This is a genomic window from Rhodanobacter lycopersici (assembly GCF_040812335.1).
Lineage (GTDB): Bacteria > Pseudomonadota > Gammaproteobacteria > Xanthomonadales > Rhodanobacteraceae > Rhodanobacter_A > Rhodanobacter_A lycopersici.
Genome location: NZ_JBFOHK010000003.1, coordinates 342,934 through 458,276 on the forward strand (window position 1 = coordinate 342,934; position 115,343 = coordinate 458,276).

86 protein-coding genes and 1 pseudogene (2 of these 87 only partly in view) are annotated in these 115,343 nt (G+C 65.4%); 53 read left to right on the forward strand and 34 right to left on the reverse strand.

What is annotated here, in order from left to right:
- The 4 genes from sdhA to ABQJ54_RS12935 all read right to left on the reverse strand — a co-directional run.
- Positions 1–1,521, reverse strand: partial view of a succinate dehydrogenase flavoprotein subunit gene (gene sdhA, locus ABQJ54_RS12920; RefSeq protein ID WP_367854721.1) — the 5' portion only. Its footprint begins 267 nt before the window's first position; the window shows 1,521 of its 1,788 coding nt (coding positions 1–1,521); the start codon lies at positions 1,519–1,521; its stop codon lies beyond the left edge, outside the window.
- Between the two features lie 4 nt (positions 1,522–1,525).
- Positions 1,526–1,921: a succinate dehydrogenase, hydrophobic membrane anchor protein gene (gene sdhD, locus ABQJ54_RS12925; protein ID WP_367854722.1), complete on the reverse strand. Its 396-nt coding sequence runs from the start codon at positions 1,919–1,921 to the stop codon at positions 1,526–1,528.
- Positions 1,918–2,313, reverse strand: coding sequence for a succinate dehydrogenase, cytochrome b556 subunit (gene sdhC, locus ABQJ54_RS12930; RefSeq protein WP_367854723.1), 396 nt, complete (start codon positions 2,311–2,313; stop codon positions 1,918–1,920). Before sdhC ends, sdhD begins: the two co-directional genes overlap by 4 nt.
- A gap of 85 nt (positions 2,314–2,398) precedes the next feature.
- Entirely contained in the window at positions 2,399–2,503 is a 105-nt protein-coding gene (locus ABQJ54_RS12935; protein ID WP_367854724.1) for a DUF1674 domain-containing protein, read from the reverse strand.
- 197 nt (positions 2,504–2,700) lie between these two features.
- Between ABQJ54_RS12935 and ygfZ the strand changes: the two genes are divergently transcribed.
- Positions 2,701–3,504, forward strand: coding sequence for a CAF17-like 4Fe-4S cluster assembly/insertion protein YgfZ (ygfZ, locus tag ABQJ54_RS12940; RefSeq protein ID WP_367854725.1), 804 nt, complete (start codon positions 2,701–2,703; stop codon positions 3,502–3,504).
- A gap of 465 nt (positions 3,505–3,969) precedes the next feature.
- Positions 3,970–4,404 (forward strand): cell wall hydrolase, encoded by a 435-nt coding sequence (locus tag ABQJ54_RS12945; RefSeq protein ID WP_367854726.1) that lies wholly within the window; start codon positions 3,970–3,972, stop codon positions 4,402–4,404.
- Between the two features lie 89 nt (positions 4,405–4,493).
- Here ABQJ54_RS12945 and ABQJ54_RS12950 read toward each other — a convergent pair whose 3' ends face one another.
- Together ABQJ54_RS12950 and ABQJ54_RS12955 are read right to left on the reverse strand one after the other, a co-directional pair.
- On the reverse strand, positions 4,494–4,958 hold the full coding sequence (locus ABQJ54_RS12950; RefSeq protein WP_367854727.1) for an outer membrane lipoprotein: 465 nt from the start codon (positions 4,956–4,958) through the stop codon (positions 4,494–4,496).
- Positions 4,959–4,993: 35 nt separating this feature from the next.
- Complete coding sequence (locus ABQJ54_RS12955; protein WP_367854728.1) at positions 4,994–5,605, reverse strand: glycine zipper 2TM domain-containing protein; 612 nt, start codon at positions 5,603–5,605, stop codon at positions 4,994–4,996.
- 190 nt (positions 5,606–5,795) lie between these two features.
- Here ABQJ54_RS12955 and ABQJ54_RS12960 point away from each other — a divergent pair, with 190 nt between their 5' ends.
- The 4 genes from ABQJ54_RS12960 (at position 5,796) to ABQJ54_RS12975 (ending at position 9,917) form a co-directional block, all read left to right on the forward strand.
- A complete protein-coding gene (locus tag ABQJ54_RS12960) occupies positions 5,796–6,575 on the forward strand; it encodes a TatD family hydrolase (RefSeq protein WP_367854729.1) in 780 nt (259 codons plus the stop codon).
- Between the two features lie 74 nt (positions 6,576–6,649).
- Positions 6,650–7,174, forward strand: coding sequence for a MarR family winged helix-turn-helix transcriptional regulator (locus ABQJ54_RS12965; RefSeq protein ID WP_367854730.1), 525 nt, complete (start codon positions 6,650–6,652; stop codon positions 7,172–7,174).
- A gap of 11 nt (positions 7,175–7,185) precedes the next feature.
- Positions 7,186–8,733, forward strand: a complete 1,548-nt coding sequence (locus ABQJ54_RS12970) for an efflux transporter outer membrane subunit (protein WP_367854731.1) — start codon at positions 7,186–7,188, stop codon at positions 8,731–8,733.
- On the forward strand, positions 8,730–9,917 hold the full coding sequence (locus ABQJ54_RS12975) for an HlyD family secretion protein (RefSeq protein ID WP_367854732.1): 1,188 nt from the start codon (positions 8,730–8,732) through the stop codon (positions 9,915–9,917). The genes ABQJ54_RS12970 and ABQJ54_RS12975 overlap by 4 nt, the downstream gene beginning before the upstream one ends.
- A 121-nt stretch (positions 9,918–10,038) precedes the next feature.
- Here ABQJ54_RS12975 and sucC read toward each other — a convergent pair whose 3' ends face one another.
- Positions 10,039–11,199 (reverse strand): ADP-forming succinate--CoA ligase subunit beta, encoded by a 1,161-nt coding sequence (gene sucC, locus ABQJ54_RS12980; RefSeq protein WP_367854733.1) that lies wholly within the window; start codon positions 11,197–11,199, stop codon positions 10,039–10,041.
- Between the two features lie 368 nt (positions 11,200–11,567).
- Here sucC and ABQJ54_RS12985 point away from each other — a divergent pair, with 368 nt between their 5' ends.
- Positions 11,568–13,211: a sensor histidine kinase gene (locus ABQJ54_RS12985; RefSeq protein WP_367854734.1), complete on the forward strand. Its 1,644-nt coding sequence runs from the start codon at positions 11,568–11,570 to the stop codon at positions 13,209–13,211.
- Positions 13,212–13,549: 338 nt separating this feature from the next.
- Here the strand turns inward: ABQJ54_RS12985 and ABQJ54_RS12990 are convergent, their stop codons facing one another.
- Positions 13,550–14,509: a LacI family DNA-binding transcriptional regulator gene (locus tag ABQJ54_RS12990; RefSeq protein WP_367854904.1), complete on the reverse strand. Its 960-nt coding sequence runs from the start codon at positions 14,507–14,509 to the stop codon at positions 13,550–13,552.
- A 294-nt stretch (positions 14,510–14,803) separates the two neighbouring features.
- Between ABQJ54_RS12990 and pgmB the strand changes: the two genes are divergently transcribed.
- From pgmB to ABQJ54_RS13125, 27 genes are all read left to right on the forward strand, one after another.
- Positions 14,804–17,893 (forward strand): beta-phosphoglucomutase, encoded by a 3,090-nt coding sequence (gene pgmB / locus ABQJ54_RS12995; RefSeq protein ID WP_367854735.1) that lies wholly within the window; start codon positions 14,804–14,806, stop codon positions 17,891–17,893.
- 14 nt (positions 17,894–17,907) lie between these two features.
- Positions 17,908–20,418 (forward strand): TonB-dependent receptor, encoded by a 2,511-nt coding sequence (locus tag ABQJ54_RS13000; RefSeq protein ID WP_367854736.1) that lies wholly within the window; start codon positions 17,908–17,910, stop codon positions 20,416–20,418.
- A gap of 150 nt (positions 20,419–20,568) precedes the next feature.
- The gene (locus tag ABQJ54_RS13005; protein WP_367854737.1) at positions 20,569–21,831 is read left to right on the forward strand and encodes an MFS transporter; all 1,263 of its coding nucleotides are present in this window, start codon (positions 20,569–20,571) and stop codon (positions 21,829–21,831) included.
- The gene (locus ABQJ54_RS13010) at positions 21,828–23,183 is read left to right on the forward strand and encodes a sulfatase family protein (protein ID WP_367854738.1); all 1,356 of its coding nucleotides are present in this window, start codon (positions 21,828–21,830) and stop codon (positions 23,181–23,183) included. Before ABQJ54_RS13005 ends, ABQJ54_RS13010 begins: the two co-directional genes overlap by 4 nt.
- Positions 23,184–23,221: 38 nt before the next feature.
- On the forward strand, positions 23,222–25,471 hold the full coding sequence (locus ABQJ54_RS13015) for a glycosyl hydrolase family 95 catalytic domain-containing protein (RefSeq protein WP_367854739.1): 2,250 nt from the start codon (positions 23,222–23,224) through the stop codon (positions 25,469–25,471).
- Between the two features lie 82 nt (positions 25,472–25,553).
- The gene (locus ABQJ54_RS13020; protein WP_367854740.1) at positions 25,554–27,371 is read left to right on the forward strand and encodes a putative 2OG-Fe(II) oxygenase; all 1,818 of its coding nucleotides are present in this window, start codon (positions 25,554–25,556) and stop codon (positions 27,369–27,371) included.
- Positions 27,368–29,635, forward strand: coding sequence for a glycoside hydrolase family 65 protein (locus ABQJ54_RS13025; protein ID WP_367854741.1), 2,268 nt, complete (start codon positions 27,368–27,370; stop codon positions 29,633–29,635). Before ABQJ54_RS13020 ends, ABQJ54_RS13025 begins: the two co-directional genes overlap by 4 nt.
- The gene (locus tag ABQJ54_RS13030; protein ID WP_367854742.1) at positions 29,632–31,284 is read left to right on the forward strand and encodes a trehalase family glycosidase; all 1,653 of its coding nucleotides are present in this window, start codon (positions 29,632–29,634) and stop codon (positions 31,282–31,284) included. Before ABQJ54_RS13025 ends, ABQJ54_RS13030 begins: the two co-directional genes overlap by 4 nt.
- Before the next feature lie 64 nt (positions 31,285–31,348).
- A complete protein-coding gene (locus tag ABQJ54_RS13035; protein ID WP_367854743.1) occupies positions 31,349–32,425 on the forward strand; it encodes an alpha/beta hydrolase in 1,077 nt (358 codons plus the stop codon).
- An 87-nt stretch (positions 32,426–32,512) separates the two neighbouring features.
- Entirely contained in the window at positions 32,513–33,910 is a 1,398-nt protein-coding gene (locus tag ABQJ54_RS13040; RefSeq protein ID WP_367854744.1) for a sigma-54-dependent transcriptional regulator, read from the forward strand.
- 579 nt (positions 33,911–34,489) lie between these two features.
- Positions 34,490–34,906, forward strand: coding sequence for a hypothetical protein (locus ABQJ54_RS13045; RefSeq protein WP_367854745.1), 417 nt, complete (start codon positions 34,490–34,492; stop codon positions 34,904–34,906).
- Positions 34,907–35,531: 625 nt separating this feature from the next.
- Entirely contained in the window at positions 35,532–35,879 is a 348-nt protein-coding gene (locus ABQJ54_RS13050) for a hypothetical protein (RefSeq protein WP_367854746.1), read from the forward strand.
- Positions 35,880–35,940: 61 nt separating this feature from the next.
- Positions 35,941–36,237, forward strand: coding sequence for a hypothetical protein (locus tag ABQJ54_RS13055; RefSeq protein WP_367854747.1), 297 nt, complete (start codon positions 35,941–35,943; stop codon positions 36,235–36,237).
- Positions 36,238–36,303: 66 nt separating this feature from the next.
- Positions 36,304–36,762, forward strand: a complete 459-nt coding sequence (locus ABQJ54_RS13060) for a hypothetical protein (protein ID WP_367854748.1) — start codon at positions 36,304–36,306, stop codon at positions 36,760–36,762.
- A gap of 73 nt (positions 36,763–36,835) precedes the next feature.
- A complete protein-coding gene (locus ABQJ54_RS13065) occupies positions 36,836–37,195 on the forward strand; it encodes a hypothetical protein (RefSeq protein ID WP_367854749.1) in 360 nt (119 codons plus the stop codon).
- Positions 37,196–37,278: 83 nt separating this feature from the next.
- On the forward strand, positions 37,279–37,650 hold the full coding sequence (locus ABQJ54_RS13070; RefSeq protein ID WP_367854750.1) for a VOC family protein: 372 nt from the start codon (positions 37,279–37,281) through the stop codon (positions 37,648–37,650).
- A gap of 87 nt (positions 37,651–37,737) precedes the next feature.
- The gene (locus ABQJ54_RS13075; protein ID WP_367854751.1) at positions 37,738–38,127 is read left to right on the forward strand and encodes a cupin domain-containing protein; all 390 of its coding nucleotides are present in this window, start codon (positions 37,738–37,740) and stop codon (positions 38,125–38,127) included.
- 830 nt (positions 38,128–38,957) lie between these two features.
- Positions 38,958–39,290 (forward strand): hypothetical protein, encoded by a 333-nt coding sequence (locus ABQJ54_RS13080; RefSeq protein ID WP_367854752.1) that lies wholly within the window; start codon positions 38,958–38,960, stop codon positions 39,288–39,290.
- A 54-nt stretch (positions 39,291–39,344) separates the two neighbouring features.
- Positions 39,345–39,764 (forward strand): hypothetical protein, encoded by a 420-nt coding sequence (locus ABQJ54_RS13085; protein WP_367854753.1) that lies wholly within the window; start codon positions 39,345–39,347, stop codon positions 39,762–39,764.
- A gap of 67 nt (positions 39,765–39,831) precedes the next feature.
- Positions 39,832–40,308 carry a hypothetical protein gene (locus tag ABQJ54_RS13090; RefSeq protein ID WP_367854754.1) on the forward strand — a complete coding sequence of 159 codons (477 nt, stop codon included), beginning with the start codon at positions 39,832–39,834 and terminating at the stop codon, positions 40,306–40,308.
- Between the two features lie 276 nt (positions 40,309–40,584).
- Entirely contained in the window at positions 40,585–41,181 is a 597-nt protein-coding gene (locus ABQJ54_RS13095) for a hypothetical protein (RefSeq protein WP_367854755.1), read from the forward strand.
- Positions 41,182–41,604: 423 nt separating this feature from the next.
- Positions 41,605–41,904, forward strand: a complete 300-nt coding sequence (locus tag ABQJ54_RS13100; RefSeq protein WP_367854756.1) for a hypothetical protein — start codon at positions 41,605–41,607, stop codon at positions 41,902–41,904.
- 53 nt (positions 41,905–41,957) lie between these two features.
- The gene (locus ABQJ54_RS13105) at positions 41,958–42,485 is read left to right on the forward strand and encodes a hypothetical protein (protein WP_367854757.1); all 528 of its coding nucleotides are present in this window, start codon (positions 41,958–41,960) and stop codon (positions 42,483–42,485) included.
- Between the two features lie 542 nt (positions 42,486–43,027).
- Positions 43,028–43,399, forward strand: a complete 372-nt coding sequence (locus ABQJ54_RS13110) for a hypothetical protein (RefSeq protein ID WP_367854758.1) — start codon at positions 43,028–43,030, stop codon at positions 43,397–43,399.
- A 54-nt stretch (positions 43,400–43,453) separates the two neighbouring features.
- Positions 43,454–43,738 (forward strand): hypothetical protein, encoded by a 285-nt coding sequence (locus ABQJ54_RS13115; protein ID WP_367854759.1) that lies wholly within the window; start codon positions 43,454–43,456, stop codon positions 43,736–43,738.
- A 74-nt stretch (positions 43,739–43,812) separates the two neighbouring features.
- Complete coding sequence (locus tag ABQJ54_RS13120; RefSeq protein WP_367854760.1) at positions 43,813–44,169, forward strand: transposase; 357 nt, start codon at positions 43,813–43,815, stop codon at positions 44,167–44,169.
- 14 nt (positions 44,170–44,183) lie between these two features.
- The gene (locus tag ABQJ54_RS13125; RefSeq protein ID WP_367854761.1) at positions 44,184–44,381 is read left to right on the forward strand and encodes an IS3 family transposase; all 198 of its coding nucleotides are present in this window, start codon (positions 44,184–44,186) and stop codon (positions 44,379–44,381) included.
- 60 nt (positions 44,382–44,441) lie between these two features.
- On the opposite strand, the gene ABQJ54_RS13130 is transcribed toward ABQJ54_RS13125, so the two are convergent.
- From ABQJ54_RS13130 to ABQJ54_RS13145, 4 genes are all read right to left on the reverse strand, one after another.
- Complete coding sequence (locus ABQJ54_RS13130; protein WP_367854762.1) at positions 44,442–46,004, reverse strand: response regulator; 1,563 nt, start codon at positions 46,002–46,004, stop codon at positions 44,442–44,444.
- A gap of 31 nt (positions 46,005–46,035) precedes the next feature.
- Entirely contained in the window at positions 46,036–46,482 is a 447-nt protein-coding gene (locus ABQJ54_RS13135; protein ID WP_367854763.1) for a response regulator, read from the reverse strand.
- Positions 46,479–48,275, reverse strand: coding sequence for a sensor histidine kinase (locus ABQJ54_RS13140; RefSeq protein WP_367854764.1), 1,797 nt, complete (start codon positions 48,273–48,275; stop codon positions 46,479–46,481). Before ABQJ54_RS13140 ends, ABQJ54_RS13135 begins: the two co-directional genes overlap by 4 nt.
- A 112-nt stretch (positions 48,276–48,387) precedes the next feature.
- Positions 48,388–50,697: a GH92 family glycosyl hydrolase gene (locus tag ABQJ54_RS13145; RefSeq protein WP_437343360.1), complete on the reverse strand. Its 2,310-nt coding sequence runs from the start codon at positions 50,695–50,697 to the stop codon at positions 48,388–48,390.
- A 184-nt stretch (positions 50,698–50,881) separates the two neighbouring features.
- Between ABQJ54_RS13145 and ABQJ54_RS13150 the strand changes: the two genes are divergently transcribed.
- The 5 genes from ABQJ54_RS13150 to ABQJ54_RS13170 all read left to right on the forward strand — a co-directional run bounded on the left by ABQJ54_RS13150 (position 50,882) and on the right by ABQJ54_RS13170 (position 56,943).
- On the forward strand, positions 50,882–51,940 hold the full coding sequence (locus tag ABQJ54_RS13150) for a LacI family DNA-binding transcriptional regulator (RefSeq protein WP_367854766.1): 1,059 nt from the start codon (positions 50,882–50,884) through the stop codon (positions 51,938–51,940).
- A 104-nt stretch (positions 51,941–52,044) separates the two neighbouring features.
- Positions 52,045–53,277, forward strand: a complete 1,233-nt coding sequence (fucP, locus tag ABQJ54_RS13155; protein ID WP_367854905.1) for an L-fucose:H+ symporter permease — start codon at positions 52,045–52,047, stop codon at positions 53,275–53,277.
- 9 nt (positions 53,278–53,286) lie between these two features.
- On the forward strand, positions 53,287–54,261 hold the full coding sequence (locus ABQJ54_RS13160; RefSeq protein ID WP_367854767.1) for a carbohydrate kinase family protein: 975 nt from the start codon (positions 53,287–53,289) through the stop codon (positions 54,259–54,261).
- An 11-nt stretch (positions 54,262–54,272) separates the two neighbouring features.
- A complete protein-coding gene (locus tag ABQJ54_RS13165) occupies positions 54,273–55,517 on the forward strand; it encodes an AGE family epimerase/isomerase (RefSeq protein ID WP_367854768.1) in 1,245 nt (414 codons plus the stop codon).
- 31 nt (positions 55,518–55,548) lie between these two features.
- Positions 55,549–56,943 (forward strand): glycoside hydrolase family 47 protein, encoded by a 1,395-nt coding sequence (locus ABQJ54_RS13170; protein WP_367854769.1) that lies wholly within the window; start codon positions 55,549–55,551, stop codon positions 56,941–56,943.
- Between the two features lie 91 nt (positions 56,944–57,034).
- On the opposite strand, the gene ABQJ54_RS13175 is transcribed toward ABQJ54_RS13170, so the two are convergent.
- From ABQJ54_RS13175 to ABQJ54_RS13190, 4 genes are all read right to left on the reverse strand, one after another.
- Positions 57,035–58,573, reverse strand: coding sequence for a sialate O-acetylesterase (locus ABQJ54_RS13175; protein WP_367854770.1), 1,539 nt, complete (start codon positions 58,571–58,573; stop codon positions 57,035–57,037).
- A 227-nt stretch (positions 58,574–58,800) separates the two neighbouring features.
- A complete protein-coding gene (locus ABQJ54_RS13180; protein ID WP_367854771.1) occupies positions 58,801–61,533 on the reverse strand; it encodes a beta-glucosidase in 2,733 nt (910 codons plus the stop codon).
- Between the two features lie 75 nt (positions 61,534–61,608).
- Positions 61,609–63,861 carry a beta-glucosidase family protein gene (locus ABQJ54_RS13185; RefSeq protein ID WP_367854772.1) on the reverse strand — a complete coding sequence of 751 codons (2,253 nt, stop codon included), beginning with the start codon at positions 63,859–63,861 and terminating at the stop codon, positions 61,609–61,611.
- A gap of 326 nt (positions 63,862–64,187) precedes the next feature.
- A complete protein-coding gene (locus ABQJ54_RS13190) occupies positions 64,188–67,403 on the reverse strand; it encodes a TonB-dependent receptor (RefSeq protein WP_367854773.1) in 3,216 nt (1,071 codons plus the stop codon).
- 881 nt (positions 67,404–68,284) lie between these two features.
- On the opposite strand from ABQJ54_RS13190, the gene ABQJ54_RS13195 reads away from it, so the two are divergent.
- Positions 68,285–69,361 (forward strand): LacI family DNA-binding transcriptional regulator, encoded by a 1,077-nt coding sequence (locus tag ABQJ54_RS13195; protein WP_437343353.1) that lies wholly within the window; start codon positions 68,285–68,287, stop codon positions 69,359–69,361.
- A gap of 54 nt (positions 69,362–69,415) precedes the next feature.
- Here the strand turns inward: ABQJ54_RS13195 and ABQJ54_RS13200 are convergent, their stop codons facing one another.
- On the reverse strand, positions 69,416–72,919 hold the full coding sequence (locus ABQJ54_RS13200) for a glycosyl hydrolase 2 galactose-binding domain-containing protein (RefSeq protein WP_437343354.1): 3,504 nt from the start codon (positions 72,917–72,919) through the stop codon (positions 69,416–69,418).
- 603 nt (positions 72,920–73,522) lie between these two features.
- On the opposite strand from ABQJ54_RS13200, the gene ABQJ54_RS13205 reads away from it, so the two are divergent.
- Positions 73,523–73,693, forward strand: coding sequence for a hypothetical protein (locus ABQJ54_RS13205; protein WP_367854775.1), 171 nt, complete (start codon positions 73,523–73,525; stop codon positions 73,691–73,693).
- Between the two features lie 6 nt (positions 73,694–73,699).
- Here ABQJ54_RS13205 and ABQJ54_RS13210 read toward each other — a convergent pair whose 3' ends face one another.
- The 8 genes from ABQJ54_RS13210 to ABQJ54_RS13245 all read right to left on the reverse strand — a co-directional run bounded on the left by ABQJ54_RS13210 (position 73,700) and on the right by ABQJ54_RS13245 (position 92,456).
- Positions 73,700–76,744, reverse strand: coding sequence for a TonB-dependent receptor plug domain-containing protein (locus ABQJ54_RS13210; protein ID WP_367854776.1), 3,045 nt, complete (start codon positions 76,742–76,744; stop codon positions 73,700–73,702).
- A gap of 338 nt (positions 76,745–77,082) precedes the next feature.
- Positions 77,083–78,438 (reverse strand): alpha-L-fucosidase, encoded by a 1,356-nt coding sequence (locus tag ABQJ54_RS13215; RefSeq protein ID WP_367854777.1) that lies wholly within the window; start codon positions 78,436–78,438, stop codon positions 77,083–77,085.
- A 259-nt stretch (positions 78,439–78,697) separates the two neighbouring features.
- Complete coding sequence (locus ABQJ54_RS13220; RefSeq protein WP_367854778.1) at positions 78,698–81,151, reverse strand: GH92 family glycosyl hydrolase; 2,454 nt, start codon at positions 81,149–81,151, stop codon at positions 78,698–78,700.
- Between the two features lie 37 nt (positions 81,152–81,188).
- On the reverse strand, positions 81,189–82,628 hold the full coding sequence (locus ABQJ54_RS13225; protein WP_437343355.1) for a glycoside hydrolase family 125 protein: 1,440 nt from the start codon (positions 82,626–82,628) through the stop codon (positions 81,189–81,191).
- A complete protein-coding gene (locus ABQJ54_RS13230; RefSeq protein WP_367854779.1) occupies positions 82,625–85,222 on the reverse strand; it encodes a glycoside hydrolase family 3 protein in 2,598 nt (865 codons plus the stop codon). Before ABQJ54_RS13230 ends, ABQJ54_RS13225 begins: the two co-directional genes overlap by 4 nt.
- Positions 85,219–87,882 carry a beta-mannosidase gene (locus ABQJ54_RS13235; RefSeq protein WP_437343361.1) on the reverse strand — a complete coding sequence of 888 codons (2,664 nt, stop codon included), beginning with the start codon at positions 87,880–87,882 and terminating at the stop codon, positions 85,219–85,221. The genes ABQJ54_RS13230 and ABQJ54_RS13235 overlap by 4 nt, the downstream gene beginning before the upstream one ends.
- A 388-nt stretch (positions 87,883–88,270) precedes the next feature.
- Positions 88,271–90,190 carry a S41 family peptidase gene (locus ABQJ54_RS13240; RefSeq protein WP_367854780.1) on the reverse strand — a complete coding sequence of 640 codons (1,920 nt, stop codon included), beginning with the start codon at positions 90,188–90,190 and terminating at the stop codon, positions 88,271–88,273.
- 304 nt (positions 90,191–90,494) lie between these two features.
- Positions 90,495–92,456 carry a serine hydrolase domain-containing protein gene (locus ABQJ54_RS13245; protein ID WP_367854781.1) on the reverse strand — a complete coding sequence of 654 codons (1,962 nt, stop codon included), beginning with the start codon at positions 92,454–92,456 and terminating at the stop codon, positions 90,495–90,497.
- A 317-nt stretch (positions 92,457–92,773) separates the two neighbouring features.
- On the opposite strand from ABQJ54_RS13245, the gene ABQJ54_RS13250 reads away from it, so the two are divergent.
- The 5 genes from ABQJ54_RS13250 (at position 92,774) to ABQJ54_RS13270 (ending at position 98,789) form a co-directional block, all read left to right on the forward strand.
- Positions 92,774–94,222, forward strand: a complete 1,449-nt coding sequence (locus tag ABQJ54_RS13250) for an MFS transporter (protein ID WP_367854909.1) — start codon at positions 92,774–92,776, stop codon at positions 94,220–94,222.
- A 211-nt stretch (positions 94,223–94,433) separates the two neighbouring features.
- Complete coding sequence (locus tag ABQJ54_RS13255; RefSeq protein WP_367854782.1) at positions 94,434–95,261, forward strand: phytanoyl-CoA dioxygenase family protein; 828 nt, start codon at positions 94,434–94,436, stop codon at positions 95,259–95,261.
- On the forward strand, positions 95,258–96,376 hold the full coding sequence (locus tag ABQJ54_RS13260; RefSeq protein WP_367854783.1) for a zinc-binding dehydrogenase: 1,119 nt from the start codon (positions 95,258–95,260) through the stop codon (positions 96,374–96,376). Before ABQJ54_RS13255 ends, ABQJ54_RS13260 begins: the two co-directional genes overlap by 4 nt.
- Positions 96,373–97,197, forward strand: a complete 825-nt coding sequence (locus ABQJ54_RS13265; protein WP_367854784.1) for an alpha/beta hydrolase — start codon at positions 96,373–96,375, stop codon at positions 97,195–97,197. Before ABQJ54_RS13260 ends, ABQJ54_RS13265 begins: the two co-directional genes overlap by 4 nt.
- A complete protein-coding gene (locus ABQJ54_RS13270; RefSeq protein WP_367854785.1) occupies positions 97,194–98,789 on the forward strand; it encodes an alpha-amylase family glycosyl hydrolase in 1,596 nt (531 codons plus the stop codon). The genes ABQJ54_RS13265 and ABQJ54_RS13270 overlap by 4 nt, the downstream gene beginning before the upstream one ends.
- A gap of 200 nt (positions 98,790–98,989) precedes the next feature.
- On the opposite strand, the gene arsH is transcribed toward ABQJ54_RS13270, so the two are convergent.
- Positions 98,990–99,778, reverse strand: coding sequence for an arsenical resistance protein ArsH (arsH, locus tag ABQJ54_RS13275; protein ID WP_437343356.1), 789 nt, complete (start codon positions 99,776–99,778; stop codon positions 98,990–98,992).
- A gap of 138 nt (positions 99,779–99,916) precedes the next feature.
- On the opposite strand from arsH, the gene ABQJ54_RS13280 reads away from it, so the two are divergent.
- From ABQJ54_RS13280 to ABQJ54_RS13310, 7 genes are all read left to right on the forward strand, one after another.
- Entirely contained in the window at positions 99,917–100,426 is a 510-nt protein-coding gene (locus tag ABQJ54_RS13280; RefSeq protein ID WP_367854786.1) for an arsenate reductase ArsC, read from the forward strand.
- The gene (gene arsB, locus ABQJ54_RS13285) at positions 100,423–101,514 is read left to right on the forward strand and encodes an ACR3 family arsenite efflux transporter (RefSeq protein ID WP_367854787.1); all 1,092 of its coding nucleotides are present in this window, start codon (positions 100,423–100,425) and stop codon (positions 101,512–101,514) included. Before ABQJ54_RS13280 ends, arsB begins: the two co-directional genes overlap by 4 nt.
- A gap of 12 nt (positions 101,515–101,526) precedes the next feature.
- Positions 101,527–102,030 (forward strand): arsenate reductase ArsC, encoded by a 504-nt coding sequence (locus ABQJ54_RS13290; protein WP_367854788.1) that lies wholly within the window; start codon positions 101,527–101,529, stop codon positions 102,028–102,030.
- Positions 102,031–102,089: 59 nt separating this feature from the next.
- Positions 102,090–102,449, forward strand: a complete 360-nt coding sequence (locus ABQJ54_RS13295; protein ID WP_367854911.1) for an ArsR/SmtB family transcription factor — start codon at positions 102,090–102,092, stop codon at positions 102,447–102,449.
- 244 nt (positions 102,450–102,693) lie between these two features.
- Positions 102,694–103,539 (forward strand): AraC family transcriptional regulator, encoded by an 846-nt coding sequence (locus ABQJ54_RS13300; RefSeq protein ID WP_367854789.1) that lies wholly within the window; start codon positions 102,694–102,696, stop codon positions 103,537–103,539.
- A gap of 99 nt (positions 103,540–103,638) precedes the next feature.
- The gene (locus ABQJ54_RS13305; protein WP_367854790.1) at positions 103,639–104,586 is read left to right on the forward strand and encodes a pilin; all 948 of its coding nucleotides are present in this window, start codon (positions 103,639–103,641) and stop codon (positions 104,584–104,586) included.
- A gap of 799 nt (positions 104,587–105,385) precedes the next feature.
- Positions 105,386–105,952 (forward strand): hypothetical protein, encoded by a 567-nt coding sequence (locus ABQJ54_RS13310; protein ID WP_367854791.1) that lies wholly within the window; start codon positions 105,386–105,388, stop codon positions 105,950–105,952.
- A gap of 281 nt (positions 105,953–106,233) precedes the next feature.
- On the opposite strand, the gene ABQJ54_RS13315 is transcribed toward ABQJ54_RS13310, so the two are convergent.
- The 8 genes and pseudogenes from ABQJ54_RS13315 to ABQJ54_RS13350 all read right to left on the reverse strand — a co-directional run.
- Positions 106,234–106,587, reverse strand: coding sequence for a hypothetical protein (locus ABQJ54_RS13315; RefSeq protein WP_367854792.1), 354 nt, complete (start codon positions 106,585–106,587; stop codon positions 106,234–106,236).
- A complete protein-coding gene (locus tag ABQJ54_RS13320) occupies positions 106,580–107,356 on the reverse strand; it encodes a toll/interleukin-1 receptor domain-containing protein (RefSeq protein WP_367854793.1) in 777 nt (258 codons plus the stop codon). The genes ABQJ54_RS13315 and ABQJ54_RS13320 overlap by 8 nt, the downstream gene beginning before the upstream one ends.
- A 1,070-nt stretch (positions 107,357–108,426) precedes the next feature.
- Positions 108,427–110,154: a reverse transcriptase family protein gene (locus ABQJ54_RS13325; RefSeq protein WP_367854794.1), complete on the reverse strand. Its 1,728-nt coding sequence runs from the start codon at positions 110,152–110,154 to the stop codon at positions 108,427–108,429.
- Positions 110,155–110,402: 248 nt separating this feature from the next.
- Positions 110,403–110,807: an H-NS histone family protein gene (locus ABQJ54_RS13330; protein WP_367854795.1), complete on the reverse strand. Its 405-nt coding sequence runs from the start codon at positions 110,805–110,807 to the stop codon at positions 110,403–110,405.
- A gap of 321 nt (positions 110,808–111,128) precedes the next feature.
- Entirely contained in the window at positions 111,129–112,823 is a 1,695-nt protein-coding gene (locus ABQJ54_RS13335) for a hypothetical protein (protein WP_367854914.1), read from the reverse strand.
- 141 nt (positions 112,824–112,964) lie between these two features.
- Positions 112,965–113,453 (reverse strand): annotated as a pseudogene (locus tag ABQJ54_RS13340) (TniQ family protein); the annotation flags it as partial.
- Positions 113,450–114,544, reverse strand: coding sequence for a TniB family NTP-binding protein (locus tag ABQJ54_RS13345; RefSeq protein WP_367854796.1), 1,095 nt, complete (start codon positions 114,542–114,544; stop codon positions 113,450–113,452). The pseudogene ABQJ54_RS13340 and the gene ABQJ54_RS13345, both read right to left, overlap by 4 nt.
- On the reverse strand, positions 114,541–115,343 hold the 3' end of the coding sequence (locus ABQJ54_RS13350; protein WP_367854797.1) for a TnsB C-terminal domain-containing protein. 1,225 nt of this gene lie beyond the right edge of the window; the window shows 803 of its 2,028 coding nt (coding positions 1,226–2,028); its start codon lies off the right edge, out of view; the stop codon is at positions 114,541–114,543. Before ABQJ54_RS13350 ends, ABQJ54_RS13345 begins: the two co-directional genes overlap by 4 nt.

A 115,343-nucleotide genomic window follows, 5' to 3' on the forward strand; every position in this document is an offset into this window, starting at 1 on the left:
CACCAACGAACGGTCGCTGGTGCGCACGTGCTTGAACGAGGCATGCACCGCGTCGATCTTGCTGCAGCCTTCCTTGAGGCTCTCGCCGGTGCGGAACACCGCGGCATCCGTCTGCATGGTGCGCTGCATGTCGAGGCGGATCTTCGCCGTGGGCAGCTCACCGTCGGCGTGGCGCAGGCCGTCGAAGCGGGCCAGCGCCTTGTCCAGCGCGCTGGCCGGCAGATCCTTGTGCGCCGCGCCCGGCTTGATGACCTCCGCGCAGCGGTGCGACACCGCGCGGCCGAACACCACCAGGTCGAGCAGCGAGTTGGAACCCAAGCGGTTGGCGCCGTGCACCGACACGCAGGCCGCCTCGCCGATGGCGAACAGGCCCGGCACCACGGCGTCGACGTCGTCGCCCTTCTTCTGCACCACTTCGCCGTGGTAGTTGGTCGGGATGCCGCCCATGTTGTAGTGCACGGTGGGCAGGATCGGGATCGGCTCCTTGGTCACGTCGACACCGGCGAAGATGCGCGCCGACTCGGCGATGCCCGGCAGGCGTTCGTGAATCACCTCGGGGCCGAGGTGCATCAGGTTGAGGAAGGCGTGGTCCTTGTGCTCGCCCACGCCGCGGCCTTCGCGCACTTCGATGGTGATGGCGCGGCTGACCACGTCGCGCGAGGCCAGGTCCTTCGCGCTCGGCGCGTAGCGCTCCATGAAGCGCTCGCCCTCGGAATTGGTGAGGTAACCGCCCTCGCCGCGCACGCCCTCGGTGATCAGGCAGCCCGCGCCATAGATGCCGGTGGGATGGAACTGCACGAATTCCAGGTCCTGCAGCGCCAAGCCTGCGCGCAGCACCATGCCGCCGCCGTCGCCGGTGCAGGTATGCGCCGAGGTGGCGCTGAAGTAGGCACGGCCGTAGCCGCCGGTGGCCAGCACCACGGCCTGGCCGCGGAACAGGTGCAGCGTGCCTTCGTTCATGTCGAGCGCGAGCACGCCGCGGCAGACGCCTTCGTCGTCGAAGATCAGGTCGATCGCGAAGTATTCGATGAAGAATGTGGCGTCATGCGCCAGCGCCTGCTGGTACAGCGTGTGCAGGATGGCGTGGCCGGTGCGGTCGGCCGCGGCGCAGGTGCGCTGCGCGGTGCCCTTACCGTAATGCGTGGTCATGCCGCCGAACGGGCGCTGGTAGATGCGGCCTTCGTCCGTGCGCGAGAACGGCACGCCGTAGTGTTCCAGTTCGTAGATCGAGGGGATGGCCTCGCGGCACATGTACTCGATCGCATCCTGGTCGCCGAGCCAGTCCGAACCCTTGATGGTGTCGTAGAAGTGGAAGCGCCAGTCGTCCTCGCCCATGTTGCCGAGCGCGGCGGCGATGCCGCCCTGCGCCGCCACGGTGTGCGAACGGGTCGGGAACACCTTGGTGATGCACGCGGTCTTGAGGCCCTTCTCGGCCAGGCCGAAGGTGGCGCGCAGGCCCGCGCCGCCGGCGCCAACCACGATCACGTCGAACTTGTGCTGCTGGATCTTGTAGCTTTCCACGGTCTCAAACTCCCAATGCGATGCGCAGCACGGCCAGCACGCCCGCGAGCGCGCCCAGCACCGCGAGGAACTTGATCGCCACCAGCAGGAGCACTTCCTTCCAGCGGGTATGCACGTAGTCTTCGATCACCACCTGCAGGCCAAGCACGGCGTGCCAGAACATGGTGATCACGAACAGGATCAGCAGCAGCGCATTCCACGGCTTCGCCACCGCGGCCTTCGCCGTGGCGTAGTCGGCGTGCAGCAGGCAGAGCACGGTGGCCACGAACCACAGGCCGAGCAGAACCAAGGCGGCAGCGGTGACACGCTGCGTCCACCAGTGGCCCACGCCCGACTGCGCCGAGCCGAGCCCGCGCGCGCGCTTCAGCGGGTTGCGCAGGTCCTTCGCGTTCGCGCTCATGCGGCACCTCCGGCGGACAGCACATAGGCCCAGACCAGGATCACCAGTACCAGGCTGACGATCACCGACAGCCAGCTCGAACGCACGAACTGCGGAATGGCATAGCCCGCGCCAGTGTCCTGCACCAGGTGACGGATGCCGTTGCACAGGTGATAGAACAGCGACCAGCTCCAGCCGACCAGCAGGATAATGCCCAGCGGGCTGCCCATGCAGGTCTTGAACTGGTCGAAGGCGGCCTCGCCCGCAGCCAGCGAGAGCAGGCCCCAGACCACGAGCAGCGTGCCCACGGCCAGCGCGATGCCGGTGGCGCGATGCAGGATGGAGGTCATCATCTGCACTTGCCACTTGTAGATCTGTAGATGCGGAGAGAGCGGTCGTCGCGTGTCTGCCATGGCGGCTATCCTGGGTGGAATCGCTGATCTGTCTGCCAAACCGAACCGCACGCGCACGTGACGACGAATGCCGCCACGCAACGCATCAGAAATCGATGCAGCGCCCGTTCTTCTCCCAGTCGCCGTAGCGGGTGGGATCGGGCGCCGGTCGCTCCGCCGCCGCCTTCTCCCCCGCCGGTTGCACGGGCACGGCCGCCGGTTCCGCCGGAGCGGGAGCGGGCCTGGATTCGGTTGGGCGGGAAGTGTCGGACATGGTCGTTAACAAGCGGCGGAAGGTTAATACTTGCCGCAATGCCGCACAACCTTGACGAACGTCGCGGACGTTGGCGGCGTCCCATGTCGCGACGACTTGCGTTGCACCATCATCACCCGCATCTTGGCTGACCTATGTCGACTCCCAGCCATGCCGAAACCCTGCTGATCGAAGGCCCCGACGCGCTCGCTTTCGCGCAGGCGCAATTCAGCAGCAACGTCCAGTCGCTCGCCGTCGGCGCGTGGCAATTCAGTGCGTGGCTGAACGCGCAGGGCCGCGTGCGTGCGCTGTTCCACCTGGCGCGACTGGATGAGCAACGCCTGCTGCTGCTGTTGCGCGGCGGCGAGGCAAAGGCACTGGGCGAGGCGCTGCGTCGCTACGTATTTCGCAACCGGCTCACGCTGCAGGCGTCACCATGGCAAGTGCCGGGCACCGCCGCTGCGCTGCCGCTGCACGCCTTGCACATCGAAACCGACGGCATCGTGCTCGGCTGCGGAACGCACAGCCTGCGCCTCGACACCAACGGCGAAGGCGACGAGGCGTGGCGACGACCGCAACTGCAACTGGGCTGGCCCTGGTTGCCCTCCTCCACGTTCGATCACTTGCTGCCACCGGCACTGTCACTGCACCGCCTGCAGGCAGTCGCAATCGACAAGGGTTGCTATCCCGGGCAGGAAATCGTCGCACGCCTGCACTGGCGCGGCGGCCACAAACGACATCTGTGCAATGTGCGCCTGACGCGCAGCGCAATATCAGGCGACATCCTGCATCACGAGAGCGACGAGATCGGCGTGCTGCTCGATGTCATCGATGACGGCAACGGTATCGATGCACTCGCCGTATTGAGTGACGAAGCCACATCAACGATGACGGAGAACACCATCTTGCATCTCGACGATGAGCTGGCGTTGTGCATGCAACATCGCTGGGAAAACTGAAGCGCTTGCATCGCCACACTTTCGTGAACAATCGTTCATCTTTGTCGACGTTTTGCATGGGTTCGCGTTGAAACCGGAGTACCCCGGCACTTGCCGCGAGGAAAATCCACCGTTAGGCTCCGCCCACCCTTTCATTGCGGCACCCGTCATCCACGGCTGCCGAAGCACGCGACGAACCGGAAGATTCCGTATCGGCGCGACCCGGCGAAGACCGCCGGATGGAGCACCCGCCTGAGTGCGGAATCCGTTGCAGGCTACACGACAACAGACGTCGCCAAGCGCCTCGGCAACACCTCTCGATCGGCACAGATGCCGCCGCTCGAACGCCACAATCCCGTGGCATTCGCCCAGCCACAAGTTTCGGCTGCGCGATCAATCCAGGTGGAACGGCCTGCCCGCCCGTCCACCGCAACGGCGCGTCAGACAGCTCATTCGTCTGCGCGTACAGCACGTTGGAGGCAGACAATGAAACTTTCCATGTTGTTGTGGCTGACCACCCTGATGCCACAACCCGTCGCAAACCAGGCCTGCCTGGCAACGACGGTGTACCTGGAGGCACGCAGCCAGCCCACCATCGGCCAGATGGCCGTCGCCGAGGTGGCAATGCGCCGCCGCGAGCGCGGCCAATGGGGCAGCACGGTGTGTCAGGTCGTGACGGCGCCGCACCAGTTCGCCACCACCACCACGCCCGGTTCGTTCGAGATCGACAACGCCGAGGCCTTCCACAAGGCGTGGGAAATCGCCGGCCGCACGATCCACGACTGGCAGCTGCCGGCGAACAAGCGCCGCATGCTGGTGCCACGCGCCGATCACTTTGCCACCGCGGCGGTGGCGCCTGCATGGTCGCGCAACAAGCCGGCAATCACCATCGGCGACCACACCTTCTACGCCGTGAACTGAGCAGGCGACATCGCAAAAAGAAAAAAGCCCTCTTGCGAGGGCTTTTTCATTTGGACGTCTAGACGCCCATAAAACAATCACGACACCGGTCACATCGGATAAACCTGGCCGTTGTTGATCTGCACGTAATCCCCGTTGCGGACGTTCGGGTTGTCGCGCTGGGTCACCGTGGCGTACTGGCCGTTGTCCAGTCGCACCACGATACGCCAGGCATTGCCGCCACCACCGGAGTTCTTGCCGATCTGGTTGCCGACGGCGCCACCAGCCACCGCGCCGACCACCGTAGCGGCGGTGCGGCCATCGCCCTTGCCGATGGTGCTTCCCAGCACGCCACCGGCCACGGCGCCGATCACCGCGCCCAGCACGCCGCCGTTGGGGTTGCCGCTGTCGACGTACACCGGCCGCACGTCCTGCACCACGCCGCACCCCTGCTGGCAACGACCGTAACCCTGGCCGTAGGCGGGACCCTGGGCCGGCGTGGTGACGCAACCACCCAGCACCAGCCCCGCCGCAAGCACGATTGCCGGAGCAATGCCCCGCGTCAGGATGTTCATCACGCAGCTCCTTCGAGGTTCACGGAATCGGGAGATCAACGAGCGTCCGAAACAGCCATCGCGCCTTCCTGCACCTGCACGCGATCGCCTGGGTCGTGATCCATGCGCGTGGTGCGGGTGACGCCGTTGTACACGTACTGCACGTCGTAGCCGATGATCTTGCCGCCGCCGTTGGCCACCGTGCTGCAGCGACGCTCGACCGTGGAAGTCACCTGCGGCTTGTGGTGTGCATTCTCGATGCGGTTGCCGGCGTAGCCGCCACCCACTGCCCCTGCCACCGTAGCCAGGGTATTGCCCTTGCCGCTACCGACCATGTGGCCAAGCAGGCCACCGGCCACGGCGCCGATCGCGGTGCCGGCGATATTGTGCTGATCCTTCGGCGGCGCCGTGTGGTTCACCACTTCGTCACGGCAAACCTGATGCGGCGTGTCTGTCGAACGCACCGGCGTCACGCTGACCACCTGGGCGTACTGCGGACCCGCCGGCTGCACGGGCGCGGGTGTCGCCTGCTGCGCGGGCACAGGCGCCGAGGCCGCTGCCTGCGCCCCCTGGGTACCGGCATCGGCACTGCGGTTGCAGGCCGACAAGCCGACGGCCAGCGCGGCAGCAATCCCCACATTGAGTGCATTGACCATCAACCTGTTCATAACCATCCTCCTCTGTCAGTTTTCCGTCCGCGACACAATGTGACATGCAGCTGCGCGCGATCTGCGGCGCCATTGAACCTTCACAAGTCTGAATACCGCCTAGACCATCGCCATTACACTAGCCTCACGCCGGGATCACTTCAGCCGGCGATGACGTCCGGTATCAGGAAACGAGAGACACATCACACCCGTGCTCGCCGACAGCCATGTCCATCTTGACGACCGCGCCTTCGATGCCGATCGCACACAGGTGCTGCAGCGCGCGCGCGACGCCGGTATCGACCGGATGGTGGTGCCGGCCGTGGATGCGGCCAGTTGGCCGCGCATTCGCGACCTTTGCGCGGAGCATCCGCGCATGCTGTTCCCCGCCTACGGCCTGCACCCGCTGTATCTGCGTCAGCATGCACCCGGTGATGTCGACGCATTGTTGTCGTGGTGCAACGCGAACACTGCCGTCGCGATCGGCGAGATCGGGCTGGATTTCCACGCCGCCGACCTGGATCCTGCGCTGCAGCGCAGCTACTTCACGCGGCAACTGGCGCTGGCCCGCGAACTCGACCTGCCGGTGATCGTGCATGCACGGCAGGCGCTGGAGGAAGTGATCCTCACCCTGCGCCACCATCCCGGCGTGCGCGGCGTGGTGCACAGCTTCTCCGGCAGCGAGGAACAGGCACGCCGGCTGTGGCAGCTCGGCTTCCTGACCGGCATCGGCGGGCCAGTGACCTACGAGCGCGCGCAGCGCCTGCGCCGTATCGTGGCAAGCATGCCGATCGAATTCCTACTGCTGGAAAGCGACGCTCCCGACCAGCCCGACGCAAACCATCGCGGTCGGCGCAACGAGCCGGCGCGCGTCGCCGAGGTGTTGCGCTGCGTGGCGGCGCTGCGCGGCGAACCGGAGCATGACGTGGCCGCCGCCACCGCCATGAACACCTGCCAGCTGTTCCGCCTGCCCGATCCCTTCACCACCTGATCACGACACGGCACTTGCATCACGCTCCCGCATGCGTCAGTATTTATTTCACCAGTGAAATATAAGCCAATGAAATGTCTCGTCTCGGCAACTGCATCGCGATGATGGACGAAGGCATCGAGCGCATGCTCGAGGCCATCCCGGACCTTCCCGTCGAACAGGCCCGGCTGTGCCGGCTGATGCTGATGGTGGGCGGGCGCATGGACGAGGCGCTGGACGAGAAGCTCAAGTCGCAGCAGCTCATCGACAGTGAATTCCTCACTTTGCTGATCCTGTACAGCAGCCCGGACGGCAGTTCCACCCCGGGCGAGCTGTGCGAGTTCACCTCGCAGGGCAGCACCAACATGACCCGCATCGGCAATACGCTGGTGAAGCGCGGCCTGATCTCGCGCGGCGCCAGCGCCGAGGATCGCCGCCGCGTGGTGATCCGCATCACCGCCGCCGGACGCCGCTTCGTGCTGAAGATGCTGCCGCCGATGTTCCCCCGCGTGGAGGCGATGTTCGCCGGCTTCAGCGCCACCGAACGCAGCCAGCTCAGCCGCCTGCTGCGCAAGCTCGCCAAGAACCTCGACCAGCTCGACGCGGAGGACGCGTCGTGAAGGAGTCCCCGATGACCTTCGTCCCGCCTCGCCCGCGCGCGGCACTGGCCCTTGCCATCCTGCTGTCGCTCGCCGGCTGCGCGTTCGCGCCGCCGAAACTGCAGCATCCCGCGCTGCGCGACGACGTGCCGCTGGCCGGGCTGTCCGTACCCACCCGCGCCGGCTGGCCGGCCAGCGACTGGTGGCGCGGCTACGGCGATCCGCAACTCGACGAATTGATGGCCACGGCGCTGAGCCAGTCGCCCGATCTCATGCAAGCGCAGGGCCGCGTGCACACCGCCGAACAGTCGGTGAAACTCGCCGCCGCCCAGGCCGGGCTCAGCATCAACGGCAACGCGCAGGTGAGCCGGCAACGCATGAGCGAGCACGGCCTGATACCGCCGCAGCTGCTCGGCTTCACCTGGTACAACCAGGCCGACCTCGGCCTGCAGTTCGAGTACGACTTCGACTGGTGGGGCAAGAAGCGCGCCGCGATCGAAAGCGCGCTGGACCAGGCGCATGCCGCCGAGGCGCAACGCAGCGCCGCGGCGCTGACGATCCAGAACTCAGTGGCCGATACCTATTTCGGCTGGCTGGCCGACGAGGCGCGGCTGGCGCTGGCCCGGCAATCGCTGGCCGTGCAGCAGCGCATGCTCGCGATCGCCGAACTGCGCGTGCGGCAGGGCGTGGACATGCCCGACACCGTGCAGGAGGCCCGTTCGCGCGTGGTCGCCGTCGAGCAGGCGCAAACCGCGCTGGAAAGCTCGGCGCAGATCCGCAAGGTGGCGCTGGCCGCCCTGCTCGGCGTTGCACCTGCGCAATTGCCGGCGCTGACGCCGCGGCCGTTGCCCGCCACCAGCGGGGCCCTGCCCGCCGACGCGAAGCTCGACCTGATCGCCCGTCGTCCCGACATCGCCGCCAGTCGCTGGCAGGTGGAAGCGGCCCTGAAACAGACCGACGTGGCGCGTGCGCAGTTCTTCCCCGACTTCAGCATCACCGCGCTGGCGGGACTGTCGAGCACCAACCAGGGTACGCCCGCCCTGTTCGGTGGCGGCAGCCCGGGCAACCTGGGCAACGTGTTCAGCGCCGGCAGCCGCGTGTTCGGTCTCACCCCCGCACTGCATCTGCCGATCTTCGAAGGCGGCCGGCTAAAGGCCGCGTACGGCATCAGCCGCGCCCAGCTCGACGACGCGGTGGCGCAGTACAACGCCGCCGTCTTCCATGCCACGCGCGAGGTCGCCAGCCAGGCCCTGGCCGCCGAGCAGTTGGCGACGAGCCGCCAGCAGCAGCAACAACAGGTCGGCACCGATGAGCGCCTCGTGGCCAGCGCACAGGCCCGCCTGCGCCGCGGCGTGCGCGACGCCCGCGAGGGTCTCGCGGCACAGGCCCAGTTGCTGCAGCAGCAAGACCAGGCCATCGCCCTGCACGCGCAGGCGCTGACCACCGACCTTGCCCTGATCAAGGCACTGGGTGGCGGCTACCGCATGCCTGCCGACACCGCCAGCACGACGCCGCCTTCGCCGATTTCACCTTCCGAAACTTCATCTTCCAAGAACACCAGCCGGAGCCCCCGCCCATGAGCGCCACCGAGCCCGCCCTGCCGCAGGACCGCAACGACAGCGGTTTCGCCGCCAAGGATCCGCCCAAGCGCCGGCGTGCGCTGTTGATCGTGACGTCGGTGTTCATCCTCGCCGCACTGGCCTGGTTCCTGCTCTGGTTCTTCGTGTTCTCCATCCGCGAGAACACCGACAACGCCTATGTCGGCGGCAACCTGGTGGGCATCTCCGCCCAGGTGCCCGGTACCGTGGTCGCGGTGCTGGCCGACGACACCGAGCACGTCGATGCCGGCCAGGTGCTGGTGCGCCTCGATCCCACCGACGCCGACGTGCGCCTGCGCCAGGCACGCAGCGCACTGGCGCTCGCGGTGCGCCAGGTGCGCGGGCAGACCGACAGCGCCGGCGGCGCCGATGCTGCGGTGGCCGCGCGCAAGGTGGATCTGCAGAAGGCCGAAGCCGATCTCAGGCGCCATCTGCCGCTGGTGGCCGCACAGGCCGAATCGCCCGAGATCGTGCAGCACCTGCGCGATGCCGTGGCCGGCGCGCAGGCCGCACTGGATGCGGCCCAGGCCCAGGCCAGGGCCGCGCACGCCGCCATTGCCGGTACTGACATCGCGGGCAATCCGGCCGTGCAGCAGGCGCGCGCGAACTTCCGCGCCGCCTGGGTGGCCGCCCAGCGCAACACCATCGTGGCGCCGGTGTCCGGCTACGTGGCCGAGCGCAGCGTGCAGCTGGGCAACAGCGTGGCGCCCGGCCAGTCGCTGATGAGCGTGGTGCCGCTGCACGACCTGTGGGTGGATGCCAACTTCAAGGAGAACCAGCTGCGCCACATCCGCATCGGCCAGCCGGCAAAGATCACCACCGATCTCTACGGCGATAAGGTGGAATATCACGGCAAGGTGATCGGCCTGGGCGCCGGCACCGGCAGCGTGTTCTCGCTGCTGCCCGCGCAGAACGCCACCGGCAATTGGATCAAGGTAGTGCAACGCGTGCCGGTGCGCATCGCACTGGACGACAAGGAGCTGGATGAGCATCCGCTGCGCGTCGGCCTGTCCGCCGACGTCACCGTGGACATCAGCCACGACCAGGGCAAGGTGCTGGCCGCCGGCCCCGCCCTGCCGGCCGCCGAGACCACGGTGTACGACCGTATTGCCAGCCAGGCCGACGCCGAGGCCGAGAAGGTGATCGAGGCGAACCTCGGCAAATAAGCATCGCGGCTGAAGCCGCTCCTACAACGCAGATGCCCGTAGGAGCGGCTTCAGCCGCGATGGCTGCAGGATCGCGGCTGAAGCCGCTCCTACAACCACCCCGCGCCGCGCCCACAGGTGATTATTTGGCGGCGGCCACGGCTTTCTGCGCCGCGTCGTTGAGATCGTCGGCCGGCGTGATCGCCAGGCCGGAGTTGGCCAGCAGCGCACGGCCCTGTTCCACGTTGGTGCCCTGCAGGCGCACCACCACTGGGATCTTCAGGCCCACTTCCTTCACCGCGGCGATGATGCCCTCGGCGATCAAGTCGCAGCGCACGATGCCGCCGAAGATGTTGACCAGGATGGCCTTCACCTTGTCGGAGGAGAGGATCAGCTTGAATGCCTCGGTAACACGCTCCTTGGTGGCGCCGCCGCCCACGTCGAGGAAGTTGGCCGGCTCACCGCCCGCCAGCTTGATCACGTCCATAGTGGCCATGGCCAGGCCAGCGCCGTTGACCATGCAGCCGATGCTGCCGTCCATCGTCACGTAGTTGAGGTTGTTCTGCACCGCGGCCGCTTCAGCGGCGTCTTCCTGCGTGAGGTCGCGCATCGCGGCGAGGTCAGCGTGGCGGAACTCGGCGTTGTCGTCGGAGTTCACCTTGCCGTCCAGCGCGGCGAGGTTGCCGTCGGCGAGGATGGCGAGCGGGTTCAGCTCGACCAGCGAGAGATCCTTCTCGTTGAACAGCTTGTACAGGCCCAGCATGATCTTGGTCAGCTGGCCGACCTGCTTGGCGTTGAGGTCCATCGCGAAGCCGAGCTGGCGGCACTGGTAGGGCTGCAGGCCTTCGACGAAGTCCACCACGATGGTGTGGATGTCCTCGGGGGTGTCCTTGGCGACCTGCTCGATGTCCACGCCGCCGTGCTTGGAGGCGATGAAGGAGACGGACTTGGAGTCGCGGTCGACCAGGATCGACAGGTACAGCTCCTTGGCGATGTCGGTGGCGTCGGTGACCAGCACCAGGTTCACCGGCAGGGCGCGGCCGGCGGACTGGTAGGTTTCCATCCGGGTGCCCAGCATGCCCTTGGCGGCGGCGCGCACGTCGTCCAGGCTGCGGCAGAACTTCACGCCGCCGGCCTTGCCGCGGCCACCTGCGTGGATCTGCGCCTTGACCATCCATTGGGTACCGCCCAGCGCCTTGGCGGCGTCGACGGCGGCATCGGGGGAGTTGGCGACCTTGCCCGGCGGTACGGTGATGCCGTACTGCGCGAACAGTTCTTTGGCCTGGTATTCGTGGAAATTCATTCGATAGCCTCGAGCGAACGGGGAAAACGGCCTCGCGCGGAAGGGACGCGGCGCGGGCTTGCGGGGGTCGGACGGCGTTGCGATGCGCTGCCGGCATGCGGTGCGCGCGCCATGCCCGATCAGGGCAAAACCGCGCAACACGGCCGCCTATTTTCGCGGAAGCGCCCCCCGATGGAAAGGGGCGCCCCGGAAACGGCTCCGGGCCTGGCTTGCCGCCGGGCCACCGGGCACCGTACAGCTCCCGCGAGACGCTGCCTGCGGACCGGAGCCGGATCGCTCGCCGGGCTACCGGGGCCGGCCCGGCGGCTCGAAGTTTCCCGGGGGGCAACCCTATACTCCGCCGTGACCGCCCCGGAGTGCCGTACACCGTGTCCAGCACCGCCTTGCCGCAGCTCAACGCCCCGCGCGCCATTCCGGCGGCGATCCGCCATGAAATGCTGTTCCTCAACACCTTCCGGCTGATCCAGGCGCTGGTGTACATCGGCCTGGCGTTCGCGCCGATGCAGATCGGCGGCGCGTCGCTGGGTTCGCCACAGCTCGCCTTGCTTGTCACCCTGCCCTACCTGCTGTTCGCGGTGGCGGCGCTGGCGCTGACCGGGCGCTGCGTACCCTACGCGAAGGCGACCGTATCGACCTGGCTGGTGGTGGACATCGCCGCCGCCGTGCTGGCGCTCAGCGTGATCGATTACGCCCGCATCGGCATCGCCATGATGCTGGCGGTGAACCTCGGCGTGGGCGCGCTGATCCTGTCGCTGCGACTGTCCAGCTTCTTCGCCGCGCTGGCCACGCTGGGCCTGCTCACCCACGCCCTGCTGGCCCAGCCCGGGAGTGCCTATGGCGAGCGCAACCTGCTGGAATCGGCGCTGTTCGGCCTCGCCTATTTCTCGATCACCACGCTGTGCCATGTGCTGGGCCGGCAATTGCGCGCCAGCGAGGCGCTGGCCGAGCAACGCAGCACCGACCTGGCCAATCTCTCGCAGGTCAACGAGCTGATCATCCGCCGCATGAAGACCGGCGTGCTGCTGGTGGACGACGCCAACCGCATCCACCAGATCAACGAGTCGGCCTGGATGCTGCTGGGCAACCCCAGCGCCGAGCAGCGCGACCTGGGCCGGCTGGCGCCGGAGCTGTCGCGCCGGCTGTACCACTGGATGACCTCGGGCAAGCTGGACGAGACCGCCACCCAGCTCGCCGACGGCGTGCCCGAAGTGGTGCCGCGCTTCTCCCGCCTCGCGCCGAACGACGATTCGCTGGTGCTGATCTTCCTCGACGACACCTCGCTGCTGTCGCGCCGCGCCGAGGAACTCACGCTCAGCTCGCTGGGCCGGCTGTCCGCCTCGATCGCGCACGAGATCAGGAACCCCCTGGCGGCGATCCGCTACTCGGCCCAGTTGCTCGCCGAGTCGGAAAAGATGGACACCGCCGACCAGCGCATGGTGGAGATCATCAACAACCACTGCGTGCGGCTCAACGAGATCATCGAGAACATCCTGCAGCTGTCGCGGCGCGAACGCTCGCGGCCGGAAACGCTGGACCTGGGTCGCTGGGCGCAGGGCTTCGTGGACGAATACAAGCTCGGCAACGACATCGGCAACGACACCCTGCGGGTGGTCGTGGGCGGCGCCACCGCGGTGGCCGCGATGGCCGATCCGCAGCAGCTGCAGCAGGTGATGTGGAACCTGGTGCAGAACGCACTGCGCTACGGCCGCCTGCCCGGCGAGCCGGCGCGGGTGATGGTGATCGCGCGCAGCGGCGAGCACGGCGAGCCGATCCTGGAAGTGACCGACCGCGGCCCCGGCATCGCGCCCAAGGTGGCCGCGCAGATCTTCGAGCCGTTCTACACCACCCACGAATACGGCACCGGGCTCGGGCTGTACCTGGCACGGCAGATGGCCGAGGCGAACCAGGCCTCGCTGGAATACGTGCGCGTGGCCGGCGGCGGCAGCTGCTTCCGGCTGCTGCTCACGCCGCCGCAGATGAACCGCCTGGCGGGCGAGGCGGCAGTGGGCTGAGAGCCTGTTCAAATCTCCACCTGGCCCGCGCCGGAAGCTGTTTGCGCGCAGGCCAGGGAAGAACGAAGGCACGCGGGGGGAGTCCATGGGTGGACTCGGCCTTGAGGAGTTGAGGAGTGGACGTCCGTCCACGACTGAGTGATGACGCCGGCATGCGGGCAAACTGACCCGGCCCTCCGGGTTGCCTTGCCGTGGCCGCCATGCGGCAGCCCGCGGCCTGACCCCTGCCTTCGCAGGGGCAGGCTCTGCCAGCCAGGCGTTGCGCCACGCGCCACCACCTGACGGCCACGGCAACGCAACGCGGGCCACGTGGAGATTTGAACAGGCTCTACCCCGGCTCAGGTCGCCCGCACGATCAGGCTGGTCGGCAGCATCTGCGAGGCCACCGGCTGGCCGTCGATCAGTGCCAGTACCTTGCGCGCCAGCAGTACGCCGCCCTCCTGCCAGTTCTGCCGCACCGTCGACAACGGCGGCAGGAAGCTGGCGCCGTGCGGTGTGTCGTCGTAACCCACCACCGAGACGTCGTTCGGCACGGAAAGGCCCAGTTCCACCAGCGCGCGGATCGCGCCCATCGCCAGCAGGTCGCTGCAGGCGAAGATCGCATCGAAGTGCACCTTGCGGCTGGCCAGCGAGCGCACCGCGTCGACGCCCGACTCCAGCGTCCAGTCCACCCGCTGCAGCAGCAACGGCTTGATGCCGTGGCCGGCCAGCTCGTCGACGAAGCCGTGCAGGCGCTGGGCCATCTCCGGATGGTCGGAGTTGCCGATGAACACCGGGTGGCGCCGTCCGATCGACAGGAAGCGCTCGGCCACGCTGACCCCGCTGTGGCGATTGTCGCTGCCCACCACGATGTGGCTGTCCTGCGCCGACTCGGCGCCCCACACCACCATCGGCAGTCCCATGCGGTCGTACAGCTTCACCGCATCCTGGTGCACGCCCTGGCCCAGCAGGATCAGGCCGTCGGCGGCCTGTACCGCGGCGTTCGCCGCGTCATGACGCGTGGTCAGCAGCACGCTGTAGCCGGCCGAGGTCAGCTCCTGCGAGATGCCGCCCAGCAGCGACAGCGGGTAGGGATCCCACATGGTGCGGCCGGACGAGGGCCTCATCTCCACGATCACCGCCACCGTGTGGCTGCGCCGGAGGCGCAGGTTGCGCGCGCTGACATTGAGCTTGTAGCCGTGCTTGCGCGCCAGCGCCTGGATGCGTTCGCGCGTCTCCGGGGTCACCAGCGGGCTTTCGCCCAGTGCCCGCGACACGGTGATCTTGGACACCCCCGCCAGCTTCGCCAGGTCCGCCATGGTCAGGCCGGGTTGCGCCGCAGCGGGTTGCTTCTTCTTGGCGGAACTCAAGCGACGACCCTCCGGGCGGCGATGGACCCGGGCGCAAACGCCCGGCCTCAGCGGAGGCCTAGTGTCGCCCGCGATGGCGGCATGTTCAATGCGCCAAGGTCGTTCCACAGGCCTGTCCACGCCTGTTTCACCGGCAATGATATCGATATCTTGATATCGATATCATTGCCCCGTATGCTCCTTCCGTGACACGCGTCGGCATCGCTCCGGCGCCCACTGCAACCATGTGAGGGGAGTCATCACGTGCAGACTCATGATGCGGCTCCGCCCGCCCTGCCCGCCGATGCGGGCGCGGCGCCGCATGCCTCTGACGCAGCCGATCCCTGGCAGCTCGTCCGTCATGGCCACCAGCGCACGGGCTTCGCCCAGGATGAAAGCCTGTTCGCCCTCGCCAACGGCTCGCTCGGCGTGCGCGGCGGACTGGAGGAGGACGACAGCCCCAGCCAGGGTTGCTTCCTCGCCGGGGTCTGGGAGCGCTCGCCGATCGCCTACCACGAGCGCTTCACCGGCTTTGCCCGCCACACCGACACGCGCCTGCCGGTGGCCGACGCCAGCCGCATCCGGCTGCGGCTGGGCGATGCACCGGTGCAGCTGGATGAAGGCGAATGGCTGGCGCTGGAGCGCCGGCTTGACCTGCATGACGGCTGCTACCGCCGCACGCTGCGCTGGCGCGCGCCGGGCGGCGGCACGCTGGAGATCGTCGCCGAACGGCTGGTGCCACTGGACCGGCCCGGCCTGCTGGCGATCCGCTACCGAGTGCGCTCGATCGATTACCAGGGCCCGATCGCGTTGGAATCGGCGATCGACACCGTGCGCACGGCCACCGGCCAGGGCGACGACCCGCGCATCGGCGCGCACCTCAGCGGCGGCCTGCAATTGCACGACGCCCATGCCGACGCGGCACTCGCCTGGGTGGGCCAGCACACCACCCACAGCGGCATCCGGCTGGTCTGCGCACAGGCGCATCGCCTGACCGACCCCGCGCTTTCCTTCCACGGCGCGACGCGCACGCCGCATGGCGTGGTGCAGACCTTCGCCGGCACGCTTGCTCCCGGCGGCGAGGTGGCGCTGGAGAAATTCGCGGCGTGGACCTGGTCCACGCCGGGCGCCTCGGCCAGCGTCGATCCTGTCCTGCTGTCCAGTGCCACGGAAGCGCTGGATTCGGCCGGCCAAGCAGGCTTCCCCTCCCTGCTGGCCGGCCAGGCGGGACAGCTCGGGGCACTCTGGCACGCGGCCGACCTCGCCATCGACGGTGCACCGGAGGTGGAGCGGGCGCTGCGCTTCAACCTGTTCCAGCTGTTCCAGTCCGGCAATCGCGACGACCACGGCAGCGTCGCCGCCAAGGGCCTCACCGGCGAGGGCTACGAAGGCCACTGCTTCTGGGACGCCGAGGCCTTCATGCTGCCGGTACTGGCCACGACAGCGCCGCAGCTGGCGCGACACATGCTGGCGTGGCGTCATGCCACGCTGGATCGCGCCCGCGCCCATGCCCGCGAGCTGAACCACGAACGCGGCGCGCTGTACCCCTGGCGCACGATCGGCGGCGACGAGTGCTCGGCCTACTTCCCCGGCGGCTCGGCGCAGTACCACATCAACGCGGCGGTGGCGTGGGCGATCCGGCTGTACGTGGACGCCAGCGGCGACGAAACCTTCCTGCGCGACATGGGCGCCGAGATGCTGTGCGAGACCGCGCGCATCTGGCTGGAGATCGGCCACTGCAACCCGCGTCGCGGCGGCGCCTTCTGCATCCACGAAGTGACCGGGCCCGACGAATACTCCACCCTGGTCGACAACAACCACTACACCAACCGCATGGCGCAGCGGCACCTGCGCGATGCCGCCGCCACCGTCGAGTGGCTGCTCGCCACGCACCCGGCCGACCACGCCGCACTGGTGCAGCGCATCGGGCTGGGTGTGGACGAAGCCGCGCAATGGCGGCGCGCCGCCGAGGCGATGCATCTGCCGGTCGACCCCGAGCTGGGCATCTTCCCGCAGGACGACAGCTTCCTCGACAAGCCGCGGCTGACGCCCGAACAGATGCGCGCCCCATCGCTGCGGCCGCTGCTGCTGCACTGGCACCCGCTCAGCATCTACCGCCACCAGGTGTGCAAGCAGGCCGACACCCTGCTGGCACTGATGCTGGCCGGCGAGGGCGTGGACACAGCCGCCAAGCGACGCAACTTCGACTACTACGAAGGCGTCACCGTGCACGACTCCACGCTGTCCGCCTCCACCTTCGCGGTGATCGCCGCCGAGGTGGGCCGCGAGGCGCGGGCCTACCAGTACTTCCTCGACACCCTGCGGGTGGACCTGGACGACTCGCATGGCAACGCGGGGCACGGCCTGCACATGGCGGCGATGGCTGGCAGCTGGCTGGCGCTGACCTGGGGGTTTGGCGGTCTGCGCGCAGCGGGCGGCCAACCTGCACTGGCGCCGCAATTGCCCCGCACCTGGCGCGGTTACCGCTTCGGCCTGCGCTGGCGCGACGCGCAGCTGCGCGTAGAGGTGGACGCCACCGGCGTGCGCTACACGCTGGTCGACGGCGACACGCTGGATTTCCTGCATCGGGGGCAGCCGCAACATCTGCGCCGCGGCGAGTCGCTGCAGCTGCCGCAGCCGGCCGCGGCAACCCATGCGCCCAGGGCGGTGATCTTCGACCTGGACGGCGTGCTCGCCGATACCGCAGTGCTGCACCGCGCGGCATGGCAACAGCTGGCCGCCGAGATCGACGCGCCGTTCGACGAGGCGATTGCCGAACGCATGAAGGGCGTGGATCGCATGGGCTCGCTGGAGATCCTGCTCGAGCGCGCGCCACGCCGCTACAGCGACGAGGAAAAGGCCGGCCTGGCGGCGCGCAAGAACGCCCGCTACGTCGAACTGATCGACCGCCTCGACCCGCGGCACCTGTTGCCCGGCGCGCGCGCCGCGGTGGAGTCGGTGCGCGACGCGGGGCTGAAGACCGCGCTGGCATCGGCCAGCCGCAACGCGCCGCAGCTGCTCGAGCGGCTGGGCATCGCCGGGCTGTTCGACTACGTGGTCGACGCCGGCCGCATCGCACGCTCCAAGCCCGATCCGGAAATCTTCCTCGCCGCCGCCGCCGGTCTCGGCCTGGCGCCGACCGACTGCCTCGGCGTGGAAGACGCCGCGGCGGGCATCGCCAGCATTCACGCCGCTGGGATGGCGGCGATAGGCATTGGCCAGGCGGAGGCCCTGGCCGAGGCAGATGTGCTGCTGTCGAACATCGCCGCGTTCGACATCGGCCGAATCACAACGACAAGCGGCCCATCGGCTAGGCCTCCCGCCGACGCCGCACCACCACGCAATCCGAACTGATGGGGAGTCAGAACATGAGCGCTCGGTTACTTACAAGCTTGACCCTGTCCGCGGCGATCGCGGCCGCCCTCGCGACCGGCACGGCCCATGCCCAGGACGCCACGCAACCACCACCGCAGGCGCCCGCCGCGAAACGGGCATCGCAGCAGGCCAACCCCAAGAACGCGCAATCGCTGCAGACCGTCGTCGTCACCGGCGTCGCCGCTGCCGGCGGCGTGAAGAAGATCGACGCCAGCTACTCGATCACCACCGCGACGCGGCAGCAGATCAAGGAAGCGAACCCGATCAGCGTAGCCGACCTGCTGAAGATCTCGCCCGGCGTGTTCCCCGAATCCTCCGGCGGCCAGACCGGCGCCAACATCGAGGTGGCCGGCTTCCCGGGCGGCGGCGACGCGCCCTACGTCACCCTGCAGCTCAACGGCTCGCCGCTGTACCCGATGTCCTCGCTGTCGTTCTTCGAGCAATCCTCGATCTTCCGCCTGGACGACACCATCGACCGCCTGGAAGCCGTGCAGGGCGGCCCGTCGGTGCTGTACGGCAACGGCCAGCCCGGTTTCGTCGGCAACTTCATCCTGCGCGAAGGCACCTCGACGCCCTCCGGCGACATCGGCGTCACCTACGGCTCGGAAGGCATGGAGCGGCTGGACGGTTTCTACGGCTTCCCGATCGGGCAGTCCTGGTACGGCAGCATCGGCGGCTTCTGGCGGAAGTCCAGCGGCGTGCGCGACCCGCAGTTCCCGGCTGACAACGGCGGCCAGCTGACCGCCACGCTGAGCCACGACCTGGACAACGGTTCGCTGATGTTCTACGCCCGCGCCGTGCGCGACCACAACCAGTTCGTCACCGACACGCCGATCCTGAATCCCAGCAAGGGCAATTTCTCCGACTACCCCGGTTTCAGCCCGCTCACCGGCACCTTCGGCAGCAAGGCCGACCAGTACGAGTTCCTCCAGACCACGCCCTGCACCACCGCCGGCTGCGCGCCGGGCGGCCTTGACGTAAACCTGGCCGACGGACGCGGTTCGGCCATGCGCACGTTCGGCGCCAACCTCGACCTGGACTTCGGCGATGGCTGGTCGCTGTCGGACAAGCTCAACTTCACCGCCGGCCAGATGAACACCATCTCGTACTTCAGCACCGGGCAGAACCCGACCACGCTGGCCGACTACATCGCCGGCGCCGAGACCGGCGCCGACGTCGGCCTGGGCGCCACCGCCACCTACACCGACGGCAGCGGCGCGGCCGGCATGAACCAGAACGTCACCACGCAAGGCCTGTGGTATGTGCACAAGCGCCTGCAGGGCGCCACCAACGAGTTCCACATCAGCAAGGAGCTGTTCGACGGCAATACGCTGACCCTGGGCAACTACAGCGCCGTCTACAACGACCACGACACCTGGTTCCTCGGCAACAACCAACTGCTGCAGGCCAAGAACAACCCGACCCCGATCTCGGTGGTGCTGAGCAACGGCGACGTGCTGGCCAACTCGCAGGGCTTCGTCGGCGGCCCGAACTCGATCGGCGAGGCATGGAACGCCTTCAACACCGCGTTCTTCCTCACCGACTCGTGGAAAGTCGGCTCCTGGCTGTTCGACGGCGGCGTGCGCGTAGAGCAGCAGAAGGCCGACGGCCGCATCCAGAACACCGCCACCGGCGACCTGGACGACAACCCGGCCACGCTCTACAACAACAGCTCCACCTACTTCGTCCCCGGCTACAGCACCATCGACTACAAGAAGACCGCGCCGTCCTGGACGCTGGGCGCGAACTACGAGTTCAACGACAACATGAGCGCCTACGTGCGCGTGAACGACGGCGTGCACTTCCCGGGCTTCGACGACCTGCGCGGGCTGCCCAGCACGCCGGTGCAGAAGGTCCACAACATGGAAGTGGGCTTCAAGTACCAGGCCGACTGGATCTACGCCGACATCAGCGCCTACCGCAAGCTGTTCTACAACGTGCCGTACACCATCACCTACGGCGACGGCTCGCAGTTCTCCTTCGACTACGCCTCGGCGACCAAGGGCATCAACTTCACCACCGTGGTCAAGCCGTTCGCGCATGCCTCGATCGCCTTCACCGGCGACTACATGGATGGCCACTACACGCACAGCGCGGCCTGCACGCCCTACACGCAGCAGGACGGCTCGCCGGGCTGCGCCAGCCTCAACGACATGCAACTGCAGCGCCAGCCGAAGTTCCAGTTCCGCCTGACGCCTTCCTACGACATGCCGGCCGCCTGGGGCGACCTGAGGTTCTGGATCACCTACGAGTACGTGGGCAACCGCTACGGCGACCTGATCGAGCAGCAGCCGCTGGGCAACTACTATGACCTCAGCTTCGGCGTCAACGCGAACGTGGGGCCGCACTGGCAGTACAGCCTGCAGGGCACCAACATGACCAACCAGATCGGCATCACCGAGGGCAACTCGCGCCTGTTCGGCTTCGCCAGCTCGGGCGGCGTGATCCTCGCCCGCTCGATCGAGGGCCGCGAGGTCAACCTGCAGGTGAAGTACAAGTTCTGACGAGGGCTTGAAAACCCGCTCCTGCCGCCGTTCCCGCGCAAACGGAGACGGCGGCGGAGTCGGCGCTTGGCCGAGCAGTACGCTCCCCCGTAGCGGCCCGAATTGCGCGATGGCGGTTCGGGCCGCCTTTTTCTCCGGCACGAGGTGCGCATGAACCGATTCCGCATGATCGCCGCGCTGGCCCTGATCTACATCGTCTTCGCGATCCTGCTCAACAGCGTGGGCACGGTGATCCTGCAATCCATCGCCAGCTTCGGCGTCGACAAGCCGGCGGCCAGCGCGCTGGAGCGCTATAAGGACCTCACCATCGCCATCGCCTCGTTCGCGGTGGCTTCGTTCCTGCCGCTGCTCGGCTACCGGCGTTCGATGATGCTGGCCCTGGTGATCGTCGGCGCGGCCTGCATGCTGATGCCGCTGTACCCGGGTTTCGTCACCACGCGGCTGCTGTTCGCCTGCGTGGGCTTCGCGTTCGCGCTGACCAAGGTCGGCGTGTATTCCTCGATCGGCCTGCTCACTGCCGACAAGGCCGCGCATGGCCGGCTCACCAACACCATCGAGGGCCTGTTCATGGTGGGCGTGCTGGGCGGCAACTGGCTGTTCAGCCTGTACGTCGATCCCGCCAACCCAGGCGATCCGGCCTGGCTCAACGTGTACTGGACGCTGGCCGGGCTGTGCGCGCTCAGCCTGCTGCTGATCGCCACCGCGCAGCTCGACGAGAGCGCGGCGCACCAGCACGGGCACAACCGCTCGACCACCGATGCGATGCTGGAGATGGCGCGGCTGCTGGCGCGCCCGCTGGTCTACGTGTTCCTGTTCTCGGTGTTCCTGTACCCGATGATCGAGCAGAGCTTCGGCACCTGGCTGCCCACCTTCAACAACGAGGTGCTGAAGCTGCCGAATGCGATGAGCATCCAGTTCGCCAGCGTGCTCGCCGGCATGATCGGGCTGGGCCGCTTCCTCGCCGTGCTGGCGCTGCGCCGGGTGCGCTGGTACGTGCTGCTGAACGCCTGCGTGGTCGGCATGGGCGCGCTGGTGATCGTGGCGCTGCCGCTGGCACACGGCGTGGTGGCGCGGCCGGGCATCGACTGGTTCCACGCGCCGCTGGCCGCCTACCTGATCCCCCTGCTCGGCTTGCTGATGGGGCCGATCTACCCGGTCATCAATTCGGTCTCGCTGAGCTCGCTGCCCAAGCCCATGCATGCGGCGATGACCGGCCTGATCGTGGTGGTCTCGGCACTGGGCGGCACCACCGGCTCCTACGTCACCGCGCGCGTGTTCGCCGGCTTCGGCGGCATCCACGCGTTCTACTTCTCGCTGCTGCCGATCTCGCTGATGCTGGTGAGCCTGTTCTTCTTCAAGCGGAAGATCGACCGCCTGCCGTCGCCCGCCGCGATCGCCGGAGAAACCGCATGACCGCCGCCCCGCGCAACGTGCTGCTGATGGTGGCCGACGACCACGGTTACGACCTGGGCTGCGCCGGTGGCGCGGTGCACACGCCCGCGCTCGACCGGCTGGCCGCCGAGGGCACGCTGTTCACCGACGCCTACGCCGCGGTCTCCTCCTGCAGTTCCAGCCGCGCCACGCTGTACACCGGCCTCTACGCGCACACCAACGGCATGTACGGGCTGTCGCACGACGTGCACAACTTCTCGCTGCGCGACGACGTGAAGACGCTGCCGTGGATGCTCAAGCAGGCCGGCTACGCCACCGCCATCGTCGGCAAGCTGCACGTGAAGCCCGAGATCCTGCTCGACTACGACGCCTGGCTGCTGCCGGAACAGCCGGGCATCCGCGACGTCGCCGCGATGGCGCACGAGGCCGGCGACTGGATCCGCGCGCAGGGCGAACGCCCGTTCTTCCTCACCGTGGGCTACAGCGACCCGCACCGCGCCGGCGATGCCACGCAGTTCGCCAACACCCGCGACTGGCCGCAGGTACCGCGCCACCGCTACGCGCCCGCCGACGTGCGCATCCCCTCGCACCTGCCCGACCTGCCCGCGGTGCGCGAAGACCTCGCGCAGTACTGCGAAGCAGTGAGCCGGCTGGACAGCGGCGTCGGCCTGATGCTCGCCGAACTCGCCGCCGCCGGCCATGCCGACGACACCCTGGTGATCTACCTCAGCGACCACGGCCGCGCCTTCCCCGCCGCCAAGGACAACCTCTACCGCGCAGGCATCCACCTGCCGCTGATCGTGCGCTCGCCACGGCGGAACAGCGGCAACCTGCGCTGCCGCGCAATGGTGAGCTGGGTGGATATCGCACCCACCATCCTCGACTGGGCCGGCGTGGCCGCGCCCGCCGACTACCGCTACGCGCCGCTGCCCGGGCGCTCGCTGCTGCCCATCCTCGAAACACCCAACCCGGCCGGCTGGGGCCGCGTGTTCGCCACGCGCAGCTTCCACGAGATCAACCAGTACTACCCGGTGCGCTCGGTGCGCACGCGCCGCCACAGCTACTTCCTCAACCTGGAACCGTCCCTCACCGTGCCGGTGGCGGGCGACGTGGCGCGCTCGCCGAGCTGGCAGGCGATCCTCGCCACGCCGGGCGCGCGCCTGGGCAAACGCACGCTGGACGCGTTCCTGCATCGTCCCGCCGAGGAGCTGTACGACCTCGCCGCCGATCCGGACGAAGTGGTCAACCTCGCCGCCGATCCCGCGCACGCCGGCACGTTGGACGAGCTGCGTGCGCAACTGGCCGCATGGCGCATCGCCAGCCACGATCCCTGGATGGACGGCGTCACCGACCCGTTCGGACCCGCGCACTGAACATGCCGCTGCAGACTGCAACTACCGGGAAACACGCCATGCCGATCCGCCGCCGATTGCTTCCCGTCTTCGCGCTCGCCCTGCTGCTGCCGCTCGGCCACGCCTTCGCCAGCGGCACCGACCCCAGCTTCCTGCTGACCGGCACCAGCGAAAACTTTGGCAGCTATTTCCCCGGCTACCTGGCGAACGGCTACTTCTCCGTGATGACCTCGCCGCGCGGCACCGAGCCGGACCGCAGCTACATGGTCGCGTTCATGGATTACGACAAGAGCGACATTTCCCGTCCCGCGGCGATCCCGGGCTGGAACGAGATCGACTACAACCCCGGCGGCGGCTGGCTCAACTCGACGCGGCTGGATCCGAAGATCTTCGCCGGCTACGCGCAGACGCTGGACATGCACGACGCCACGCTCACCACGCGCTACCGCTTCGACTACGCGAACAAGTCCACCGGCGTGGAAGTGCAGAGCTTCGTCAGCCAGGCCGACCCGCACCTTGCCGCAGTCCGTTTCACGATCACTCCGCAGTTCGACGGCGACGTGCAGCTCAGCTTCCCGATCCGGCTGTGGTCGGAACACCAGCCGCGCTTCCCGATCGGCAGCATGAGCGGCGACCAGATGATCGCCGCGGTGATCGCCAGCGGGCAGAACCTCGACAACAAGCCCGTGCCCACGCCGGACCGCGCGGCGGTGTGGTATCCCGGCTACACGCAGGTGCTGTCGAATGACGGCGACGCGAAAACGCTGACGCTGTGGCTGGACGGCCGCGCCAGGCAGGGCCTTGCCATGGCCGAGGCCGCCGCGCTGCAATTGCCGGACGGCATCGCGGTGAAGAGCGCGCAGCTGTCGAAGGGGCCGTACAAGCTCTCGCTCGACCTCACCGTGCATGTCGAGCGCGGCAAGAGCTACGCGTTCACCAAGTACGTCGCCATCTCGCGCGAGGACTGGGGCGGCGACGCGAAGGCCGATCTCGCCCTCGCCACGCAGGCGCGTGCGACCGGTTTCGACAAGCTGCTCGCGCGCCACCGCGACGCATGGCACCAGCTGTGGCAGTCCGACATCGTGGTGGATGGCGACCTGCAGGTACAGAAGGCCGTGCATTCGGACCTGTACTACCTGCTGTCGAACACCACGGTGGGCACCGCCTGGCCGATGGGCGCCTGCGCGCTCACCCCCAACTACGCCGGCCACGCGTTCTGGGACAGCGACTCGTGGGTGTTCCCCGCGCTGCTGCTGCTACACCCCGAGCGCACCAAGCCCATCGTGATGTTCCGCCACCGCACCATGCAGCCCGCGCTGGCGCGCGCGAAGCAGTACGGCGCGAAGGGCCTGATGTACCCGTGGGAGTCCGATCCGCAGACCGGCATCGACAACACACCCCACTTTGCCTACGACGTGTATCGCGAGATCCACGTCAACGCCGACGTCGCCATCGCGCAATGGCAGTACTGGCTCGCCAGCGGCGACCGGGACTGGCTGAAGCAGTACGGCTGGCCGGTGATCCATGGCGTGGCCGAGTTCTGGGCCAGCCGCGTCACCTGGGACAAGGCGCACGACCGCTACGGGATCCTGCACGTCACCTCGCCCGACGAGGCCTACAACGACGTGCCCAACGACGCGTTCACCAACGCCGCCGCGCAGAAGGCGCTGCGCATCGCCGTCGAAGCGGCGAAACTGGTGGGCGCCACGCCCGACCCGCAGTGGTCGCGCATCGCCGACAGGATGTACATCCCGTTCGACGACGCCGCGCAACGCCACTACGACTTCGACCCCTCGGTGCCGCACGACAAGATCACCTGGATGGGCTCCTCGCTGGCCTGGCTGATGTATCCCAACCTCGACCTGCCGATGAGCGACGCCGTGCGCCGCAACGACTTCGACTTCCAGCTGCACGAGCTGAAGACCCACGGCGACGACCCGAACGAGATGATGATGGTGATGCTCGCCGTGGGCGAGGCGGAGCTGGGCGACGGCAAGGCCGCCGGCGACTGGCTGCAGCGCAACCTCGTCGGCTTCCTCAAGCCGCCGTTCAACGTGCGCACCGAGACCGTGGCCAACAATGCCGGCTACATCCTCGCCACCTCGGCCGGCTACATCCAGAGCCTGGTCTACGGCCTCACCGGCCTGCGCATCGACGACAAGGGGCTCGATCCCGCCTACGCGCCGGTGCTGCCTCCCGACTGGAAATCGCTCACGCTCAAAGGGGTGAGCTTCCGTGGCAAACGCTACGACATCAGCGTCGAGCGCGATGCGGCGGGCAAGGCGAAGCTGGTACAGCGGGGGCTGTGATGAACGCCGTTCATCACTCGCGGTGCCGTCATCCCGGCGATGGGCCACCGGATGGGCACGCATCCCGACAAGGCCGTCGCCCATGAGCGACATCCCTCTCCCGCTGCCTGATGCCATGCGCCAGGTCGGCGCGCTGCTGCAAGCCGGCGACCTGCACGACGCGCACGACAAACTGCAAGCCATCGTTGCCGGGCATCCGGACTGCGTGGAAGCGTTGCGCCTGCTCGGCGGTCTGCGCCTGGGTTTCGGCGACGGCGAAGGTGGCGAGGCCTTGCTGCGCCGGGCGCTGGCGCTCGACCCGGGCTGGGCCCCCACGCTCGCCACGCTGGGAGAGTTGTTGCTCAACAGCGGCCGCGCGGAAGAGGCCGAACCGCTGCTGCGCCGCGCCGCCACGAAGCTGCCGCAGGCCGCGCTGCTGCTGGCGCGCCACTGCAACGACCGCCAGCGCCCAGCCGAGGCGCTGGCCATCGCCGAACCGCTGTGCGCCACCGGCCGTGCGCCGGCCGAACTGGTCGCGCAGCACGTGAATGCGCTCGCCGCGCTGGGTCGCCGCGATGACGCAGTCGCGTTTTACCAACGCTTCGCCGAGGCCGCGCCCACGCACCCGGGCGCAGCCCACGCGCTCGCCATTGCCCTCGCTGCCGCCGACCGGCACCGCGACGCCGAACGCATGGCGAGCCACGCGCTGGCGCACGGGCATCGCGCCGCCGGCGTGCACTTCACGCACGCGCGCAGCCTGGTGGCGCTCGGCGAATTCGCACGCGCCGAGGCCGCCCTGCGCGACGGCCTGCTGCAGGAGCCGGGCAACGTCGAGGCGCACGACCACCTGGCGCGGCTGGTGTGGATGCGCACCGGCGACCGCACGCAGTCCACCGCGCTGCTCGACCAGGCACTGCAGCGCTTCGCCGGCAACGAGGCCCTGCTCGCCGCCAAGGCCGCGATCCTGCAGGGCGCGGGCGACGCGCGCGGTGCGCTGGCCTGCCTCGCCGGCGCGGCCGAACATCCGCATGCCTCGCCGACCCTGCTGGTGCGCGCGGGGCTCGCCGCCCTCGACGTCGACCCGGCCATGGCACGCAGGCTGGCCGGGCGCGCGCTGGCCCGCTCGCCCACGGGCACCGCGCGCAACCTGCTCGCCGCTGCCCTGCTCGGCACCGGCGAGCCGGAACAGGCCCTGGCCCACTGCGAAGCCCTGCTCGCCGACACGCCCGACGACCAGTACCTGATCGCGCTGCAGACCACCGCATGGCGGCTGCTCGGCGATGCGCGCCACGACGCGTATTGCGACTACGCGCAGCTGGTGAAGACGTACCACCTGCAAACGCCAGATGGCTGGCCGGATCTCGACGGCTTCCTGGCCGACCTCAGGCGCAGCCTGGAACGCCTGCACGATCCGCACGGCCACCCGCTGCTGTTCCAGTCGCTGCGCCACGGCACCGAGACCACCGAGGACCTGGCCCGCCATGCCGACCCGGCAATCCAGGCGCTGTTCAAGGCCTTCGACGCGCCCATCCGCGACTACCTCGCGCACATCGGCCCCGGCGGCGATCCCCTGCGCCGCCGCAACCACGGCAACTACCGCTACAACGGCAGCTGGTCGGTGCGGCTGCGCGACGCCGGCTACCACACCAGCCACGTGCATCCGCGCGGCTGGATCTCCTCGGCTTTCTACGTCGACCTGCCCGACGGCATGGCTGCGGCCACCGCGCCGGACGGCTGCCTCGCCTTCGGCGAGCCCGGCATCGCCACCGCGCCGCCGCTGTCCGCGCTGCACGCGGTACGCCCCGAACCCGGCATGCTGGCACTGTTCCCCTCCTACGTCTGGCACGGCACCGTGCCGTTCCGCAGCGAACAGGCGCGGCTGACCGTGGCCTTCGACGCGGTGCCGGGAACGCCCGCATGAAACGCGTCGCCACCGCCGCGGCCTTGTGCGCGCTGGCGGTGTCGCCCGCTTTTGCCGCCACCGACGCCAGCTTCGTGCTGCAGGCCAGCGCCGCGGACTGGCTGCATTATTTTCCCGGGCAACTGGGCAACGGCCATGCTTCCACGCTGACCGCGCCGCGTGGCACCGAGGACGCGCCGGCTTATCTCGTCGCCTTCATGGACCGCACGCCCGGCGATATGGCGCGCCCGGCCGTCGTACCCGCGTGGAGCGGCATCGACTATCGTGCCGAGGGGGGCGCCTGGCTCAACGCCGCACCGCTGGATGCCGCGCATTTCCAGGACTACGCGCAGACCCTGGACATGCACGACGGCACGCTGGCCACGCGTTACGCCTATCGCGACGGCGAACACGCGACCGACGTCGAAGTCCTCTCGCTGGTGAGCCAGGCATCACCGCACCTCGCCGGCAGCCAGCTCACCCTCACGCCGCATTTCGACGGCCGCGTGGAACTGTCGTTCGCGCTGGACGCCTGGGCGCCGCACCAGCCGCGCTTCGCGCTGGCCCACATCACCGATGCGGAAATGCTCAGGGAGCTGGACAAGTACCACCTGAAGCTGGAGCCCGTCGCGCCCGCCACGCCGGATCGCGCCGCGCTGTGGTATCCCGGCACCACCGAAGTGCTGGCCCGCGGCGGCGACGGCGCGCGACTCATGCTGTGGCTCGATGGCCGCGCCGCGGGTGGCGCGGCGATGGCGGAAGCCGCGGCCGTATCGTTGCCGCCAGGCATGCGACCCGTTTCGGCCAGGGTAGTGCGCGACGGGCTGAGGCTCACGCTTGATGTAGTGGTGGATGTGCGCAAGAACCGCCGCTACCGCTTCGCCAAGTTCGCCGCCGTCTCGCGTGCAGGCTGGGGCGGCGACGCGCGGGCCGATCTCGCGCTGGCCATGCAGGCACGCGAACGGGGCTTCGACGCGCTGCTGCGCGCGCAACAGGAGGCCTGGCACGCGCTGTGGAAGTCCGACATCGTGATCGACGGCGATCCCGCCGCGCAGCGCATCGTGCATGCGGACCTCTACTACCTGCTGTCCAACGTGGCACCCGACACCACATGGGGCACCGGCGCCTGCGGCATGACGCCGGGCTACGCCGGGCACGTGTTCTGGGACAGCGACACGTGGGTGTTCCCCGCCCTGCTCCTGCTGCACCCGGAACACGCGAAGTCGCTGGTGGCGTTCCGCGCGCGCACGCTGCCGGCCGCCGAGGCGCGCGCCAATGCCCGCGGCCTGCGCGGTGCGATGTATCCATGGGAGGCCGATCCCGAGAACGGCAGCTCGCAGACGCCGCACCCGGCCCAGGTGCTCGACGAGCGGGAGATCCACGTCAACGCGGATGTCGCCATCGCGCAGTGGCAGTACTGGCTCGCCAGCGGCGACAAGGCATGGTTGAAGCAGCACGGCTGGCCGGTGATCCGCGCCGTCGCCGACTACTGGGCCAGCCGTGCCACCTGGGACGCGGCGAAACGGCGCTGGGAAATCGAGCACGTCACCTCGGTGGACGAGGACTACAGCGACGTGCCGAACGATACCTACACCAATGCCGTGGCACGCAAGGCGCTGCGCATCGCCACTGCCGCCGCGACCGCGATCGGCGCGTCGCCCGATCCGCGCTGGACGGCCGTGGCGGACGGCTTGTACCTGCCGTTCTCCGACCAGGACGGCCGCTACCTCGACTTCGACCCGTCCGTGCCGCACGACCGCGATACCTGGGGCGGAAGCTCGCTGCCGATGCTCGCGCTGCCCGCGCTGGACCTGCCGATGAGCGAAGCCGTGCGCCGCCGCGACTACGCCTACGCATTGGGCCCGATCGGGCATTCGCACCACGACCCGAACAGCATGGGCCTCGCCCCGCTGTCGATCGCCGCCGCCACCGCCGGCGACAGCGCGGATGCCGACAGGTGGTTCGAGCGCAACCTCCGCGCGCACGTGGTGAAGCCGCCGTTCGACGTGCGCACCGAGACCGCCAACAACAACACCGGCTACTTCCTCACCGCCAGCGGCGGCATGCTGCAGAACATCCTCTACGGCTTCACCGGCCTGCGCATCGGGCCCAAGGGACTGGTACCGGCGTATCCGCCGATGCTGCCCGCGCGCTGGACTGCGCTGATGCTGCGCAACCTTGCCTTCCGTGGCCGGCTCTATGACATCAGCGTACGACGCGGCGCCGATGGCAAGCCCGTGCTGTCGATGACCGCCGCGCCCACCAGCGGGAGTCCGCAACCATGAAAATCCACGCTCGCCTCGCCGCCGTCCTGCTCGCGGTGCTGTCCGCGCCCGTCGTCTCCGCGGCCACGCCGGATGCCGCGAAGACGCTGGACTACATCCACCACGCCTGGCCCACGCTCACGCGCCAGATGGCCGACTGCTCCGCCTTCGGCAAGGGGCCGGGCGACATGCAGCTCGCGATCTACCTGCCGCAGCAGTTGCCGATGCCGGACGATCTCCCGCGCATCGCCGAGGCCTGCCATGTCGAAGTGCGCCGGCTGCCGCAGACGATCCACCAGCTCGGCGATTTCGATGCCGCAAGCTTGCCGGTGCAAGGTCTGCTCTACCTGCCGCATCCCTACGTGGTGCCCGGCGGTTTCTTCAACGAGATGTACGGCTGGGACAGCTACTTCATCGAGCTGGGCCTGCTGGCCGATCACCAGGAAGCGCTGGCACGCGACATGGTGGACAACGCGCTGTTCGAAGTGCAGCACTACGGCGGCGTGCTCAACGCCAACCGCAGCTACTACCTCAGCCGTTCGCAGCCGCCCTTCCTCGGCGCGATGATGGCCGCGCTGCTGGTCGATCCCGCCAGCTTCCGCGACGACGCCGACAAGCGCGCCTGGCTGGCGCAGGCCTATCCGCTGGCGGTACGCAACCACGACCTGTGGATGCGCCCCGGGCACCGCGCTGGCGACACCGGCCTGGCGCGCTACTTCGACTACGGCCACGGCCCGGTGCTGGAAGCGCAGGACGCCAGCTATTACCAGGGCGTGATCCGCTGGCTGCTGGCGCATCGCGCGGAAGACCCCGGCTATCTCCTCAAGGCACCGCAACACCCCGACACTGCCGAAGCGAAACGGCTGAAAACCGAAAGCTGCGATATCGCGGCCTCGAAAGCCTGCGCCGGTGCGTGGGTCGACGGCTACCGCCTGACCGCCGGCTACTACCTCGGCGACCGTGCGATGCGCGAATCGGGTTTCGACGTGAACTTCCACTTCGGCCCGTTCGCCGGCTCCACCCACCACTACGCACCGGTCGGGTTGAACAGCCTGCTCTATCGCTACGAACGCGACCTGCACGACTTCGCCACCGCACTCGGCAAGACGGCCGATGCCGCGCGCTGGCAACAGGCGGCGGCGGCTCGCAAGGCGGCGATGGACAAGTACCTGTGGCAGCCCGCGCAGGGCAGGTACATGGACTACGACTTCGTCGCCGGCAAGCCTTCCACCGATCCTTACCTCACCATGTTCTACCCGCTGTGGGCCGGCGCAGCCTCCGCCGGACAGGCGCAGGCACTGCACGGCAAGCTGGCGCTGTTCGAACAGCGCGGCGGCCTGGCCATGAGCACGCGCGCCACCGGCGTCCAATGGGACGCACCCTTTGGCTGGGCGCCGACGAACTGGCTCGCCATCGCCGGCCTGGACGCCTACGGCTTCCATGACGACGCCCGCCGCCTCGCCGACAAGTTCCTGTCCACCGTGGACCGCGGCTTCGCCAGCGACGGCACGATCCGCGAGAAATACAACATGGCGCTTGGCAACGCCGACGTGAAGGTGAGCGCGGGCTATACCACCAACGTCATCGGCTTCGGCTGGACCAACGGCGTGTACCTGAAGCTGCACCAGTTGCTCGAAGGAACCGCGAACGGAAAGCCCCCGGAGCACTGACAGCACTCGCCACACGGATCGCTTCCCGGCACACAATCCCATCGACGCCAGGCGAGGAACCGCGATGAACCGTCCACGCTTTTCACGCCTTGTCCCGGCGCTGCTGCTCTGCGGCGGCCTGGTCGCCACCGGCATCGCCGCGCAGGACAGCCCGCCGGGCGTGCGGCCCGACGGCACCATCACCACGCCTTCCGCCAGCGTGCCTTACTCCGCATTCGCCTCGCCGCAGGCGCGCGCCTTCTTCCCGAAGATGCTTGCCGAGGGCGGCAAGGCACCGCCGCTCTCCGCGCCGATCGGCGAGAGCCGCGCCTTCTACGACCGCATGAACAGCGACCGTGTCGCGCGCATGGAGAAGCTCTATCCGGTGCGGACCCACCGCGACACGATCGCCGGTGTCGGCGTCGACGTGGTGCTGCCTGCACAGGGCGTGGCACCGGGGAACCGCCATCGCGTGCTGCTCAATCTGCACGGCGGCGCCTTCCTGTGGGGCGCCCACAGCGGCGCGCTGGTCGAGGCCATCCCGATCGCCAGCCTCGGCCGCATCGAGGTGATCGGGGTGGACTACCGGCTGGGTCCCGAGCACGTCTTCCCCGCCGCCAGCGTGGACGTCGAGAAGGTCTACCGCGAGCTGCTGAAGACCCACCGGCCGGAGCAGATCGGCATCTACGGCTGCTCGGCGGGCGGCATTCTCACCGGCGAAGCAGTGGCGCGTTTCATCACCGACAAACTGCCGGTGCCCGGCGCCATCGGCATGTTCTGCGGCGCGCTGACCGATATCGCTGGCGATTCGTCCTTCGTCGCGCCACTGCTCAACGGCCAGGGCGTACCGGCGCACCCGCTGGACCTGCAGGCGATCCCCTACTTCCGCGGCGCCGACCCGCGCGATCCGCTGGTGCAGCCGGGCCTGTCGCCCACGCTGCTGGCGAAATTCCCGCCCACGCTGCTGATCACCGGTACGCGCGACATGGCGCTGAGCTCGGTAGTGCACAGCAACGAACTGCTCCGCCAGGCCGGCGTGCCCGCCGAGTTGCGCGTGTGGGAAGGCATGTGGCACTCGTTCTTCTCCGATCCGGAACTGCCGGAGTCGCGGCAGGCCTACGCCGCCATCGCCGCCTTCTTCGATCGCCGGCTGGCCCACTAAGGCAGGTCATGGCCACCGGGCGATGCTTTGCCCCCTGTCGGTGCCGCTGTATCCTCAGTGGCACCGCCGCAACCACTGCCACAGCCCATGAGCCAGCAGACCGTCCTGGTCATCGACGACGAACGCGACATCCGCGAACTGCTCACCATCACGCTGGGGCGGATGGACCTGCAGGTCGACGCCGTGGGCACCGTCGCCGAGGCGCGCCGCGCGCTGGCCGACAAGACCTACGACCTCTGCTTCACCGACATGCGCCTGCCCGACGGCACCGGCCACGAGATCGTCGAGCACATCGCCGCCAACCACCCCGAGATGCCGGTGGCGATGATCACCGCCTACGGCAACGTGGACGCCGCGGTGAACGCGCTGAAGGCCGGCGCGTTCGACTTCGTCTCCAAGCCGGTGGACATCCAGATGCTGCGCCAGCTGGTGCGCACCGCGCTGCGGCTGGCCGAGGAAAAGCGCAACGGCAAGTCCGCGGCCAAGGCTGGCGGCGCCGGCGAACGGCTGGTCGGCGACTCGTCGGCCATGCAGCTGGTGCGCTCGACCATCGCCAAGCTCGCGCGCAACCAGGCGCCGGTGTACATCGCCGGCGAATCCGGCGTGGGCAAGGAGCTGGTGGCGCGGCTGATCCACGAGCAGGGTCCCCGCGCGACGGGGCCGTTCGTGCCGGTGAACTGCGGCGCGATCCCGTCCGAGCTGATGGAAAGCGAATTCTTCGGCCACAAGAAGGGCAGCTTCACCGGCGCGGCGACCGACAAGGAAGGCCTGTTCCAGGCCGCGCACGGCGGCACGCTGTTCCTCGACGAGGTGGCCGAGCTGCCGCTGCACATGCAGGTGAAGCTGCTGCGCGCGATCCAGGAAAAGGCCGTGCGCCCGATCGGCGCGCGCGAGGAAGTGCCGGTGGACGTGCGCATCCTCTCCGCCACGCACAAGAACCTCGCCGCCCTGGTCGAGCAGGGCCAGTTCCGCCAGGACCTGTTCTATCGCATCAACGTGATCGAGCTGCGCGTGCCGCCGCTGCGCGAGCGTCGCGGCGACGTGCCGCTGCTGGCCGACTTCATACTGCAAGGCCTCGCCCGCAAGGGCGGCGGCCAGCCGAGCCGCCTGCTGCCCGAGGCGCGGCAGGCGCTGGAAAGCTACGACTTCCCCGGCAACGTGCGCGAGCTGGAAAACATCCTCGAACGCGCCACCGCGATGTGCGACGGCGAACACATCGACGCCAGCGACCTGATGCTGCCGCAACGCATGCCGCGCACGGAGGCCGCACCCGCCCCTTCCGGCCAGCAGGCCACGGCCGCAGCCCCCTCCCCGGCCAGCGCCACCGGCGACGGCGGGCTGGACGACTACATCAGCAACCTCGAGCGCGGTGCGATCGTGAAGGCGCTGGAGGAGTCGCGCTACAACAAGACCGCGGCGGCGAAGAAACTCGGCATCACGTTCCGGGCGCTGCGCTACAAGCTCAAGAAACTCGGCATCGACTGATGCCCACCTTTAGCCCCTCGCCCGCTTGCGGGAGAGGGGTTGGGGAGAGGGGCTCTACCCTCCGCTCATGCAAAAACAATGCGGTTTCGTGCGCCTGCCGGCGCCCGAGCTACTTCTCTTTTGCTTGTCCAAAAGAGAAGTAGCCAAGAGAAAATGACACCCCGGTTGGTGTTTTCCGTCCATCCATGGACGGAAAGTCCGCGAGGCGGCCGGGCTTTTCGAGCGGGCATCCTGCCCGCACGAAAAGGCATCGCCGTCCCTGGCGATGCCCGCTGCGCGGCCTGATCGTCCCCGCCTCACCGCTGCCCAGGGGCCCCGGAAAGACAGGCGCGCATCCTGCACGCCAGAAGCAATGTGCGTACGCTCGCCGCCACGGCGTGCATATCGGAACTTTTGAGGCGATAAAACATATCTACCTCGTTTCGCGCGATACGCACGCCAGCACACCCACGACTTCCAGCCGGAGGAGCCGACCAACTCTTTGTCAGTGCACAGGATTTTCTCGCTTGACGGTAGGAAGGCGTTGGCGGAGCATCGCTGCATATGCCCCGATCTGGGGTCTACTAAGCGTTAGGCATCATGATGAAACCTCATCGCCAATCCGACGCAAGATCATTTCTCGGTGCTGGCTTGGTGGTTCTCAGCTACATCGGGTTCTTCGGAAGCTTTCTCGCTCTCGGGAATGATGCGACGAGCTTACCAGAGCTGGTTCTATTGCGCGCCGGGATCGGGCTTGCTCTTTCATCCGTCGTCTTGGCCACTGCAAGCGTGGCATTGCACGCTAAGTCGGTGCTCTGGCAAATACCTCTGAACTGCTTTGCATTGTCCACGTTGGTTGTCGGCATCCGCATCCTCATTACGGCGCTTTTTACGCACTGGCAATTGCTGCTGGGCCAGATCGGACTCATGGGCATCGCTTTTGTGTCAGTAGGGGCTGCGGCGGCGTGGCTGATAAAAGTGTTGCAGGCTCGCCTGCTCCCCGAGCAAGATGCCTAACAACTCGTTCAAGGCGGACGGCTCCGCCGCCGCTTAACTCAGGCGTTAGGCTTCAGTCGCACATGTCCAGTCATGGAGGCTGCATTGAGCACTCTTGGTGTTTTACTGCTAGTTGCAGGAGGCTTCCTGTGGGTCGTAGGCGGCAATATTGTTCTAGCAAGAGCGGGCAAACGTCTTGGCTTGCGCTGGCCGACCCTACCTCCGTTGGGTAAGCTCACTCGCTCTGAGGCTACCAAGCTGGTCAGCTTTCTCGTCATATTCGTAGCAAGCTACTTCGCATTCGTTCTATTGACCGCTAAGTAGCCTAACAATTCGTTCAAGGCGGACGGCTCCGCCGCCGCTTAACTCCAGCGTTAGTCGGTTGCTAGTGTGGTTTTTTCGTGTGGTGTGTTTCGCCCAGCATCACGCTGGCTTGATGTCCGTCGCCGCAGCAGCTTTTCGTGCGGCATCGTCGCAAGCCTGAGCATCACAGCTGGTAGTTTTGGGGCAGTCGGTTGCTCAAGCTGTGCGGTCGTTTCGGTGGTCGTCGTCGCACGAGCATGCGGCGTCGCAACCGTCTAACATCTCATCCAAGCGGACAGCTTCGCCGCCGCTTAATTCCAGCGTTAGAGTGTAAGGAAACGGTATGGATCTTTTTGGAGGGATCGAGAAGCTTATTACTGAGCATGGCTCTGCGGCGATCTTGCGCGAGCGAATTGGATTGGCGGCGCAACAGTACGCCATCCTAGAAAAAGAGAATGCGTCGCTTAAAGTGCGCATAACAACCCTTGAGGCAGAGAACAGTCGACTTCAAGAGCAAGCCCGTAGCGTCAGTAGTTCTAGCAACCCTTCTGGTTACGTGTGCGACCATTGTGGTAGCCCCGACCTCAAACGTACCGGAAGCCGAGCAGACCCAACGTTTGGCGACCTCGGCATCAAACAAGCTCTCTTCTCCTGCAATTCTTGCGGCAAGCAAAGTGCGTTTACACCCTAACAGTTCGTTCAAGGCGGACGGCTACGCCGCCGCTTAACTCCAGCGTTAGGCTTCCAAGCGCATGATCAAACGCATCCTCTTAGCTTTCGCAATTGGTGTGCTGGCAACAGCCGCATTATTCGCGCTTTCATTTGCCGCCGACTCCTTTGGCTTCACCTCTCTCGCCAACGGCTTTCTCTGGCAAAACACACTGCTACAAAGCTTTGCACCGCTCGGCAACATGGGCACTCCGGAGCGTCCCGTTTACGAGGGCACGCCGCTCAACTTCCTCGCGTTCCTCGCTAGCGTTCCGCTGGGCATCGTCATCTACAGTGTCATGGCGTACGCAGTGCTATCCATGGTGCGGCGTCGCGCCTAACATCTCGTTCAAGGCGGACGGCTTCGCCGCCGCTTAACTCAAGCGTTAGGCATCACGAGGAGAGAAATGGCAGACCCAGTAACAATCACGACCATCCTTGGGAACCTAAAGGTCGCCATCGATATCGCCAAAGCGATCCGGGAATCGGATGTCTCAATCGAGCGGGCTGAGTTGAAGCTGCGCCTTGCAGAAATGATCGGCGCGCTCGCGGATGCCAAGTTGGAAGTCATTGAAGTTCAGGAACTGCTTGCGGAGAAGGACAAGCAGCTTTCCGAGCTTGAGCAAGCGTTCCAGAGCAAAGATGCCTTGGTCAAGCACTACGATGCGTATTACGAAGTTGGCCCCAACGGCGGCGCTGTAGGTGAGCCCCTTTGCGCACACTGCTGGCAGGTCAGGCACCGCAAGTATCATTTGGCCAGCGAGCCGCGAGACAATTTTGTGCGCGTCTGCATTAGCTGTGGTCACAAGTATTCATCACGCCATGTCCCAAAGCTTACAGCCGAGGCGTCTGCAGGCGATGCCTAACAATTCATTCGAGGCGGACGGCTACGCCGCCGCTCAATTCCAGCGTTAGGCGCATTCATGGGGAAAATGAGCAGTGGGTGAGCTCGTCAAAGTTCTAAGCCGCGTCAGGAACGGCGAATATTCATTTGAGCCTTCCAGCCAAATGCCAGATGCGTTGCTCAAATTTCAGCCCACCGCCAGGGCTCTGGCACACGCCATGAAAGAGGGGTACCTGGAACGTTGCGAATTCAAACGGGAGAGCTACAAAGGCACTCTCCTCTACAGCGGCGCATACGTTGTTCGGGGCCTTTCGTATGCCGGTGATGAGTTCTTGGAGCGTGAAGCCACCATCAAAGGCAGGATATCCAAGTACGCGCCATCCGCATTAAAGTGGGCACTGGGCATCGTAGCGGGCGTCGTGCTGGCTGCACTCGTTCGCTGGCTCATCGGATAATCATGCGGCGTGCGCCTAACAATTCGTTCAAGGCGGACGCCTCCGGCGCCGCTTAACTCCAGCGTAAGGCATCTACCAAGCGTATGGCAATAGTTGCAATCGACCACGTACAACTGGCCATGCCTTCCGGTATGGAGCAAAGCGCACGTGAGTTTTATCACGGGCTTCTAGGTATTCCCGAGGTAGCCAAGCCACCCAAACTCGCGAAACGTGGTGGTGTGTGGTTTGAGCGAGGTGGTCTGAAAATTCACCTCGGCGTCGAAGCAGATTTTCGTCCTGCGCGTAAAGCACATCTTGCACTCCTCGTCAGCGGTCTAGAGGCGCTGGCGTCACTGCTCAAGTCACAAAATGTGCAAGTCATTGAGGATGACCCACTTGAGGGTTATTTACGCGTGTATGTAACCGACCCCTTCGGCAACCGCATCGAACTCATGGAGCCGTATGATGATCACTAGCCAATCTGTCATGCCTAACTATTCGTTCAAGGCGGACGCCTCCGGCGCCGCTTAACTCCAGCGTTAGATGCCAGAAGGAGTAGTCGTATGGTTGAGAAGAAGTCGCTAACAGAGATTCTAAAGCAGCTTACTCACTTGCCTAATCGAACGCCTGAGATGGTATTCACTGGAGAGGCCGACTTGGCATTCACGGATATCGCGCCGTATCGTGACGGAGTGATCTCTGTTGGCTATTACTCAGGCAACAGCGAGTGGGAGCGCCATCCAAACGGGGACGAAATCGTTATGGCCATTGAAGGAAACACGACCCTCGTGCTGCTTGTGAAAGGTGAACAACATAGTGTCACTCTCGATCCGGGTGAACTCGTGGTGGTGCCCCAAGGCCACTGGCATCGCTTTGAAGCCTCCGCGCGACTCAAGGTCATGAGCGTCACGCCGCAACCGACCGAACACAGTCTTGAAGTACCTGGTACCTAGCAGTTCATTCCAGCGGACGCGCTGCGCGCGCCGCTAAATTCGGGCGTTAGGAGTCTAGACGGCGCAATGAAATTTCTGTGGACTCTCCTGCTCGTACTACCACTTTCCACGGCACGGGCGGCATGTTTGCACCATGGTCCGCCAAACGTAACGGTTACTGGCCATATCGTCCGTGGGCACTTACAAACCGCACCTTGGTACCATGCTCAACACCACATCAACAGCGATTACTATTGGTCCATAAAAACAACCACACCGTTTTGCCTGCCTGCGAGTGAGGTCGGCGATACGGTTGTCAGTGATGGGCACGAGGCTCAAGTTTGGCCAGCCTCGTCGGCACTCATGGACCACCTCGATCAGTTCGAGGGCAAGACGGTTCAAGTTACTGGGCACTTCATGCACACAGAGCTTTCACATCAGCACTCATATTCAATCTTCGCTATTTCGGCAATACGCGTAGTTCATCACGTAAACCCCTAACAGTTCGTTCAAGGCGGACGGCTTCGCCGCCGCTTAACTCAGGCGTTAGGCGGTTGCTCGGGTTGGTTCTTCGTGTAGTGTGTTTCGCCCAGCTTCGCGCTGGCTTGTCGTCCGTCGCCGCAGCAGCTTTTCGCGCAGCGTCGCCGCAAGCCTGAGCTTTCAGAGTTGGCAATTTTGGGTTGGGGTAGTCGGTTGCTCAAGCTTCGCGTTTGTCGTGCGCCAACATCATCGCCCGAGCGTGCTGCGTCGCAACCGTCTAACTCCTCGTCCAAGCGGACGGCTTCGCCGCCGCTTAACTCAGGCGTTAGGTGCTAATGGACGCGCAGCGCGTAATTGAAGAATCAATCCCCATGCTCAACGATGTCCTTGGTCGCATTGGCCTGCATCAAAGCGGCACGCCGCTCGACTTCGCAAAGCTTCGTGAGCCGTTTAGCTCATGGCTTCAGCTACAAGTTGTGGCACAAGGAGATTTCGCTTTTCTTGTGTCTCTTGTCGCTGCCTTCATTTCCGAATACCTCATCAATCAAGCAGGCGCGCAACGCTACGTGGCCGGCCAGCAAATTCGCCTCAGGCTACCCATTCAGTCAGGTGTGGCAAGCGAGTTCGATCCTTACGCCACCGCCGTCGGCCTAGTGCGCGAGCGCCACAGTTTGGCCAATTTTTTAGCTACAGTTGGCACCTAACATCTCGTTCAAGGCGGACGGCTTCGCCGCCGCTTAACTCAAGCGTTAGGCATCATGAGAACTCTCCCGCGCATAGCACTCACTGCAGCCACCCTCTGTGCCTCCGTGGCCGCTCTCGGCAGCGAGCTCTCTGGCAAGTGGGTTCTGTACATCGAGAATCCGGAGCATCAGGTAGTTACAACTGCCAAGGTGGCATTCACCGATAAACCCGCCGCTTCTTGCATGAGCGGAGAATGGAAAGTGGTCGAGGTGGTTTCGACAAAAACCAAGAACAAAGAATTCTTTCCGGTAGCGGAGCCTCTGTCGTATCGGATCGAGAATGGCCAACTCACAATCGGTCGTAACGAAGTATGCGATGCCTACCTCTGGCTGCAAGGCAAGCTCGGTAGCACTACGGTACAAGGCAGCTACTTCAGTCTTTGGCTCGGGGGCAGCTCACCACGCGGCTACTTCAAGTTGAGCCAAGCCAAGTGATCGCACCGCCTAACATCTCGTTCAAGGCGGACGGCTTCGCCGCCGCTTAACTCCAGCGTTAGGGCTTATGCGTCAAATTGTCGGCGTAATCGGAGCAGTCCTCGTCGCAGCATTTGTGCCAGCGATCTACTTTGGTGTTCCCGATCAGTCTTTCAGGGGTGGCGTGATCGCCTTCGTTCTTGCTCTTCTGTGGATTGTCCTGCTTGGCCTTCCAGCTTTTTTACTTTTAAAGCACCGCGGCCTCGTTCGTTGGTGGTCTGCGACCATCTCTGGTTTCTTTCTGGCAGCATTGCCCATGGCGTTTATCTCATGGCCCTATCATCCAAGTGTCGACTCCGGCTACAGCGCATGGGACGGCCATAAAATGGTCAACTATGTGGTTCATGGCGTACCCACCCACGACGGTTGGGTTCAGTACTTTTATAGTTCTTGTGGCATTGGACTCATGGGGGCGGCATCTGCAGTCGCGTTTTGGGTGGTTTGGCGGCTCGCTGCAGGCCCTAACCAGTCGTCCAAGCGGACGCGCGTACCGCGCGCCACTTAACTCCAGCGTTAGGCGGTTGCTCGTGTTGGTTCTTCGTGTCGTGTGTTTCAGCCAGCTTCGCGGCAGCTTGCAGTGCTTCGCTTCGGCAACATTTTCCCGTCGCGCTGCGGCAAGTCTTCCGCTTTCAGAGCTGGTAGTTTTGGGGTAGTCGGTTGCTCATGCTCTGCGCTCACCTTGGTCACAAGCCATCGCTCAAGCGCATCGTGCCGCACCCGTCTAACATTTCGTTCAAGGCGGACGGCTACGCCGCCGCTTAACTCCAGCGTTAGGCCTTCTATGAACATCACCGGAGTTTCTATGAGGCGTGCAGGAATTTTGGCTTTCCTAGCGATTACTACCATTTGTAGTTCGTCGTCCGGCAATTCGATGGGCGTCGATCCCGGCGCTCAATCCGCGATGCAAGACCAATCCGAAATTTACAAAAGTTTTCTCACTCAATGGGTCGGCACAGACCAAAAGCCGATTAACGTGTCACGTAGGGCAGAAACCCTTTCGGCTGCCGACATGAAAGATTTCACGGAGTGTGCAGCCACTGGCACTCAGTGGGAGACTCCCGCGCCTACAAGCGACATTGCCGGCCAAATCAGTCAACTCCCCTTCGTCCGCCCGACTGCCCCGGAAACCTGGAAGCCGCAGGATCCACAGAACCTTATGGCTCATGGCCAGTCAGTCGGGTCCGCCGTAGATAGCGGCGTTTCCCACGGGCTTATGACTCTTTCCGCGGTGGTATTTGACCGCACACACCATATCGCCGCGCTCAAATACTCTTTCGTGTGCGGCGGGCTCTGCGGCAACGGCGGCACTGTCATATTTATAAAGACGGCTCAAGGCTGGGCTCGCAGCAAGAAGGAGTGCGGGACTTGGATGTCGTGATGTGCAGTGGCTGGCCTAACAACTTGTTCAAGGCGGACGCCTCCGGCGCCGCTTAACTCAAGCGTTAGGCGTTTACTGGGGAAATTGCACGTGTTCAAAGCTACGTTACGCTGGCTCTTTAGACCCCGCTACGTATGGGTTTGCTTCGCCGTCGTTATGGCTGCGCTGGTCGTATGCCTATGTCTCGGCACGCCAGAGCCAACAATCCGGCTTACCGGACTTTTTCTGCAGCTCCTTGGCGTTTTCACCGTAGCGTGGGGCATCATCGAAACTCGTCGCCTTTTCGGGCGCCCTTCAATTAGGTCAAATATTCGAGCTTGGCTAGCAACAGTCCCCTTCCGTCGTCCGCACGTTGGCTCCGCCATTGGCCACGTTAGCCTCGGACCCCTCACATGCAAGGGTCGCGGATATGGAACGTACGGTGTGGGCGAAAACCCTACCGTCGAAAGTCGGATTGAGGCGCTTGAAAAGAATTTAAAGGGCGTCCATCAACGCATTACCGGCCTAGAGCAAGAGTACGACCAAGAGCTTAGAAAATTAGGCGTATATATCCGCTCCGGGAACAGCTTTCTCAAAGCTGAGATCGGCCAAGTTAACGGTCGCCTCGAAGCTTTCGGCGCCGGCGGCGTTCACATCTCCGCAATGGGTGCCGTCTGGCTATTTTTCGGCCTCATTCTCAGCACGGCAAGCGTCGAGATAGCCGGCGCGCTGGGTGGCGCCTAACAATTCATTCAAGCGGACGGCTTCGCCGCCGCTTAACTCAGGCGTTAGACCTTATGAAAAACATTTTCGCAGAGTTATTTGCAAAAAAAAAGAAAACCCAAGACGCTGCACAACAACCCAAAGACGTTTCTGCGGGCCTTCGCTCGATGGTTCTTGGCCTGTCGCCAGCCGAAATCGGCATAACACCAAACAGTTTTCCGCATCAAGTGTGGGGCATCGTCATGGAGACTGGCATGAGGGATGGCTACTACACGCTCGCAGTCTTGGCCGACGGTACAGCCAGTCTCTATTTCAGTAACGGCGGAGGCATCATCGGGTCAGGTGAAAAACTCGAGGTGCGTCAGGTAAGCCAGCAGTTCATTGGCTCGGCAAATCGTTTTGTTGGCTCCTCAAAACCGGCTGCATCGCTCGAACCACCCTCGCAAGGCAACACGGAGTTCTTTTTTCTTACCTTCCAAGGCGTTCAAACGTATGCGGCTCCGGAAGTTGAGCTTGGCGAAAAGCGAGATAGCCTTGCACCACTTTTTCATGCGGGCCACGCGGTCATCGCGGCTGTTCGTCAATCGCAGTCTAAAGTCTAACTATTCATTCCAGCGGCCGCGGCGCCACTTAACTCCAGCGTTAGCCTATATGACTAGAATTCTTGCGACAGGATTACTGATCATTGCCAGTGGTGCAGCCAATGCGGGTGGCCGCTTGGATCGCCCCATCCTTTCTTGTGACAAGGCACCACTTCTGGCTGTTTTTCAAAGACAACTCCCGGATCATATCTTGGGCACAGCTGCTGACAAGCAGCCGAAAATTCTCTCATCGCTTCAGATGAGAGCCGCTGGATCGCTCAGCCGCCGAGCAAAGTCAAGTCTCGTATGCGTTGTGATCGCACTCGACGCCACGGGAAAAGCGGAGGCAGCCGAGGTTTCTTATCCCGTTGGGATAAAGCTCAATCCCCAAGAGCGACAGGAAATACTCGAAACGAAATGGTCCCCTGCAGAGCGGCAAGGGAGGGCTAGCCCATCGCTCGTAAGCGTGACTTTTCAGTACAATTAGATAGCAAGCGGAAGCGAGCTAACATCTCGTTCAAGGCGGATGGCTACACCGCCGCTTAACTCAGGCGTTAGTGCCCATGAGAACTCTTCTACTCGCCCTCACAATCGTTGCTTTGGCTTTGCCGAGCTATGTGTTGGCATGTAGTTCAGCTTATCCGGACGAGTCGATGGCACGCGAATCAAAGGGCCTTTTCGTTGGCACAGCTGTCAGCTCTCGCTGGTCTGATGAGCGCCCGCACCTAAATGTGAGGGTCAAAGTCACTAAGGTTCTTCGCGGAAAAGCTTCTGGTGAGATTTTCGCCATCTCGCCCTGTGCTCTTCCTATCAACGATGGCGAGCGAGTCGTTGTCGTTCAATATGAGGACGGCAAATATGACTACGATCAAGTGGTGTATCCTGCTGACATGGCCGAAAAAGTATTCCGGGCGGCCCTGCGCGCTGGGCACTAACCACTCGTTCAAGGCGGACGGCTTCGCCGCCGCTTAACTCAAGCGTTAGCGGTCATGAAATTTTCGCCATCGAACTTAGGGGTCATCGTCTGCTGCCACATCTTCGACAAGTCGAGGCCAATCTTGCTCGTGGCACACGATGAGGGTTACTGGAATTTTTCCTGTGGGCAGCACGACCACGGTGGAACCGAGGATTTCCACAATGTCGGTATTGGGCATTTAACCAGTCACGACCCTTCAATCAACGCCTGTGCCGATATGCAAGATGGCTACATTGCCGAGAGACAAGATCAAGATCATCCTTGGGTCAAAGTAGCGTTGCTTTCGGGCGGCCGCTAACAACTCGTTCAAGGCGGACGGGATAGTTCCTCCGCTTTAGTGGACACCCTGAACTAACTTTTCAGGAGTGTCCCATGCCCAAGCCAGGCCCCCGAACTACCGCGCGATACAGTCACGACTTCAAGGCCACGGCCGTGCGCTTGAGCCAGCTGCCCGGCGTGCGCGTGCAGGACGTCGCCGCGTCGCTTTACATCCATCCCTTCATGCTGTCTCGTTGGCGCAAACAGGCGCGCGAGGGTTTGATCATGACGAAGGGTGCGGCAGTCGATCCGGCGGTGCCCGCCGAGCTGAAGGAGTTGCGCCGGGTGAAGAAGGCCTACGAGCAACTGAAGATCGAGCATGACCTTTTAAAAAAAGCGATCGCGTTCACTTCCGCTCGAAAAGCGAACGCTTCGCCTTCATCGAGCAACAGCAAGCGCACTACCCGGTGAGGTGTCTGTGCCGGTTGTTCGGCGTCAGTGCCAGCGGCTATTACGCCTGGCGGAATCGGCCCGCCAGCGAACGCACGCTGGAGGATGCGCGCCTGATCGACCGCGTGCGGCGGGTGCATCGCGACAGCCGGGAAACCTATGGCAGTCCACGCGTCCATGCCGCGCTGCGCCGGCTGGGCGAATCGGTCGGTCGGCGTCGCGCGAACGGCTGAGGCAAGCACCCACCCCTCACCCCAACCCTCTCCCCGAAGGGGAGAGGGCATTGAGACACGTCAGCCTGCGGCGCTTACCAGCGCCAACCTCAGCGTGCGCAGGAGCTTCCGCGTGGTGACCGGCTTGTCGAGCACGTGCAGGCGCGGCAGCGGCGGCAGCTCGTCGAGCTGCGGCGGCGCGTCCGGGCGTACCAGCATCACCACCGCGCCTGCGTAGCCCTGCTCGATCAGCGCGCCTAGCGTGCGCACGCCGGTGAACAGGTTCATGTCGGCGTCCATCAGCACCAGGTCGGGCAGTCCGTGTGCGCCGATCCACTGCAGAGCGGCGGTGCCGCTCTGGCTGGCGCTGGCCTGGTAGCCCCAAGCGTCCAGCGTGTCGCTGAGCAGGGACAGCTCGCTGGCCACCTCGGCCACCACCAGTACCCGCTCGGCGGCGCCTTCGAGGCTGTCGCTGTCGTCGCCATTCGCATCGGCTGCATCCGCGGCCGCTTCCTGCAGCGGGATGTACAGGTCGAAGCGGGTGCCGCGGCCCGGCTCGCTGTCCACCCGCATCACGCCGCCATGGCTGGCCACGATGCGTCGGCACGACAACAGACCCAGCCCGGTGCCGTGCTCCTTGGTGGTGAAGAACGGCTCGAACAGCCGCGCCTGCACCTCGCGGCTCATGCCGGGGCCGTTGTCGACCACGCTGAGGCGCAGATACCGGCCGGGGTGCGGCTGCTCCCCGGCCAGGAAGAAATCCGCGTCGAGCCGCAGTTGTGCTGTCTCGATGCGCAGCTCGCCGCCCTCCGGCATCGCCTGGATCGCGTTGAGACAGAGATTGAGCAGGCATTGCTGCAACTCGGTGTGGTTGCCGGCGAACGCGAGGTCCCGCGCATCGACCGCCATCTCCATGCGGATCGCGCGTGGCACGCTGCCCTGCAGCAGCAGGCCCAGTGCATCCATCAACCCGCCCAGGCTCACCTCTTCGGCGCGCCGCGCGCCGCGGGCGAAGGACAGCATCGACTGCACCATGTCCAGCCCGCGCTTGCCGCAGTCGCGCACCAGCGCGCCCAGCCGCGCCAGTTGCGGATCGTCGGCGTGGTCGCGCAGGCTCTCGCCCGCCAGCAGCAGCGGCTGCAGCAGGTTGCGCAGGTCGTGGCTGAGGCCGCCGGCCAGCATCGCCAGGCTCTCGAAGCGCTGCGCGCGGATCAGCTCGGTCTGGGCGCGATGGCTGGCACGCCGCTCGGCGGCCTCGGTCAACGCACGGCGCACCGCGCTGGCGAGGCGCGCGGGGTTCTGCTTGAGGATGTAATCGGTGGCGCCGTTGTGCAGCGCCTCGATCGCGGCCTCTTCGCCCAAGGTGGCGGAGACGTAGATGAAAGGCAGGTCCGCGTCGCGCTGGCGCAGCAGCTCCAGCGCGCGCTGCCCGGAGAAGCCCGGCAGGCTGAGGTCGGACAGCACGATGTCGGGCATGAACTCGCGCAGCGCAACGAGGTACGCCTCCTCGTTGTCGACTACCCGCGCCTCATGGACGATCCCGTCGTCGTCGAGCTCGGCCAGCGCCAGCTCGGCGTCGTTGCGGTTGTCCTCCACCAGCAGCACCCGGATCAGGCGTGTATCGCCAGCGTGCGAGCCATGCATGTACCTTTCCCCTTGTCTCGTGGCCGCCACGTCAGTCCTGTTCCGGCGCCTGGTTCAGCACTGCCCAGAACTGCCCCAGCGTGCGCACCGCGGTGAAGAACTGGTCCACGTCCACCGGTTTGATCACGTAGGCGTTGACGCCGAGGTCCCAGCTGCGCGCCAGGTCGCTCTCCTCGCGCGAGGAGGACAGTATCACCACCGGGATGCGCCGCAGCCTCGCGTCGGCGCGCATCCGGGTGAGCACTTCCAGGCCGTCCATGCGCGGCATCTTGATGTCCAGCAGCACCACCGCCGGATTGCCGGGCTCGCGCGTGGCCCATGCGCCGCGGCACTGCAGCCAGTCCATGCACTCCACGCCGTCCTGCAGATGCACCACCGGGTTGGCCAGGTTGGCCTCACGCAACGCGTCCAGCGACATTTCGGCGTCGGCCATGCTGTCCTCGACCAGCAGGATGGTGCGGATGTAGCGATTGATCATGGGGTCCTCTCAGATGATGTGCCGGACAGATCCCGTGCCGGCAGTGAAAAGTGGAAGCGCGCGCCGCGATCCGGCTCGGCCTCGGCCCAGACCCGACCGCCGTGGCGGGCAAGGATGCGCCGCACATTCGCCAGGCCGATGCCGTTGCCCGGGAAATCCGAGGCGTGATGCAGGCGCTGGAACACGCCGAACAGCTTGTCGGCATACTGCATGTCGAAGCCGGCACCGTCGTCGCTCACCGTGAACTCGTAGTCGCCGTTGCGGCTGCGCTGCACGTCCACCGCGATGTGCGCCAGCTCACGCTGGCCGGTGTACTTCACCGCGTTGCCGATCAGGTTCTGCCATACCGTGCGCAGCATGTTCTCGTCGCCCACCACGATCGGCAGCGGCGCGATCGACCACGCGAGGCGCCGGCCCGGCGCCTCCGCCTCGCACAGCGCGCGCGCCTCCTCGGCCAGCGACTGCATGTCCACCGGCTGCAACCGCAGCGCGCCGCGGCCCAGGCGCGAGAACACCAGCAGGTCGTCGATCAGCTGCGCCATGCGCTGCGCCGAGTTGCTGATCACGTCGAGGTAGTGGCTGCCGGTCTCGTCCACCCGCTCGCCCAGGTGCTGGCGCAGCTTGCGCGCGAAGCCGGCGATGTGGCGCAGCGGCGCGCGCAGGTCGTGCGAGACGGAGTAGCTGAACGCCTCCAGCTCGCGGTTGACGTCGGAGATCTGCACCACCTTGCCTTCCAGCTGGTGGTTCAGCTCGTTGACCTTCTGCTCGGCCAGCGCGCGCGCGGTGACGTCGCTCACCGTGAGCAGCAGCGCCTGCGCGTCGCTGTCCTGCTGCTGGATGCGCCGCGCGTTGATCACCACGTGGCGGTCCACGCCGTCGGCGGTGCGCTGCACCTGTTCGTAATCCCACAGTTCGCGGTTGCGCAGCAGCACGTCGTTGAGCCGCTGCTGCAGCGCGCTGTCGCTCCAGGCGCCGTCGCCGATCTGCGGCAGCGGCAGCGCGCGGTGGTGCTTCGGGTCCATCCCGTACAGCTCGCTGAAGGCGGCATTCACCAGCAGGCTGCGCAGCTGCTCGTCGAACAGCGCGATCGGCTCGCGCACCGCCTGCACGATCATCTGCGAACGCAGCACCGCGCGGCCCTCGCGGGTTTCCGCCAGCTGGCGCTTGCCGATCTGCCGCTCGGACGAGATCACCACCACGATCAGCAGCACCAGCTGCGCCAGCGCGGTGAGCCCGAGCACGAACTGGCTGCGGGCCACCTGCTGCGCGACGTCGCGGGTGCGCTCGGCCAGCAGGCGGTCCTCGGTCTGCGCGATGCCGTCGATCAGCACGTGCATGTGGAACAGGTCGCCGGTGTCGCGCAGCGACTGCCGCGCGCCGGCGGCATCGCCCTTGTGCAGCCGCGCCAGCGCCTGGTCCACCAGGGTGATGCGGCCGTTGGTGACACTCTCCAGCGCACCGATGCGCGCCTGCTGGTCGGGGTTGTCGCGGGTCAGGTTGCGCAACTGCGCCAGCAGTGCCGGCACCTGCTCCTTGGCGCCACTGGCACGCAGCTCGGCCGGCTCGTCGCCATCGCCGGCGAGGATGCGGTAGCTCGCCGCCTCGCTGTCGCGGATCAGGTAGGCGATGCGGTAGGTGAGCGCCTTGACCGTGCTGGCGTGGTTGAGCCAGAGATTGGCCTGCTGCGTCTCGTCGGCCATCACCCGCGTGGCGAGGTACGGCAGCGCCACGATGACGACCATCGCAAGCAGCAAGCCGGCGACGCGCCAGCGCAGCAGACCCCTGACTTTCATTGGACGGTCGTCATCGGAGGCTCTCGCCCGGGCCGTTCCGGGCACCGGGCTATTCTGCGCAGGTTTTGTCGCCAGCCACCAGCCTGGCGAAGCGGCCTGGCGAAGCGGCCGCTCACGGTCCGTAGGCGCTCATCGACGTCGGCCGCGCCGTCACCGCCGTGCCCCACTGCCGGTTCGGTTCCGCCTGCATCACGAAGCGCAGCTCGCCGCCGGCAAGGATGTCGCCATGGCGCAGGTAGACCCGGTCCAGCGGCTTGCCGTTCAGCGTGATCTGGCCGACATACGGATGCGCGTCGTCCAGATGCTCGGCCACGATGGTGAACGTGTGGCCGTTCGGCAGGTGCAGCACCGCCTTGGGCACGAACGGCCGGCCGATCGCGTACTCGACGCTGGCCGGCGTCACCGGATAGAAGCCCAGCGCGGTGAAGATGTACCAGGCCGACATCTGGCCGAGATCGTCATTGCCCACCAGGCCGTTCGGGCCGTCGTGGTACTGGCTGTCCATGATCTGCTTCAGGCGCTGCTGCGTCTTCCAGGGCGCGCCGGCATAGTCGTACAGGTAGGCGATGTGGTGGCTGGGCTCGTTGCCGTGCGCGTACCAGCCGATCAGGCCGGTGATGTCCTCCACGTTCTTGAAGATGGCCGGATCGACCTTGGCGTCGAACATCTGGTCGAGCTTGCTGACGAATTTCTGGTCGCCGCCATAGGCGGCGACCAGTCCGGCCACGTCCTGCGGCACGTACCACGAGTACTGCCAGGCATTCGCCTCGGTGTAGTCGCTGCCGTACGCGGCGGAGGTGGGGTCGAACGGGGTGCGGAACTGGCCGTTGCTCAACTTGGCGCGCATGAAGTCGGTCTTCGGATCCCACACGTTGCGCCAGTTGGCCGCGCGTTTCTCGAAGGTCGCGTAGATGCCGTGCTTGCCCAGGGCCTTGGCCATCTGCGCGACCGCCCAGTCGTCGTAGGCGTATTCCTGGGTCTTGGAACCGGCTTCCGTTTCCTTGTCGATCGGCACGTAGCCGAGCTTCATGTAGTCGGCCAGGTCGCCGTAGGGGCCGTAGGTGGCGGTGGACACCATCGCCTTCAGCGCCTGGTCGGCATCGAAGCCGCGCACGCCCTTGATGTAGGCGTCGGCGATGATCGCTACCGCGTGATAGCCGGTCATGCACCAGGTCTCCAGGCCCTGGTACGCCCATACCGGCAGCATGCCGAACGGGCTGTCCTGCTGCGCGGCGATCAGCGAGCGGATGAACTGCGTGCTGAGGTCAGGCCACAGCAGCACCATCAGTGGCTCCTCGGCGCGGTAGACGTCCCACATCGACCAGCTGGAATAGAAGTCGAAAGTCCCTTCCTTGTCCTGGGCCTTGTGCACCTGATGGTCGGGGCCGCGGTATTCGCCGTTGACGTCCATGCTCAGCGTGGGTGCGAGCATCGCGTGGTAGAGCGAGGTGTAGAAGCCGGTGCGCTGCGCCGGCGTGCCCTCCACGTCAATGACGGACAGCGCCTTGTTCCATGCCGCGGTGGCGTCGGCGCGGCGAGCGTCGAAATCCCAGCCCTTGCCGTCCTGGTCGAGGTTGGCGATGGCGTTGGCTTCGCTCACCGACGAGATCGCCACCTTCACCAGCAGCGGCTTGTCGAGCTTGCCGAAGTCGAACACGCCCTCCAGCGCGCGGCCGTTCTCGGCGTCATGGTCCTCGGGCTGGTTGCCCGGCCCCGCGAAACCCTTGTAGAGCACGTCCGTCTCGCGGTCGTACAGCGTGCGCGAGACCATGGTCTGGTTGAAGCGCATCGCGAAGCACAGCTCGCGTCCCGGCGCCCAGCCGCGCGTGGTGCGGCAGCCGCTGACGGTGCCATCGCTGCGCACGCGCAGGCGCGACCACAGCACCTTGCCCGGGTAGTCGTAGATGCTGGGACGCAGGTCCAGCAGCAGGTGCGCGGGCTGGTTCTTCGGGAAGGTATAGCGGTGCCAGCCGATGCGGCGGCTTGCAGTCAGTTCCGCGCGGACGCCGTAGTCGGTAAGCGTCACCGCGTAGTAACCGGCCTGCTCCACTTCGCTGGCGTGGCTGAAGCGCGAACGGTAGCCGCTGCCCGGCTTGGTAGGATCGCCCGGGTCCAGTTTCACCTCGCCGGCGATCGGCATCACCAGCACGTCGCCCAGGTCCGAATGGCCGGAACCGGAAAAGTGGGTGTGCGAGAAGCCCATGATGGTGGGGTCGCCGTACTGGTAGCCGGCGGCCCACTTGTAGGCGTGCTTGAAATCGGGCATCGCGGTGTCGGGCGAGAGCTGGATCATCCCGAACGGCACGGTGGCACCGGGAAAGGTGTGGCCGTCACCGCCGGTACCGATGCGCGGATCGACCGCGGCCGCATGGCCATTCGCCGCCGCGGCACCGGTGGACAACAGGACCAAGGATGTCGCCATCGCGACCGTCAGCCAGGCATGTGGACCATGCAGTTTCATGAGTCTCCCCTTGCATCGAAATTTGGATCGTTCCAAGCTGCAGACGCTAACATCGGGCCACGCACCGATGCATGTTGCATCGCGGAACCATCTGTGTTCAGGTTCCGGTACATTTTGATCGTTCCAATCGACCACGACGACGAGCATGGCCACGGACAGCACGCCTCACGCCAACCGCAAGGTTACCCTCACCGACATCGCCGCAGGCTGCGACGTGTCGCGTGCCACGGTGTCGCTGGTGCTGCGCGGCAGCCCATTGGTCAACAAGCTCACCCGCGCGCGGGTCGAAGAGGAACTGCGCCGGCAAGGTTACGTGTACAACCGCGCCGCGGCCAACCTGCGCCGGCGCACCTCGTCCAGCATCGCGCTGGTGCTGAACGATCTCGCCAACCCTTTCTTCGCCGAGTTCGCCACCGGCGTGGACGAAGCGCTGGGCGGCGGCGGCTACGTCACCCTGCTGGGCAGCACCGGTGAATCGATCGCGCGCGAGCAAGCGGTGCTCGGCTCGCTGCTCGAGCACGACCCGGCCGGCATCATCCTCTCGCCCGCCGAAGGCAGCGCTGCCGCACGGGTGCTGGCCACCGTGGGTATGCACACGCCGCTGCTGCTGTTCAACCGCGAACTCACCGGCGAAGCTTCGCCCGATGCGCCCTGGGACCGGCTGATGCTGGACAACCAGCGCGGTGCGCGGCTCGCCACCGAGCACCTGATCGCGCTGGGCCAGAAACGCATCGCGTTCTTCGGCGGCCATGCCAGCTCCAGTTCCTGCCAGCAGCGCCACGCGGGTTACGTCGAGGCGATGCAGGCGGCCGGGCTGCCGATCGAGCCGCACTGGCGCATCGAGTGTGCGCCGAACCGCGTGGATGCCGCGGCGCAATGCGGCGCGCTGTTCTTCGACACGCCCGCGCCCACCGCGGCGGTCTGCTACAACGACGCGGTAGCGCTGGGCCTGATGCTGGGCCTGTATCAGCGCGGCGTGCAGCCGGGCCGCGACTTCGCCGTCACCGGCTTCGACGACATCGCCGAGGCCGCGCTGAGCGCGCCACCACTCACCACACTCGCCTCCAAGCCGCGCGCGCGCGGACGCCAGGCGGCCGAACTGCTGCTGCAACGCCTGCGCGACCCGCAGGCAACGCCGCAGCGCACTGTCGTCCCGGTGCAGCTGGTGGTGCGCGGCAGCAGCTGCCCGCCGCCCGCCGCCTGATTCCGCCCCAGGGGAAACGAATGGCCTTCGCCTCCGCACCGCAATCTTCGCCTGCCGCCGGCCGCGGCACCGACAGCGGCCATTTCACCGATTACCCGGCGGCGATGGCGTCCTGCACGGTGATCTTCTTCATGTGGGGCTTCCTGACCAGCCTCAACGACGTGCTGATCCCGCACCTGAAGGCGCTGTTCACGCTCGACTATTCCCAGGCGATGCTGGTCCAGTTCGTCTTCTTCGGCGCCTACTTCCTGATGTCGCTGCCAGCCGGCAGGCTGGTGGAACGGATCGGCTTCAAGTTCGGCATGGTGACCGGCCTGCTGATCGCCGGCGTCGGCGCGGCGATGTTCTGGCCGGCCGCGCAGTGGCGGAACTACGACCTGTTTCTGGCTGCCTTCTTCGTGCTCGCCACCGGCATCACCGTGCTGCAGGTGGCGGCCAATCCCTACGTCGGCCTGCTCGGGCCGGAGCGCACCGCGTCCAGCCGGCTGACGCTGGCGCAGACGCTCAACTCGCTCGGCACCACGCTGGGTCCGAAGCTGGGCGGCATGGTGATACTCGGCACCATCCTCGGCGCGGACCAGCTCGGCAAGCTGACCGACGCGCAGCTCGCCGCCTACCACGTGCAACAGGCGCAGCTGGTGCAGGTGCCTTATCTGGTGCTGGCCGCGCTGCTGGTGCTGCTGGCGCTGTTCGTCTGGTGGGTGCGCCTGCCTACGCGGCTGGACCAGGCGGCCGCCGACGACGGCGGCCATTCGCTGTGGGATGCGCTGCGCATTCCGCACGTCGCCTACGCGGTGCTTGCGATCTTCTGCTACGTCGGCGCCGAGGTGTCCATCGGCAGCTTCCTGATCAGCTACCTGTCGCAGCCGGAAATCGGCAACATCAGCGAAGCCCACGCGGCCGACTACGTCGCCTATTACTGGGGCGGCGCGATGCTCGGCCGTTTCATCGGCACCTTCCTGCTGGCCCGCTTCAATCCGCGCCAGCTGCTGGCGCTGTTCGCCGCCATCGCCGGCGCGCTGGTGCTGACCAGCATGCTCAGCCACCACGGCTTGGCGATGTACACCATCGTGGCGGTGGGCCTGTTCAACTCGATCATGTTCCCGACCATCTTCGCGCTCGGCATCGAGCGCCTCGGCCCGCTGACCGACAAGGCCTCCAGCCTGCTGGTGATGGCCATCGTCGGCGGCGCGGTGATCCCGAAGCTGCAAGGCATGCTGGCTGACCACATCGGCATCCACCCGGCCTTCGTGCTGCCGCTGCTGTGCTACGCCTACATCATCTTCTACGGCCGTCGCGGATCGAAGATCCGCGGCCTCGCCACCAGCCCGAAGTGATCCCGCCCCATGCATTCCGTACTCTGCTTCGGTGAAGCACTGATCGATTTCCATGCCGAGGGCCGCGACCCGCACGGTTATCCACGCGCCTTCGTGCCCTTCGCCGGCGGCGCGCCCGCCAACGTGGCGGTGGCAGTCGCCAAGCTCGGCGGCGCGGCGCGCTTCGCCGGCATGCTGGGTACCGACCTGTTCGGCGACATGCTGCTGGACAGCCTGCACCACGCCGGCGTGGACACCCGCGACGTGGCGCGCACCGGCGAAGCGAACACTGCGCTCGCCTTCGTGGCGCTGGACGCGCACGGCGAACGCAGCTTCAGCTTCTACCGGCCACCTTCAGCCGACCTGCTGTTCCGGCCGCTGCATTTTCGCACCGATGCCTTCAACGACACCGCGGTGTTTCACGTCTGCTCCAACAGCATGACCGAACCCCTGGCTGCGGAAACCACCCGCGAAGGCATGCGCCGCGCCCGCGCCGCCGGTGCGCTGGTGAGTTTCGACCTCAACCTGCGTCCCGCGCTGTGGCCGCAAGACGCCGACGCGCGCGCGCAGGTATGGCCGGCACTGGAGCTGGCCGATCTGGTGAAGCTCAGCGCAGAAGAATTCACCTGGCTCGCGGTGGACGGCGAGGCCAACATGCTGGAGCGCCTGTGGCAGGGCAACACGCGCCTGCTGGTGGTCACCGACGGCCCGAACCCGTTGCGCTGGTTCCATCCCGACGCCGAGGGCGAGCTGCCTGCCTACCGCGTGCCCGCGGTGGACAGCACCGCCGCGGGCGATGCGTTCGTCGGCGGCCTGCTGCAGCAACTGACCGAACAGCAGGTCGGCCCGCACGACCTCGACGCGCTGGTCGCCACCCTGCCGCGCCTGCACGCGCTGCTGCGCTACGCCGCCGCTGCCGGAGCGCTGGCGGTGACGCGGCAGGGCTCGTTCGCCTCGCTGCCGACCACCGACGAAGTCCACGCCTTCATGGCATCACACTCCTGAGTCCGCCACGCATGCATTCCGTCCTGCCCGCCACGCCGCTGCCCGATTTCCGTTCGCCCGCCTTCCTGCGCCGACACATCGCCGACACCATGGCGTTCTACCACCCGCACGCGATCGACCCGGCCGGCGGCTTCTTCCAGTACTTCAAGGACGATGGCACGATCTACGACCGCAGCCACCGCCACCTGGTGAGCAGCACGCGCTTCGTCTTCAACTACGCGATGGCGGCGATCGAGTTCGCCGACGATGCCAAGCTCGCCGCCGAATACCACGACGCCGTGCGTCATGGCCTGCGCTACCTGCGCGAGGTGCACCGCAATGCACAGACCGGCGGCTATACCTGGACGATCCGCGACGGCAAGCCGGAAGACCGCACCAACCACGCCTACGGCGTCGCCTTCGTGCTGCTGGCCTACTCCAGCGCGGTCAAGGCCGGCATCACCGAAGCCTCCGCGTGGATGGACGAGACCTGGGAGTTGCTGGAACGGCGGTTCTGGGATGCCGAGGCCGGCCTGTACCGCGACGAGGCCGACGCCGACTGGCACTTCAGCAGCTACCGCGGCCAGAACGCCAACATGCACATGTGCGAGGCAATGCTCGCCGCGTACCAGGCCAGCGACGACGTGCGCTATCTCGACCGCGCGCTCATGCTCGCCGACCACATGACACGCCGCCAGGCCGCGCTGGCCGACGGCCTGGTGTGGGAGCACTACGACACGCAGTGGCGCATCGACTGGGATTACAACAAAGACAACCCCAAGCACCTGTTCCGCCCCTGGGGCTTCCAGCCCGGCCACCAGACCGAATGGGCCAAGCTGCTGCTGATCCTCGAGCCGCTGCTGCTGGAACGCAACCGCGAGGAACGCTGGCTGCTGCCGACCGCCCGCCACCTGTTCGACACCGCGGTGAAGCATGCGTGGGACGACACGCACGGTGGCCTGTGCTACGGCTTCGCGCCCGACGGCAGCGTGTGCGACGACGACAAGTATTTCTGGGTGCAGGCCGAATCGCTCGCCGCCGCCGCCCTGCTGCACGCGCGTACCGGCGATGCCGGCTACGCCGCGTGGCACGACAAGCTGTGGGCGTATTCGTGGCAGCACTTCGTCGACCACGAATACGGTGCGTGGTACCGCATCCTCGCCCGCGACAACCGCAAGTACAGCGACGAGAAGAGCCCCGCCGGCAAGGTCGATTACCACACCATGGGCGCGTGCTACGAGCTGCTCAACGTGCCCGCACCGGCCGGCGGCGGCTGACTCCCGCGCCACCATCCCGGAGGGCATCCGCATGTTCAAGATCTCGAGCCTGATCGGCAGCGCGGCCCTGCTCGGTGCGCTGGCCTTGCCGTTCTCCGCCATCGCCGACACGCCCGCTGCCGCACCTGCGGCGCTGGACCATGCCGCCATGGCGGCACAGGTCAAGACCGAATTCCTGCACGCCTGGGACAACTACGAGCGCTATGCGTGGGGGCATGACGAGCTGATGCCGCTCAGCCGCAAGCCGCACGACTGGTACGGCCAGTCGCTGCTGATGACGCCCGTGGACAGCCTCGACACGCTGATCCTGATGGGCCTGAACAAGCAAGCCGACAAGACCCGCCGGCTGATCGACACGCAGCTGTCCTTCGACAAGGACATCTACGTCAAGAATTTCGAGATCACCATCCGCCTGCTCGGCGGCCTGCTGTCCAGCTACGAGCTGACCGGCGACAAGCGCCTGCTGGCACTCGCCGACGACCTCGGCCACCGCCTGCTGCCGGTGTTCGACTCGCCGACCGGCCTGCCGTACGTCGAGGTCAACCTGCGCACCGGCAAGGTGCGCGGTACGACCAGCAACCCGGCCGAGACCGGTTCGCTGCTGTTCGAGTTCGGCACGCTGTCCCGGCTCACCGGCAACCCGGTGTACTACGCCAAGGCCAAGCGCGCAGTGGTCGAGACCTACAGGCGCCGCTCGAAGCTCGGCCTGGTCGGCTCGGCCATCAACATCGAGACCGGGCAATGGCTCGACAGCACGTCGCATGTCGGTGGCGGCATCGATTCCTACATCGAATACCTGTGGAAATGCTGGCTGCTGTTCGGCGACAAGGATTGCCTGGCGATGTGGCGCACCAGCATCGCCGCGATAAACCGCTATGTCGCCGACGACCGCGACGGCCAGCTCTGGTACGGCCATGTCGACATGAATACCGGCAGGCGCACCGCGACGGAATGGGGCGCGCTGGACGCGTTCTTCCCGGGCCTGCTGGCGCTGTCGGGCGATCTCGATCGCGCGAAGCGCCTGCAGGATTCCTCGTTCCGCATGTGGAACCTGCACGGCATCGAGCCGGAACTGCTCGACTATCGCGCGATGAAGGTGCTCGACCCGGCCTATCCGCTGCGTCCGGAAATCGTCGAATCCACCTACTACCTCTACCACTACACCCACGACCCCAAATACCTGGCGATGGGGCGCACGATGTTCGAGGACTTCGTGAAGTACTGCCGCACCGACGGCGGTTACGCCGCGCTGAAGAGCGTGGTCACCAAGCAGAAGGACGACGACATGGAGAGCTTCGTGTTCGCCGAGACCTTCAAGTACTACTACCTGCTGTTCGCCCCGGCGAAGACCCTGGACCTGGATCGCGTGGTGCTGAACACCGAGGCCCATCCATTGCAGCGCCAGCCGCTGGCCAGCCCGCACTGAAATGCATCCGTGGCTGCGGCGCCGCATTCGTCGAACGCGACAGCCGCCTGCGCAATTGCCCATTGCCATGGGAACCGGGCGGCCTTTTCCCTCACGGTGCCGGGACGTTCTCCTCGGTGGTGAAGGGGGAAGCCGGCAGGCCGGCGTGGTTGTAGAGATTCAGCACTGGAGCGTTGGCCCACCCGTAGCGGACGTAGGCGGGGTGCGGGACGACCGGACTGGACACCAGCACGGTTTCGCCGTCGATCCGTGCCGTTGCGGGAACGAACCTGTGATCGGATCCGGCGACCTCGAAGCCAGTCAACGTCCCGCCCTTGGCCACCAGCCCGCCAGCGACGTGATCGAACCAGACCCGCATCGCCGGCCCTTCCGGGCTGCCCACCGGATTGGCTTGCCGGTATAGCGGCCCGGAGTACTCGACCTTCGCGCCATAGGAAAGGGCCAGCGCGGCGAGCGCCAGGCGATGCCCCACATCCTGCTTGTCCGCGTAGTGCACGTTGTCCGGGTCGCCGATATCGGCGGTCACGGCCATGGCGGTATTGGCAAGGCCCAGGGTACGTCGCTGTGCTTCGCGGACGACGGCCCAGTTTTCGGCCGGCACGGAGGTGAAATTGGCCAATTGCACGAACAGGAACGGAAAGTCGCCCTCGCGCCAGTGCTTGCGCCAATCGTGGATCAGCGCCGGAAAGATGCGCTGGTACATCGCCGCGCGTTCCACCGGGGTGTTCTGCGCGCCCTGGTACCAGATGACCCCGCGAATGGGGAAGTTGACCGCCGGTGCCACCATGCCGTTATACAGCCATGACGGCGCCCACGATTCCAGATCATCGGGTTGCCACGGATGCCAGGGCAATGGCTTGCCCGCAGCGCGCGCGGCATCGTCCTTGCGTTTCCACATGGCGTCGATCGCCGGGCGGTCCATGTTGTCGTCAGAGATGCGCGCCCACTCGGCGAAGACCGGCATGAGTCCGGCGTTCGCGCCAAGCGTGTCCATGCTTACCCAGGCTTCTCCCGGGGTTCCGCCCCAGCTCGAATCGACGATGCCGACCGTGACGTGTTCGCGCTGCGCGATCTCCCTGGCAAAGAAGTAAGCCACGGCCGAGAAGGTCGACGCGGTCGCCGGCGTGCACAACGTCCACGTAGCGCCTTGATCCGGCTGCGGATAAGGGGAAGCCTGGTCGGGAAAATGCAGCAGGCGCACGTTGGCGTGGGTGGCATTGGCGATCTCCTTGGCGCCGTCGCGTACCACGGCCGAACCCGGGAAGCCCATCAACGGAAGCTGCATGTTCGACTGGCCCGCAGCAAACCACACATCGCCAACCATCACGTCCGTCAGCGTGATCCGGTTGGCTCCACTCACCGTCAGCGAGTACGGCCCGCCGGCCTGTTCCGGCGGCAGATGGATGCTCCAACGGCCCAGATCGTCGGCTTCGGTCCGGGCCTTGACGCCGTGGAACGCCACGGCAACCTTCTCGCCCGGCGTGGCCCATCCCCAGACATGAAGAGGCTGGCCACGCTGTAGCACCATGTGGCTGGAAAGGATATGCGGCAACCGGACTTCAGCGCGGATCGGCGTCGTGGCAAAGGCCAGGGCGAGGCTGGTGACCAGCGCGAATACGTTTTTCTTCATGACGGCGTGTTCCTGGCGTTCGTGTACGGCGCACCAATCTTCGCCACGTGGCGCATCCATTCGGCTGGCGCACGTAAAAAAACCCCAGCCGGAGCTGGGGCTCGGGGAAAATCCAGGTCGAGAGACGACGACAATGGGGCTGGAATCATCACCGGTATCCGGCTGGTGCGATTTGAACTCGATGGCATGGCGAAGGAGGCTGCAGAGCAAGCGCCCGGCAGCCTCCTTCAGTGGACGTCGCCTGCGCTCGCGACATGGACGACCGCCTGCAGTGGGAGATGGGCCGACGAATCGCCCACCAGGACCCGGTAATCGCCCGCCGCCACGTGCCAAGCATGCCTGGCCGAATCCCATGTCGCGAACGCGCGCGCCGGGATCCGGAGGCTCACCTGTTGCCTGGCGCCCGGTTGCAACGTCACCTTCGCGAATGCCCTGAGCTGTCGCGGCGGCTCGCCGGCGCCGACCGGAAACGCGAGATAAAGCTGCGCCACTTCCGCGCACGCGCGCTTCCCGGTATTGGCCACGTCGACCGTGGCGGCAACCTCGGCCGCCGCGTTCAGCGTGGCGGGCGCAACTGCCAGGTGGCTGAACGCAAACGTCGTGTAGGACAACCCGAAGCCGAACGGGAACAGTGGCGCGAGCTTGCGGGCGGCGTACCCGCGGTAGCCCACGTCGAGCCCTTCGGCGTAGTGGACCTTGCCATCGACGCCACCCCACTCGGCCGGGGTGGCCGCCGGCACCTGCGCCAGCGTCCGCGGGAACGTGACCGGCAGCTTGCCCGACGGGTCCACGTCGCCATACAGCAGCGCCGCGATGGCATTCCCCGCCTGCTGGCCCGGATACCAGGCCTCGATGACGCCCGCGACCTTGTCGAGCCACGGCATGGCCACCGCGGAGCCGGTGTTCAGCACCACGATCGTGCGCGGGTTCGCCGCGGCCACGGCCTCGATCAAGGCGTTCTGGTCGCCCGGCAGGTCGATGCCGGATTCGTCGAACGCCTCGGACTCGAACTTGTTGGCGTAGACGATCGCGACGTTGGCCTGCGCCGCCGCGTGCGCGGCCGCCGCGATCGTCGCCTGCTCGCCCGGCAGCAACCAGCCCAGATTGACGAACGCGTCCGCCAGATGGACACCCCCCATGCCCACCCACCACTCGGCCTTCTGCGTGCCGGGCGTGAACGCATAGTCGACCTCGATCGACACCGGCTTGCCGGCGGTGAGCCGTACCGTTCCCGTGCGCGTCTCGCCCACCGACAGGGCCTCGCCGGCGACGACCCGGGCCTCGGCCGCCTGCTGGGTCAGCGTCGGCGCGCGCACCGCCGAGTGGGCGTCGATCACCGGCTTGCCGGCGATCACCAGCCGGGTGCTGCCGTGCCCAGTCAGGCCAAACGTGTACAGCCCCGACGCCGGCGGCGTCAGGCTGCCCTTCCAACGTACCGAAAACGCATGACCCGCCACGACGCCGGGCACCGGGGCGCCACTCCACACCGCGGCAACGTCAGGTACCGTCCGCGTCGCCACCGGGGCACCCGCGAAATGGGCGTTGGCAAAATATTCGATCTGCAGGCCCTCGCCGCCACTGCCCGCAAAATGCGTCCCCGTGATGGTGGGATACGCCTCACCGGGGCCGATGACGCCCGGCGCATAGATGGTCTTGGCGCCCGCCCTGGCCGCTCGCTCGCGAATGCCCGCGAGCGGGGTGACGACGCCGGTACCCGGCACCGAGGCGCTGCCGCCGCCGTGGGTCAAGGTATCGAACCCGGCGCCGGTGCCGATGACCGCGATGGTTTCGTCCGCGCTGCCGAGCGGCAGCAGGCCGTGTGCGTTCTGCAGCAGCACCGCGCCGTCCTCGGCCACCTTCAAGGCCACCTGCACGTGCGCTGGCGTGGAAGCCACGGCATCGGCGTGGCCGCGCGCGGTGCGATCGAACAGTCCGAACCGGAACTCCTGTGTCAGGATCCGACGCGCCATTTCATCCAGCCTCGCCTGAGGCACCTTGCCAGCCTCGATCGCGGCCGCCAGCGCCTTGCCGAAGTACTGGTCGCCCGGCATCTCCATGTCGAGGCCGCCGTTGGCCGCGGCAACGGTGCTGTGCGTGCCGCCCCAGTCGGACGTGATGAAGCCGGTAAACCCGAAGTCCCGGCGCAGGATGGCGTCGAGGTAGGGATCCTCGCAGGCGTTGGTGCCGTTGATCCACGCGTACGAGCACATCACCGAGGAAGGATCGGCCGCACGGATCGCCGCGTCGAACGCCGGTGCGTAGAGCTCGTGCACCGCACGGTCGCTCACCACGGCGTTGTCCTGCGGCGCGTTGCGATACGTCTCCTGGTTGTAGACGGCCCAGTGCTTGACCTGCGCCATCACACCTTGCGACTGGACGCCGGCAATGGTGCCGGCCGCAACCTGGCCGGTCAGGTAGGGATCCTCGCTGTAGCTCTCGAACGCCCGGCCCCAGCGCGGGTCGCGCACGATGTTTATGGTGGGCCCGAGGTCGACGTCGACGCCCTTGGCCTTGTCCTCGGCGCCGATCACCTGCCCGTACTCGCGCGCCAACGCCGGGTCGAAGCTCGCCGCGAGAGCGGTGGCCGATGGCAACTGGGTCGTGTCCGGCAGGCGCACCCCGACGGGGCCGTCGTGCAGGGTGAGCTCGGGGATGCACAGCGCGGGGATGCCGGCAACCCGCCCGGCGTAGGGATCAGGCACAGCCACGCCATGTACGAGATCCAGCTTGTCGGCCTGCGACATGCGCGCCAGGAGTTGCGTCACGCGATCCGCGATGGGGGCCTGCGAACCCACCCAGGGACAGGCCGGGTGCGCAGGCATCGCGCCAGCCGCGTGCTGCGTGGCCGGAAGCCCAGCGGGTGATCCGGCGGCCATGGCCATTCCCGGCGCCATGACGACCACCACGGCCAGCGAGTACGCCCGCAGCCATCGATGCCATTGCTCGAATCTGTTCACCATCGTCCCTCCGCATTCATTGCTGTCCGCACCCGCACGGGATTCCGAGCGTCGCGACAAGTGTCCCCGGCCGAATACCTACGGCACGCGGAACGTCGCCTTGAGCGGCGTATCCGCGGACGAGGAACCGGCCAGGATCGTGTAGGTCCCCGGCAGCCGCACGAAAGCATGCTTGCCGGTGTCGTAGATCGACTCGCAAAGATCGTTCAGCGCAACGGCCACGCTTTTTGCCTCACCGGGAGCGAGCGTCACGCGGGTGAACCCCACCATGCGCTTGTAACTTTCACCGGCGGCGCTGGGCAACACCGCGTACACCTCGGCGATCTCGGTGCCTGCGCGCTTGCCGGTATTGCGCACGGTGAGGCTGGCGCTCTTGCCATCGGCGGCCACGTTCAGGCCCGAATACGCATACGTGGTGTAGGACAGCCCGAAGCCGAACGGAAACAGCGGCGCGAGATGCTGCTGCTCGAACCACTTGTAGCCGACTGCGGCCCCCGCCTTGTCGTAATTCACGGTGAACTGCGCAGTCGGCACCTGCGCATCGGTCTTCGCGGCCGCAAACACGGCGGGCGTGAGCCCGGTCACCTGCGGATACGGCAACTGGTCATCGCTGCGCGGAAACGTCACCGGCAGCTTGGCCGAAAAATCGACGTCGCCAAACAGCAGGTTGGCCAGCGCCTGCGCGCCGCCGATGCCGGGATACCAGGCCTCGACGATGCCCGCCACCTGGTCGGCCCACGGCATCAGCACCGGGCCGCCGGTTTCCAGTACCACCACGGTGTGCGGGTTGGCCGCGGCAACCGCCTCGATCAACGCGTCCTGGCCATCCGGCAGCGCCAACGTCGGGCGATCCATGCCTTCAAGCATGTGCTGCTGGGCAAACACGATCACCACCTGTGAGTTGCGCGCGAGCGCTGCAGCAGCAGCCGGATCGGTGCCCGGGTCGAACGTGACCTTCGCATCCGGCGCATGCCGGCGGACGGCCCGCAGCGGCGACGACGGGAAATACACGGCCTCGCCCCATTTGGCGCCGCCCGTGTGCGGATCCGCCGCATTGCCTCCGGGCGCATCCACCTGGGCCGAGCCGCCGCCCGACAGCACACCGACGTCCGCATGGGCGCCGATGATGGCGATCGACTGGACGGACTTCGCGTCGAGCGGCAGCAGCTGGCGCTGGTTGCGCAGCAGCACCATGCTTTGCTCGGCGATGCGCCGGGCATCGTCGCGCCCCTCGAACGGGTCGATGACATCGCGCGGCTCGACCGGATGGTCGACGACGCCGGCTGCGAACATGCTGCGCAGGATGCGCTGATCCATCGCGTCCAGCGTCGCCATCGGCACCTGGCCATGTTCGACGGCCTGCTGCAGCGGTGTCCCGAAATAGCTCTTGCCATCGAGGCTGCTTGGCATTTCCATGTCCAGCCCGGCCAGTGCGGAGGCCACGGTGGAATGGGTTCCGCCCCAGTCCGACACCACGAACCCCTTGAAGCCGATGTCCTTGCGCAGCACCCGCGTCAACAGCCACGGATTCTCGCAGGCATACACGCCGTTGACCTGGTTGTAGGAACACATGACGCCGGCCGGCTGCCCGATGTCGATGCCGATGCGAAACGCCAGCAGGTCGCTTTCCTGCGCCGCCCGATCGCCGATGACCGCGTTGTAGTAGGAGCGTCCGGTCTCCTGGTCGTTGAACGCGTAATGCTTGATGTCGCCCATCACATGCTGCGATTGCACGCCACGGATGAGGTTGCCGGTCATGGTGCCGGCCAGCAGCGGATCCTCACCCGCGTATTCGAACGTGCGCCCGTTGCGCGGCTCGCGCGTGATATCGACGCCGCCGCCGATCGACATGTTGAAACCCTGTGCGCGCAGCTCGCGCCCGATGACGCTGCCGTAGAGGAACGCCGCCTGCGGATCGAAGCTGGCCGCGGCGCCCACCGTGGAAGGCAGCAGCGTGGCGTAGCGGCTGAGGTACGCGGCGCCGCGCACGCCCACCGCCGAATCGTCCATGTGGATGCCGGGGATGCCGAGGCGCGCGATGGCGGGCACGTAGCCCGCGCCGTAGTTCCAGCCTTCGGGGATGGGGTTGCCCGGGATCAGCGAGGCCCAGCCGGTGCCATGCACGAGCTGGATCTTCTCGGCCAACGTCAGTTGCTTGACCACCAGCTCGGCGCGCGTGTCGGGCGACAGCGCCGTATTCATCCAGGGCCGCGCGGCGGATGACGACGAGGCAGGTGGAAGCGCCTCGGCTTCCTCGGCCCACGCCGCCCCCGCAACCGCGAGCAGCATGGATGACGCCAACATCGTGCCCAGCACCCTCGTCATCGACATGTCTCATCCTCCAGTCAATCAACCATCGGCCTGTCCCGCGCATGCCCCCGGCGGGGAGGCGGCGGAACCCGTACCAACACCACCGGGTCGCGCTTCTGCGCCCATGCGCATCCAAGCGATGAAAACCGCACCGCGCAGCGGGCTTCGCCACCCGGCTTCTTTCCATCGCTCGGACTTCCAGGAATATGAGGTGCCTGCATGGCCCAAGGGGGAGGGGGAAAATCGTCGGGCCATGCAAGCACAGTTGCCGTGGAGCCGCGGCAATCCCGCCACGGCTTCACAACCAACCCGTTGCCGCGCCAGCCATCCGTGGGGGCGCCTGCCGCTTACAGCTTGAACCTCACGCCAGCCATGACGTAGCGCTCGGAGAGGCTCGAGTAGTACTTCTCGCTCGGCCAAACGAGATAGAACTGCTGGCGCTCGTTGGTCAGGTTTTCACCCTGCAGGAATACCTGGAAGTTGCGATTGACCTGATAGCTCACACTCGCATCCAGGTAGTGCGTTTGCGTCTGGTACACCTCGAATCCATCCACGCCTGCGTAATTCGACTGCACCGCCCGCTTGCTGCGATAGTTCTCGGCAAGGCGGATCTGCAGGCGATCATCCTGGTACCACAGAACGAGGTTGCCCGATTTCTTCGAGTTGTCCTGGAACGGTATCGCATGGCCGGCAAGGTCGTTCTGCCCCCCGACGGCGCTCGGTGAATACGTCGCATTGACCTCGGCACCCAGGTGCGACAAGACCCCAGGCAGGAACGTGAACGCCTGGCGGTAATCTCCTTCGTATCCATGAAGGATCGCGCCAGCTCCCTGCACCGGTTCGGTGACGGCAACGCACCGCCGGACGACGCCATCCTGATCCGGGAGTGCACAATCCTCGACGCTGCTGTTGGAAATGAAACTCGCCACGTTGATGTGGAAGTAGTCAAAACTCAATATGCTGCTCGGGTTGATGTACCACTCCAGCGAAACATCGGTGTTGGTGGATCGCCACGGGTTGAGGTTGGGGTTGCCGGTGGAGGACGCACCCGTAACCGCCTCAACCGATTGCCCATTGGGCAAGGTCGTGATCTGGTAGGTCGGGCTGAGTCCGCCGCCCCACTGATCCAGAGTCAGCGGCATCATGTTCTTTGCAACCGCCACACGAGCGATCAGGCTCGGGGTGAGGTCGAGCGCCAGATTGAATGCGGGCAACAAGTCGTTGTACGACCGGCTCGTACCCAGGGTGCCAATGGCAGGGGCATTCAGCCCGTATGGAAGACTTCCCCCCGATATGAACTGCGTCACATCGAGATCCGTGTGGATGTACTTCAGGCCGAAATTGCCGCTGAACGTCATGCCGCCCACGTCGCCATTGAAGTTCAACTGGCCGTACGCGGTACGCTCTTTCAGCAGCACGTTCCAACTGTCTCCCGGGAAGAAATCCAACGCCGCGTTGCCGTCCTCGACCGTGTTGTACCACTGGTACGGATTCCGCATGGAGGACGGGTTCACTGCCCAGCCAGTCAGCCCCTGCACCTGGCCCGGGTTGACCAGTCTCTCGATGTTGCCGCTGAGAATGCCGGGTAGCTGGGTGAGCGGCCCGGTCTGCAGGTTGCCACGGTAGGCTTCGCCGGCGGCGTTGCCCGCGGTGCATGCGCCCGCCACGCCGCCGCCATTCGCCTGCAGGTCGGATGTCGTCCATCGCATCTGGCAACCCTGCGGATCGGAAGCGCCATTGCCCGCATACTGGAAGGCCGTGTAATCGTAGGTATTCAGATAGGCCGAACGGATGCTGCTGCGCAGGCCAAAATCCACGTTGAGGTTGTCGTTGAACCGGAAGTTTCCGTCGGCACGCACGATGTTCATGCCCGAATGCGCTGCGCTGCTGTTCCCGTAGATGCTCTTGGCGACGTAGCTGTTCTCGTTGGCAAGCTGCTGCCGCAAGGCAGCCGGAAGGCTCACCGCCGGGTTTTCGCCGGTCAGGTTGTAGCTGATGGGATACGCGTAGGCCGGCAATCCATTCGGGTTGAACGCATAGTTGCCGTTCGGGCCGGCGTACTCGGTGGGCGGCAAGGGTGCCAACGCGCCGGTGCCCACCATGGTGGTAGGCCACTGCGAGCCGTCACCATTCGACAAGTCGATGGTGGCGTTGTTCATGACCTGGCTGGCGGTTGCGTTGACGTAGCGCACGCTGCCGGTGAACGCGCCACCGTTGTCGTAGTCGAGCTTGAGGTTCCAGTTCCGCGCGATCGACTGCACCAGATTGCCGGTCGACTCGGGCTCCACGTCACCGGGCCAGAGGTTGTAGCTCTGCACGGTGTAGAACCGCTGGCCGGTCGCTGCACCGCTGGTCAGGATGGCGTTGGTGGGAGTCGATTGCGCCGGCAGGCTGGTCGGCGCCTGCTGGCTGACCGGCAGCGCGTAGATGCTGGCAATCAGGGTGGTCTGATCTTCCTTGTTGTAGAACCCGTCGGCAGTCAGGGTGAAGCCGCTGCCGAAGTCGTACTGGAAGGAGCTGTTGAGGCCGGTGCGCTTGGGCTGGATCAACTGATTGGCCGCATAGAGCCGCGGCGGGCTGTAGAACGCGCCATCGGACTTGCCATCACCATTCACGTCCACCGAACCGTCCGCCAACCTCACGATCTGTGACGGCATCGTCTTGTTGTCCCAGGTACCCGCCTCATCCAGGTAACCCAAGGGGCCACCCGCGGAGGCCGCGTTCTCGCCGGCAATCACACCCGTCTGGTTCGGCTGCCAGCCCTGGGTGCCCCAGTTGTGGACGAAGTCCGAATACGAGGCACCAACCAGGATGCCCCACTTGCCGTTGTCGTTGTACCCGAGCTCCAGGTTGCCAGACGGCTTGGTCTTGTCCGTGACGCTGCCACGACCGCCTTCGACGGTGCCGGCAACCGTCCACCCGGACGGCAAATCCCAGGGACGCTGTGTCCGCAGGTTCACGGTGCCCGAGATACCGGACGTCAGGTTGTTTGCGGTGGCGGACTTCAGGACGTCGACGCCCGAGAACAGCTCCGAGGGCAGCGTCTCGTAGTTCGGCTGGTTGCTGTCGATGTTGTCCGCGCTGAGGAAGGACTCGCCGTTGATGAGCGTCTGCACCTCGGGCAGGCCACGGATGTTGATTTGCGAACCCTCACCCGCAGTCTGGTCGACCTGCACGCCGGTCACGCGCTGCAGCGAGTCGGCGATCGTGATGTCGGGCAACTGGCCAATGCTCACCGAGGTGATGCTGTCCTGGATGTCAGGCGCAGTCCGCTTCAGGTCGATGGATTGCATCTGCGACCGGAGCAGGCCAGCCTGCACCTGAACCCCCTGCAGGGTCTTGGCCTCCTTGTCGGATGCGGTCTTGCCACCGTTGCCCTTCCCGGCATCCGGCGTACCCGTCGTCTGATTGGCCGTGGCGGTCTGTGGTGCGGCCGCGGATGCGTTCTCTCCGTTCGGTGACTGGCCGGTTGCCGCCGGTTGTCCCCCCATAGCGAAAGCGGCTGGTGCAAGCGCCATCGCCACGGCGCTTGCCAGCGCAAGTCTTGCCATCTGCTGTTTCATTGTTGAGTTGCTCCCTCTCGTGAATTTCGGATACCTAACCGCGGGCGAACCCGGGCCAGCACTTCATCGACGTGTTGCTGCTTGCGATACTCGAAAACGCGCCCATCCGAAGGCGCAAAATGCTGGACGGCCGCAGGCCGATTGGCCGTGAGATGCCTCTGGATGCGTCCGCTGGACGGCACCGACGCGCAACGAAGCCGCGTCGCATTACCCGACAAACGGATCAGACACAGCCACACCCACCAGCCTCACCATGGAATGCCATCGACTGGAATATCCCCAAACCACCTGCCGGCATCGGCGATGGATTCCGCTGCGACCCTGTTGCCTGAACTACGTAGCCGCCTATGCCACCTGGAAACCAGGAAACCGGATATCCGCCTTACTTCCCCATCACCGCAGCGGTTATCCGGCTTGCATTCACTGACATCGGCAGCGCCCTCCCCCTGTGACAACGCTTGAAAAACTATCATTGATCTGAAAGGGAAGTCAAAACGCAATGCAATATTTCACCAACAATTGCATGTTAAATAACTTTAGTAGAAATTTCATCAACTTACATGTATTAGTCGCATTATATTTCGAAAAAGAATCACGGTTTCGCAATTTATTTCGACAATGACAATATGTCATATGCGGTCATCATCAAACCAAAATGACATATCCTCGATATGTCCATGCAACCGCTGTCATCCGCATGCCGCGCACCTGGAAGCGTGGCCGGCGAACAGGGACGCACCTGCTCGCGGGCGACAGGGCTTTTGACGAAAGGCCCATCGCCTGCAAGCGAGCCACCGGATTGGGGATGTCGCCGTGGGCAGCAGTCGATATCCTTCGTGCCGCTCCCATCCACGCCGCCCGATGGCACCGGCTGCTACGACATGCCGCAGGGGCGATCCCGTCACTGGCTTCACCAGCCAACTGAGGAGTGTGTGTTGACAGTTCCAACCCTGCAGGACGTCGCCATGCATGCCGGCGTCTCGGCGAGCACGGTCTCGCGTGTGGTCAGCGGCAAAGCCGTGGTGAGCCAGCAAACGCGCGAACGCGTCCTGCGCGCGGTCAAGCAGCTCGACTATCGCCCCAACCTGTTTGCCCGCGGCCTGGGCGGCGCGCGCTCCCACACGATCGGGCTGGTGTACAACAACCCGAACGCTTACCTGGTGGTCGCCGCGCTGCAGGGCGCCATCACGGCGTGCGACAACCTCGCCTTCGCACTGCAGGCGCATCCATTCGATTCGATGGAGCCGAGCCTGCCGGACAAGCTGATCGGCTTCGCCACCAGCCATGGGCTCGCCGGGCTGGTACTGACGCCGCCGATTTCCGAACGCGCCGCCGCCATTGCGGCGCTGGTCGAACATCACGTGCCCTATGTCCCCGTGCTGTCCACCACCGTCGATCCGGGCGGCTCGATGCCTTACGTATACATCGACGACCGCAGCGCGGCCTATTCCATCACCGAGCACCTCATTCACCTGGGGCACCGGCGTATCGGGTTTCTCAAGGGCGGCCCCAACCACCACGCCAGCAGCGAACGCTTCGATGGCTATTGCAAGGCCCTGGAGGAATACGGCATCCCGTTGCAGACCGAGCTCGTCATAGACGGCGATTACGTGTTCAGCGACGGCTTCCGCGGCGCCTGCCGCCTGCTCAGCCTCGATGTTCCGCCCACCGCGATTTTCGGCTCCAACGACGAGATCGCGGCGGGCGCGCTGGCCGCGGCGAGTTCGAGCGGCCTGCAGATTCCGTACGACATCTCGATCGCCGGTTTCGAGGACAGCCCGTTCTCGCGCCATTCGTGGCCACCACTCACCACGGCACGCCAGCCCGCCGAATTGATCGTCGAACGTGCCACGCGGCTCTTGATTGCCCAGATCTGCGACGGCAAGGTCGAGAGCGTGCAATTCAAGCCGGAACTGGTGGTGCGCGGATCGACCGCGCCGCCGCGGCGCAAACCCTGACGAGCGTCGATTGCATTTCCCTTGCCCATCCACCACGACACCTCCATCCGCAATCTATGGCACCCTGCCCGTGGCAGACACAACGTTCCAACCGCGCAGTTGCACCTGCGCTCCTGCAAGGCTGCCCCCCGCGTCGATCGATATCTCGATTTCGCGCGTGCCACCCGGCACCAGGTCGATGTAGTTGTCCGAGTAATACGCCGGCAGGATGCGCTTGCCCTGCGCATCGACCAGGGTGAGCTTGGCGCCCAATACGACCTGCCGGCCCGGATTGGCCAGGGACACGCGCAAGCGCCCTGGGCCATCGCCCTGGACGGACCATCGCAGTGCCTGCGCCGGAAGCTGGTCGAGTTGGCGCAAGTCTTCCGGCTTGGCCGCCGTCCAGTAGAAATTGCGTGACAGCAGGTGGCCATCGTCCGCGTGCAGGGCCAGCGCGACGAACACCACGCCATGCGCGTTCACCATGGCATCGAGCGCCGGGCCGCCGTGGACGGGCGTGGTGGCCACCGCAGCCGCCTCCACGGGTCGGGTGGCATGCGCGAGCAGGTGGCCGTCGAGCGCATAGGCGTCGATGTCGAGCTGTGCGCCATGGATAGCCTGGGTGGTGTCGTCCACCACCATGATCTGGCGATCGGGCAGGTTCATCTGCACGTGCACGGGTTCGGACGCATGCTTGACCCCGTAGTACGAGGCCTGGGTGTCATAGTCGTGGCTGTAGACCTGCCAGGTGGTGCTTGGCCACGCCGGGTGGCTCATCCATAGCAGGCGACCACTGTTGCGGGTCCACAGACGGGCGTTCATGCCTTCGAAAATGGCGCGGTAACTGACGTAATTCATCAATTGCGCCTTCCGCTCGAAATCGGCCAGGCTGGTGGGCGCGCCAAACTGGTTTTGCATGGCGGCCATGAAACTGGCCACGTCGCCATTACTTGCCTGGTGCCAATCGTGGTAGGCCCAATCGTCGCTGATCGGCCACTGGTCGGCCGCGGGCATCATCGCCTCGAATGCCTCCAGGGTCGGAAACGAGGGCGTGCCGACCTCGACCGCGAAGCCCTGCGACAACTGGGTGAAATACTGCTCGGGCGGCCGATAGTTGTAAGGCCCGCTATCCCACAGGTTGATGCGGTTGGAGCTGGGCATGTACAGGCGGGTGCCATCGAGTTTGGCAATGGCCTTGTCCAGCAACTGGTTGAGCAAGGGCTGCGGCACGCCTTCGTTGCGCCCAAACCACAAGGCAATGCTCGGATGGTTGCGATAGCGGCGGATCACGTCCTCGGCATTGCGCATGAACAGCGCATCGTCCATCGGCTCCAGGTTGTAATCCTGGGTGGATTGCCAGAAATCGTTGAATACCAGCATGCCGTACCGGTCGGCGAGGTCGTAGAACGCCGGCTCGGTGCTCTGGCCGACCCAGTTGCGGATGACGTTGAAATGCGCCTGTTGCTGCAGCTTGAAATAGGGCTCCAGCCGCGCACGCGAGGCGCGCTTGATGAAGTCGTCGGTGCCCCAGCTACCGCCCTTGACGGCAATGCGCACGCCATTGACGCGGATCGCCAGGTACGGGGACAGGCGATCGTCCTGCAGCGGCTGCACGGCCGGCGACTGTGCGGCGCCGGGCAGCAGGGAGTAGGCCCAGGCCGTGGGCGTGCGGTGGATGCCCTGATGGGTGACGTCGAGGATGCGTTCACCCGGCTCGCGCGTGCGATCGGGCGTGACCAGCACGCGATCCAGGTTGCCGGCCTGGTCGAACAGCGATAGCTCGTAGCTGATCTGGCGGATGCCGAAATCCAGCGCACGCGCATCGGACACCGCGCCATCGGCAGTGAAATCCAGGGAAAGCCGGTACAGGTACGGATCACCGTAGCCATTGGGCCACCACAGGTGCGGATCGTGCACGTCCAGCTGCGGCGCGTTCGACGGCGCGAGATGCACCACCGTTCCGCCTGGCGGCACGGTCACCGCGCGCTCGATGCGGACGTCGCCGAAGGCGGCATGCAGCGTGCCGTTCACCGACTGCGTGCCCGGGTTGTCCAGCGGTACGTCGATATCGACTTCGGCGTGGCTCAGGTCGGGCAGCGGCAAGCGGGTCACCACGTGCGGATCGCCGATGCGGACGGCGCCGGTCGCATGCAGGGTCACGTCCTGCCACAGGCCGGTGTCGCGGTCGCGGATGGCCGGAATCCAGTCCCAGCCTTCGCTGGCAATGAAGGTGGGGCCATCCAGTGCCTGCATGCCGCCGTTCGGGCCGGGACCGGCGGCCAGCGATTGCTCGTGCGCCACGCCGGGATCCGGCGGCGGCGACATGCGCACCGCGATGGCATTGGCCTGCCCCGGCTTCAGCAGGCTGGTGACGTCGAAGCGGCCACGCACGAAGGCGCCACGAATTTCCCCCACGCGCTGGCCGTTGACCCACACCTCGGCGGCGTAGTTGATGCCGTTGAAGGTGAGTTCCAGGTGGCGTCCGGCGAGCTGCGCTGGGGCATCGAAACGGGTGCGGTACCACCAGTCGTGCTGGTGCAGCGATTCCGGGATGGCCATGTTGTTCAGGCCGTACGCGGGGTCGGGGTAGATGCCGCGATCCACCAGCGTGGTCAGCACGGTGCCCGGCACGGTCGCCTGCAGCCAGGCCTTGCCGGAAACCTTTGCCGTAGGCGCCGACAACTGCGCGCCATCGGCATGGCCGAGGTCGGTGGCGGACGCCAGTTGCCAATCGTCCAGCACCCACGTATCCGACCCCTGCGCGCGCAGTGCCGGTTGCGCCGGCGCCGCCACGGCCACCGGCCTGGAGAATGGCGCGCGGCTGTGCGGCAGGGTGCTGGGCTCCTGCGGCACCACCTGGCCGCCCATCTGGCGGGTTTGTATCGGCCAGTCCTCCGCCGCATTCACGAACTGGATGAGCGCTGGATCAGGCGGCGTCTGCGCCTGCCGGCGGATGCTGGCGGCATCCTCGGCGTCGGCGCACAGGCTGAAATCGGCTACCTGGCCACCAAAGTGCGCAGCGGCAGGCCACGGCTGCTGCACCGGGGCGATACCCATCTGCGCCGATACGGTTTCGGCGGGCGCCGATGCCGCATCGACTTCATGCCCATCGAGATACAGATGGAAGCGCCCTTGCCGCACCACGGCGGCAACGAACTGCCATTGACCGGGGCGCAGGGAGGCCGTCGATACCGTGGCGTGGCCGTGCCCCCACCAGAACGCGAGGTGACCGGCATCGGCCATGAAATAGCGCGCCGGTCCATCGACAGCGCCGTAACCGGCAAGCAACTGGCGACCCGCAGGCAGGGCGAGCGGCCGAACCCAGGCCGTGGCCGACCAGTCGGCCTTGGTCGCCAGCACCGGGGCATCCATCGGAAGCTTCTGGCTGAAGCCGACGCTGCCGGCCATGACAGACACGTTCCACGGGCCGTAACGGGTGTCGGCGCGGCCGCAGCCAGGCCAGCACGCCAGCAACAAGGCCACCCATCCACAAGCAAGTGCGCCGGAACGGACATGTCTCGACATCAATCTCCCCTTTTTCGATTGCCAACCCGATCCCACGGTGTCCGGCAATTGCATCCACGGGCATTCGGTGGGACGGGTCGCCGCAAGTGCAACCCGGCCATACCCGGATACCCCTTTCCCCAAGCGACGAATCAGCCAAGCTCACCAGACGGCCAGACTTCCTGTGGAACAAGCCGGAGCCTCCGGACTACCCCCTCCGAACGACCCGTACCACACAGGAATCATCACGATCCAATCGCCCCTTAGTCTCTGAAGGCGAGGACGATGACACATCGGGCTGCACGTCCCAGGCAGGTCGATATCCATGCCGGATTTAGATCGATCCATATCGACGCTACTCTCACTCAACAATCAATACACGTTGCAATGCAACATGAGGCAAGCGCGCGTTCGGCGACGAACCGCGCACGGCGATCCCTGTCGCTCAATTGCGCTCGATCGGCATGGAGCCCGCCGCCGCATGCCCATTGCTTTTGCCGTTGCCGATCACGCGCACATGCAGCACGCGGCTGGAGCCTGTCATCAATTGAAGGGCTCTTCGTGGAAACGTGTGGGTAATTTTGCGGTGCTGAGCCACGCCCAGCCGATGTAGCGCAAGGCTTGGCCGCCCTTCAAGGTGGCGCGGAAATCGGGCACGCTGAGGCGATGGCTACCTCGATGAAGCATCCACGGCGTTTGCTGGACGCCTATCGATTTCCCGGCTTTCGCCCCTTGGTGGGCGTCAAGGGTGTGTTCGGCGACCCGAAGGCGCGTGTCGTCATGCTCGTGCGGCGGGAAACCACAAAAAAGCCCCGGCCGAAGCCGGGGCGCGGGGCAAACCCGACCTGAGAGGGATCAGTCGAGCTTGTAGTCGAACGTGAGGAACCATTCGCGGCCGGTGTATTCGTCGGCGGACTGGTTCGTCGGGACGAACTCGAAGCCACCGGAGTAGTACGGGATACCTGCGATCTTGTTGAACAGGTTGGACACGGTGAGGGTGATCTTGGTCTCCGGGTTGATCTGCCAGCCGATCGCGGTGTTCCAGGTGATCCACACCGGAACACGACCCAAATACGTGGTGTCGACGACGGGCACGCTGTTGCCATCCTGCTGCACCGTACAAACGCCGGTGCTGTAAACGGTGCCGCTAGCCGCCGTGGCCGTGGTCATGCCCGGCTGGACGCCGTTGGGCAGCACATTGCAACCGGCGTAGTTGTTGGCGCGCACGCTGCCGACACGCACACCGGAGAGCGACACGTTCCAGTCACCCTTGTGCCAGTTGCCGATCCACGTGACCCGGCTCGCCGGATTCTGGTAGCGGGTGTTCAACAACGGGTCGGAGGGCAACACGCGCGACTTGTACGAGAGGTTGTCGGTGTAGTTGATGCTGGTGGTGAAGTCGCCGTGATCGTCGGTATGCAGCTTGTAGTCCAGCGAGGCATCCACACCACTCACGTACAACGAAGCCTGGTTGATCGGGTGAACCTGCTCCGCGGTGATCTGGCCGGACGCACTGCGCTGGACCAGGCCGATCACCATCTGGCAATACGCCGAACCCTGCACGTGTGTCGTATACGGCGACAGGCCGGAGGAACCGTTGGGCTGCAAGCCGGTAAGGCAACCAGCCTCGTCGTTCAGCACGGTGGCCGGATCGAGGTACTCGATGGCGTTGTCCACGCCCATGTGCCAGTAGTCGGCGGACACCGACAGGCCCTGCACGCCCGGCACCTGCCACACGAAACCGTAGGTCCAGGAGTGGCCGGTCTGCGGCTGCAGCGTGCGACCGCCCTCCGTGGTCAAGGTGTAGTACTGCGAGACGGGGCGCTGCACGGTGGAGCACCACGTGCTGTTGTTCACGCCAGCCTTGATGGCGTTGATGCACTGCAAGGGGTCGTCATAATCGCCAATCGGCGAGGTGGAGCTTTGCAGGTAGATCGCCTGCATGTCCGGCGCCTTGAAGTTGGTGCCGTAGGTGCCGCGGACCAGCAGGCCGTCATACGGGCGCCATTCGAGGCCGGTCCCCCAGGTGCGCGCGATGTCGGCGCTGCTGGCGTCGTGGTACTTGTCCAGGCGGCCGGAGATGGTCCAGGTCAGCGAATCCAGCACCGGCACGCGGAACTCGGTACCCAGCGAATAGCGCTGGCGGGTGCCGCCGCCGGTGAGGTACGCCCCGAACGGGTTCTGGAAGGTGCTACCGTCGGCGCTGCGCGCGTCGGGCGAGAGCATGAAGCTGTTGTCCGCGGCTTCCAGTACCGCCGCCCAGCCCACCGGCTCGTCCACCCACGGGAACTTGAACAGGTCACCGTTCACGCGGAACTGCGCCTGGTTCAGCGACGACGACGCGGTGTTCTCGCCATTGACCGCGAACTGGCTGTATTGCTGCGGCGTGATGGGGTTCCACCACTGCTGCCAGTTCATGGCGTAAACGGGGATGGTGTTGCCATTGCTGTCAGTGGTGCTGCCCTTTTGCGGACCGAGGAAGAAGTTGTTCATCGCCGCGGGGGCGATGCCCGTGTAGTCCTCGCGCACGATGTACTTCTGGCTGTTGAGGTTCAGATCCCAGTTGAAGTTGCCGCTGAACATGGTGCCGCGCAGGCCGGCCGTGAGGTTCCAGTTCTGCTCGCGGTCGTGGGTGTTCGCCGCGCTGTTCATTTCCTGCGCGGTCAGCTGGCGGACGGCGTTGTTGATGACCTGCCCCGTGGTCTGGTCGTAGAACTCGCCGGTGCCGTAGGCGGGCAACTGGGTATTGGAAATGCCCACCGTGTCATACAGGGCCGCCGAGCCGTAGAGTTGCAGGTCGTCCTTGAAGTCGTATTCGCCGGACACGTAGCCGTTGTTGCTGCGGCTGCCCGGGGTCAGTACCCAGTTCTGGAATATGGCAGGCTGCGAACAGTAGTAACCGTTGTTGGTCACGCCGGTGATCTGGGTGCCATTGGTGTTGACGCTGTGCGACTGGCTCAACTGCGAGTTGGTGAACTTCCCGCAGGTGCCCGCGGGTGGCGTGATGTACTGGCCCGAAGCGTTCTGCGCCATGAGCGCAATGGATCCGGCAGAGTCGTACTGATAGCCGAACATGCGGTCAGCCGGCCCCCAGGCGCCATAGCCTGCATCGGATACCGAGTCCTGGTACGGGCGGTCCATGCCCCACAATGCCGTGCGGTTGGATTTCTCCACGTTGTAGAGGATGTGCCAGTTGTCGCCGGACTTGCCGCCGAAGAAGTTGACGTCGCCATAGGCGCGACCACCGCGCTCGGCGCCACCGCCGGTCACCTGCAGATCGTCACCCTGGTAGTTCTTCTTCAGGATCACGTTGACCACGCCCGCCACCGCGTCCGAGCCGTAGATCGACGAGGCGCCGGAGGCGAGGATTTCGACATGGTCGATCATGCCGGTGGGCAGGTTGTTGTAGTTCTGGAAATTGCTCTGCTTGCTCAACGGCTGCGGGTAATCCACCACGCGATGGCCATCGATCATCAACAGGCTGAAGCCCGGCCCCAGGCCGCGCAGGTTGACCGAACGCGCATTGACCGAGGTGGAGCCCCAGGAAGCCGGGTCCTGCACCTGCGGGCCCACCTGCGGCAGCGAATCCAGGAATTCCCACAGCGTGGTGAAACCCTGCTGCTTGATCTGCGCGCCGGTGATGGTGACCACCGGGGCGGGCCCCTCGACCTCCACGCGCGGGATCATCGAGCCGGTGACGGTGACCGCCTGCAGCTTCACCGCCTTCTTCTGGTCGGGAGCCGTGGACGACTGGGCGCTGGACGATGTCGCCTGGGGTGTGTTGGATTGATTGTCGCCCGATGCGGGCGTGGTCTGCCCGTAGGCGACCAGCGGCGACAGCAGGGCAATGGAAAGCGCACTCACGAGTGCGTTGCGACGCAGTGCGATGGCATGACGCATGGAAACCCCTCCCTCAAACGTGTTTGTTGTATTGGCCGCTGCCGCAGAAGCTGACGGGACACCCCTGCACCCGCCCAGCTCCGGTTGATTCGAATCCGTTGCCTCGACTCGATTGAATCGTGTCAATCCGCAGCGGGATTCCTGCTGCCGTGGCCCGTGGAATCCCGCATACCAGCCTGCCTTCCCCCTGCCTTCCCACGCCGGCTGAAATCCGTGCCGTTATTTAGATCGATTCATATTTGAAACTATCACTCACCCATGAACGATGCAAGCCGCATTGCAATATGGCGACACGGTCGCCCGCGGCACCGCCTCCCTGCCCGCAGGGAGAGGGCGCGTCAGTTGCTCTCGATGGGTTTCACTTCGTCGTGGAAGAGCCTCACCGGTCCATCCAGCGTGAGCGCCAGCACGGTGACCTCGGGGTCCAGCGTGGCGGGCGGCACGGTGATGTAGAGCAGGCCCGGCACCTGGCTCCAGTACGGCTTGCCCACCACCTGCGTGTCCAGCGTGGTGCCGTTGCCGACCACGCGCGCGTGCAGTACGCGGTTCATCAGCCCTTTCACGAGCACCGGGCCGTTTGGCCGGCCGTCGAGGAACAGGTACAGCGTGCTGCCGTCCTTCGACAGCGTGCTGGCGCCGGCGTAGTAGTCGCGCGGGATGCCGGCTTGGGTGCCGTAGATCGCCTCGGCGCTCTTGTGCGTCCAGCGGCCGATTTCCTTCAGCGTGTCGACTTCCTGCCCGGGGATCGTGCCGTCGGCGCGCGGGCCGATGTCCAGCAGCAGGTTGCCGCCCATGCTGATGGTGTCGGCGAGGATGCGGATCAGCTGGTCGGCGCTCTTGAAGTGGTGGTCGTTCGGCTGCCAGCCCCAGGAATTGTTCATGGTCATGCACAACTCCCAGTACTTCTGGGGCGGCGGCGTGATCGGCACGCCCTGCTCCGGCGTGGCGTAATCGCCGTAGCCCGCGAGGCGCGAGTTGATGATGGCCATGGGATTGCGCGCCAGCAGCATCTCGCGCACCTGCTTCGCGTGCCACTCCTCGGCACTGTGCTCCCAGTCGCCGTCGAACCAGTACAGGTCGGGGTTGTAGCGCTGCGACAGGTCCTTCAGCTGGCCCTGGTAGTACTTCACGAAACGGTTCCAGCGCGCGGGATCGGCCTTGGCGTCGTAGCGCGACTCGGTCTTGGTGAAGCCCGGATAATCCGGATACGACCAGTCGATCAGCGAGAAGTACAGGCCCACCTTGACGCCGTCCTTGCGCAGCGCCTGCACGAACGGTCCCACCAGATCACGCTTCGCAGGCGTGTCCTTCACCACGTTGAGGCCCTGCGCGGTGTCCCACAGCGCCACGCCGTCGTGGTGCTTGGTCGTGAGCACCGCATAGCGCGCACCGCTTGCGCGGATCAGGTCGGCCCAGGCCTGCGGGTGGTAGTTCGCCGCGGTAAAGCCCTTGAGCTGCTGCATGTAGTGGTCGTAGCTGACATAGCCGTCGTAGAACGACCACGACTCGTCGATGCCGTCCACCGCGTAGATGCCGAAGTGGATGAAGATGCCGAACTTCGCATCCGCGAACCACTGCATGCGCTGCGCCTCGGTGGGCGTGGTTTCCGCGGGAGTTGCCGCGGCGGCTGGCGCCGTGGCGTGCGCGGCGAGGCTGGTTAGCGCGCAGGCAAGCAGTAAACCGAATCGTTGCATGTTGATCACCAGCTCATCTCCGACACCTCGTTCCTTCGGAAGCGCTCTGCTGCACGGAGTATTTCGCCACTGCCCTTCTCCCCTCTCCCCCCGGGAGAGGGGACGGGGGAGAGGGTTCGGTCTCGCCGCAACGCCTCGCTCCGCCCGAACCCTCTCCCGCCTGTCGGCACCCTCTCCCGAAGGGAGAGGGTCTCACCCGTCGGCATTTGCGCGGATTCGAGTCGCCCGGTTTCGTTGCTCAAGGCCAATGTCCTTGGCCTCAAGCCTTGTCCCCCATGGTGGCCAGATGGCCGAACGAAGGCGGGCGGTCTTCCGCCGCGGCGCCGAACTTCTTGTTCGGCTTGTCGCCCATCTCGAACACCAGCGTGCCGCCGGCGGCGATTTCCGCATGGCTGATCCAGCTCTTCGACCACGGCTTGCCGTTCCACGTCACCGACTGGATGTAGGGCTTTCCCGGGCCATTGCCGCGCGTCTCGACGACGAGCTTCCGGCCTTCGCCCACCGTCACCTCGCCGCGATCCACCAGCGGGCTGCCGAACACCCACTCGGCGCTCACCGGATCCACCGCGTACAGGCCCAGCGCGCTCAGCACGTACCACGCCGCCATCTGGCCGCAGTCGTCGTTGCCGGCGATGCCGTCGGGCAACGGCGGGTACATGGTTTCCAGCAGCATGCGCACGCGCGACTGCGTCTTCCAGTGCGCGCCTGTGTAGGCGTAGAGATAGGCCACGTGGTGGCTGGGCTCGTTGCCGTGCGCGTACTGGCCGACCATGCCGGCGATGTCAGGCGGCGCGTCGGCAGGCAGCTCGGAGCTGGTGGTGAACAGTTCATCCAGCTTGCGTTCGAACGCCGCCACGCTGCCGAACATCGGCATGTAGCCGTACAGGTCGTGCTGGTTGAGGAAGGTGGCTTCCCACGGGTTGGACTCGGTGAAGTCGCGCCACTTCTCGAAGTGCCCCATTTCGCGCGGATCGAACGGCTCGATCCACTTGCCGGCGCTGTCGCGCGGGCGCATGAAGGTGAGCTTGGTGTCGAACACGTGGCGGTAGTTGCGCGAGCGCTTGCGCAGCGTCTCGGCATCCGCGTGCTGCCCCACGGCATCGGCGAGGCGCGCCATCGCCCAGTCGTCGTAGGCGTATTCCAGCGTCTTGCTGACCGCCTCCCCCTCCTTGTCGCTGGGGATGTAGCCGAGCTTGCGGTAGTACGGGAGGCCACGCCAATCGTCGTCGAAGGCGCGCTTGCGGAAGACCGGCCAGGCCTTGTCGAAATCGATCCCGGAATAGCCCTTGGCCTGCGCCTCGGCCAGCAGCACGATGGAGTGGTAACCGATCATGGTGCCGGTCTCCACGCCCTGCAGCGGCCACACCGTGGGGCCCTGCGGACTCTCGTTCGCCTGGCGGATCAGGTCGTTGGCGAAGCCCGGGATGCGCTCCGGCTGGAACAGCGTGTACAGCGGATGCAGCGCGCGGTAGATGTCCCAGAGCGAATACGTGCTGTAGGTGTGTTGCCCCTGCGGCAAGGTGTGCACCTTGAGGTCCATGCCGCGGTAGCGGCCATCGACGTCGCTGAACAGCGTGGGTGCGACCATGGTGTGGTAGAGCGAACTGTAGAACGTCTTCAGCACCACGTCGGACGAACTGTCGATGCGGATGCGCGAGAGCTCCTGTTCCCACTGCTGCGCGGCTGCGCGCTGCACGCGCTCGAAATCCCAGTCGGGCAGTTCCGTTTCGAGGTTGCGCAGGGCGCCGTCGATGTCCACGGCGGAGAGCCCCACCTTGACCAGCAAGGGCGCTTTCGCAGCGTCGTCCAGGTGCAAGGCGACCTTGAGGCTGTTGCCCTTGGCCTCGGTCGCACCGGCAGGCAGCGGTTTGTCATCCGAATACAGCCCGGCATGCGAGAACGGCCGCGACAGCTTCATCGCGAAGTAGATGTAGCGGCCGTCGGCCCATTCGTGCACGCGGCGGCCGCCGACCAGGGTGTCGTTGCCGACCAGGCGCAACTCGGCGTCGGTGACCTTGCACGGCGTGTCCGGCTTGTCCTGGTAGCCGTGCGCGAAATCGACCAGCAGATGGCCGGGGCCATGCTTGTGGAAGGTGTAGCGGTGCAGGCCGGTGCGCAAGGTCGCGGTGAGTTCGGCGAGGATGTCGTGGTCGGTGAGGCGCACGCGGTAATAGCCCGGCACCGCCTGTTCGGAACCCTTGTCGTAACGCGAGCGATAGCCCTTGCCCGGATGCGCCACCACGTCCGCCGTGAGGTGCGGCCCGTGCGCCGCGCCGTCGAACTTGGAGTAATACAGCTCGTCAGGCAGGCCGCGTGCGCCGGCATCGAGCAGTACCTCGCCCTGCGCGGGCATCACCAGCACGTCCAGCATGTCGGCGCCGCCGGTGCCGCTGAGATGGGTGTGCGAAAAACCCATGATCGAACCATCGGCCTGGTGGTAGCCCGAGCAGGCATCCCAGCCGGAGTTGTTGGTGTCGGGCGACAACTGCACCATGCCCCACGGCAGCGTGGGGCCGGGGTAGGTGTGCCCGTGGCCGCCGGTGCCGACGAAGATGTCGACGTACTTCGACACGTTGTTTTTCGGCAGGCTGGACAACGACAGCGCATCCGCACCGCCTTGCCTGTGCGTCGCGGCCAGCGCGCCGCGCGCATCGAGACCACCAAGCAGCGTCAATGCCGTTGTGCCTTGCAGGAATCGTCTACGGGTCACCATGTTCGTGGGCTCCTTCGGGGATAGGGCGATGCGGCGGTTACCGCAACAGCTCGGGGTGATGGTCGGCCAGCCCGGCGATCAGCTCGCCGAACAGGCTGTTGGCCCAGGCGAACCAGGGCCGCGTGAATTTCGCGGGATCGTCCTGATCGAAGGCTTCGTGCATGAAGCCGGTGCCGGCATGGGTGGTCTTGAGCCAGTGCAGGCACTGGCGGATCTCGCCCGCATCGTCGCTGGTGAGCGCGCGCACCATCAGCGACATCGGCCAGATCATGCGCAGGCCCTCGTGCGGCCCGCCGATGCCTTCCGCCGCCTTGCCGCGGAAGAAGTACGGATTGCGTTCGCCCCATGCGCGGGCGCGGGTGCGCCGGTAGCGGGCGTCGTCGCGGGCGCAGAAGCCGAGGTAGGGCAGCGACAGCAGGCTGGGCACGTTGGCATCGTCCATGAACAACTGGTTGCCGTAGCCGTCCACCTCGTAGGCCCAGAAATCCTGGCCGGCCTCGGTCATGACGGCATAGTTTTCCAGGGCGGCCTGCACCTCGGCGGCCAGTGCTTCGCAATCGGCGGCGAACGCGGCATCGCCGTGCAACGCGCGCGACATCCCGGCCAGTTGCCGCAACGACACCACGGCATAGGCATTGGCCGGCACGAACAGCGGATAGATGCAGGCGTCGTCCGAAGGCCGGAACATCGAGCAGATCAGGCCCACCGGCAACGCCGGGTTGCCGTAGCCATCCAGCGGCACGGTATCGGTGGGCACCGCCGATCCGCGCTGGAAGTGGTACGGTCCCTTGCCGTCCTTGCGCTGCTGCGTGCGGAACGTCGCCAGCACCGCGTGCATCGCGGCGCGCCAGTCGTCGTCGAACGGTACGCGGTCGCCGGTGGCTTTCCAGTAGCCGTGCGCGATGCGTATCGTCCAGCACAGCGAGTCGATCTCCCACTTGCGCTCGGCCACACCGGGCTTCATGTCGGTGAGGTCGTGCTGCGCCCAGCTCAAGGTCGTCTTGCCGCGCGGATCGGGCAGGAAGGCGTTGGCATAGGGGTCGATCGTGATGCACGCCGCGTGGCGATGGATCAGGCCGCGATACAGCCGGCGCAGGGCTGCGTCCTTCGCGGCCAGCGGCAGGTAGGGCCACACCTGCGCGGAGGAATCGCGCAGCCACATCGCGTCGATGTCGCCGGTGACGATGAAGGTGTCCGGCTTGCCGCGCAGCGTGCCGGTCTGCACGGTGGTATCCAGCGTGTTCGGGTAGCAGTTGCCGAACAGCCACGCCAGTTCCGGATCGCCGATGCGTGCCTGGATGCGCGCGATCTCGGCCTCTACCGCGGGGCTGGTGAACTTGCGCCTGCCGGGCGGCGGACGGTGGCTGGGGCGCGCCTGCGCCGTGGCCGCCGTGGCGAAGCCGGGCAAGGCCAGCGCCGCGGCGCCGCCGCCGATCAGCTTGAGCAGGTCGCGCCGGGAGAGCGTGTCCATGGTCATGGCGCCAGCACCTCTTTGCCGTTGATGGTGAATGTGGATGCGACACCCGCGGCGTCGCCGGGCTGGCCGCCGCCAATGAACACGCGATAGCGGCCAGGCTCGACGGTACGGACGCCCGCCGCATCCACGCTGCTCACGTCGCGCGCTGAGAGTATGAAGTCCACGCGCCGGCTTTCGCCCGGCGCGAGATGCACGCGCCGGAAACCCGCCAGCGCATGCCGCGGCGCCTGCGGCGACGGTGGCGTGTCCAGGTACACCTGCACCACTTCATCGCCCGCACGCGAGCCGGCATTGCGCAGCTCGGCGCTCACCTGCAGCGTGTCGCCCGCCTTCAGTGTGCTCGCCGACAAGGCCGGCGCGGCGTAGGCAAAACGCGTGTAGCTCAGACCGTAACCGAACGGATACAGCGGCGTGCCGCGGAAATAGCGATAGGTACGCCCCTGCATCGCGTAGCTGGCGAATGGCGGCAGATCCCGCACCGAGCGGTAGAACGTCACCGGCAGGCGGCCGCCGGGATTGGTGTCGCCGGCCAGTGCCTGCGCAATCGCGGTACCGCCGGCCTGCCCGGGATACCACGCGGCGAGGATGGCGGCGGCGTGCTGTTTCGCCCAGTCCAGCGCCACCGCGCCTCCGGACATCAGCACCACGACCAGCGGCTTGCCGGATGCCGCGGCATGTTCCAGCAGCTTGCGTTGCGGTGCCGGCAGGTCCAGCGAGGTGCGGTCGCCGCCCGCGAAACCGGGCACCTCGATCTGCAGCGCCTCGCCTTCGACATCAGGCGACAGGCCCACGAAGGCCACCACGGCATCGGCCTTGCGCAGCGCGCGATCGACCTCGGCGAGCTGTGCCGCGGGTGGCGCCAGCCACTGCAGGCGCACGCCCTGGTCCCGACTCGCGTGCACCAGTTCCAGGCGTACGGCATGCGGTCGTCCGTCGGCGAAATGCAGGTGCGCCTCGAGCCGGCTGTTGTCGCTGCCGCCGTCGGCGATCACCGGCTTGCCGTCGACGAACAGGCGCACGGGATCGTGGCCGGTGCAATCGAAGCAACGGTCCACGTGCACGGCCAGCACGTAGTCGCCCGGCCCCGGGGGCACCAGCTCGCCACGCCAGCGCACCGCGTAATGGGCGGCGTCGAGGCCGGCGACCGGAGCCACGCGATCCCAGTCGAAGTCGATCACGCGATCGGTGCGCATGGCGCTCGGCGCACCGTGGAAGCCGGGGTTCGTGTAGTACTCGCCGACAAGGCCCGCGGCGCCGTCCGCCGTGCGCAACGCGGTCTCCGGCACCGGGACCGGCACGCCGGCCGCCACCGGTGCGCCCTGTGCGTAGCTCACGCGGTCGGCACCGAAGCGTGCGCGCAATCCTTCAAGCGGCGTGACCGGCGCGCGCGCAGTGCCGTGATAGTTCGCTTCCAGCGTTTCCAGCGTGTCGGCGTCGGGGCCGATCACTGCAAGGCGCAGACCGCTGCGCAGCGGCAGCGTGTCGTGCGCGTTCTTCAACAGCACCAGCGACTCCCTCGCGGCCTGCAGCGCCAGCTTGCGATGCGCCCCGCTGTCGATGTCGCTTGCGCCGAGGTGGGCATACGTGTCGTCGCCACCGAGTTCGCCAAGGCGATAGCGTGCGGCGAACAGGCAGACGAGCGACGCGTCCAGCACGGATCCGGCCAGGTCGCCCTGCCGCACGGCCTTGGCCACGCTGGCGTAGGTGTGGCCGCAGTCGAGATCGGTGCCGGCGCGCAACGCCGCAGCCGCGGCCTGCTCGTCGTCGGGCTTGTAGTGGTGGAACGCGGCGATGTCGCCCACCGCGTCGCAGTCGGACACCACGTAGCCCTTGAAACCCCAGTCCTTGCGCAGGCGCGTGTCCAGCAGCGCCGCGTTGGCGCACATCGGCACGCCGTCCAGAGCGTTGTAGGAGCACATCACCGAACCCGCGCCGCCTACGGTGACGGCCGCGCGGAAGGCCGGCAGGTAGGTGTCTTCCAGGTCGTGCGGCGGTACCACGGCATCGAAGCTGTCGCGGCCAGGCTCCGGCCCGCTGTGCGCCACGAAGTGCTTGGGCGTGGCGATGGCACGCGGATGCTGCGGATCATCGCCCTGGATGCCGCGCACGAAGGCCACCGCGAGGCTGCCGGTGAGGAAGGGATCCTCGCCGTAGGTTTCCTGGCCGCGGCCCCAGCGCGGATCGCGGTCGATGTTGATGTTGGGCGACCAGATGGTCAGGCCCTGGTAACGCCCGTGCGCATGGCCTGCGCCAACCGTGTTGAAGCTGGCGCGCGCCTCGACCGACACTGTGGTCCCCACCGCCTGCAGCAAGGATGCATCCCAGCTCGCGGCCAGGCCGATGGCCTGCGGGAACACGGTGGCGTAACCGTTGCGCGCGTAGCCGTGCAGGCCTTCGTTCCACCATTCGTATGCCGGTACGCCGAGGCGCGGAATCGCCGGCGCGTCGTTCTGCAACTGCGACACCTTCTCCGCCAGCGTCATCTTCGCCACCAGCGCCGACGCACGCGCTTCGGCACCTTGCGTCTGTGCCGAAGCGCCCGTCGCCGCCAGCAACAACGCGAAGAGCGCAGTGCTGGCGATGCATTTCGTCACGGCGTGGTTACCGTGGCGCCGTACAGGCTGCGCACGGTCAGCGCGTGCTGCAGCGCGGCTGCGCCAGCGGCGCTGTCGACATGCAGCGTCACCGACTCGCCGGGCAACAGGTCGAAGGCGTTGTCGGACAGGCGTGCGTCGGCATCCGCATCGCCGAAGTCCACCCAGACCTCGCGCGCGAGATGCCGCGCGCTCACCGTGAGGCTGCGGCCATCGGCGGAAAGCGTCGCCTTCAGGCCGGGATCGGGCAGCGCCAGGTTCTTCGCATCATCGAACCAGACCAGGTGGCGTGAAAGCGGCCTGCCGTGATCGAGCAGCTCGAACACCGCTACCGCGTGGCGCGGGTCGCCGCCGTGCAGCAGCTGCGCGTCCGTGTAGTCGCCGGTCGGCGTGCTGGCCAGTGCCGCGACGTGCGCAGGCTGCGTGTGCTCCCACAGCGGCTTGCCGTCCATGTCCAGCACGCGCACGCGGAGTTCGGCATCGAACGGCGCGGTGCGGTCGGAGACCAGCGACACCTGCGTCTTGCCGTCCTTGCGGATCGCCACCACGCGCAGCGGCGCGTAGAAACGCTTCGCGTGGTACTGCAGCGCCTTCCAGCGGCCGTAGTAGTCGACGCTGGACCAAGTGGCGCCAGGCCACACGTCGTCGAGCTGCCAGTACAGCGAACCCATGCTCCGCGGCCGCGAGGCGCGCAGGTGTTCGGCGGCGAGCTGGATGCCCTCGGCCTGCATCACCTGGCTGAGGTAGACCAACGCGGCGAAGTCCTTGGGCTTGCCGTACTCGCGCTCCACGTACATCAGCAGGCGCTGGTTGCCCTTGCCCTTGTCGAACTTCTGGTGCGCGCGCAGCACGGGCGAATCGATGGAGAGGTCGGACGGATCGAGCACGCTGCGCAGCGTCGCCATCGACGGGAACGACTGCAGGCCGTATTCGGACTGGAAGCGTGGCGTGACGTCGAGGTAGGCCGTCGGCGGCAACGCCTTGCCCGACCACACGTTCCAGTAGTGGTAGTCGCCGTTGTCCAGCACGTTGGCCTGCTCGTCGTAGTCGCTGCTGGGCGTGCTCGGCCAGTACGGCACCTCGGGCGACTGCGTGGCCACCACGTCGCGCAACGTGTGGTCGAACAGTTCGCGCATGCCCTGCACGATGCGCCGCACTTCGGCCTTGGGCTGCGTGGCTTCGAGATGCGCGCCGCCGCCCCAGGTCTCCCACGCGGTTTCCACCTCGTTGTTGCCGGCCCACAGCACGATGGAGGGATGGTCGCGCAGGCGGTCCACCTGCTCGACCGCCTCGACGCGCGTGTTGTCGCGGAAGGCCTGGTCGTAGGGCGGGATCGCGCCACCGAACATGAAGTCCTGCCACACCATCAGGCCCAGCCTGTCGGCCTCGGCGTAGAACGCGTCCTCGAGGTAATAGCCGCCGCCCCAGACGCGCAGCATGTTCATGTTGGCGTCGCGCGCGGACTGCAACATCGCATCGATGCGTGCTGTCGTGACGCGGTTCGGGAAGCTGTCCATCGGGATGACGTTCGCGCCCTTGGCGAAGATCGGCACACCGTTCACCACGAAGGCGAAGCTCTTGCCCCACTGGTCCTTCTTGCGCAGCAGCTCCACGCTGCGCAGGCCGGTATGGCGCTCCGCGCTGGCCGCGAGGTCACCATGCAGCATGACGTCGACATGGAAGTCGTACAGGTTCGGCGCGCCGTAGCCGACCGGCCACCAGCGCTGCGGATGGGCGATCTCGAACGGCAGGGACAGCTGGTTGTCGCCGGCCTTGAGCGCCACCTCGCGCACCAGCGATTGCGTGCTGCCGTCCGGCGCGCGCCAGCGCAGCGTCACCTGCGCCTTGCCTGCCGCATCGGCGGCGATGCGCAACTGCGCCTGCAGCTGCGCGACATCCGCATCGACCTTCGGCTGCGCGATGTGGAAATCGGCCAGCCGCAACGCGCTCCAGCTTTCCAGCCGCACGTCCTTCCAGATGCCCTCGGTGACGATGCGCGGGCCCCAGTCCCAGCCGTACTGGTAGGCGGCCTTGCGCACGTAGTTCGCCGTCTGCTTGCCCTCGGGCTCGTCGCCGAAGGCCGAGTCGAACTCGCCCGGCAACGCATACGGCTGCTTCAGCAGCCAGGGTTGCAGCTGCGCGATCGGCGAATGCAGGGTGACTTCCAGCGTGTTCGCGCCCGCGTGCAGCCACGCCTTCGCCGGCACCCGCCAGCGGCGGAACATGTTGTCGGCGGCCAGCAGCTTGTGGCCGTTGAGCGAGACGTCGGCGAAGGTATCCAGCCCGTCGAACACCAGGTCCACGTGCCTGCGCGCCAGCGTGGCGGCATCCACCTTGAACTGCGTGCGGTACTGCCAGTCGGCCAGGCCCACCCACTGGATCTTCGCCTCGTTGTCGCGCCAGTACGGATCGGGCACCAGCTTCGCGGCCAGCAGGTCGGTCTGTACCGTGCCGGGCACCGTCGCGGGCAGCCATTGCGCGGCGCCCGGATGATCGGCGGCATGCTTGTCGCCGGGCGCGAGGCGGAACTGCCAGCCGCCATCGAGCGATTGCACGTTCAGCGTACCGGCGCGGCTCCAGCCCGGCAGCAGCAGGGCGAACACGCAAAGGATCGCCGGCAGCCAGCCCCCCCGACGCGGCATCGACGCCGCACTTATCATGCTCACGCCGCACCACCAGAGCGCGTCGCGCGCGAATCCAGTCGATACCCCACCCCACGGTTCGTCATCGCCCTACCCCTCGCTTCAGTCAGTCGCTGGCGGCAGCCGTGCCGCACCGCGGCAGAACCCTTTGGTCATCACGCGGCAGCCACCCCGCACGCTCCACGGGCCAATCGGGACCAGTGCGCGCAGCCATGGATTTAGATCGATCCATTCGGACGCTATCACCCGCGCTGCCGCGATGCATGCCGCATTGCAAAAATATCGGAGGCACATGGATCATGGGCCGGTCGGCCAAGAGCTTCAACCGATCCAAATCCAGCCCGCTGCCCTGTCCGTGACGAGTAGCGCTTGATCTCCTGCTGGTCGACGCCCTGGTCCACGGCGATCAGTGAGGCCGACTGCGATACATCCCTTCAATACTGGAAATGGGTGTCTTCGGGCCAAGGATCAGGCGCAACGCCTCCTCCAGCACCGGATCCCGGCCGTCGCGGATGGCCGCAATGGTGGGCTCGACGACGACATCCGGAACGATGCCGACACGCTGGGTGGGTCGCTGGTCGGGATAGAACACGCCAATGCCACTGATTACCGTGAACAGGTTGCCGGGCAACGGAATCCGCGACGCATTGCCATCGGCCCCTGCCGTCGTGCTGCCCACGACCAGAGCCCCGGGTGCGGCACGAAATGCCATGGCGGTGTACTCGGCGCTGCTCTGCGTTACCTCGTCCACCAGGATCACGACTTTGCCGTGGTAGTGGGGCGCCTTGGGTTCGAGTATCAGTGGTGGTGTCCAGTGGAACGCACCGGGGTTGGACAAGTCGCCCACCGTGAATCGCGCAAACGGCGTGGGCCGGTCGACCAGCAACGAGCCCAGCGCGAAAACCATGAACTCCGACGGATAGTTTCTCGCATCGATGACCAGTCCCCTGGTACCCGCTGCCTGCCTGATGTCGTCGGCCACCCGACTCGCGCTTGCCGACGACAATTTCAGATAGGCGACCTCGGGCGACAGCAATCGGAACCCGGGGCCGGGCAGATCGTGAAACGCAATGGCGAGATAGTCCCCCGGCAAAAGTACACGCGAAGCTTTGAGCTGCAACTCTTGGCCGCCCCCGCGAACCATCAGGTGGATCTCGTTGCATGACCCGCGAGTCATGTATGTCGCCATGTCGCGCAAACGTGCAGCCTCGTTGGAATCCGCGTAGTAAGGCGACCACTCCTTGACCAGGGCGGATATGGGCCGGTCGTCCAGCCTGGTGATGACGTCGCCGATCTTCAGTACCGCCATGGCCGACCACATGTCCTCGATGCCCGTCACCACCGCCTGGTGTTGCACGAAGCGAAGACGCACGGGCAGATGGCAATGGCCGACAGGCGGCCGCACGTTGAGGGAACTCCACAGGTTGGCGTGGGTGTCGTGGACTTCGGCAATGAGCGCCATCAACTGGAGCTGGTATCCGGTACGGTCCTTGGCCAACGCAAGCTTCGGGATGAACGTCGCCAGCACCTTGTCCCAGTCTTCGCCGATCACGTTCCGGTCGGGGTACCAGTACTCGATGATGTTCCAGTAGCGGAACAGCGCAAGTAGCTGAAAGCCGGAATCGGGAAAGTGGACGTCGCCGTATGACGGTTCGTGCTGGAAGGCCGGGTTACCCACTGCCGGCGCCAGAGCAACGTAGAACTGCGTGCCGGGCCGCCGCTGGTCGCGAATCCACAGCAGTTTTCGACTGAGTGCCTTGCCAAGGAGCCGCGTGTCGGCGATCCAGCCCAGGTCGGGGCCAAACTGAAGGTCGTGCTTGTCCACGGTGGCGCATGCCTGGCAGCGCGCCACCGGACCCAGCCCGTCGATCCATTTGACGATAACGGCATTGGCGCTGGCACGGTCGCCCGCCGCCAGGATCCCGGGCAACACCCGGAACAGCTCGTAGTCCCACTGCCGCTGGCCTGACGTGATCGCAGGGTCGTAGTACTTCAGGAAGCCCCAGACCTTTCCCAGCGTCACCAGGTTTTCCGTCTGCGTCCCATCGAGCTTGTGGATCGCGATTCCCGAGCCTGCGTCGAACTGGTGATCCGCATCGAGGGCGGTCTCGGGCGGATGGCGTCCGGATGCCTTCGCATCTCCCCCGCGCATGGCCTGAAGAATGCCATGGCCGTCGTCGAGCGACAGCACCCTGGACGGTTGCCGGGATTGCGACAGTTGCGCCGTGGCAACCGTTGGCAGCGCCACCATGGCGGCAATCACTGCGCACCTGAAAAATGAGCCCGATCGGCTTCCCACCCCGTGCAGGGCAACCTTGGCCGTCATCGAATCTCCCTTTACATGGACCCAAAGTCGATCGCCGAGAGACGTCCGCGTCAGGCGAGGATCATAGCCGCTGGCTGGACACGCGCGAGGCAGGATGATTCATCCCGGACGCCTGTTCGATGCCACGGCCCAGCGCTCCACACAAGGCGCACCAGCCGGGCAAGGCGTCCGCTTTCGGCCATGGGCACGGGTTCCGGCCCGCGGGCTGACGCCGGTCAGGATGCCGGCGCACTGATCTCGCCCGACTGGTCCGGATGGTCAACTTCATCGATGTGCGCGTGACGGACCGTGAGCGCGGTCCGTTTCAGTAGTCCAGATGCAGGCCCAGCAGGTGCAGGCTGCCGATGAACCACAGCGTGGCGAGGCAGGCCAGGAGCAGGGCCACGCTGTTGAGCTTGCGCCACCAGCCGCCGGGGGCGTGCCATGCGTGCCACGCGTTCATCGCCGCTGCCGCGATACCCGCCACCGCCAGCAGGCCTGCCAGCTGGATCAGTCGCAAGGCAGCGTCGAAGCCGCTGCCCAGGCTGGCGATGTCCGCCTGCAGCCGCAGCAGCACCCAGAGCCAGCCGGCGTAGAACAGCAGTTGGGCGATCGCCGCGACCCGGCTCAACCGGTACCAGAGCCTCGACCGCCCCGCCAGCGCGAACGGCTTGCCGCAAGCGCGTCGCACCAGCGCGGCGACCGGCCACAGCAGCGCCACCAGCGCGAACACCAGCACGATCAGGCCCAGCAGCGGCAGGTTCCACGCCGCCGAATGCCAGCCCGACACCGGCAGGAACACCAGCACCGGCGACACGGCGTCGATCGACAGCCAGCGCACCTGGCCATGCTCCAGCTTGGCGCCGAGCCGTTCGCGGCCGTCCACGTCGCGCCACAAGAACGGCGCCACCTCGCGCCAGTGCCGCGGCGCCCCTGCGAGATTGCGGAAGTCCGGCGTCACCAGGTCGCCGTTGCGGTCCTGCTCGATGCGCACCTGCGAGAACAGGCCCGCCATGGCCATGAAGTTCGACACGGAAGCGCGGCTGCTGGCGTAGCGCCCCGCCAGCAGGGCGCCATCCTTGCGCGCGCTCGCCAGCGCGGGCTGCGGCACTTCCGGCGGCGCGGGGAAATAGCGGTCGGTGAAGCCGTCCAGCAGTTGCCCGCGCAGGCCGCCGTCGTCGCGACCGTCGATGGCGACGAACACGCCCACGCCCTGCTGCGGGTACAAGGCCAGCTCGCTGTGGAACCACTGGGTGTCGCCGGCGTGGCCGATGATGACCTGCCCGTTGCGGTCCATGTGGTACCAGCCCAGCGCCATCGCGCGCAGACCAGGCACCGCGGCGCGGCTGTAATCCTGCATCTGCCGCACCGTCGCGGGCGCGAGGATCTGCGCACCGCCATAGCTGCCGCCCTGCAGCTGGGCGAGCATGAAGCGCGCCATCGCCTCGCCGCTGGCCGACAGCGCGCCGGCCGCCGCCGCGTTCACCAGCTCGAAGCTCCTGGGCGGCGCGCCGGCACGCGCGTATCCCAGTGCCATGTGCGACGCCAGGGCTTTCGGCAGCGGCTGGCGGAAGCTCGCGTACTGCATGCCCAGCGGCGCCAGGATGTGCTGCTCCACGTAGTCGTCGAACGGCTGGCCGGACACGCGTTGCACGATGTAGCCCGCCAGCGCCGCGCCATAGTTCGAATACGCGGGCAGCTTGTCCGGCGCGTACACGCGCTCGGGCACCCACTCTTTCACCCACGCCGCATTGCCGAGGAAGTGCCGGGCGTCGGAGGCAAACAGGTTCCTGATCGTCTCCTCGAAGCCGGCCGTGTGCGTCATCAGCTCGCGCAGCGTCACCGGCTTGCCGTCGCGCGGCGGTATCCTGAAATCGAGGTAGGTGTTCACGTCCGCATCGAGATCGAGCTTGCCCTGCTCCACCAGCTGCATCACCGCGGTCCAGGTGAACAGCTTGGAGATCGAGCCCATCCGGAACAGCGTGGTGGCCGGATCCACCGGCTTGCCCGCCGCCACGTCGGCATGTCCGTAGCCCTTGGCGAGCAGCACCTGGCCATCCTTCACGATCACCACCACCGCGGCGGCGAGGTCGTTCTTCTTCAGCGCATACGGCATCAGGCCGTCCAGCCACGCTTCCGCGTCCTGCGCGTCCAGCTCGCGCGCGCCCAGCGGCACGGGCTTGGGCGGTGCATGTTCCGGCAGCGGGCGGATCTCGATCTGCGCCATCGCCGCCGTCGCCAGCATCGACAGCAGGGCACACAGGAACAGGCGTAGCGGGCGGCTCATGGAGGTATCCGTGGCAAGGGTGGATTCGCGCCGCGCCATCAAAGCATGCCGTTCGTGAAATCCACCCAACGGCACACGGCCGCGTGCCGGAACCACGACCTCGCTCGCAGCTTGCGTGTCCCGCCGGTTACCTATTCGATCGAATGAATACGTATGTGTCCTCTGGTTGCTGCAGTGCGATGCTGCCTAACCTTGCGGGAGTCGCCTCTCGCAGGATCATGTCCTTGACCTCCCCCACCCGACCATCGCGGCCAGGCCCGCGCCCGACCGGCAGCGCGACCGCCCGGCCCGAACTGTCGTTCCGGCAGATCTGGAACATGTGCTTCGGCTTCCTCGGCATCCAGTTCGGCTTCGCGCTGCAGACCGCCGACGTGAGCCGCATCTTCCAGACGCTGGGCGCCTCGCTGGAACAGATCCCGGTGCTGTGGGTGGCCGCGCCGCTGACCGGGCTGATCGTGCAGCCGATCATCGGCCACTGTTCCGACCGCACCTGGACGCGGCTAGGCCGGCGCCGCCCCTATTTCCTGGCCGGCGCACTGCTGGCCACGCTGGCGCTGCTGTGGATGCCGAACGCTGGCGCGCTGTGGATCGCGGCGATCCTGCTGTGGCTGATGGACGCCACCTTCAACGTGGCGATGGAGCCGTTCCGCGCCTTCGTCGCCGATCAGCTGCCGGTGCGCCAGCGACCGCTGGGGTATCTGATGCAGAGCTTCTTCATCGGCACGGGCGCGGTGATCGCCTCGATGCTGCCATGGATCCTGGCGCACCTCGGCGTCAGCAACGTGGCGCCGGACGGCGGCATTCCGGACACGGTGAAGTACTCGTTCTATGCCGGAGGCATGGCGATGCTCGGCGCGGTGCTCTGGACCGTGGCGAGCACGCGCGAGTATCCGCCGGAGCAGTTGCGGGCGTTCGATCCCACGCCAGGCGACGATGCGCTGCCCGACCTGCGCGGCATCTGGCGCAACGGCAGCGGGTGGCTGCTGGCCGGCGTCGCCGTGGCGTTGCTGATCGCGTATTTCGGCCTGCGCCAGGAAATGTACCTCCTCGCCGGCGGCCTGGCCGTCTACGGCCTGCTGCTGATCGGTTACGGGGCGGCCCTGAAGCTGCGCCCGATCCTGGCGCAGAAGCGCGGCTTGCTCGGCCACGTGCTGGGCGACCTGCACGCGATGCCTGCCGCGATGCGCCAGCTCGCCTGGGTGCAATTGTTCTCGTGGTTCGCGATGTTCTCGATGTGGATCTACACCACGGCGACGGTGGCCCAGGTGCAGTACGGCGCCACCGACGCGCACTCGGCGTTGTACAACGAGGCGGCGAACTGGGTCGGCGTGCTGTCCGGCGTCTACAACGGCTGCGCGGCCCTGGCGGCGCTGGTGATCCCGCTGATGGTGCGCCGCTGGGGCCTGCGCGCCAGCCACCTGGTGAACCTGTGGCTGGGCGGCGCGGGGCTGGCGGCGTTCCTGTTCATCCGCGACCCGTACTGGCTGCTGCTGCCGATGGTGGGCGTGGGCTTTGCCTGGGCGTCGATCCTGTCGCTGCCCTACACGATGCTCTCGGACAACCTGCCCGCGGCGAAGATGGGCGTGTACATGGGCATCTTCAATTTCTTCATCGTCATCCCGCAGCTGGTCGCCGCCAGCGTGCTGGGCGAACTGCTGAAACGCTGCTTCCACGGCCAGCCGGCGTGGGCCCTGGCGACGGGCGGCGCCAGCCTGTTCGTGGCCGGACTGTGCACCCTGCGCGTGCGGCTGACGGAGCAGCCGTAGGAGCGCACCCTGTGCGCGAAGGCTTTGGTGTTCGATCGGAGCAAAAGCCTTCGCGCACAGGGTGCGCTCCTACGCCGTGTCTGTGTGGGCACGGCGATGCTTCGCCAAGGTCACGAATCCGACAGTTTCGCGGCTTCATTGAGCATGCCCTGCCGATGCGCAGCCGTCGCCGGCTTCCTAGGATGGCCCCCATCCCTGCAGAAGCATGCCCATGGCCATCGACCTCGACCGCCCCTACCCGCTCACCTCCCGGCAGATCGCCGACTACCGCCGCGACGGCTTCATCAAGCTCAAGCAGGTGTTCAACGCCGACGAACTCGCCCACTATGGTGCGGAGATCACCCGCCTCACCATCGCGCTGAACACGCAGACCCTGCCGCTGGAACAGCGCAGCACCTACGACCGCGCCTTCCTGCAGGTGATGAACCTGTGGGAGGAGAGCGGCACGGCGCGCGAGTTCGTGTTCGGCCGCCGCCTCGCCGGCATCGCCGCCGCGCTGATGGAGGTGGACGGCGTGCGGCTCTACCACGACCAGTCGCTGTACAAGGAGCCGGGCGGCGGCATCACGCCCGCGCACGCCGACCAGTACTACTGGCCGGTGGCGAGCGACCGCACCATCACCGCGTGGGTGCCGCTGCAGGCGGTGCCGCAGGACATGGGCCCGCTGGCCTTCTTCAGCGGCAGCCAGCACGTGGAATTCGGCCGCGACCTGGAGATCTCCGACGCGAGCGAGCGCGCGATCACCGCGAACATGCACGCGCGCGGCTTCCGCGTGCTGGACGAACCGTTCGATCTCGGCGAAGTGAGCTTCCATTCCGGCTGGACCTTCCACCGCGCCGGCCCCAACCGCTCCACGCGGCCGCGTGCGGTGATGACGGTGATCTACATGGATCGCGACATGCGCCTGAAGGCACCGGACAACCACATGCAGCGGGCCGACTGGGAGCGCTGGTGCCCCGGCGCGGCGATCGACGCGGTGATCGACACGCCGAAGAATCCCGTGTTGTTCGAGAGCAGGCTGTTCGAGCCCTCGGCATGAGCAATGGCGTCGTCCGCGGCAGCGCGATCATCGCCGACGGCGAAGGCCGTTTCGTCGTCGACACCGTCGAGGTCGACCCACCCGGGCCGGGCGAGGTGCGCGTGGCGATCGCCGCGGCCGGCGTCTGCCATACCGACCATGCTTCGCTGCGCTGGCCGGGTCCACTGGTGATGGGCCACGAAGGCGCCGGTCATGTCGAAGCCGTCGGCGCAGGCGTGGAAGGCCTGGAGATCGGCCAGCCGGTGCTGCTGAACTGGGCGATCCCCTGCGGCCACTGCTGGCAGTGCGAACACGGCGCCGCGCCGCTGTGCGAGCGCACCCACGAACTCGACGTCCCGCGCCTCGGCAACAGCCGCCCCCATGCCGGCGCCACGCGCTGGCTCGGACAATCCATCGAGCGCGCCTTCCACCTCGGCACCTTTGCGCACCACACGCTGGTACGCGTCGAAGCGGTGACGCCGCTGCCGCCGGGCCTTCCGCTCGATGCGGCCTGCATCCTCGGCTGCGCGGTGATGACCGGGGTGGGCTCGGCGGTGAACGTGGCCGCCGTGGCGCCCGGCGACACCGTGGCGGTGCTCGGCTGCGGCGGCGTGGGCCTGAACGTGATCCAGGGTGCGCGCATCGCCGGCGCGCGCAGCATCATCGCGATCGACCGCGTGCCGACGCGACTGGAACGCGCGTGCGCGCTGGGTGCCACCCACGCGCTGGCACCACACGGTAACGACGGCGACCACGCACAGCTCGTCGCCGAAGTGCGCGCGCTCACCGATGGCCGCGGCGTCGATCACGCCTTCGAGGCCACCGGCGCGCCCGCGCTGGCCTTCCTGCCGCTGCGACTCGCCCGCAACGGCGGCAACGCGCTGCAGGTGAGCGGCGCGCACGGCCCCGCCTCGCTGGAACTCACCGACCTGTTCTGGAACAAGCGCTACCTCGCGCCGTTGTATGGCGGCTGCGTGCCGTCGCGCGACTTCCCGCGCCTGTTCGAATGGATCGCCGACGGCAAGCTGGAGCTTGCCGCGCTGGTCAGCCACCGCTACCCGATGGAGGCGCTGGATCGCGCCTTCGACGACATGCTGGCCGGACGCAGCAGCAAGGGCGTGCTGCGCATCGCATGAACGACGAAACCTTCCGCACCATCGAGGTCTCCGATCCCGCCATCGCGGCGGACGGGCTCACCTTCGTCACCGTGAAAAGCCGTGCGCTGCGCCGGCGCGCCGACGTCACCCTCTACGTGCCGCCCGTGGCGCAAGGCGTGGCGGACCTGCCGATCGTGGTGCTGCTGCACGGCGTGTACGGCTCGCACTGGGCCTGGGCGCTGAAGGGCCGCGCGCACCTCACCACCGCGCGCCTGATCGCGCAAGGCGCGCTGCCGCCGGTGGCGCTGGTGATGCCGTCGGACGGGCTGTGGGGCGACGGCTCCGGCTACGTGGTGCACGCCGACCACGATGTCGAGCGCTGGATCGTCGACGAGATGCCGGCACTGGCGCAGGACATCGTCGCGGGCTGCAGCGCACGCTCGCCACTGCTGTTGGCCGGCCTCAGCATGGGTGGCTTCGGCGCACTGCGGCTGGCCGGCAAATACCCGGAACGCATCGCGGCGGCGGCGGCGCTGTCGGCGGTGACCGACGCCACGCAGTTCGACGCGCTGATCGAGGAAACCCGCGCCGACTGGGGCGAGGCGCCGGACGACCGCAACGTGTTGGCCGCGTTGGCCGCCGCCAGCGATCCGCGGCCGGCGCTGCGCATCGACTGCGGCCTCGACGACCCTTACCTGGAAGGCAACCGCGAACTGCACCACGAACTGCAGCGCGCCGGCATCGCACACCACTATGCCGAAGGCCCCGGCGGCCACGACTGGAACTACTGGTCGGCCACGCTGGAACACACGCTGCGCTTCTTCGGCGAAGTGCTGCACGCAACGGAGAACGACGCATGAAACCCGCACGACCGCTGCTCGCCGCTTTCGCCCTGCTGCTCGCCCTGGCCACCCTATTCGCACAAGCCGCCACGCCACCACCCGCGCAGCCGGCCAGCCAGGTGTTCTACCAGATCTTCTTCCGCGGCTTCCGCGACTCCAATGGCGACCGCATCGGCGACCTCAAGGGACTGACCTCGAAGCTGGATTACATCCGGCGGCTCGGCGCCACCACCATCCTGCTCACCCCGCTGCAGCCCTCGCCGTACTACCACAACTACTTCGCCACCGCGTTCAAGGCCGTCGATCCCGCCTACGGCACGCTGGACGACTACTTCGCCTTCGTCCGCGCCGCGCATGCGCAGGGCCTCAAGGTCTATCTCGACGAGGAATTCCAGTACGTCGCCGAAGGCAACCCGTGGTGGCGCGATTCGATCTGCAAGCCGCACGCGAAGTACGCCGGTTACCTGCTGTGGAAGGACAAGCAGCACTGCGTGGCCGAGCCCTTCCTCGGCAAGGCGAAGTGGCTGGGCTACGACGGTAAGTCCTATGGCATCGCCATGGTGAATCTCGAAAACCCGGCGGTGAAGGCGTACTTCCAGAACCTGCTGCTGTACTGGGCCGACCCGCACGGCGACGGCAGCGGCCGCGACGGCGTCGACGGCTTCCGCATCGACCACATGATGGACGACCTCGACCACAAGGGCCTGGACAAGAACCTGTTCGCCGGCTTCTGGACGCCGATCTTCCGGGCACTGAAGACACGCCGCCCCGGATTGCGCATCCTCGCTGAGCAGGCCGACTGGGGCTACGGCGAGAAGTGGCTGACCGCGGGCCACGTCGACATGGTGTTCGCCTTCCCCCTGCGCGGCGCACTGGTGTCGCTGGACAAGCAGACCATCGTCAGGAACATCCGCGCCACCGACGCCGCCACGCCGGCGGGCAAGATCCAGGTGCTCTTCCTGGAAAACCACGACGTCGACCGCTACATGTCGGAGGTCCACGACGACCCCGCGAAGGCGCGCGCCGGCGCCGCGATCGAGCTGATGCTCAAGGGCGATCCGCTGATCTACTACGGCCAGGAACTCGGCATGCGCGGCATGCAGCCGAAGAACATCGGCAAGTCCGGCGGCATCCCGCTCACCGACGCCGTGGGTATCCCCGTGCGCGAGGCGTTCCGCTGGCAGGCGGACCTCGATGCCGCGGGCTCGGCGATCTGGTACCGCGGCGACCAGTGGTTCTGGAAGGACCGCTACAACCGCTCGCACGACGGCGTTTCGCTGCAGGAAGAAGAAGCCCGGCCCGACTCGCTCTACCACTGGTACCGCAAGCTGCTGGCGCTGCGCCATGCGCGACCGGAAATCGAAGGCGGCAGCCAGCGCATCCTCTGCGACGACGACAGCGCGGTGCTGTGCATCCTGCGCGAACAGGGCGACCGGCGCACGCTGCTGCTGGTCAACCTCGGCAGGACCGACGCGAAACCCCGGCTCGACCCGAAACTCGTTTCAGGCGCTGCCTGGGCCGACCTGCTCGACAACGATGCGCCCACCGTACCCGATGCCGTACTGCACCCGATGCAGGTGCGCATCGTGGGCACGCTCCCGCCACACTGAGAGTGTGCGAAGAAAGCGGCTTCCCGGCCCGGCCATGAATGACCGGCCGTGGGCCGGGCGCGCAAGTGCCTGGACAGCATCGGCTCGCCGGCACCGATGACCGGCATCGCACTTCACTGCGCCCGGGCATCGACACTCCTGCCGCTGGATGCCATCGATTTGCGGCTACGGCTTGGCGGCCGCATTGCCCATCGCCATGATCAGCATGCGCCATTGGCACAACAGGCGCTGCGGGGCTGGCTCGTCTCCTTGACGGGTGTGGTTGCTGCTACCGGCTCAGTGACCGCAACTGCCGTCGAGAGTGCGATGGCACGGGCGGCGCCCTTGCGCTCGCTGTAGCGGTCCACCAGGTAGTTGCTGCGATCGCGTACCAGCAGGGTGAACTTGAACAGCTCTTCCATCACGTCGACTACGCGGTCGTAGAACGGCGAGGGCTTCATGCGGCCGTCCTCGTCGAACTCCTGCCAGGCCTTCGCGACAGACGACTGGTTCGGAATGGTCACCATGCGCATCCAGCGCCCCAGCACGCGCAGCGCGTTCACCACGTTGAACGACTGCGAGCCGCCGCAGACCTGCATCACCGCCAGCGTGCGTCCCTGCGTCGGGCGCACGCTGCCGTCTTCGAGCGGCAGCCAGTCGATCTGGTTCTTGAACACGCCGGTGAGGGTGCCGTGCCGCTCCGGACTGACCCAGACCTGGCCCTCGGACCACAGCGACAGGGCCCGCAGCTCCTGCACTTTGGGGTGGCTGGCCGGCACGCTGTCCAGGATCGGCAGGTCGTGCGGATCGAACACGCGGGTCTCGGCACCGAACCGGCGCAGGATGCGTTCCGCCTCCAGGGCGAGCTTGCGGCTGAACGATTGCGGCCGCAGCGAACCGTACAGGATAAGGATGCGCGGCGGATGGCCGGCACCCGCCGGCAGCGCCAGTTTCGCGAGGCTGGGGGTGTCGAGCAGGGCGGCATCGACGTGCGGGAGTTCTTCGATCACGGGCAGGTCCGGTATTGCATTGATGCAATGATTCTATGAATATAGAAATATCGAAGCAAGGTGGCCACGTGGAAACGATCACCGTGTGCGCTGCCCGTGCTTCCCCTTCCCGATACGCGCATCTGCACAAGAGCCGTCATGAACCCCTGTCGCGTCCTGTTCATCTGCACGGGCAACTCCGCCCGCAGCATCCTGTCCGAAGCCACGCTCAACCACCTGGGCAAGGGCCGTTTCGAGGCGTTCAGTGCCGGCAGCCAACCCACGGGCAAGGTCAACCCCTATGCGCTGGAGGAACTCCAGGCCGCGGGTATTTCTGTTGATGGCCTGGGCAGCAAGTCGTGGGATCGCTTCACGGAAGCCGGCGCCCCGCCGCTCGATATCGTCATCACCGTGTGCGACAACGCAGCCAACGAGGCCTGCCCGGTGCTCTTCGGCGATTTCGTCAAGAGCCACTGGGGCCTACCCGATCCGGCCGCCGCCCATGGCCATGGCGCCCTGCTGGAAGCATTCCGTCGCGCGCACACGCTCATCCTCTACCGGATCGCCGCCCTGGTCGACCTGCCGGTGGAGACGATGGATCGCGGGGCCCTGAAGCAGGCGCTGGATCGCATCGGCGCCCTCGCCGACGAAGACGAGGACGCGGCATGAGCGGGACGTCGCTGCCGGCAGCCGAGGCCGCTGCCATCTCGCCCGTTGCGAAGAGCCCCATCGGTTTCATCGAGCGCTACCTGACCGTCTGGGTGCTGCTGTGCATCGTCGCCGGCACGCTGCTGGGACACCTGCTGCCCGGCTCGTTCGCGAAGCTGGGCAACATGCAGCTGGCGCAGGTCAACCTGCCCGTCGCCGTGCTTATCTGGCTGATGATCATTCCCATGCTGCTGAAGATCGACTTCGCCGCGCTGGGCGGCGTGCGCCGCCAGTGGAAGGGCATCGGCGTCACGCTCTTCATCAACTGGGCCGTGAAGCCCTTCTCGATGGCGCTGCTGGGCTGGATCTTCATCCGCCACGTATTTGCGCCGTGGCTGCCCGCCGACCAGCTGGACTCCTATGTCGCGGGCCTGATCCTGCTGGCGGCCGCGCCCTGCACCGCAATGGTGTTCGTGTGGAGCAACCTGTGCAACGGCGAGCCCAACTTCACGCTGAGCCAGGTGGCCTTGAACGACGCGATCATGGTGGTGGCCTTCGCGCCCATCGTCGGCCTGCTGCTCGGCATCTCGGCGATCACCGTGCCGTGGAACACCCTGATCCTCTCGGTCGTGCTCTACATCGTCGTACCGGTGCTGATCAGTGCGATGCTGCGCCGCGTGGTGCTCGGGCGGGGCGGCCCGTCGGCGCTGCAGCGACTGCTGGGCCGGCTGTCTCCGGTTTCGCTGGGCGCCTTGCTGCTGACCCTGGTGCTGCTGTTCGGCTTCCAGGGACAGCAGATCCTCGCCCAGCCGCTGGTGATCGCCATGCTGGCAGTACCGATCCTGATCCAGGTCTACGGCAATGCAACGCTGGCTTACGTCCTCAACCGCGCGTTCCGCGTCCCGCACTGCGTGGCGGCACCGTCGGCCCTGATCGGTGCCAGCAACTTCTTCGAGCTGGCAGTCGCCACGGCGGTGGGCCTGTTCGGCGTGCACTCGGGCGCGGCGCTCGCCACCGTGGTGGGCGTGCTGATCGAGGTGCCGGTGATGCTGTCCGTGGTCCGCATCGTCACCACCAGCAAGCGCTGGTACGAAGCCCGGACCGCCTGACCGGAGCGCGCCATGCAAGGTCACTACAACGTCCTGTTCGTGTGCACCGGCAACTCCGCACGCAGCCTCCTTGCCGAAGCCATCACGAACCACCGCGGCGCAGAGCGTTTCAGCGGCTACAGCGCCGGCAGCCATCCCAAGGGTTTCATCTACCCGCAGACATTGGAGGTGCTGCACGCCGTCAACCTGCCGACCGATGGCCTGCGCAGCAAGAGCTGGAGCGAATTCCTGCTACCCGGCGCGCCCATCATGGATTTCGTCATCACCGTGTGCGACCAGGTGGCCGGCGAGGCGTGCCCCGCGTGGCCCGGCGCGCCGATCACCGCGCACTGGAACATCCCCGACCCGGCCAAGGCCACGGGCGAGGCGGTCTACAAGGCGTTCCTGCTGGCGCGCAACCTGTTGCAGCAACGGATCAGCCTGCTGATGAACCTGCGCATCGAGGCGCTCGATCGTTTGGCACTCGGCAGCCGCATCGAAGGGCTGGATGCCGAAGCCCGTTCGCAGCCCGCATGACCCGGCCGGCGGCGCATCCCCGTACACTGCCCGGATCCCGGAAGAACTCCCGCATCGCCATGCAGACCAAGCAAGCCATCACGCTCCTTTCCGCGCTGGCCCAGGAATCCCGCCTGGCCATCTATCGCCTGCTGGTCGAGCACGCGCCGGATGGCCTGGTGGCCAGCGCGATTGCCGAACGTCTGGGCGTCGCGAACACCACGCTTTCCTTCCATCTGAAGGAACTGGTGCACGCTGGCCTGATCAGCAGCCGGCAGGAAGGCCGCTTCATCTACTACGCGGCCTCGATGGCAGCCATGGACGACTTGATCGGCTATCTCACCGAGAACTGCTGCTGCGCGACCGGCAAGACCTGCGCGCCCGCCAAGGGTGCGGCGCAAGTGGCGGGCACACGCAAGCGCGCCGCCAAGCCGGCCTGAAAAGCGCCATCGTGAAGGACAAGGCATCGGGCGGGACGTACTGCCGCGCGGGTTGACGATGTCGCGATGGGCATCGCCCGATCGCGGTCGCCTGCGAGGTGGTCAACTTGATCCGGTTGCGCGTTCGCGCATGACTGGTGCACGCAAGAGATCACCGGGCGTGGCTTTTTTCACAGGCCCCGGGTCTTGCCGGCGCCTGAAATCGGCGACAATCCGGCAGCTTGCGGCAACACAGTCAGCGGTCATGACCCTCCCCCATCTCGATCGTCCGATCTGCGAACCGGTGGAATTGCCGCCGGGCGCGCCGCTGCGGGTCGAGCGCATCCGGCAGGACCGCAACGCGGCGCGCAGCGAGCCGTTCGTGCATTTCCACGACGTGCACGAACTGGTGCTGTTCGGCCGCGTGGCCGGACACTTCGACGCGGAGGATCATCGCTACGCGCTGGCGCCCGGCTGCATCGCCTTCATTCCCTCGATGCGCCAGCACGATTTCGCGCTGGACGCCGGGCCGCGCGACTGGGTGCTGCTGCAGGTCGAAGCAGCGGCCGGCGAGTCCTTGTCGCGACTGCCCGGACTGGAGCGCCTGCGCGAGCCATTCTGCGCCCGGCCAAGCCAAGGCCTCGGGCTGCGCCTGCGACAGCTCGCCGACTGGCTGGTCGAACTCGGTCCGCTCGATCCGCTGGCCCTGCCGATGGTCGAACTGCTGATGCGTGCGGTCGCGCTGGCGCCGGCGGTCAAGGGCCGCAAGCTGGCCGCCAATGCGCGCGCCCTGCAGCGCCTGCGTCCGGCCATCGATCGCTTGCGCCGTCGTCCCGCGGACGCGCCCGGCGCAGAACAGGCCGCGGCGCTGTGTGCAATGTCGGCCGCCTATTTCAGCCGCCGCTTCAAGCAACAGGTCGGCATGAGCTGGAGCGACTACGTACGTACGCACCGCCTGCACCTGGCCAGCCGCCGCCTGCTCGAAACAGAGCAGAGCATCGCCGCCATCGCCGCGGACCTCGGCTTCGCCACGCCCTCGCACTTCGGCGAGCTGTTCCTGCACCGCTTTGGCATGACGCCGGGCGAGTATCGGCGCACCGGGCACGGCTGATCCATGCCCGATGCAGCAGAGGCGATCAATCGCCCAGTCCGGGCCTTGCTGCAATGGAAGACTTCCGCATAATCTTGCGGCTCGGCAAAAGGGAACGGCATGGATCGCAACGACACGATGTCAGGGCTCACGGAGCGGGATGCCGAATCCTGGCGCACGGTGGTCGCTGATCGTGCCTACCTGCCTCCCCCACCGTCACTGCATTGGGGCTGGGTTTTCCTGCTCAGCGTACTCACGCTTGGCATCTTCGCCATTGTCTGGCCCTTCATCCAGGCCAGTTGGGTGCGCAAGATCGATCCGCTGAGCAGTGCGTCGCTGATGCTCTGGCTGTCGCTGGGCGGCATCATCATTTCGTTTTTCCTGATTCCTGCCTGGACACCGGTGGGCGATGCGGCGCCGCTGACCTCTACGGAGCGCCTCGGCAAGCTGCTGCAATTGGCTTCCGGGATGCTCTTCTATGGCGCTTATTTCGCCATGTCGGCCTCGATCCGCCGGCACATGATCATCTACCGTCTCCCGGTCCGCATCGGCGGCATCACGCTGTTCTTCTTCAACACGCTGTACCTGCAGGGGCAATTGACCTGGCTGGCATGCTGGCAGCAGACCGGGCGGATGCAGCCCAGGGCGGGCAAGGCCGTGTTCTGGGTATTGCTGGGCATACCCCTCATCGGCATTTTCGGCGCCATCGCATTACCCCTGTATCAGACTTATGTGTTGCGGGCTCATGTGGCCAGCGCCCTGATGCAAGCCGAGCCACTGAAAGAGCAGGTCCTGGACGCGATCGATCGCAATCGCGTCTGGCCAAAAAGCAATACTCAAGCCGGTCTGAAAGAAGCCGGGGCGTATGCCAGTGGCGATCTGACTGGCTTCGCCGTGCTGGCCATCGACGAAGGTACCGCCCTGGTGACGGTGTTCGGAGAGGGCGCCCCCGAAGCTTTGCGCGGCAAGAAGCTGGCACTGGTCGCCGAAGGGCGGGATGGCGCCATCGTCTGGACGTGCCAGAGTCCGGACATCGTTCCGTACTATCTGCCAGAGCAATGCCAATAGCCATCCACCCGAGGCACGCACGGGCAGTCATCAAATATCGGCTGATGCGTGGCCCCCACCGATCGGCCTCAAGGGCTTCTGGAGCTACACCAAGAACTGGCTCTATCCCTAGTCAGTAATCCGGCCTTATTGCCCGCGAGCAAGCCGAAGTCCGCGGTCTGCCCCGCGCGATTGCGCCCTATCAGCACCACGCTGGCAGGGCGTCAGGCGGGACAGTCGATCCAGCCAGCGATTCAGTTCGCGGGTACGCATCGGTGGCTCCTGCGCCCGAACCCTTCGGGCTTGCCACCACCATCCACTCAGCCACGCTCACCGCCTGAGACGTCACTACTCAATGCGAACAGCGCCAAAGAAAAAGGACCTGCATCGCTGCAAGCCCTTGATACAACTGGCGCCGATGTTGGACTCGAACCAACATGTGGGTTTCCCCAAAAGCAGCTAGCTCGCGATCAGCAAGGACGGGGGCTGCGGCAAATTTGGGCGCGACAGTTGCTAGCGGACAGCCCTCATAAGGCGCTAGTTTCTTACCGCTCAACACCCAAAAGATGCTAGTTTCGCGATCGGATATTTAATCATTTTAGATCAATTAGTTAGATGGCGCGCCGGCGGCCAAGGTCATGGCCTGCACGACCATCCGCGGCCGGCACGGCGGCCGCTATCGCCGGCGACCCGTCAAGGGTGCACTCCATCGCCACGACCGGGCACCTTCCGGCTGGACGGTATCGCGAGCACTGACCCAGCCCAATGCACACAGGACAGGGGTAGCATGTCGCCAGGCCAAGGACTCAAGGACGCGCGCGTGGCGCAACTCATTCCTCAGACGTGGTACCACGGCACCTTCACACTGCCCCAGGAGGGGCAGCAGTGGCATCCCTTCACGCACCTAGGCACACGCGAAGCCGCCATCGAGGTGCTTACCGACAGGTATTGTCTCGACGGCGCGACCGGCCAGCCCCATCTCGCCTCGTTCACGGTGCCGAAGGACCTGAATCTCCTTGATGTGGCCGATTTCGATTCACCCGACCCTGCAGTCTGGATTAGACGCTTGCGATCAGACAAACGCTTCTTCTCGTCATGGGACCGCGCGATCCCACTATACCGCCAGCTCAAGGGGAACCCCAAGGACAGGCCAGCTCGACTCGCCGTGTTCGGGACCTGGCTGAAGGGCTTTGGCTACGACGGTTTCCAGTACATCAACACTCACGAAGGCGATGGTGCCCTATCCATGGCTCTGGCGGATCTGACCCGGTTGCGTCCGTTGGCAACAGAGGTCGTTGATCTTTCCGAACTGCGGCGGTGCTATGAGGGCATCAGGCACAAGCCAAAGTACAGGACATGGGGCTGCGCGGGCTTTCCTCCTCGCTAGGGCCCGGCCAAGCGACCCGCGGTGCAACTTCGTCTTCCGAGCGCAGTGCTTGTTTTCCTTGGAACTTTGCCAGGCCCTTCGGAGCATTCTCGGTCTCTGCCGTGACCGAGCAAGCGGGAATCGCCTGCACCGATAAAGTTGTTCATTAGAACCAATCTGTCACGATCAGCACACCCACATCCTGATCTGCCAGATGCCCCTGGCCAGGGTGGCCAGGAGTGAATGGTCAGCGTCTGAGTTGAGGCGCGCGTACCGTCGAACGAGAGGCTCGCCTCGATGCATCATTCCTTTACGGTTGGAATAGAAGATGACGTAGTTGGTTGAAGCCGGGTAACCGACTGCGGACTGAGCACGATCTTCCATACACCCACCAACAGTCCAAGGACATCGACAAATAGCGCACCGCCTGCAGAAATAACGACTTCCTTCGGAAAATCCGCATTTTTAAAGAGAATATACGTCGAGACGATCATTACAGCCCCCATGAGAACGATCGAGGCAAACCCCATTGAAAGCCGAAGTACAAACCAAAGATGGTCATGGCGCTTTTGTTGATCGAATGTTTCGCGTTCTTGCCTTAGTTGCTCTGCTGCGCGCTCTACCATGACAGGCGTGATGGATACATTCTTAGTCATCACGCCCCTCCAATTTTGACATATGACTTTCGATATCAGAAATTATCTTTCTTAGACGCTCCTTCTCCGGCAATTCTTTTCGCATATACATGAATGAACCGATCATCGTAAATATGGCACCAAGGAGGGTATAAATAAGCCACCCAAACTCCGAAAATTTGACGCTTGCAAAGGTGTGCAACAAGAAGATGGCCAAGCCAGCCATCGAGAACATCGATGCAACACCAGTCAGTAAAAAGAGTTGTCTAGCCTTGTGCCTCTTAAGCTCCTCGTATTGAAGTTTTCTTGCGAGAAGCAATTGACTCTCGATTTCAATTTCACGCTGACGTTTAATTAGCCGAGATTCTGGGGCGCCTTTAGGTTCATCTACGCTTAAGGATGTCGCCAACATTGAAGCCTTCGCATCAATCTCGGCCTCGGATCTTGACATGGTAAGATCCAAGCATTGAAAATCACTGAGAAAGAACGGAGTTTTTGATTCAGTATCCAATAGTACCGGGATGATTCTGGTCTGACGCCCCGAGTAACGGTTACTAACCGCGATACTGAGCTCCATATTGAACCATTCACTTTGAAGCGCATCTTTTGACACAAAGAAAATAACTGCATCGGCACGGCTTATCCTCTCCTCTATTGAGGAAGCAATTGACGCCCCGACAGGAATACTTTGCGCATCAAAGAATACTTGGAGACCTTGCTTCTGCAATCGCTCCGAAAACTTCTCTACGATCTCTTTATCTTTGCTTGAATAACTGAGAAAAATTCGCATTGACTCCCCTCAAAAGGCATAATCTTCGAGTTAAGCATCGGGGCAGCTCACTAAGCTCGAACGCCTGGCTAGACATGCACTGGCGAAAATGTAACCACGTCATAGCAAATCTCTGACGTCGACGTCTCGCTTGAGTTTCATACCCCCTGAGATTTGCGTCCGGCTAAATTAATGGCTAGGGGTCACTTCCCAGCTTAGTGAGCACCTCACGATCAGATTCTGAAAGTGAACTGAAAGCAGATGGGCACAGTGCATCCGCGGCCTTGAAAGCGACAGCACAGTAGTCTGGTGCTTCACCATGGCCTAGTGACGCAGCTGAGTCGGCCAAAGACAATGTTGGACCATAGTGAATAGCCTTTGCAAGGTCAATGACGGATGCCATTTGATCCGAATTACTTTGTACCATACATGCTTTTATACCAAGACTTTCGATGGCTAGCAGTTTTGGCGATGGGTGCGGGCACCGCAAGTCAGCGTATGCAAAATCGTTTAGTGCGCTTGCATGGGCGCTAGACACTTGCGGATTGAGTCCTCGACTGTACGCGAATACCCCAATAATGCCCACCAAACCGATAGCTGCCGCCCCGACCTTAAACATAGGGCCATCTATTGCTTCGGTGATTCCAATTACTACGCCAAGACACACATAGACGGCAGCCATGGCCAACGCGAGCGCAATGATTGGCTGACCGTGAATAAGCGATACGATCGCAAGACCGAGACCCGCTGCCAAGAGCACGCCAGCGCAGATAAATCGAAATGTCATTAGTAACCTCCAATTACTAAAGTGACGGACCCGTCAGTCCGATTATTCATGTTCAATTACGCCATACGATTCTGGAGCGACACCCTGCCTGCAGCCTCCACTAAAACGCCCTCACGGATCGCTTGTTCGTGTAAAACTCGTCAGCGCTAACTACCGAGCACCGCGGCGAGGCCGCCCTCGCCAAGCTTGCTTGATCAGTTCCTTAGTAGCTGCGCCCCGAAGTTCACCCCGTGGCTCTAACTATTGCACATGCGCATATTTACCCTCATCTAAAGAACACTCAGATGCGCTTGCCCAACTCGACCTACGGGCCTCCGATGGCAACGAAAGGGCGTTTTCTCGTGTAATAATCTCCGCTATCCACGTCATGCACATAACGAATATGGTCGCGAACTCGTTCAAAATCCAGCATCACGTCTGCGGGCCCAGGAACATGACACGCATAGTTCCGGAACGCCGCTAGAACAAAATCGGGCAATGTAATAACCCGCGTATTTGACTTCTCGACTTTTTTCACTTCCGGCAAATTTTTTGGCCGGTGGGAGTCATGCGCCTCGGCTTCTGCATATTCATATTGCACTAGCTCTGCTAGCGCCGGGAGCTTCACTTTGTCATTCCTTTCCATAAGGAATTCCATCTCAACGTCGTCTGCCGTCAAGAACTCTTGCCGTACGATTTCTCGAAAAAGACGCAGATATATCTCTTTGTACTGACTCGATGAGTCCAGCCTTGCAAAGTGAATCCCTGCGCTCCAAGCCAGACAGTCGGTCATCATGTCGAGTGTCTGGGTACGCAAATCAAAGTGCGCGTCTGTGTAGTGGACGCCGACATCCTGAAGTAGATCGAGGTTACCTTTAGCCCCGGGCGTCGTGAGGTAGTCACCTAGTAATAGTTCGATCGCCTTGTCTACCTCTTCATAGTCCGTGATGCGCACTACGCAGACAGCCAAAAAGCGGGACCCACCAACCTCGAATTCCGTTTCGTCTCCAATAAGGTAGCGCTTTCCTATGTCTTGCCCATGGATGCTGGCATACGAGGTTGGCCCAATAAATTTCTGCGCAATCCGCTTCCATTGATCGCGAATCTCGATCGCCTTCCTGCGTTCAATGAACGTCACATACTTGACCAATCCACTCAATCTTAGGTACGTACTTCTTGGGTCCTCGTTCCGCTCAGCCGCATGCGCGTCGAGCCCAAGCTTCTCGCACCAATGAAGTTCCAGTCGAAGATTCCTCTTTGTCTTGCGTGGCACATGAGGATAATCATGCTCGGACACGCTGAGACCTGTAACAAAATGCGATTGCCCGCGCTTAGACTTCTTGAACTTGTGCTCAGATAACTTAAAGCCGTGCCGGATTAGAATGTCGCAGATGTCCTCGCGAGTTGGAAGGTTGCTGTTTCCAGAAAATGTGATGTCATCGGCGTAACGCGTGTACTTGGCACCATGAGCATCCGCCAGCGCTTGTAGCTCTGCATCCAAGCCCAAGCAGATAAGGTTGGAGATGACTGGGCTCTCGGGAAGGCCTAAGGGCAGCGCGTCCTCTATCGTCACGAATTTGGCCAGAAGTCTAGCTGGCTCCGCGCGCATACCCATTGAGCCTAGCGCTTGCTCGATTCGTTCCTTCGTGATGGTCGGGAAGAAATCTTGAATGTCGGCGCGGATGATCACCCTGGCGCCGCAGTGAGGCAACGCATTGCTCCTCGTTGACCCACCACGAACGTAGCCATGAGCTGCCGGGTGTGGATAGCCGATGCCTTGCCTTCTCGCAAAGTCATCAATGCGTCGTGCTGTCGCCTTATGGGAGCGGGCGACAGCTTCAAGGCGCGTCTCCCACACGACGCGGAATGGCGTGCTACTACGGCGATTTCGCTTGGGAATTTGGTGCTTGCAATAGAGCTTTTCTGGGTCATTGTTGGCTACGACGACCTCAAGTACAGCTCTAGGTAGCCCGAGGGCGCGCGCCAGTTGATTGGCAGTTTGGACATCTGCCAATCGGTACAAGGTTCTGGAAACCGGTTGTGCTGTGGCCATGTCGGGAGGGAGGGCGGGCTAGTTCAGAAGCAAGTGGTCACTTAATAGCGGACGCGGAATCACGCCCCAAAACCATGAACAGACTCCGCCCTCCCTGACCTATAGTAAATAAGGCTTATCGGCCCTTGGCAAGACTTTCGATAGCGCCGACGACGTTCCCTGGAGCCCAAACGGGGCCAAGCCCGGCCCCTAGCCGCGTTGAGCCAGGCGCCCTTGGGCAGCAACAACTCAGGTGTCGCTATCCCAGGCTACTTCTTTGCAACTTTCTTGGCCGGAGCCTTCTTCGGCGCCTTCTTGACCGGCGCAGCCTTCGCAGGTGTGCTGGCGATCATCAGGCTCTCCGCTGTCACACCCCTCTTCTTCAACGCCTCGTTGAACCAGAGGGGTCGTTTGCCACGCCCTGACCACGTCTGAGATGCGTTGTCGGGATTGCGGTATTTGGGGGCTACGGCGGCTTTCGGTCCCTTCGCAGACTTACCTCCACGTGTCGGATATACATCCCCAATGGCCAGTCCGGCGCCAGCAAGGATGCTATCAATCTTGGCCCGCACTTCCTTGACGTGATTTTTCCGCGCGGATTCCATCTGCGCTTCTGCGCTCTTGATGAGCGCCTGGAGTTCAGCCGGGGAGAGCGAATCAATATTTATAGCCATGGTGGTCTTTTGGTTGGATGGGAGGCCCTAGCGTACGAGAAAATGCAGCCCCGGGTGGATTAGTGTGAGCATTTCATGGGATGCACACCTATAGCTCGCTTGAGAGTCATGAGTCGCGTAGCGCGCGTACCTTCTGCAGCCACTGCTCGAACTCTTCGCGGCTAAGATCGGTAAGCACTTCACGATAGCCACACCCGGCCAAGCACTCGACTTCCAATCCTGTTGGGCAGTCTCGCGACCGAAACTGCCTTCCTCCACACTGTGGGCAGCTCTCAACAGGGGCGATGGTCCGCCAGTCGGAATAGGACCCAAGGCGATGTGTCATGACATATCTCTTTCGTTGGAGTGGCTATCCGTCCGCATCAAGACTCCTCCACAGAGGAAGCTGTCCTTGATTTTGCCTGATCGCAACGTAAGCGAGGAGCATTTCGCAGCCTGAACGACGGCATCAAGATCCTCTCGCGCAATGTCTATCGGCCGCCTATCTCCCAGGTCTGGGTGTGGCGTCGCGAGCCACCTCATCTGCGTCCAGCCGTGCGTATCTTTCGGCAGCAGGCCAAGGAGTTCTCGCAGCCCTCTCTTCACCAAGAGCCCTTCGAACTGAAACAGTGGGTACACGCGAACACCGTAGATCGGTAGCCACACGCCAAGCAACTCACCTGCCTGCTCGAGCTTCTTGGCATCCTGCTCTTGAAAGCTCCTCAGATACTTCCTCATGTTTCGATCCCACACCCACTCCGGTATCAGTCCTCGCATCTCCTCTTCCACTTGTTCGAGCCGGCGCCATTCGCTCTTCCAATGCGTTAAAAATTCTCGCCGCACCTCTTCGCTTATCGCGCCCCTACCCTTGGTCGCCAGAAGGATGTCCTTCTCACCTACACCTTGGGCAACCAGTAGATCGACCATCTCGCCGACGCCGTTTGCATGCACTGGGCTAGGCCAACGGGACAGGACCGAGAACTCATGGTCCTTCGCCCCTCCGCCGACCTCCTCACCATACCCCACGACCACGGGGCGATGCCCATAGACTTCGACCTCCACCGGTGCGTCAACTCGTGTCGCTGGATCCTCGACAGGCTGCCAAATCCCTGGATGGCGCCCTTGGAGGTTTCGCAACAAGTTGATCCGCCGCGTGATGCTTTTAGTGGACCGTAGGTTCGCCTCGCCATCCGTGATTCCACCAGGCGTCCCGTCTATCGAGTATTGCTTCGCCAGCTTCGTCAGAATCGCTGAAAAGCGACTGACATCCTCTTCGGAGAAGCCTGCAATTTTTCGAGCGTGGTATTGAGACTCGTAGATGCCAGCCTTTCTCGCCGCGCGAAGGAGAGCCACTGAGATCCCGATGGTCTCCGCAGCGTCTCGCACATGTACTGAGGCGTACCTGGAGACCTTCCAACGCCGCAGCCACTCCATGTCGATCAGAAGATTTCTGTTTCTTCGGCGGCTGTCCGCCTCGATTGCCGGGATTTCACCTGACTTCACGCGCTTAGCCAACGTCCTCGGATCCATTCCTATTTCGGCCGCGGCCTCAAGAAGAGTCGCCCACGAAAAGGTAATCGGGCCTTGAGCCTTGCTCCCGCGGACGAGACGCTCACGGGGCAGGTATTTGGCGCCGAACTGGTACACCTGCTCGCGCAGAAAAGCGAACTCGGATGTTGCCGTGGTCTTCTTGACATTGCTCAACATCACCAACGCCCAGTAGAACGCGTTGCGGAACCCGTCGCCGAACAAGTCCGCTTGCACTTCGGCGGCATAACGCTCGTTGAGGTAGCGCTGAAACGCATGGGGCCAATCATCGAGGATGCGTGCTACCGTCTCCAGTTGGTCCACGGTGACGACGCTGTCCCTTAGCCGTCCTTGCACCAGTGGCACTCCGGTCGTAGGTACTTGCTCAACCAGGACGAAGATAAGCCGGCTCAGCCCATAGATAGTCAGATGTACCAGATGGGACATCTGCGCCGGAACACGGCGAACCTTAGGTTGGCTGTAGAGCGCCGCTTCAAATACCTCCGTCAACCGTGCCAATGCATCCGAGCATTGCGGTGCTTCGACTCGCTGAGTCGTTAGGTCCGCACCGCATTGGCACTCGCCCAAGCCGGGTCGGTTCCACTCAAGCACGTGGCCGCAGCAGGAACACGACTCCAGAAGCCTGAGGCGGTGTATTGCGCACCAGTTGACCATCTTGAGGTGCCATGCCGCTTCGTGACGACCTCCCTCGGCGACACACATAGGGCATATCCTGAACACATCCATGCGTAGCTCGGAGGTATGCACCATTTGCCCAAGCAACTGCACGGTACTTCGCGAACCCTGCCTCGAAGGGGCCAGGCACACACGGCGTGCTGCGGCCTTGCTGATCCCCGTCATCGAGCGCAAGAGGTCGGGGGTAACCAACCGATATCCGTTCTTGTTCGAACGCTCAAGTAGTCCAGTCAACATGAACGATGGCCTCGGATATCCGTTGGCATCGCATAGCGTATGCAGGTATCCCGTCACGCACTCGGTAGGCAGAGGCTTAGGCGTCACCACCAGCCTGCACACCCGGTTATCACCGCTAGATTCGCGAGAACTCTGCCCGCCCGATGGCCGATGAGGAGAGAGGGCCTGCGCCACGACCTTGGACTTTCGTGCACGTGGAATTTTCATAGCGCGCGCTCCAGCTCTTCTCTGACATAGCGCTTTTCCGACTTTTTGTTCGCGTTCTTTGGCCTCTGCTCATCCTCTCCTGACTGCTGGACGCGCACAGTCGCGCTCGTGTCTGCATAGCTGTCATGAGCGGCTAGATGCATCACACTCGTTAGCAGCGCGGCGTTTTGGCACAGACTGATGTCTCCTCGGAAGGGGCCGCCGGGGAGAGGAAAGTCCTGCGCGAACCAGATGGATCGCTCGAAGGCGGCGGCGAGATCCTCCATCCTTATCCTCAGATCCCCCTTGCGGATCGCCGTCTTCACTGCCCTATCCATCAATTTTCCCAAAAGGCCGATACGCCCGCTGGTCGCCAAGTACGTGCGCAGCGCCAACTCATGGTCACCAAGGTCAGGGAGCTCGAACGGCGAAAGCGCCCCGACAAACGACTTGAGGATCGCCTTGAATTGCGCTCGCGACTGATCGTCGTTCCAATCAAACAGCGGCATCACCAGCGTTTGATCGAAACGCGTTATGAGCTGCGGGTTGGCATTGATCACGGATCGGGCTTCTGGGAGCCCAATCGCGACTAACGCCCATTCCTTGCCCTCGACCAGGTTCTTCAGCCAGTCCGCCGTCAGGGCAAGCAGCTTCCGCTGCCCCTTATCGCTGAGATGCTGGAACTCATCGATGATGATCATCCGACAGCCGACGCCTCGTAGCAGCGTCAACAGGCGTTGCGTCATGGCGCTCTCGCTCCCCCTGGCCCAATGGGGATCGCCCAAGGCCTTCAAAAGCTGCTCGAGAATAGCTTTGACGGTTCCCTTGGGCGGAGCAGCGGCATACACGATGGACTGACGAACGCCTTCCGAACTTCGCGTCGGTGCGAAGCGCGCCATGACATCCCGTGCAACGGTGGACTTTCCGGTACGCGTTTCACCCACGATAAGTACGCACGATGGGACCGCAGCCTCGCACGCTATAAGCGGCTCTTCGCTTACGTCCTCCAGAGTCTCGATGACCACATCAAGAATTTGCTCATAGGCGTAGTGGTCGATCCGAATCGACCCCACGAGGTCTTTGTATACGGTCAGATCCTGGCCCCTGGTCATGCCTGCCCTCCCGCGAGCGAATTGATGCGTCGACTGGCAAAGACGGGAACGGCATCCTCCTGAGGCAGGTAGTCGCTTGCCCGAATGGCGTCCTCTTGTGCAGTGGATGCTGCAGGCATAGACGGCGCCATGCCCATACGCCCTTCCGATGATCTGGCAGCTTCTGGCGCTTCGATGAAGCGCGCTTGTCGCTTGCGGGAATCACGCTTTGTAAGTTGCATGTCCTTGCTGATGAGCTCGCGGATCTTTTCCCTGGCAACGAACAGGCTGATGTCTCGCGACTCGTCGTCTTGAATTCGTCGCTTGTAGCGCTTGCATACCTTGTGCTGCCAACGCGTCATGCCCTCTGCGTATTCGCGCTCCAGAGCGGGCACCTTGACTAGTTGCCTCCCGCCAGGCGCGACGACGACGATGCTGCCGATGTCGTCATCCGCCACGCGCACCTCTACGTCGATTTCAGCACCGTGGAACTCACGTATTCGCGCAAGTTCAGGCGAGTTGTAAAACAGGCAGTCGAACTCAATACCCTTGTGGGTAAGGCACCTGGTTTCTTTCCGACTGAACGCGCTATCCGTCTCCAGAGCGGACGCCGGGAGCCACCGATCCACGCCATGAATTTCTTCCTCCCACACCTCTGCCGGTGAGCGGCCCAATGCACGGTGATTCTTTTGGTGATAGATGTCGACGATCCAGATCAGAGTGATCTCGCGAAGAGTTGAGAGCGTGACGACCGCATGCTTGGATGGGTTGTAGTCGCCCTTATCCATGACGCTCGAGAATGTCTTGCCGGGTATCCCAT

Excerpts from the sequence above, each read along its gene's own strand:
- sdhD (WP_367854722.1), bottom strand. The coding sequence starts at position 1,921 with ATGAGCGCGAACGCGAAGGACCTGCGCAACCCGCTGAAGCGCGCGCGC.
- sdhC (WP_367854723.1), bottom strand. The coding sequence starts at position 2,313 with ATGGCAGACACGCGACGACCGCTCTCTCCGCATCTACAGATCTACAAG.
- ygfZ (WP_367854725.1), top strand. The coding sequence starts at position 2,701 with ATGTCGACTCCCAGCCATGCCGAAACCCTGCTGATCGAAGGCCCCGAC.
- ABQJ54_RS12945 (WP_367854726.1), top strand. The coding sequence starts at position 3,970 with ATGAAACTTTCCATGTTGTTGTGGCTGACCACCCTGATGCCACAACCC.
- ABQJ54_RS12950 (WP_367854727.1), bottom strand. The coding sequence starts at position 4,958 with ATGAACATCCTGACGCGGGGCATTGCTCCGGCAATCGTGCTTGCGGCG.
- ABQJ54_RS12955 (WP_367854728.1), bottom strand. The coding sequence starts at position 5,605 with ATGAACAGGTTGATGGTCAATGCACTCAATGTGGGGATTGCTGCCGCG.
- ABQJ54_RS12965 (WP_367854730.1), top strand. The coding sequence starts at position 6,650 with ATGTCTCGTCTCGGCAACTGCATCGCGATGATGGACGAAGGCATCGAG.
- ABQJ54_RS12970 (WP_367854731.1), top strand. The coding sequence starts at position 7,186 with ATGACCTTCGTCCCGCCTCGCCCGCGCGCGGCACTGGCCCTTGCCATC.
- ABQJ54_RS12975 (WP_367854732.1), top strand. The coding sequence starts at position 8,730 with ATGAGCGCCACCGAGCCCGCCCTGCCGCAGGACCGCAACGACAGCGGT.
- sucC (WP_367854733.1), bottom strand. The coding sequence starts at position 11,199 with ATGAATTTCCACGAATACCAGGCCAAAGAACTGTTCGCGCAGTACGGC.
- ABQJ54_RS12990 (WP_367854904.1), bottom strand. The coding sequence starts at position 14,509 with ATGGCGGACCTGGCGAAGCTGGCGGGGGTGTCCAAGATCACCGTGTCG.
- ABQJ54_RS13000 (WP_367854736.1), top strand. The coding sequence starts at position 17,908 with ATGAGCGCTCGGTTACTTACAAGCTTGACCCTGTCCGCGGCGATCGCG.
- ABQJ54_RS13005 (WP_367854737.1), top strand. The coding sequence starts at position 20,569 with ATGAACCGATTCCGCATGATCGCCGCGCTGGCCCTGATCTACATCGTC.
- ABQJ54_RS13010 (WP_367854738.1), top strand. The coding sequence starts at position 21,828 with ATGACCGCCGCCCCGCGCAACGTGCTGCTGATGGTGGCCGACGACCAC.
- ABQJ54_RS13015 (WP_367854739.1), top strand. The coding sequence starts at position 23,222 with ATGCCGATCCGCCGCCGATTGCTTCCCGTCTTCGCGCTCGCCCTGCTG.
- ABQJ54_RS13020 (WP_367854740.1), top strand. The coding sequence starts at position 25,554 with ATGAGCGACATCCCTCTCCCGCTGCCTGATGCCATGCGCCAGGTCGGC.
- ABQJ54_RS13025 (WP_367854741.1), top strand. The coding sequence starts at position 27,368 with ATGAAACGCGTCGCCACCGCCGCGGCCTTGTGCGCGCTGGCGGTGTCG.
- ABQJ54_RS13030 (WP_367854742.1), top strand. The coding sequence starts at position 29,632 with ATGAAAATCCACGCTCGCCTCGCCGCCGTCCTGCTCGCGGTGCTGTCC.
- ABQJ54_RS13035 (WP_367854743.1), top strand. The coding sequence starts at position 31,349 with ATGAACCGTCCACGCTTTTCACGCCTTGTCCCGGCGCTGCTGCTCTGC.
- ABQJ54_RS13040 (WP_367854744.1), top strand. The coding sequence starts at position 32,513 with ATGAGCCAGCAGACCGTCCTGGTCATCGACGACGAACGCGACATCCGC.
- ABQJ54_RS13045 (WP_367854745.1), top strand. The coding sequence starts at position 34,490 with ATGATGAAACCTCATCGCCAATCCGACGCAAGATCATTTCTCGGTGCT.
- ABQJ54_RS13050 (WP_367854746.1), top strand. The coding sequence starts at position 35,532 with ATGGATCTTTTTGGAGGGATCGAGAAGCTTATTACTGAGCATGGCTCT.
- ABQJ54_RS13055 (WP_367854747.1), top strand. The coding sequence starts at position 35,941 with ATGATCAAACGCATCCTCTTAGCTTTCGCAATTGGTGTGCTGGCAACA.
- ABQJ54_RS13060 (WP_367854748.1), top strand. The coding sequence starts at position 36,304 with ATGGCAGACCCAGTAACAATCACGACCATCCTTGGGAACCTAAAGGTC.
- ABQJ54_RS13070 (WP_367854750.1), top strand. The coding sequence starts at position 37,279 with ATGGCAATAGTTGCAATCGACCACGTACAACTGGCCATGCCTTCCGGT.
- ABQJ54_RS13075 (WP_367854751.1), top strand. The coding sequence starts at position 37,738 with ATGGTTGAGAAGAAGTCGCTAACAGAGATTCTAAAGCAGCTTACTCAC.
- ABQJ54_RS13080 (WP_367854752.1), top strand. The coding sequence starts at position 38,958 with ATGCTCAACGATGTCCTTGGTCGCATTGGCCTGCATCAAAGCGGCACG.
- ABQJ54_RS13085 (WP_367854753.1), top strand. The coding sequence starts at position 39,345 with ATGAGAACTCTCCCGCGCATAGCACTCACTGCAGCCACCCTCTGTGCC.
- ABQJ54_RS13090 (WP_367854754.1), top strand. The coding sequence starts at position 39,832 with ATGCGTCAAATTGTCGGCGTAATCGGAGCAGTCCTCGTCGCAGCATTT.
- ABQJ54_RS13095 (WP_367854755.1), top strand. The coding sequence starts at position 40,585 with ATGAACATCACCGGAGTTTCTATGAGGCGTGCAGGAATTTTGGCTTTC.
- ABQJ54_RS13105 (WP_367854757.1), top strand. The coding sequence starts at position 41,958 with ATGAAAAACATTTTCGCAGAGTTATTTGCAAAAAAAAAGAAAACCCAA.
- ABQJ54_RS13110 (WP_367854758.1), top strand. The coding sequence starts at position 43,028 with ATGAGAACTCTTCTACTCGCCCTCACAATCGTTGCTTTGGCTTTGCCG.
- ABQJ54_RS13115 (WP_367854759.1), top strand. The coding sequence starts at position 43,454 with ATGAAATTTTCGCCATCGAACTTAGGGGTCATCGTCTGCTGCCACATC.
- ABQJ54_RS13120 (WP_367854760.1), top strand. The coding sequence starts at position 43,813 with ATGCCCAAGCCAGGCCCCCGAACTACCGCGCGATACAGTCACGACTTC.
- ABQJ54_RS13130 (WP_367854762.1), bottom strand. The coding sequence starts at position 46,004 with ATGCATGGCTCGCACGCTGGCGATACACGCCTGATCCGGGTGCTGCTG.
- ABQJ54_RS13135 (WP_367854763.1), bottom strand. The coding sequence starts at position 46,482 with ATGATCAATCGCTACATCCGCACCATCCTGCTGGTCGAGGACAGCATG.
- ABQJ54_RS13140 (WP_367854764.1), bottom strand. The coding sequence starts at position 48,275 with ATGAAAGTCAGGGGTCTGCTGCGCTGGCGCGTCGCCGGCTTGCTGCTT.
- ABQJ54_RS13145 (WP_437343360.1), bottom strand. The coding sequence starts at position 50,697 with ATGGCGACATCCTTGGTCCTGTTGTCCACCGGTGCCGCGGCGGCGAAT.
- ABQJ54_RS13150 (WP_367854766.1), top strand. The coding sequence starts at position 50,882 with ATGGCCACGGACAGCACGCCTCACGCCAACCGCAAGGTTACCCTCACC.
- fucP (WP_367854905.1), top strand. The coding sequence starts at position 52,045 with ATGGCGTCCTGCACGGTGATCTTCTTCATGTGGGGCTTCCTGACCAGC.
- ABQJ54_RS13160 (WP_367854767.1), top strand. The coding sequence starts at position 53,287 with ATGCATTCCGTACTCTGCTTCGGTGAAGCACTGATCGATTTCCATGCC.
- ABQJ54_RS13165 (WP_367854768.1), top strand. The coding sequence starts at position 54,273 with ATGCATTCCGTCCTGCCCGCCACGCCGCTGCCCGATTTCCGTTCGCCC.
- ABQJ54_RS13170 (WP_367854769.1), top strand. The coding sequence starts at position 55,549 with ATGTTCAAGATCTCGAGCCTGATCGGCAGCGCGGCCCTGCTCGGTGCG.
- ABQJ54_RS13175 (WP_367854770.1), bottom strand. The coding sequence starts at position 58,573 with ATGAAGAAAAACGTATTCGCGCTGGTCACCAGCCTCGCCCTGGCCTTT.
- ABQJ54_RS13180 (WP_367854771.1), bottom strand. The coding sequence starts at position 61,533 with ATGGTGAACAGATTCGAGCAATGGCATCGATGGCTGCGGGCGTACTCG.
- ABQJ54_RS13185 (WP_367854772.1), bottom strand. The coding sequence starts at position 63,861 with ATGTCGATGACGAGGGTGCTGGGCACGATGTTGGCGTCATCCATGCTG.
- ABQJ54_RS13190 (WP_367854773.1), bottom strand. The coding sequence starts at position 67,403 with ATGAAACAGCAGATGGCAAGACTTGCGCTGGCAAGCGCCGTGGCGATG.
- ABQJ54_RS13195 (WP_437343353.1), top strand. The coding sequence starts at position 68,285 with ATGCCGCAGGGGCGATCCCGTCACTGGCTTCACCAGCCAACTGAGGAG.
- ABQJ54_RS13200 (WP_437343354.1), bottom strand. The coding sequence starts at position 72,919 with ATGCAATTGCCGGACACCGTGGGATCGGGTTGGCAATCGAAAAAGGGG.
- ABQJ54_RS13205 (WP_367854775.1), top strand. The coding sequence starts at position 73,523 with ATGAAGCATCCACGGCGTTTGCTGGACGCCTATCGATTTCCCGGCTTT.
- ABQJ54_RS13210 (WP_367854776.1), bottom strand. The coding sequence starts at position 76,744 with ATGCGTCATGCCATCGCACTGCGTCGCAACGCACTCGTGAGTGCGCTT.
- ABQJ54_RS13215 (WP_367854777.1), bottom strand. The coding sequence starts at position 78,438 with ATGCAACGATTCGGTTTACTGCTTGCCTGCGCGCTAACCAGCCTCGCC.
- ABQJ54_RS13220 (WP_367854778.1), bottom strand. The coding sequence starts at position 81,151 with ATGGTGACCCGTAGACGATTCCTGCAAGGCACAACGGCATTGACGCTG.
- ABQJ54_RS13225 (WP_437343355.1), bottom strand. The coding sequence starts at position 82,628 with ATGACCATGGACACGCTCTCCCGGCGCGACCTGCTCAAGCTGATCGGC.
- ABQJ54_RS13235 (WP_437343361.1), bottom strand. The coding sequence starts at position 87,882 with ATGATAAGTGCGGCGTCGATGCCGCGTCGGGGGGGCTGGCTGCCGGCG.
- ABQJ54_RS13240 (WP_367854780.1), bottom strand. The coding sequence starts at position 90,190 with ATGACGGCCAAGGTTGCCCTGCACGGGGTGGGAAGCCGATCGGGCTCA.
- ABQJ54_RS13245 (WP_367854781.1), bottom strand. The coding sequence starts at position 92,456 with ATGAGCCGCCCGCTACGCCTGTTCCTGTGTGCCCTGCTGTCGATGCTG.
- ABQJ54_RS13250 (WP_367854909.1), top strand. The coding sequence starts at position 92,774 with ATGTGCTTCGGCTTCCTCGGCATCCAGTTCGGCTTCGCGCTGCAGACC.
- ABQJ54_RS13255 (WP_367854782.1), top strand. The coding sequence starts at position 94,434 with ATGGCCATCGACCTCGACCGCCCCTACCCGCTCACCTCCCGGCAGATC.
- ABQJ54_RS13260 (WP_367854783.1), top strand. The coding sequence starts at position 95,258 with ATGAGCAATGGCGTCGTCCGCGGCAGCGCGATCATCGCCGACGGCGAA.
- ABQJ54_RS13265 (WP_367854784.1), top strand. The coding sequence starts at position 96,373 with ATGAACGACGAAACCTTCCGCACCATCGAGGTCTCCGATCCCGCCATC.
- ABQJ54_RS13270 (WP_367854785.1), top strand. The coding sequence starts at position 97,194 with ATGAAACCCGCACGACCGCTGCTCGCCGCTTTCGCCCTGCTGCTCGCC.
- ABQJ54_RS13280 (WP_367854786.1), top strand. The coding sequence starts at position 99,917 with ATGAACCCCTGTCGCGTCCTGTTCATCTGCACGGGCAACTCCGCCCGC.
- arsB (WP_367854787.1), top strand. The coding sequence starts at position 100,423 with ATGAGCGGGACGTCGCTGCCGGCAGCCGAGGCCGCTGCCATCTCGCCC.
- ABQJ54_RS13290 (WP_367854788.1), top strand. The coding sequence starts at position 101,527 with ATGCAAGGTCACTACAACGTCCTGTTCGTGTGCACCGGCAACTCCGCA.
- ABQJ54_RS13295 (WP_367854911.1), top strand. The coding sequence starts at position 102,090 with ATGCAGACCAAGCAAGCCATCACGCTCCTTTCCGCGCTGGCCCAGGAA.
- ABQJ54_RS13300 (WP_367854789.1), top strand. The coding sequence starts at position 102,694 with ATGACCCTCCCCCATCTCGATCGTCCGATCTGCGAACCGGTGGAATTG.
- ABQJ54_RS13305 (WP_367854790.1), top strand. The coding sequence starts at position 103,639 with ATGGATCGCAACGACACGATGTCAGGGCTCACGGAGCGGGATGCCGAA.
- ABQJ54_RS13315 (WP_367854792.1), bottom strand. The coding sequence starts at position 106,587 with ATGACTAAGAATGTATCCATCACGCCTGTCATGGTAGAGCGCGCAGCA.
- ABQJ54_RS13320 (WP_367854793.1), bottom strand. The coding sequence starts at position 107,356 with ATGCGAATTTTTCTCAGTTATTCAAGCAAAGATAAAGAGATCGTAGAG.
- ABQJ54_RS13325 (WP_367854794.1), bottom strand. The coding sequence starts at position 110,154 with ATGGCCACAGCACAACCGGTTTCCAGAACCTTGTACCGATTGGCAGAT.
- ABQJ54_RS13330 (WP_367854795.1), bottom strand. The coding sequence starts at position 110,807 with ATGGCTATAAATATTGATTCGCTCTCCCCGGCTGAACTCCAGGCGCTC.
- ABQJ54_RS13345 (WP_367854796.1), bottom strand. The coding sequence starts at position 114,544 with ATGACCAGGGGCCAGGATCTGACCGTATACAAAGACCTCGTGGGGTCG.